Origin of the sequence: Bradyrhizobium sp. AZCC 1693, assembly GCF_036924745.1 — a bacterium.
GTDB lineage: Bacteria > Pseudomonadota > Alphaproteobacteria > Rhizobiales > Xanthobacteraceae > Bradyrhizobium.
Window position 1 is genome coordinate 6524439 of record NZ_JAZHSD010000001.1, and the last position, 113297, is coordinate 6637735.

Sequence of the window (113297 nt, forward strand, 5' to 3'; positions counted from 1 at the left end):
CGCAGGAGGCGGCGCTGCGCGGCGGCCTGATCGGATCGCCGGAGACCATCGCTAAGAAGCTGCGGCGCTTCCGCGCTTCCCATATCGACCAGGTGATCCTGCTCAACCAGGCCGGCAAGAACACCCATGAGCATATCTGCGAGTCGCTTGAACTGTTCGGCAAGGAAGTGATGCCGGAATTCCAGAACGACCCCGAGCATGTGGCGTGGAAGAAAGGCGTGATGAGCGGCGCGATCCAGCTCGAAGAGATCGATACCGACGCATTCAAGGATCGTTACGGCAAGCTGGCGGTGAGCGTCTCACCGGCGCCGAAGGTGGCGGCGGGATAGCGGCCCATGGGCTGGAGCGGCGCGACAGGGACTCGCGCCGTTCCGTGGTGCGCGCCATCAATTCGAATTCGCGGCCGCCGTAAAGCTGCGATCGACCGCCTTGTTGACGTCGAGCGTCTTCGTCAGGATCCCGTAGCGGGTGGCGCGGTCCGATGCTTCCTGAACTTCCCTGACGATGCTTTCGTCGATCGCGATCGGGCTGGTGCGCTGTGCCTTGTAGGCGCTCAGCAGTACATCTTCGGGAAGCCTGGTGAGTTCCGCGGTATTCTCCGCGTATTCAGGCAGATGATCCAGCGACCAGAGCCGTGCCCTGTTGAGCCGCTGCACGAGATCCTGCACGGCCGCGCGCTTGGTGGTGATGGCGCTATCGGATGCCACGATGAAGGTGACGGTCGGCGTCAGGCCCTCGCCATTGGCGATGACCCGCGCGTTGTCCTTGAGCGTGGCATAGGACACGTACGGCTCCCACACCGCCCATGCATCGATCGAGCCCGCGACCAGCGCGATCTTCGCATCCACCGGCCCGAGCGGCGCAAAGGTCGCGTCGTCGATCTTGTGGCCGGCCTTCTCCAGCGTCGCGTCGATCAGGAACTGGCCCCAGCCGCCGCGCGTTCCCGCGAGGCGCTTGCCCTTGAGGTCGGCGACCGACTTGATCGGCGAATCCTGGCGAACCAGGATGGCCTGTGTCCTGGCATCGGAGCGGGTGCCGCCGATGGCCTTGATCGGAGCGCCGGCCGCATACACCGTCAGGAACGAGAGATCGCCGGTGTAGCCGACATCCAGCGCGCCCGCGTTCAGTGCTTCGAGAATGGGCGCGGCAGCAGGAAATTCCGACCATTCGATCCTGTAAGGCAAATCCTTCGCGTAGCCTGAGATTTCAAGCAAGGAACGGTTGCCGCCCTTCTGGTCGCCGACACGGAGCGTCACGGTGTCTGCGGCCAGCGCCGATGCTGTAATCACCACGCCGATCGCCGCGCCGAACAACGTGGCGCCGATGCGACGGAGACGCGCGTGGGCGCGCGATTCAAGTTTGGTTGCATTCATGTTTTTGATCTTTCTCGTTTCATTCGCTGCATTGCGTGGGCGCAATCAGCGATGAGAAAAGCCTACGGGCGACCGAGACGCAGTCAATGAAATGGCTGACTGAATTGCGTTAAGAGGTCGCAATGAATCATTCGCTCGAATTCATTGTCGTGAAACGAAATCGTATACAGCGTAGCTATCGCTCAAATACTGTGCAGCAAGTCGCTCGCGACATGTCGTCGAACTTCCGCTGCGCAAGCGATCGGTAGACAAAGTCACAGCGCCGTGAAGCGTTTGACGTGGTTCCGATCGTGTGTGCTGCGGGAAAAAATATCGTCGCAATCGGCCATCCAACAATAAATGCGTTGTGTCATTGTCGAATGACAGAACGCGCATCGTTATTTTTTGCGGGCGCTCGACAGTCTGAACCGAGGATCCCATCATCCTGACGTCGCATGATCGCGCGACGTCGCGCGCATGATCGTCAGGAGAGTTGTAATGAGGCGTCGGGAGTTTCTCGGATTGTCGGTTGGGGGCGCCATTGCTGCGCTATCGTCGCGCGCAGAGGCGCAAACCGCTGTCAAGGAAATCAGGATTGGTTACCAGAAGACCGGGGTGCTGGTGATCGCGCGGCAGCAGGCGGTGCTCGAGAAGCGGTTCGCCGGCAGGCAGATCGGCATCAAGTGGATCGAGTTTACGTCGGGGCCACCCTTGCTGGAAGCGATGAGCACGGGCAGCGTCGATCTCGGCGCGGTCGGCGATACGCCGCCGATCTTCGCGCAGGCCGCCAATGCCAATATCGTCTATGTCGCGGGATCGCCGATCACCAACGGGCAGGGCATTCTCGTTCCCGCCAGCTCTGGTATTCGCACCATCGCCGACCTGAAGGGCAAGCGCGTCGGATTCACCAAGGGCACCAGCGCACACAACGTGGTGATCGCCACGCTGGAAAAGGCCGGGCTGACCTATGAGGATATCACGCCGGTCTATCTGACGCCGCCCGATGCAGGGCCGGCATTCGCCAATGGCAGCATCGAGGCGTGGGCGGTCTGGGATCCATATTTCGCGATTGGCGAGAAGCGCCAGAACGGTCGGATTCTCGTCAACGCCTATGAGGTCGCCAGGACCAATTCGTTCTATCTCGCCAACCGTGATTTCGCGAACATCCATGTGCGGGAAGCCCGCGAGGTGATTGATGGATTGGCGGAGGCCGCGCGCTGGGCCGAGGCCAATCGCGCCGAGGTCGCGAGCGCGCTCGCCGCGGTGACCGGCGTGCCGCTCGAGGTCCAGACCGTCGCCGCCAACCGCGCCTCATTCCTGATCGGCCCCGTGACCGACGAGATTGTCACGACGCAGCAGGCGGTCGCCGACCGCTTCCACAGGCTCGGCCTGATCCCGAAGCCGATCGCCGTGCGCGACATCGTCTGGCGCCATACCCAAAGCTGAATTCCACAAGAGGGACGTAACTCATGACGCGTTTGTTTCAACGCTTGCTCGCCAGCGCCGTGCTGTCGGTCAGCATGGTCGCGGCGACCGTCGGCGCTTCCTACGGCCAGGACAAGGTGGTCCGCATCGGCTTCCAGAAGTACGGCAAGCTGGTGCTGCTCAAGAGCAAGGGCACGCTGGAAGAGAAGCTGAAGGCCGCCGGCTACAAGGTGGTGTGGACGGAGTTTCCATCCGGCCCGCCGCTGCTCGAAGCACTCAATGTCGGGGCGATCGATTTCGGCAACACCGGCGAAGCGCCGCCGATCTTCGCGCAGGCTGCGGGCGCGCCGATCCAGTACGTCGCCTATGAGCCGCCGGCCCCAAAGGGCGAGGCGATCCTGGTGCGGAAGGACAGCAAGCTGGCTTCTGTCGCCGACCTCAGGGGCAAGAAGGTCGCGCTGAACAAGGGCTCCAACGTTCACTATCTGCTGGTGAAGGCGCTGGAGAAGGCCGGCGTCAAATATTCCGAGATCGAGCCCGTGTTTCTGGCGCCAGCGGACGCCCGCGCAGCATTCGAGCGCGGAGTGGTCGATGCCTGGCTGATCTGGGATCCGTTCCAGGCCGCCGCTGAAGCCGCCACCGGCGCGCGCACGCTCGCTGACGGCACCGCAATTGTCTCGAACTACCAGTTCTATTTCTCCTCGAAGAAGTTTGTGGAGAGCGATCCGAAGATCGTCGATCTCGTGCTGGCTCAGCTCAGCGAGGTCGACGATTGGGCCAAGGGCGACATCCATGCCGTCGCCGAGCAGTTGGCGCCGGCGATCGGGCTTTCCGTGCCCGTCGTCGAGGTCGCGCTCAAGCGGCAGTCCTACGGCATCAAGCCGATCACCGAGAGCGTGATCGCCGACCAGCAACAGGTCGCGGACACGTTCTTCGCGCTCGGGCTTATCCCGAAGCAAATCAAGATTTCTGACGTGGCCCGGAGGTCCGGATCGTGAGCACGCAACCCAACGCCAACATTCTCTGGTTCTTGCCGACGCATGGCGACGGCCGTTATCTCGGCACCACGACGGGCGGCCGCGAGGTGAACTTCAATTACCTGCGCCAGATCGCGCAGGCCGCCGACCAACTCGGCTATTTCGGCGTGTTGCTGCCGACCGGGCGAAGTTGCGAGGATTCCTGGGTGGTGGCCTCGGCCGTGGCACCATGGACTGAGCGGCTGCGTTATCTGGTGGCAGTGCGACCGGGGCTGCAGTCGCCCGGCGTCGCGGCGCGCATGACCGCGACGCTGGACCGGGTATCAAACGGACGTCTGCTGATCAACGTCGTCACCGGCGGCGACCCCGTCGAGAACAAGGGCGACGGCGTGTTCCTCCCGCATGACGAGCGCTACCAGGTGACGCGCGAGTTCCTCAACGTCTACAGCGATCTGCTTGCGGGCAAGACCGTCAATGTTGAGGGCAAGCACATCCGCATCGAGGACGGCAAATTGCTGTTCCAGCCGGTGCAGTCGCCGCGGCCGCCGCTCTATTTCGGCGGATCGTCGGATGCCGGTATCGACGTCGCCGTCGACACCGTCGACAAGTATTTAACCTGGGGTGAGCCGCCCGCGCAGGTCGCCGAGAAGGTCAACCGTGTAAAGGCTGCCGCGGCGGCGCGCGGGCGAAAAATCTCGTTCGGCATTCGGCTGCATGTGATCGTGCGCGAGACCAATGCGGAAGCCTGGAAGGCGGCGGATGAATTGATCCAGCACGTCACCGACGAAACCGTCGCTTCGGCGCAAAAAATCTTTTCGCGGATGGATTCCGTCGGCCAGCAGCGCATGGCGCAACTGCATGGCGGACGCCGCGACAAGCTCGAGATCAGCCCCAATCTCTGGGCCGGCGTCGGTCTGGTGCGCGGCGGTGCGGGCACCGCACTGGTTGGTGATCCCGAAACCGTCGCGGCGAGGATCAGGGAATATCAGGATATCGGCATCGATACCTTCATCATGTCGGGCTACCCGCATCTGGAGGAAGCCTATCGCTTTGCCGAACTGGTGTTCCCTCTGCTGTCGTTGAACCAGCCGAACAACGTCACGCCAATCCGCCTCAACACCGGGCCGTTCGGCGAAACCATCGGCAATGAATACCGTCCGCAGAAACAGGCATCGCAATTATGAGTCTCATCGACAGTTTTTCCCGCGTCAGTGCACCGAAACTGCCGCGGATCGACGGCCTGGTCCCGTGGATCGTGCCGCTTGCGATCATTCTGATATGGCAGCTTGCCTGCGTCACCGGCTTCGTGTCCGCGCGCGTGCTGCCGGCGCCGAGCGACGTCGCGCTGGCGGGATGGAAGCTCCTGCTGTCAGGCGAACTCGCCCGCAACATCTGGGTCAGTTTTTGGCGCGCCAGCATCGGATTTTTGATCGGCGGCAGTATCGGATTCAGTTTCGGGCTCGCCAACGGCTTATCGCAAGTGTCCAGCAAGCTCACCGATACGACGTTGCAGATGGTACGCAACATCCCGCATCTGGCCTTGATCCCACTGGTCATCCTGTGGTTCGGGATCGATGAATCGGCAAAACTGTTCCTGGTCGCGCTTGGCGTTTTCTTCCCGATCTACCTGAACACGCTGCACGGCATCCGCACCGTCGATCCGCAATTGATCGAGATGGGCCGCATCTATGGCATGACCGACGGCGAACTGTTCCGCCGGGTGATTTTCGCGGGCGCGTTGCCGTCGATCTTCGTCGGTGTGCGCTTCGCGCTCGGCATCATGTGGCTGACCCTGATCGTGGCCGAAACCATCGCCGCCTCGTCGGGCCTCGGCTACATGGCGATGCAGGCCCGCGAGTTCATGCTGATCGACGTCGTGGTGCTGTCGATCCTGATCTATGCCTTGCTTGGCAAGGTCGCCGACAGCGCCTCGCGCACGCTGGAACGGCTGACGTTGTCCTGGCATCCGGCCTTCCAGAAACATTGAGGACAAGAAATGCAAGAAGCCCTTCGTTTCCGTCTGTCGGACGCCGAACCTCTCGGCCGCGCCGAGATCATCGAGCAAGCGCGCTTTGCGCGCCGCGGTCCCAGAACCGCGTCTCGCGGCCTTTCACTGACCATCCGTGATTTGCACAAATCGTTCGGCGACAACGAGGTGCTGCGTGGCCTCGACCTGCACATTCCGGCCGGCCAGTTCGTCGCGATCGTCGGCCGCAGCGGCTGTGGCAAGAGCACGCTGCTGCGGTTGATCGCTGGCCTCGATACGGCGACCGCAGGCAGTATCGACTTCGGCGAGGAGGCGCGCGCCGAGGACATTCGCGTGATGTTTCAGGAGCCGCGGTTGCTGCCTTGGGCTCGGGTGCTTTCGAACGTCGAAGTCGGACTGGGTCGGGAACGGGCATCGCAGGGTGCGCAGGCCCGCGCCGAGAGCGCACTGGCTGAGGTCGGTCTCGCTGACAAGCGCTCCCAGTGGCCGGCGGTCCTGTCAGGCGGACAGAAGCAGCGCGTGGCGCTGGCGCGCGCGTTGGTCAGCCAACCGCGCGTGCTGGCCTTCGACGAGCCGCTCGGCGCGCTCGACGCGTTGACCCGCATTTCGATGCAGCGGCTGCTCGAGCGGGTCTGGCACGATCAGGGCTTTACCGCGATCCTGGTGACCCACGACGTCGCTGAGGCTGCCGCCTTGGCCGATCGCGTGCTTGTCATCGAGGATGGCCGCATCGCCCAGGATTTCAGCGTCGATGTTCCGCGTCCGCGCCAGCGCGGTTCGGCCGAGCTGGCGGCGCTGGAGGGCGCGATCCTGAAAAATCTTCTGGAAGGCACGGAAGATACTTCCGACCTGTGAGGTGCCCATGAACCTTATCATCCGTTCCGCGTCGATCGATTCCGAGGTTTCCTCCGGCGATTTTCGCAGTGCGATGCGCCAATTGACGGGGGGTGTCAGCGTTATCACCGCAGGGCGGGGCCGGGATATTTCGGGCATGACCGTTACCTCGGTGTCATCCCTGTCGGTCGATCCGCCGGCCTTGATCGTCAGCATCAATCGGGAATCTTCCTCCTGGCCGCTCGTGAAGCGCTACGGCTTTTTCGGCGTCAATATCCTCACGTCGGACCAAATTGATATCGCCGAGCGGTTCACCGGCAAGGGTGGGCTGAAGGGCGTCGATCGCTTCGCCGGCGCCCGGTGGATGACGTGCGCCTCAGGCGTGCCGCTGCTCGTCGGCGCCTTGGCGGCCATCGACTGTGAGGTCGAGGACGTCGTCGAGCGGCATTCACATGCGATCATCATTGGCCGCATTCTGAATGTAGAGGTTTCCGCGCGGACCGCAGCGCTGGCCTACTGGCAGGGGCGCTATGTCGCCATCGATCAGGATGAGGATGCGGCGAAGCTTGCCGAGGTCAGCGTGCCGGTGCGGAAGACCGCACGGAAGGTCTGACGGAAGCGCTCTGCAGTTGTCCGGCCCTGCCGGGCTGGCTTTTTTGCTGCGTCCGATCTAAACCCGGCGAATGAAGCGTCTCGCAACCTGGACATTTTATGCAGTCGGCGCGATCGCGATCGCCTATCTTGCGCTGTACGCCTATGCCGTCTTCACCGGGCGCGACCTGCAGCCCGGCGATCCCATTCACATTTTCCGCAAGCCGGATGCGCCGAGTTATTCTTAGCGTCGTCATTCCGGGGCGATGCGAAGCATCGAACCCCAATGTGCAATTGCACATTGTGGAATCTCGAGATTCCCCGATGCGCAATTGCGCATCTGAGGTCTGGTGCTCGCGCACCATCCCGGAATGACGGGCGTGGGCGATTTTGGCTCCCTGCCTATCCCGCCGCGACAAACCGCTGATGCTCACCCGCGCCCGCCGGGGTGATCGGGATGCCGCCGTCGGCATACTCGTTCAGCTTGTTGCGCAGCGTGCGGATCGAGATGCCAAGGATGTTGGCGGCATGGGTGCGATTGCCAAGGCAATGCTTGAGCGTTTCCAGGATCAGGTCGCGCTCGACGTCGGCGACGGTGCGGCCGACCAAAGCACGCGTCACCTGCTCGGCGGCAAAGGTGGCGTGCGCCACGGCGGGTGCGGTCTTGGCGAGGTCGAGGCGGTCGCCGTCGGGCGTCAGGATCGCCTCGGGACCGATCTCGTCGCCCTGCGCCATCAGCACCGAACGATGAATGGTGTTTTCCAGTTCGCGGACGTTGCCTTGCCAGCGGTTTGAGGTCAGCACCCGCCTTGCATCGGCGGAGATCGGCCGCAGCGGCACGCCATTGGCGTCGGCATATTTCTTGGCAAAGTGCTGCGCCAGTTCGAGGATGTCGGCCGGACGGTCGCGCAGCGGCGGGATCTTCAGATTGACGACGTTGAGACGGAACAGCAGGTCCTCGCGGAAAGTCCCTTCGCGCACGGCCTCCGTGAGGTTGCGGTTCGATGTCGCGATGATGCGGATATCGACCGGCACCGGCTTGGTGCCGCCGACGCGGTCGATCACGCGCTCCTGGATCGCGCGCAGCAGCTTGGATTGCAGGCGAACGTCCATCTCCGAGATTTCGTCGAGCAGCAGCGTGCCGCCGGTCGCTTCCTCGAACTTGCCGATGCGGCGGGCGACCGCGCCGGTGAAAGCGCCTTTCTCGTGACCGAACAATTCTGATTCCAGCAGATGCTCTGGGATCGCCGCGCAATTGATCGAGATGAACGGCCGCTTGGCGCGGGTCGAGCGCGAGTGGACGTAGCGCGCCAGCACTTCCTTGCCGGTGCCGGATTCGCCGGTGATCATGACGGAGGCGTCGGAGCCCGCGATCTGCTGGGCCAGCTTGACGACCTTGCCCATGGCTTCGTCGCGATAGATCAGGTCGCGCGAGTCATTGGCGACGGCGGCGAGCACCGCGGCGATCAGTTCGGGATCGGGCGGCAGCGGGATGTATTCCTTGGCGCCGGCGTGGATCGCGGCCACCGCCGCACGGGCGTCGTTGGAGATGCCGCAGGCCACGATCGGCACGTGGATGTGCTCGGCTTCCAGCCGCATCACCAGGTCGCGGATGTCGAGGGCGACGTCGACCAGCAGGAGGTCGGCGCCCTTGCCGCCGCGCAGCACCGCCATCGCCTGGTCGGTCGCCTCGGCGTGGGTCACCGAAGCCCCGTTTTCCATCGCGATCTTGGTGGCGGTCGTGAGCTGGCCCTTCAATGTGCCAACGATGAGAAGCCGCATTTTTTATCTCCTGTTCGTCTGTTCGCGCCGTTCACGGCGCGGTCGCCAAAATTGTTAGCTGCGTTCTGCCTTGATGATTTCCGTCATGGTCACGCCGAGCTTGTCTTCCACCAGCACGACCTCGCCACGCGCCACCAGGCGGTTGTTGACGTAGATGTCGATGGCTTCGCCGACGCGGCGGTCGAGTTCGAGCACGGTGCCGGGGCCGAGCTTCAAGAGCTCGCCGACATCCATCTTGGAGCGGCCGAGCACGGCCGAGACCTGCACCGGCACGTCGAACACGGCCTCGAGGTCGGCCGCGATGCGCGAGGCCTGTTCGTCCTCATTGTAGGCGAGGTCGTCGATCGGCGGGGCGTCCGCGGCGTTGAGATCGGGAAGCGGTACCTGTGCGTCGGTGTCACTCATGGTTCAGTCCTCATGGCCTTTATGTTCCGGCCTGATCGCGGGACGCCAGATAGCGCCCGACGAGTTCGCTGATCTTCGCTTCGATGGCTGCGCGTTCCAGCACCACGCCGCCATCGGCCCATTCGATCCGGCAGTCGCCGGTGGCGATGCCGGGCTCGGCCAGGATCACAAGCCGGCCCTCGAAGCCGCTCTGGGCTGCCTGCCGTTCGATCTTCTCGCGGGCGGCCTCGTAGAGCCGGTCGTTGATGCGGACGACGAGATGCGGGGTGGCGACCAGATGCGAGAAGCAATCGCTGACCAGCGCTGTGATCTCGCCAAGCGGTTCGCGGGCGACCAGTTCGCTGCACAGCTTGCGCGCCACCGCGACCGCGACATCGACCGCCTCGGTCTCCATCCGGGCCTCGATGCCGGAGAAGCGCGTGGCGATGCCCCGGATGGTGATGCCGATCTCTTCCAGCGCCAGCGCCGAGCGGCGGTCACTCTCCACCTTCGCCTCGTGCTGGGCCGCCTCGTAGCCGGCGCGGTAGGCGCGCGCCTCGGCCTCCGCGACCTTTTGCGCGATCTCCGCGGCCGTAGCGGCACGTTCGCGCGTCCTGTCGGGTGCTGCGAAGTCGGTGTCGAACAGGAATTTTGCGGGCGCGGCCATCAGTACACCAGCTCGTCGTCGGCGCGGTTCTTGGTCAGGGTGATTTCGCCCCTGGCGGCCATGTCCTTGGCGAGGTTGACGAGCAGCGCCTGCGCTTCGTCGACGTCGCGCAGCCGCACCGGTCCCATCGCGGCCATGTCGTCCATCAGCATCTTGCCGGCGCGCGAGGACATGTTGCCGAGGAAGAAGGCACGCACCTCCTCATTGGCGCTCTTCAGCGCGATGCCGAGCTTGTCCTTGTCGACGTTGCGCATCAGCGTCTGCGCCGAGGCAGAATCGAGCTTGATCAAATCGTCGAAGGTGAACATCAGCGCCTTGATGCGCTCGGCGGATTCGCGGTTTTCCTCTTCCAGCGAGGTGATGAAGCGGGTCTCGGTCTGGCGGTCGAAATTGTTGAAGATTTCGGCCATCACCTCGTGGGCGTCGCGGCGGCGGGTCTGCGACAGGTTGGACATGAATTCGGTGCGCAGCGTCTGCTCGACCCGCTCGATGACTTCCTTCTGCACCGCCTCCATCTTCAGCATGCGGCCGACCACGTCGAGCGCAAGATCCTCGGGCAGGATCGCCAGCACGCGCGCCGCGTGCTCCGGCTTCAGCTTCGACAGCACCACCGCGATGGTCTGCGGATATTCGTTCTTGAGGTAGTTGGCGAGCACCTCTTCCTGCACGTTGGAGAGCTTCTCCCACATGTTGCGGCCGGCGGGGCCGCGAATTTCGTCCATGATGCCGGTGACGCGCTCGGACGGCAGGTATTGCTGCAACAGCCGTTCGGTGGCGTCGAAGGTGCCCATCAGTGCGCCGGAGGCCGACATGCGCGAGACGAATTCGAGCAGCAGATCCTCCACGACATCGGCCTCGACCGTGCCGAGCGTCGACATGTGGATCGACAGTTCGCGCACCTCGTCGTCGTCGAGCAGCCCCCACACCTTGCCGCCATATTGCTCGCCCAGCGCCAGCATCAGGATGGCGGCGCGCTTCGGACCGCTCAGCGGCTTGCTCTTCGGCCGCCCGCTCTGACGGCTCGCCAGCGCCGAGATGACGGTGGTGATGTCGTTGGCGTTTGAGGTTTGCGGTACGGCGGCCATGTCAGCTCTCGGCGGGTTCGCTCAGCCATTGACGAACAATGGAGGCGGTCTCGTTTGGATTACGTTCGGCCAGTTCGCCCACCCGGTGCACGGCCTGCGCGTGGACCTGGCCCTGGACCTGGGCGACGTCGATCAATTGGGCGGTGCCGCTGGTGCCGGCAATCAGCGCCTGCCCGGGCCCGAGTTCGGCTGTGCCGTCGGTCAAAGCGGGCACCGGTTCGGCCAGCGCGGGAACAACTTCGGCAGCCAGGATGCGCTTGACCAGCGGGCGGATCACCATGAACAGCACCACGAGGCCGAGCAGCATCATGACGCCGAGTTCGATGACGTACATGACGTCATCCTTGGTGAACTGCAGCATGCCGAGCAGGCCGGTCGGCTCAACGACCGCGGGCACGGTCGGCGCTTCGGCAAAGCGAAGATTGACGACCTCGACCTGGTCGCCGCGCTTCTGGTCGAAGCCGATCGCCGAGCGGACCAGGGTGGCGATGCGGTCGAGCTGTTCCTTGTTGCGGTCCTGATAGACCATTTCGCCTTTTTCGTTCTTGGTATAGGCGCCGTCGACCAGCACCGCGACCGAGATCCGGTTGACCCGGCCGGCCTCGGTGATCTCGGTCTTAGTGGTGCGCGAAATCTCGTAATTGTTGGTCTCTTCGCTCTTCTTGCTCTGGTCGCGGGCCGCAGGCCCGGTGGTGTTGGTCTGGTTGTTGGGCAGTTCGTTGTTGACCGTCACCTGGCCGTTGTTTTCGGCGGTCAGCGAGGATTCCTCGCGGGTCTGGCTGGAGCGCAGCACGCGGCCCTCGGGATCGAACTTGTCCGAGGTCTGGGTAACCTTGTTGTAGTCGAAGTCGGCGGTGAGCTGGACGCGGGCGCGGCCCTGGCCGACCACCGAGGAGACGATCGCCTCGACCTCGTTGCGCATGCGCTTCTCGAAGGCCGCGCGGCGCTCTTCACCGACGGCGATATCGGCTTCCTTGCCGGCGCCGTCAGCCAGCAGCCGGCCAGCTTCGTCGACGATCGATACCCGCTGCGGCTTCAATCCGTTGACGGCGGAGGCGACGACATGGCGAATGGCGCGGATCTGCTGCGGTTCGAGGCTGCCGCGCACCCGCACCACGATGGAGGCCGACGGCTCCGGCGCCTCGCGCGCGAACAAGGGCCGTTCCGGCAGCACCAGATGGACGCGGGCGGCCTGGATGCGGTCGATGGCGCGGATGGTGCGGGCGAGTTCGCCCTCCAGCGCGCGCAGATGGTTGATGTTCTGGACGAAGCTGGTGGTGCCGAGCGCGTCGGACTTGTCGAAAATCTCGTAGCCGACGCCGCCGCCCTTGGGCAGGTTGCTTTCGGCGAGCTTCATCCGCAGCCGCGTGACCTTGTCCTTCGGCACCATGATGACCGCGCCTTCGTTGCGCAGCTCGAAGGGAATCGCCTGGCGCTCCAGATCCTTGATGATGCTGGAGGAATCTTCGGCGGTGAGATCCGTGAACAGGGTGGTCATCTGCGGCGTCGTGACGCGCATGATCACAAAGGCGAAGAAGCCGATCAGTGCGGTAGTCACCGCAACCATGGCCATCAGCCTTGCCGCACCCAGGCCTCTCAGGAAAGCAACGAGACTTTGCACCAACCGCCCCCAAGGGATTCGGCCCCAGGGACCGACTGGGCAATTATTGCCTAGGGGATGGTTTCCATATGGTTAACAACCGTTAAAGCCGCCACGAATAGTTCCGGCATGAAAAAAACCGGCTTCGCAAAACGAAGCCGGTTTTCATCAAATCTTTCCGTTCGGGACAGTTTACTGCCGATATTGCTGGATCCGGGTGGTCCGGAGGCCTGCCAGACCATGCTGATCGATGGAAAACTGCCAGGACAGGAATTCGTCGACCGTCAGGGTATAACGGCTGCACGCTTCCTCGAGGGAGAGCAGGCCGCCGCGGACCGCTGCGACGACCTCGGCCTTGCGGCGGATCACCCACCGTTTGGTGCCGGGCGCCGGCAGGTCAGCAATTGTCAACGGGCTGCCGTCAGGCCCGATGACGTATTTTACCCTCGGGCGATGGGGTTCTGTCATGGCGTACTCACAAACTCTCAACCACTGAACTCACCATGACAACCTACGCCCCGCGGCTTAAAAATTGCCTAAGCCCACGGCTTCAATACGAATCTCCTTGAAAATGACGGAAATAGCTTCGGCCCGGGGTTCCCTGTGACGCTTTTGCGTACAATCAGGGATTGCCGGGCCGGAAGGCGGCGGATCAGGCCGCGCGAGGGGGGGGGTCAGGTGGGCTAGCTGGTGGTGCTCGGGCGGACCACCCGCTTGACCTTATCGGTGGTGTAGCTCTGGCCGCCGATCGACAGCAGCGGTGGGGAGGAGGTCAGATCGACCGAATCCACGACGCCCTGGACTTCGGTGGAGATTGCGACATTGTTGCCCGAACTGTCCTTGCCGGTGGCGGTCAAGGTGTAAGTGCCGGCCGGCCACTGCACGCCATCATTGCCCTTGCCGTCCCAGACGAAACTGGAGCCGCCCTTCTTCAGTGTGTAGTTGCCGGTATAGGCGGTCTGTCCCGCCGAATTGGTGATCGTGATCGTCGCGCTGGTGTCTTTTTCTGAGTTGAAATTCCAGGTCGCCGATTTGTCGAACTGTGCCTTGCTGCCGTCGACGGCCACGGTGTTACCGACATAGACCAGCGCCTGCGTCGCCTGCGCGCTCTTCTCGATCTCCACCAGCGACTTCAGTTGTTCGTTCGACTTCAGCTGCTGCTCGATGCCGGCGAACTGCACGAGCTGCTGGGTGAACTGGTTGGTGTCGAGCGGATCCAGCGGATTCTGGTGCTGGAGCTGCGTCGTCAGCAGCGTCAGGAAGGTCTGGAAATTATCCGCGATTCCCGTCGTTTTGTCCGACGCGGTCTTGTCGCTGCTGGCGGTTCCGGTCCCGGCCGCCGAGACGATCGTGGTCGGCATGGTTGCATCGACTGCCATGGCGGTCTCCGTTAAATCCTGATGTCGACGCCGCCGCTCGACCCGAGCATGCGGCCGTAGCTGCGGCCGGCGACGACGGCCGGCACGCTGTCTTCCTCGCTGACGACGAGGCGATGGGCATTGGGATTGGACTGGTTGCCGTCGTTCTGGCCCTGCGAAGACTGGTCGCGCAGGCTGAACTGCAGGCCGCCATTGCCGGTCGAGAGGCCAGCGTTGTCGAGTGCGCGCTGCAACTGGTTGGCGTCCTGGCGCAGCATCGACAGCGTTTCCGGCCGTTCGACGGTCAGATGCGACGTCACCTGGCCGTGGCGATCAACATCGATGCGGACGTCGATGCGGCCGAGTTCGGCGGGATCGAGCCGGATTTCGAAGCGGGTCTTGCCGCTCTTGGCAGAGGCTGCGATTTCCATCGCAAGCCCACTCACCGGTATCGGCGCGCTGGCGGCGGCCGTGGCGGTGAGCTGGGCAGCAGGTGCCGGCGTCGTGGCGGCAACGGCCGGTTGCTGCGCCTGGATCGCGCCGGCGGCCTGCAGGCCGTTGCCGGAGGAATTGACCGGCGTCTGGCCGATATCGGCGGCGGCAAGATGCGCGTGGGCTTGGGCGTTCGCGGCCGGCGGCACGATGGAATTGCCTGAGGCGTCGGCCTTCACGGCGTCGGCGATGCCATTCTCGGACTTCGGCTTGCCCGCGGCTTCGGTCGTCGGCGTGACGGCGGGCACGATCGTGTCCGCGGCAGGTGTTGCGGGCGCGGCGGTATCGGTGGTGCCGGCCTGCTCGACCGCCGTCGTGGCGCCTTTCCTGGCGAGATCGGGGTTCTTGAGCTGCGCGGCGGCTTTGGTGGCGGCGGGCGTCGCCGCGACCACGGAAGCGGCCTGAGCGATGCCGGTTGCGATGGATGGGTCGGCGGATGTGGCCTGGGCGCTGACGGCCTGGCCGACCGCGCCTTGCACGCCGGGCTTGGCGCTGCCGTCGGCCTGCGCGGCGTTCGCGGTTGCGGGCTGGGTTGCGGTGGCGGTTTCGGTGGCCTCAGCGGCGGGAGCGGCTGGCGCCGTCTCGGCGGCGAGCGAAGCGGAGGCTGCGATCGCTGCCGCTGCGATGGCAAGCGGTGCGGTCGCCTTGTCGGTCGCGGATGTCGCGGAAGCTGTCGCTGCCGGCGTTGTGGCAGCCGGGATGGCAACGGCAATGGCGTCGGCCGTCACCACGGCCGTTCCATCCTGCGCCGTCTCGGTCTGATCGGTTGCCGGGGAAGCGTCGCCGGAAGAGCCTTGCGTCGTCTCGCCGGACTTCGCGTCATCGGACTTCGCCGCGTCGGACTTCGATTTGGCGCGGCGGGTCGTCGCGGCCTTGGTGTCGATATCGGTCTTGGTATCGGTATCGGCCTTGGCGTCGACTTTGTTGTCGTCGCGCGTCTTGTCGCTGCGGGCGTTGGCCGCGGCGTTGCGATCATTCGAATCGTTGCGCGCGGCCTTGTTCGCCTTGTCAGATGCGGCAGCATTGGCGCGCGAGCGGTTGTCGGGCGCGGCTTGTGCATCGTCGGGGCGGCGCGGGGCGGGAGCGTTGTCCTGGGTGCGATTGTCGTTGTTGCCGGCGGCCTTGTTGCTGTCGACCAGCGCCGCGAAGCTGTCGTTTCCGGCTGACGGTTCGGAATCCGGCCGGGCCGACCTTGCCGCCGCGGTCTGAAAAGATGCGTTTGCCGATACTTCTGACGTGACACTAACCACGGGCGACCCTCGCGCTGAGCTCTCGGCTACCATTCAGCAAGGACCGGGCCACTCGCTTCTCAAGAAAAGATCGTGTTATTTCAAGTACTTGCGAACGTGGCGGTCGGGTCGCGCGGCATCGTCGCGGCCCCCTTTTCTGCCCGGCGGCAAGATTTGCCGTCCTGACCCCCCTCCAAGTCCTGACCCCCCCCCCTCCAAAATGGGGATCGGCTGATTGCCTCGCGCCAATACGGCCTATATTAAAGAGCGGCGTCCGATCCGGCCCGGTATGGCCGAATGAGATCATAAGGCCTTATAATAAAAAGGCTTTTTAACCCTGGCCGCGAGCTGCACAGCGCGCTTGCGATTGAAGTCGATGACCCCTGGCATGCGAAACAGTTTGGATCTCGAAGGCCGTCCGCAGGACACGCGGATCGTGGTCGCCATGTCCGGCGGCGTCGATTCCTCCGTGACGGCTGCCTTGCTGAAGTCCGAGGGCTACGACGTGGTCGGGATCACGCTGCAGCTTTACGACCATGGCGCGGCCACCCATCGCAAGGGCGCCTGCTGCGCCGGCCGCGACATCCACGATGCCCGCAACGTCGCCGAGCGGATCGGCATTCCGCATTACGTGCTCGACTATGAAAGCCGCTTCCGCGAATCCGTGATCGACAATTTTGCCGACAGCTACGCGCTCGGCGAAACGCCGGTGCCCTGCATCGAGTGCAACCGCTCGGTCAAGTTTCGCGATCTGCTTTCGACCGCGCGCGAGCTCGGCGCGCATGCGCTCGCGACCGGACACTATGTCGCCTCGCGCCGGCTTGCCGACGGATCGCGCGCGATGGTGTGTGCGGCCGACGCCGATCGTGACCAGAGCTATTTCCTGTTCGCGACCACGCGCGAGCAGCTCGACTATCTGCGCTTTCCCCTCGGCGACATGACCAAGCCGCAGACCCGCGAACTGGCGCGGCGCTTCGGCCTCGAAGTCGCCGACAAGCAGGACAGCCAGGACATCTGCTTCGTGCCGACCGGGCGCTACACCGACATCATCGGCCGCCTGAAGCCCGGCGCGATCGAGCCCGGCGACATCGTCGATCTCGACGGCCGCGTTATCGGCCGGCATCAGGGCATCGTTCATTTCACCGTCGGCCAGCGCAAGGGGCTCGGCATCGCCGCCGGCGCGCCGCTCTATGTCGTCAAGCTCGATGCGGCCGGCCGCCGCGTCGTGGTCGGGCCGCGCGAGGCGCTGCGGATGGATCGCATCCGCCTTCGTGACGTCAACTGGATCGGCGACGGTCCGCTCGACCGCGTCATCGGCGACGGCATCGAGATGTTCGTGCGCGTACGCTCGACACGCGCGCCGCAGCCGGCCTGGTTGCGCGCGGTCGATGGCGGCTATGAGGTCGAACTCGTCGCCGGCGAGGAGGGCGTATCGCCCGGCCAGGCCTGCGTGTTCTACGATGCGCCTGCAGGACAGGCGCGCGTGCTTGGCGGCGGATTCATCAAGAGCGCGACCGCAACGAATGCGGCGGCAAGGGCAGGGGCGCAGCAAACGATGACGCCGCTGCCCGAGGTGATGCGCACTTAAGAAAAATCGGGGCAGAGGGAATGGCTGGGGACATCGACCGCGAGGGGGTCGAAAAGGCTTATGGGCGCTGGGCGCCGGTCTACGATCTCGTTTTCGGCAAGGTGTTCGACGAGGGCCGCCGGTCGACCATCGCGGAAGCCGACAAGATCGGCGGGCGCGTTCTCGACGTCGGCGTCGGCACCGGGCTGTCGCTGTCTGAATATTCGCGCAACACGAAATTATGCGGCGTCGATATTTCCGAACCAATGCTGCGGCGGGCGCGGAAGCGCGTGCGCGAGTTCGGCCTGACCAATGTCGAAACGCTTGCGGTGATGGACGCCAAGAACCTGGCGTTTCCGGATTCGTTTTTCGATGCGGTGGTGGCGCAATATGTCATCACGGCGGTGCCGGATCCGGAACGCACGCTGGATGACTTCATCCGCGTGCTGAAACCCGGTGGCGAGCTCATCCTGGTCAATCACATCGGCGCCGAAAGCGGCCCGCGCCGGGTGTTCGAACTGGCGTTCGCGCCATTGGCGCGGCGGCTCGGCTGGCGGCCGGAATTCCCATGGGAACGCCTGACCAACTGGGCTGACAAGCACGGCGGCGTCACCCTGACCGAACGGCGGCCGATGCCGCCGATGGGGCATTTTTCGCTGATCCGTTTTCGGAAATCCTGAAGCGCATCGCGTTTTCGCCTCAAGAAAAACGCGTCAATCAAAAGCGACAAACTGACTGCGGAACCTCCGGGAGTGCAGGCCGTTTTCCCTGCATGGCAATGAAACACGTCTTTCTGATCTCATGCGTGTTGATGGTGGCTGCTGATGTGGCGGGCGCACAGGCGCCGCCTGGCCCCACGACGCCGCCGGCCCGGACCGCGCCGCCATCGCCGGACCGCGCCGCCGCCGCCAATTGCGCACCGATGCAACCGGCGCCGAATTCCGGCGCGACGGTTCCGGAGGGAAAACCCCAGGAAGGAACGACGACCGGCCAACGGGCCGAGCCGCTCGGCGACAAGCTGGCGCGCTCGGACGGCGTATTGTGTCCGCCGCCCGGCGTCGATCCCGAAATGCATGCGCCTGCGCCGGACGCGGGGAAGACGCCCGTGATTCCGCCGCCCGGCAGCCCCGGCGGCGACCCGTCAATCCGGCCGAAATAGCGCTATTTTGCAGATGCTTGGCCGGGCCGCCGGCTTTGCTTGACAGGCCCTTAACCCACTCCTTATATGCCGCGCGTTCGCGAATGCGGTATAGTGTGCCGCGGCGGTGAACCGTGGCGAGGTAGCTCAGCTGGTTAGAGCACGGGAATCATAATCCTGGGGTCGGGGGTTCGAGTCCCTCTCTCGCTACCACCAAGCGTACGATTTTCTACGCTACGATTCCCCACGCTCTGCTTCGATTTCCGCGCGCCTTCGCAGACGAGAGCCGTTTCTGTTCCGATGGAATCGGAACGGGGCTCTGGATTTTTGATTTGACGCGTTTTGTCCCCACTTCGCTGGAAAACGCTCTAGGATGGCCGATTGCTCTCCCTGCCGAATATGGCGACCTAATCAGGATTGAAAGAGGTAGCGTGGCAGTTCGCGCTCGAACTCGGGAAAGTAACGGGAGATCACGGTGATGTCGAAACGCCGCAGGATCGATCCTTGAGGTTCGCGATCAAGCAGGAATTGGAACGCCGCCTCGATGCAACCCTCGGGCGTGTGTGTGCCCATCGTCAGCCGTTCGCAAGTATCTCTTGCCATCGTGACGTGATGGCGAGTCTCGCCGTTTCCCACACGGACGATGACCTCGAATTCGAGGGGATCGCCTTCGCTCACTCGCTCGACCTTGATCACAGCCTGCCTTCACCGAAATCGGTTCAATTCGGTTGTCGTGGCAGATCCATCCTGACGCAAGGGCCGACGGTTCAAAGAAAGTTGTGAGGGCCGCCGCAAGTTCAGCGAGCGCCCCGGCGAACGGATGGAAGTGAGGCGAACGTGTGCTTCCTGGTGGAACTGCGAAGATCACGTTGGGAGCTATGCAGGATTTTCGGTGACGAGGCGATCAGTCGGCATGGCTTTCTGGCATTTGGATGCCCCTCCTTATCCACCTTGGGCTGGAAAGGAACTGGTGGCGCAGCAGATTGTTGAGCCCACTGTTGCCGCGAGCGTCTGAGCGCTCTCACAGAACTGACGGCGAGCTAAACGTGCCAGCGTCTAGACCGCGGTGAGGCGATGACAAAAGGCTATGGAAGCGCACATGGCTCGTGGAAATTTGGCTCGTGGAAATTTGGGTTTCAGTTGGCGCCGGGCGTCGATGATGGGCGGAACGACCGTCCTCGCGATTCCGGTGATCGCGAATATCGCGCAGGCAACGGTAAATTCTCCGGGCCAGGCTTCCTTCGTGGGCAGGCCGGCGACATTGATCGATCGGGTTGCCGGTACTGAAGATGGCAGTGGGCCCGGCGATTTCGCCGATCTCGCCGAAAAAGTTCAACCGACCGTGATTGGGGTGCGTTCCAAAGCGACTGCGACGCGCAGATTTGGTGCGCCTGAACAGCGCGCTCCGAAAGGGGAGATTCCAGGGGCGGATCCGGATGCGCCCGATCGAGGGAGGGCACCGATACTCGAACTGATCAATGCTGGATCAGGCTTCTTCATCTCTCCGGACGGTTATGCCGTGACCAGCAGTCACGTCGTGGAAGACAACGACACGGCCGAGATCCGGACCAGCGACGACAAGGCCTATTCGGCAAGAGTCATAGGAAGGGACTCGTGGAGTGATATCGCCTTGATCAAAGTCGACGGACGCACGGACTTCAGCTACGTGAAGCTCTCCGACCAGCCGCCGCGCGTGGGTGATTGGGTGCTTACCGCCGGGAATCCGCTTGCGGTCGGAGGTACCGTGACAGCCGGTATTATTTCAGCGCGCGAGCGCGACATCGAGGTTGGTTCAGGGAAGGATTTCATCCAAATCGATGCGGCAATCAACAGCGGCGATGCTGGCGGTCCGAGCTTCAATACCCGAGGCGACGTCATCGGTGTCAACAGCATGATCTTTTCACCCTCCCAAGGCTCAGTGGGCGTTGCTTTTGCGGTCCCCGCCGAAACGGTCAAGGCAGTGATACCGCAGTTGAAAGAAAAGGGCGCGGTCACGCGCGGATGGATCGGGACTAAAGTTCAATCGGTCACTCCTGAACTTGCCGACGGCCTCGGATTGAGCAATCTCCGCGGTGCGATCGTGGCAATGGTTCAAGACAATGGTCCCGCTGCGAAAGCCGGACTGAGAAGCGGAGACGTGATCACCTCGGTGGGTGGTGAGTCGGTCAAGAACGCCAACGAGTTGACCAGGAAAGTCGGTGCGATGGCGCCGGGCTCTTCGACCCAGTTCACGGTGCTTCGGCAAGGAAAAGAGAGCGCATTGAGCGTGACCTTGGGTCAGCAGCCGAATGAACCCAATGCGTCCGCGGCGAAACCAAGATAGCTGGCGTTCGGAGCAACTCGCGAAATCTCGCCGCGAGAAGTTCGAAGGAGCCGGACATGCTTGGTGACGCATACAGGTCCGAACAATGAAGATGGAGCGTCTTGATGTGTGACTACAGCCTGCATGCCGTCCAATCGCGTCCCGCAAGAGCGGGGGACGTGCTGCTAACGGGGGAATTCCCCAATACGGTGACGCGCGGGTTCTCCGCGGTCGGAGAGCCAGACATCGCTGTATGCCTCTTGCCAGGCACCGAACTTGCTTTCAGCGAGGACGCAGTATGCGATCACCCGTTCGCGAAGCTCTTCCCGCAAATGCGGTTTGGGAGCATCGGGGCGCGGCTCGCGCGTTTCCGTCAAGTCGATCGGGGACCCAATTCGCACCATGACGCGCTGGAATTTGCGAACGGCAAGATCGTGCTTCTGACAAAGCTGCGTCCCGGTCAAAGGGCAACGGTGCTGCAGCTTCCTGCACAGCGCGAGATCGACGGGAAGCCGTTGACGGCAGAGCAGAACCAGCGCTCGTCAGTATCCCGGAAGGACGGAGAGTTCGCCGGTCGGTCAACACCCGTGGCGAGCAGGCCGAATTCACGCACGACTCGGACGAAAGAGGCCGCCAACTGAGGTGGCCTCTTGGTCTTAGTCGTCAATCATATCGGGTGCTGGCCGAAATAGGCCACTCGCAAAACCAAAACAGGCCACTGGCAGAAGGGGCGGTATACCGCACCAACAAAAAAGCCCGCCGGCCGGTGCTTGTGTGAGGCACACAAGGGGGCGAAATACTCCGCAGTACCGTCCCCTAAAATCACTTAGTGGATTTTCGCCGTTTAGTCGAACAGTTCAGTGTGCGTGCCGGTTCGGGCAAGCTCCAACTCGTCTCCATCGTTACGATAGATCAGGCACCAATCCCCTTGGACGTGGCAGCCGCGATAGTTCTGCCAAGGTCCCTTGAGCGGATGGTCATCATCAATTGGGGAAAGACGTTCACCTTTCCGCAATTTATTGATGATCGCCTCCAGCTTGTTCATCCGGAATCCGCGCTTGGTGCAAGCGCGGAAATCCTTTTTGAACTGGCCTGTGTATCGGAGCGGCTTCATGCGCTCCGATGTTTGAACGAATTATTTCAATTCGTCAAAAAGTTGCCGAGTTGACCCGTGTACAACCTCCCCGCCGCCTCGCTCCAATTCCTCTAAAGCGGCCAAGGTCGTAGCGTTAGGTACGCATACGTCGAAGGGTAGTCCCTTACGAAACGCCACTTGGCGATAAAACATGCCAATGGCGTCGGACGCACTTATCCCTAACGCTGCGAAGATAGTTTCAGCTTTCGCTTTGATGGTCGGTTCGATGCGAGCGTTGATTGATGCTGTCTTTGCCATATGTCACCTATCCAGGTGTGCGTACGCGCTGTGGTCGTTGCGTTGTGGTACGCTGGTTATCTGTACGTTCAATGTAAACACGAATGCGGTACACCGCAACACGTTCCTCGGAGGCTGCGCAAATTTAATTAACGGGAAATTTAACTATTAAATTCAGCATCTTAGATGCTATAAGTCTGCCGGAACCTGTCAAAGAACCTGCCAGAGAAAAGTTCCGGATCGTCTCTTCGGGGGCGTATTTTGTAATGCAGTTGTGTGCCGTGCGACACACGGCTATCGGCCCTACTTAGGCCTTCCCGCCCTCGATTACCGTGAAATTGCGCTTTACCCGCACAGGCCGATTCGGCCCAAGCGAGAGGGTCGCGTCCAGCAATCGCCGATAGTCCAGACGCGGTCTGCCACGCCAAGAGCCACGCCTGGGGTGGTTCGCAGAGCTTCATGGACGCGGCAAAGATTGTAGTGAGCAACGTACAGGCTCACGGCTGCGGCGTGATGGTCCAGCTTCTTGAAAAGCGTTGGTGAGGCGCGCGAACCGCTTCTGGCTCATGCGGAGCTACGTTCTGGCGCGCAACGTGGCTGGTAGAGATGTTCGTCCGTATTCTCGCTGTCGCGCTTGCCTGCGGTAGGAGATGACCGCGAATGGGAACACGCCGAGAAACAAGAACGATTTCGATCTCGATTGCCGCCAGGCACCTATTCGCGGCGGCCGCTTTACGAAAACCAATTAGTTCATCGCTTGCAACAATTTCCGCGCTTCGCTCAACAAGGCCTGAATCCGCCTTCGCTCGACGATCGCGTCCTTGGTGAACAGGCCGTGCTTGCGCGCGTTCAGGTTTCCCATTGGGGCGCCGGACCCAGGTGCACTGCCATGCATGCGGCAGCGCTTTTTGCCGCGCACCGCCGGCGAGCTGCACGCGCCGCCGGAACGGATTTTGGCGCCGCAACGCGGGCTCGCGAGCATCGCTCCGGTGTTGCGGGCGTGATCGTTCATGCCTGTGCTTTCCGCTTGGCGGCCATCCGCGCAGCCGGCGCCGCGGACACCGGGCCTTTGTCCGAAACGATCACGCTCGCATGCTGCGTGACGTTGCCGACAATGGCCTTGCCGCCATCCCCGACCGACACGTTCTGCACGGTGATGGCAGGCTCGCCATGGCTCCGATAGCGGTTGAGCGCGTCGATCTGGGCGGGAAAGGTGCGGGCGAGCCTGCCCAATGCGCGCCCGGCGCTGTCTTGCTGACCGATGTCTTCCGCATTTGCGAGGTGATAGGCGCATCGCATCGCCATCAGATGAACGGAAACCATCTGCGCCACCAGCATGGCCTCGATGGAATCCCTGGGCCTGATGCTTTTCACCATTGAAATCATGAAGGCGAGGTTGACTTCGTCGGGCTTTGGTCCGTTCACGCTGGCCTTCACCAATTGCCGGAGGATGCCGTGCATCGCATCGCGATCGGCGACGCCCAATGCGTTCGCCAGGAGTTGCTCGCCAAGCTCAGGATCTGGATGATCGATGGAGAAGCCATGTGACGAGAGCTTTATCCGCGGCGTTGCGGCGGCCTTGGTTGGATCGGTTGCGGCTGTCGCCGTCGGCAAATTGAGGTCCGGAGCGGTGTTCATGTCGATATTTCCCAGGGATTTCTTCGGGCACGCGCCGGAAGCGCGCGTGGTTCGGCAACGCGCAGGCGATGGCTCGTTGCGGCGACTTTCAATTGTCAAAAGGATTTTGCGTGGAATCGCGACAAGGGGCGGCGTTACAGCAGGCCCATAGGTAGTCTGCGCGATGATGGAGTAGTGCCGCTGATTTGCCCGACGTGTCAAGTCTTCGCGGGATCGCTCAAGACATCATGCCAGCGATTATTGCTACTTTGCATGGGGTTGTTTTCTATATTTCGTCCACCGTCGCGATGCGGTCGAGCGTGCCGGTTTCGACCATGCGTGCGGCAGGATCGAGGCGTAATCGCAAGCCATCGCAGGGCCGTACACGGCTGAATCGCCTTTGCAATCCGGCCGGGCTTCGATCATAAAGGCGCCTGATCTTCAGCCGGCCGATTTCGCCATCCGGCGACAATAAAAGAGGGAGCAAGTCTCGTGGCATATTCCAATACGCAATTGTTCATCAACGGCAAATGGCGGCCGAGCCAATCGGGCAGGACCATCGCCGTGCTCAATCCGGCGACGGAGGAAACCATCGGCACCGTGGCCCATGCCGACCGCGCCGATCTCGACGAGGCGCTGGAAGCCGCCGCCAAGGGTTTCAAGGTCTGGCGGGCGGTGGCGCCGTTCGAGCGCTGCAGGATCATGCGCAAGGCGGCCCAAATCATGCGCGAGCGCAATGACGAGATCGCGCCGCTCATGACGATGGAGCAGGGCAAGACGCTGGCCGAGGCCAAGATGGAAGCCATGGCCGCCGCCGACGTCATCGAGTGGTTCGCCGAGGAAGCCAAGCGCGCCTATGGCCGCGTGATCCCGGCCCGCGGCCCCGGCATCTACCAGATCGCGGTCAAGGAGCCGGTCGGCCCGGTCGCGGCCTTCACGCCGTGGAATTTCCCGATCAACCAGGTCGTCCGCAAGCTCTCTGCGGCCCTTGCGGCCGGCTGCTCGATCATCGTCAAGGCGCCCGAGGAAACGCCGGCGTCGCCTGCGCAACTGATCAAGGCGTTCGTCGATGCGGGCGTGCCTGATGGCGTGGTCAATCTCGTTTACGGCGTGCCGTCGGAGATTTCGGAATATCTCATTCCGCATCCGGTGATCCGCAAGATCTCCTTCACCGGATCGACTGTCGTGGGCAAGCAGCTCTCGGCACTGGCGGGCCTGCACATGAAGCGCGCCACCATGGAGCTGGGCGGCCATGCGCCGGCCATCGTGTTCAAGGACGCGGACGTGACGTCGGCGGCGAAGATTCTGGCGGCGGCGAAGTACCGCAACGCCGGCCAAGTCTGCATTTCGCCGACGCGCATGCTGGTGCAGGACGACGTGTTCCGCGAATTCGTCGACAAGTTCGTCGAGGGCGCCAAGTCGATGAAAGTCGGCAACGGCATGGATCCCGATTCGAAGATGGGTTCGCTCGCCAATCCGCGCCGCGTCACCGCCATCGAAGGCATGGTGCAGGACGCCGTGGGCAAAGGAGCAAAACTCGAGACCGGCGGTCACCGTGTCGGCAACAAGGGTTACTTCTACGAGCCGACCGTGGTCAGCGACGTGCCGAAGGATGCGCGCGCGATGAACGAGGAGCCGTTCGGCCCGCTGGCGCTGATCTCCCGCTTCTCGACGTTCGACGAGGTGGCCGAGGAAGCCAACCGCTTGCCGTTTGGTCTCGCGTCCTACGCCTTCACCAGTTCGACCAAGACGGCGACCGCGATCGGCGCCGCCATCGAAGCCGGCATGGTCTCGATCAACAGCTTCGGTCTGGCTTTGCCTGAAGTGCCGTTCGGCGGCGTCAAGGATTCCGGCTATGGCTCGGAGGGCGGCACCGAGGCGATGGAAGGTTACTTCAACACCAAGTTCATCACCCAGACCGGGGTGTGAGCCAGATCGCGAAGCCAACGCGGTTTGCTTCGCTGACGTGACATGGCCCGACGCTCCACCGGAGCGCCGGGCTAATTTCGTACCGACCATGCCAGAAGCAGGATGACGAGCACGATCAGGCCTGCGGACAGGCTCTTCCAGAAAACGAGCGGATCGCGGTCGTAGAGCGAGCGTCGTGACGCGACGGCCGGCTTCGCCCACATCGCGCCGTTCTCGAGTTCGTGCGAGAACTCGATGACATCGCCGTAGCGTTGCGCCGGATCGACGTTGAGCGCCTTGCCGACCACCGCGTCGAGCCAGGCCGGCAGGTCGGGGCGATAGCGGGAGAGAGAAGCGGGCTTGCCGAAGCGGGGCCGCGAGAACGGCTCGATCTCGCCATAAGGGTAGGCGGCCGTGAACATCCGGTACACGGTGACGCCGAGCGCATAGAGATCGGAAAACTCGTCGCCGGTCCGCCCGCCGAACAGCTCCGGCGCCATATAGCTCGGCGTACCCGGAATATCCTCGGCCGGGAAATCCTCCAGCAGCGGTACGCGCGCAACGCCGAGGTCGACCAGCCGCAATCCGCCGGCCTTCAACAGGATCACGTTGTCGGGCTTGATGTCGCGATGGATGATGCCGGCCCGGTGCAAGGTCGCAACCGCGCGCGCCAGCTTGGTCGCGATCCCGATGCCTTCAGACAGCGAAAGCTGCGGCGAACGGTTGAGCCGCTGTTCCAGCGTCTCGCCTTCGTAAAGCGGCATCACCGAATAGAGGCGGGTCTGCCGTTCGGCAGGCAGCTCGACGATCTCTCCGATCCACAGGCTTCGCACGCGCGCCGCGACCCAGGCTTCGCGGACGAAGGCGAGGCGATAGGAGCCTTCGCTGGCCACGCGCGGATGCGGAAACTTCAGCACGAGTTCGCGGCCCTGCCGCTTGTCGATCGCCTTGAACAGCCGACTGTAGCGTCCGTCAGACAATATTTCGCCGAGCGTGAAATCGTCGATCACGTCGTCGGTTTCGGGCAGGTCCAAAATCGGAAGCGTCGCGATCGAGTGGGTGAGCTCGTCGCGGTCGGCGGGCGGCAGGTCGACGACGTCGAGCACCAGAGCGGTCATGTTGTCGCTGGAGCCGGCGTCCATCGCCGCGTCGACCAGTGCGCGGGCGGATTCCTCCGGCGAGGTGCGCTCGCTCAACAATAGCTGCAGACGGTGATCGGCCAGCACGCCATGCACACCGTCGCTGCAGATCAGGAGCCTGTCGTGCTGCCGCAGTCCGACGGTGGCGTAATCAAAGCGGGCAAAATCCTCGAAGCCGATCGCGCGGTTGAGCAGATGGGCGAGATCGCCGCGGCCGGCGATGTGGTCCGTGGTCAGCCGCTCCAGGCGTCCCTCGCTCAGGCGATAGGCGCGGGTGTCGCCGATGTGAATGATGTGGCACTGCCGCCGCGACAGGATGATCGAGGAGAAGGCGCAGCTCATGCCGCTGAGCAGCGGATCGGTGCGGCCTTGCGTGTAGATCCAGCTATTGGCGGCTTCCAGCGAACGTGAGGCCCGGCGGCGCACGCCGAGCGTTTCGGGAAGCGAATAATAGGCGTCGATGAAGCAACGAACCGCGAGTTCGGCGGCTTCGCGCCCGCCCTTGTGTCCGCCGACACCGTCGGCGACCGCGGCGACAATGTCGCGGTTGCTCACGCCGGACCGGCCGAGGCAGGTCGCGACGTAGTCCTCATTGGCGGACCGCTTGCCGGTCTCGCTGACGAAGCCGACGCGAACCCCGAGATTTCGTTGCGAACCGATCGTCACCCGCGAGACCTGCCGAGCCTTTTGTTAGCACGCGTTTTCTTTACGCGAACCGGTAGCCACTTCGCTCGAAAACGCTATGGGTGCGTCGGTCTTTAGACCCGTGCTCCCGATGCGGCGCCCCATGTGGTGCGCCAGCGCACCTTGACCATGGCAAGTCCCAGGAAGCCAAGCAACGCCAGCAGGCCGAAAAATAGGAAACCGGCGCCGAATCCGCCGGTCATTCCCTTGGCGACGCCGAGCGCCTTGGCCAGGAAGAAGCCGCCGATGCCGCCGGCGCAGCCGACCATGCCGGTCATCATGCCGATCTCGTGACGGAAGCGAAGCGGAATGAGCTGGAACACCGCGCCATTGCCCATGCCGAGCGCGAGCACGCCGATCGAGAACAGCAGCACCGACACCCACGCAATGCGCGGCATCTGGGTGAGAGACCAACCGCCAGGCGTCGATGCGGCCGGCCCTTCCGGCATGAAGGCGATGACGAGGTACGCCGCCACGACGACGCCAAACAATATCGACAACGAACGGATGCCGCCGATGCGATCGGCGATCAGGCCACCGACCGGCCGGAAGCCCGAGCCGAAAGCGACGATCAGGCCCACCAGCAGGCCCGCCGCGACGCCGGACACATGATACTGCACGGTGAAATACAGCGGCAACGCGTTGGCCAGCCCGACAAAACCGCCGAAGGTAATGAAGTAGAAGAACATGAACCAGCGGCTGTCGGGATCGCGCAGCAAGGTGCCATAGGCCTTCAGCGAAATCGGCTTCCGCTCTCCGGGCGCATCCTTGGCGGCGAAAACGTAGTAGGCGAGGATCAACAGCATCGGAACGAGCAGCACGCCGAACACGGCCTGCCAGCCCCAATGTTCGGCGATCGACGGTGCGAACAGCGTGTCGAGCACGACACCCATATTGCCGGCGCCGGCGATCCCCATCACCACGCCCTGATATTGCGGCGGATACCAACGGCTTGCCTGCGGCAGCGCCACTGCGAACGACGCGCCACCGATGCCCAGCGCGAGACCGAAGACCTCGATCGCAAGTTTGCTGTTGAGGCCGAAGTACCAAACCCAGGCCGTTGCAATGATGACGACGATCTGCGCGATGATTCCGGTCCGCTTGGCGCCGATGATGTCGGCGAGGATGCCCATCGGAACCCGCAGCAGCGCGCCGGCCAGCACCGGGATGGCAACGAGGGTGAACTTCTCGTCGACGGCAAGGTTCATGTCTCGCGCGATGTAGACGATCAACGGACCAAGCGCGACCCAAGCCATGAAGCTTATGTCGAAGTAGAGGAAGGCGGCGAGCAGCGTCGGCCAGTGGCCAGCCTTCTTGAATTCAGCAAACTTCATCGAGCAGCCTCGAACATCGGCGCGTGACACCGCGCAAGCGCGGTGATCTCGGCACAAAGGGTTTGAATTTTGGAAAGCGAGAGGTCGTCTCTTCGTTGAGACACACTCTGGTGTCGCAACGTCAGCAATTCGTGTGCCAGAAAAACGAACGCGCCACTTTGCGTGTATTTGCAGTGCCTTGCTGCGGGAGGACGACCGGCCGCGAAGGCGGTCGCTGCTCTGTTTGTTGGCAAAAACAGCCGCTCGAACGCGCATTTTGGTGTTTTATTATGCGGCGCCGGTTATCAGCGGCAAAGCGCTCCCGAAAGGCCGCCTGTCCGTACCTTGACATTTTCGCGGGCAAATGAGCGCCCGCGCATGGCTAAGCATTGGTGCTGTGCACAATGGATAGCCCGAGTGGATGATTTTTTGGGCATTCCGCCGCGCCCAGGTGGGGCCAATTCAACGATTTACCGGCTGAAGCCGTGCGTTGGGGCGGAAAATTACGGGTCTGGTGTTGGCACGTCTCTTGAATATGAGAAATCCTCGATCGTCATAGTCGACGATTATCTGCCCGCCGATGGGCAATCCCAATCAATCAATACTTTTTGCCAATCGACGATGCAGATCTGCGTCGCCGCGTCTGACCATCGGAACCCGGATTAGAAGGCAGAGCATGCTCGAGAAAGTAATCAAGCAAAAGTTGGTGGTGATCGGCAACGGCATGGCCGGCATCCGCACGGTCGAGGTGCTGCTGGACCGCGCGCCCGATCTCTATGACATCACCGTCTTCGGTTCCGAGCCATACGGCAACTACAACCGAATTCTGCTGTCGCCCGTGCTCGCCGGCGAGAAGACCGTCAACGACATCATGCTCAACACGGAGCAGTGGTACGAGGATAACGGCATTACGCTGCGCAAGGGTGAAATGATCGAGATGATCGATCGGCGTACCTGCGAAGTCGTCACCGCGGAAGGTGCGCGGGTGCCTTACGATCGCCTGCTGATCGCCACCGGTTCGAACCCGATCATGTTGCCGCTTCCGGGCAAGGACCTCCCGGGCGTCATCGGCTTTCGCGACATTCAGGACGTCGAGCGCATGGTTCATGCCTCGACCAGCTACAAGAACGCCGTCGTGATCGGCGGCGGTCTGCTCGGCCTCGAAGCCGCCAACGGATTGATGAAGCGTGGCATGAACGTCACCGTCGTGCATCTGCTCGACACGCTGATGGAGCGTCAGCTCGATCAGGTCGCGGGCGGATTGCTGCGCAAGTCGCTCGAAGAGCGCGGCATGGTGTTCAAGATGCCCGCGCAGACCGAAGCAATTCTGGGCGAAGACCGCGTTACCGGCGTGCGCTTTGCCGACGGCGAGGAGATCCCCGCGAATCTCGTCGTGATGGCGGTCGGCATCCGCCCGAATGTCGAGCTGGCGCGCAAGGCAGGCCTTTACTGTGAGCGCGGCATCGTCGTCTCCGACACCATGCAGACCTACGACGGACGAATCTATGCGGTCGGCGAATGCGTGCAGCATCGTCGCCAGACCTACGGCCTCGTGGCTCCCTTGTTCGACCAGGCCAAGGTTTGCGCCAACCATCTCGCGATGAAGGGTTTTGCCACCTACGACGGCTCGGTCGTTTCGACCAAACTGAAGGTGACCGGGATCGACCTGTTCTCCGCCGGCGACTTCGCGCCGGGCGCGGACAAGGAAGAGATCGTCATGCAGGACGCTTCCCGCGGCGTCTACAAGCGGATCATTCTGCGCGACAAGAAAATCATCGGCGCCGTACTCTATGGCGATACCATCGACGGCCCGTGGTACTTCCAGCATCTGCGCGACGGCACCGACGTTTCGCAAATGCGCGAGCGGCTGGTGTTCGGCGCCGCCAATCTCGGCGATGGCGGCCATAGCGGCAAGAACTCGGTCGCCGCCATGAGCGATGACGCGGAAATCTGCGGGTGCAACGGCGTCTGCAAGGGGGCGATCGTCAAGGCGATCAGCGAAAAGAAGCTGTTCACGATCGACGACGTGCGGGCCCACACCAAGGCCTCGTCGTCCTGCGGTTCATGTACCGGACTGGTCGAGCAGGTGCTCGCCTTCACGCTCGGCGGTGACTATTCGGCGGCGCCGAAGGTGAAGCCGATGTGCGCGTGCACCGATCACAGCCATGATGACGCGCGCCGGGTCATCATCGAGAACGGATTGAAGACCATCCCCGACGTCATGAGGTTCATGGACTGGAAGACGCCGAACGGGTGCCACTCCTGCCGGCCCGCCCTGAACTATTACCTGCTCGCGACCTGGCCCGGCGAGTATCGCGACGATCAGCAGTCGCGCTACATCAATGAACGCGTCCACGCCAATATCCAGAAGGACGGAACCTATTCGGTCGTGCCTCGGATGTGGGGCGGCGTCACGACGCCGGATGAATTGCGCGCCATCGCCGACGTCGCGGACAAGTTCAAGATTCCGACCGTCAAGGTGACCGGCGGACAGCGCATCGATCTTCTCGGCGTGAAAAAGGAGGATCTGCCCGCGGTCTGGGCCGACCTCAATGATGCGGGGATGGTGTCGGGCCACGCCTATGCCAAGGGATTGCGCACGGTGAAGACCTGTGTCGGTTCGGAATGGTGCCGTTTCGGCACGCAGGATTCTACCGGTCTCGGCATCAAGCTCGAGAAATTCCTGTGGGGTTCGTGGACGCCGGCCAAGGTGAAGCTCGCCGTATCCGGTTGTCCGCGCAACTGCGCGGAGGCGACCTGCAAGGATGTCGGCGTCGTCTGCGTCGATTCCGGGTTCGAGATCCATTTCGCCGGCGCCGCCGGTCTTCATATCAAGGGAACCGAGTTCCTGGGCAAGGTAGCGACCGAGGAAGAGACGCTCGAAATAATCGCCGCGTTGACACAGCTCTATCGCGAGCAGGGCTGGTACCTCGAACGCATGTACAAGTGGTGCGATCGGGTCGGCCTCGACGCCATCCGCAAGCAGGTGGTCGACGATGTCGCCAATCGCAAAGCCCTGTTCAGCCGCTTCGCCTATTCGCAGCAATTCTCGCAAAGCGATCCCTGGGCGGCGCGCGCCAAGCGCGGCGTCGATCGCAACGAATTCACCCCGCTCGCGGAGCTGGAACTCGCATGAGCAACTGGATTGAAATCGGGGCGCTGAACGATATTCCCGTTCTCGGCTCGCGCGTCGTGCGGACGGCGTCCGGAGACATTGCGGTGTTCCGGACCGCCGATGACGAGGTGTTCGCGCTCGACGATCGCTGTCCGCATAAGGGCGGACCGCTGTCGCAAGGCATCGTCCACAACAAGCGCGTCACCTGTCCGCTGCACAATTTCGTCATTGAGCTCAAGAGCGGTACGGCGGTCGCTCCCGACCAGGGATGTACGCGCGCGCATCCGACCAAGGTGGAGAACAACACTGTCTGGCTTTGCGTCCAGACGGCGGCGGCTGTGCCCGCCGAGTGAGGGTGATCGCCCGTGCCAGTGAAGACAAGCTGTCCGTATTGCGGCGTCGGCTGCGGCGTCATCGCTGACAGGGATGCCGCGGGCGCCGTTACCGTCCGCGGCGATCCGCTGCATCCCGCCAATTTCGGGCGGCTGTGCGCGAAAGGCTCGGCGCTGGCCGAGACCATCGGCCTTGAGGGGCGGCTGCTGGCTCCCGTCGTCAACGGGCAGGAAACGAGCTGGGATGCGGCACTCGATCATGTCGCGGACGGATTTGCCAGGATAGTCCGCGAGCACGGTCCGGATTCGGTCGCTTTCTATGTCTCCGGCCAGATTCTCACCGAGGACTATTACGTCATCAACAAGCTCGCCAAAGGCTTCATCGGCACCGCCAACATCGACACCAATTCCCGGCTGTGCATGGCGTCGAGCGTGGCGGGTCACAAGCGTGCGTTCGGCAGCGACACCGTTCCGGGCTGCTATGAGGATCTCGAAACGGCCGATCTTCTGGTCCTCGTCGGCTCCAATGCCGCCTGGTGTCATCCCATCCTTTACCAGCGCATGGTGGCCGCCAAGGCCAACAATCCGGCGTGCCGCATCGTCGTCATCGATCCGCGGCGGACTGCGACATGTGAAGGCGCCGATCTGCACCTGCCGCTTCGTTCGGGCAGCGATTCGGTGCTGTTCAACGGGTTGCTCGCACATCTCGCGTCGCGCGCTGTCATCGACAGCGCGTTCGTGGATGGATCCACCACCGGCGCCGAAGCCGCGCTGCAACAGGTCGCCGGCCAGACGGTTGCGCAGACCGCCGACATCTGCGGCCTGGCCGAGGGCGCGGTGGCGTTGTTCTTCGACTGGTTCGCCAGAACCGAGCGGGTCGTCACTCTTTATTCGCAGGGCGTCAATCAGTCGAGCAGCGGCGTCGACAAGGTCAATGCGATCATCAACTGTCATTTGTTGACCGGCCGCATAGGCCAGCCCGGCATGGGGCCGTTCTCGCTGACCGGACAACCCAACGCGATGGGCGGCCGGGAAGTCGGCGGGCTGGCCAATCAACTTGCCGCCCACATGGAGATCGAAAACCCGAAACACCGCGACATCGTCCAGCGCTTCTGGCAGTCGCCAATCATCGCGGACAAGCAGGGCCTCAAGGCCGTCGACATGTTCGACGCGATCGCCGATCAGCGCATCAAGGCGGTCTGGGTCATGTCCACCAATCCGCTGGTCAGCCTGCCGGATGCCGATCGCGTGCGCCGCGCGCTCGATGCATGCGAACTCGTCGTCGTCTCCGATTGCATGCGCCATACCGACACCACGCGTCATGCTCATGTATTGCTGCCTGCGCTTACCTGGGGCGAAAAGGACGGCACGGTTACCAACTCCGAACGGCGCATCTCCCGGCAGCGGCGGTTCCTGCCGGCGCCCGGCGCTGCAAGGGCCGATTGGCAGACGGTCTGCGACGTCGCTCGGCGCATGGGCTTTTCGGGGTTCGACTACCCCAACGCTGCCGCGATCTTCCGCGAGCATGCGAGGCTCTCCAGTTTCGAGAATGAAGGGACCCGCGATTTCGATCTGTCCGCCCTGAATACGCTCGACGATCGCGCCTACGACGCACTTACCCCGATCCAGTGGCCGGTGACGCGCGAATATCCGACCGGCACGCCGCGGATGTTCGAAACCGCAAAATTCTTCACCGCAGACCGCAAGGCGCGTTTCGTGCCGGTGACGCCGCGTGCCGCCGTGAACGCGACCAGCCGGGACTATCCGCTGGTGCTCAATACCGGGCGGATCCGCGATCAATGGCACACCATGACGCGGACGGGAAAATCGGCGCGGCTGCTGGCTCACATGTTCGAGCCTGGCGCCGAATTCCATCCCGACGATGCACGCATGGCCGGCGTCGAGAATGGCGGGCTCGCGCGGCTGACCAGCCCTTGGGGCGAGATGGTGGCGCGCGTTGTCGTCACTGCCGAACAGCGGCGCGGCTGCGTGTTCGTGCCGATGCACTGGAACGGCGAGTATGCCGGCGACGGCCGGGTCAATGCGCTGGTCAATCCAGCGACCGATCCGATCTCCGGGCAGCCGGAGTCCAAGCACACGCCGGTCAAGGCGGCAGCTTACTTGCCGAAATGGCATGCCTTCATTCTTAGCCGCCAGGAGATCGAGCGTCCCAAGGCGGGCTACTGGGTCGGCGGGCTTTCAGGGACTTGCTGGCGGATGGAACTCGCTGGTGATGAGCGGCCGCCGAGCTGGCGCGATTGGGCGCGGGCGCAGCTCCGCGTCGGATATGACGATATCGAGTGGATCGCCTATCGCGATCCGAAGGCCGGCCGTTTCCGCTACGCGGCCGTTCGCGACGGCCGGCTGGAAGGTTGCGTGTTTATCGCGCCCGATCACAAGCTGGTCTCGCGGTCATGGCTATCAGGACTGTTCGCAGAGCAGGCATTGTCGGCGAATGCTCGGATGTCGCTGCTGACAGGGCAGCCGCTCGATGCGGCCCAGGATGTCGGACCGATCGTCTGCTCATGCTTCGGCGTCGGACAGCACCAGATCTCGGCCGAAATCCAGAAGGGCGCGGCCAGCGTCGAGGACGTCGGCCGGTGCCTGAAGGCCGGCACCAATTGCGGCGCCTGCAAGCCGGAGATCGGCAAGTTGCTGCGCGGCGCGGCCGTGCGGGATTCGCAGCCCGCGTGAGCGGTTAATTCCTGATCGCGTAAAGCGGCGTTCGCAGCGTTAGCTGATACGACGGCTTCGGCGTCCATGCGATCTGCGCCGTGATGCCGAACAGCCGATTGTCGTTGTCATCCATGCGGTCGAGGTCGAGCCGCACGATCGGCTGCGTGAAGGCGGGAAACGGCGTCAGGTTCAGAAGCTGCGCGCCGCCGAAGTGCTGCACACCGAAGCGGCCGGTGAGCTTCCAGTTGTTGTCCCACTGATAATAGCCGCCGGCATAGCCCAGGACATCGGGGCTGACGCGAGCAAGCGGGGTATCGACCAGGACTCTCGTGTATTGCATCCCCGCGAGCAGCCCGCGCGTTTCATCCGCGTTCAGCGCGTAATCCGCCTCGAGGATGGTGTTGTAGGATGTCGTTGCCAACGGCGCGTCCGAAATCGATCGCGTCGCGTTGGATTGAACGGTGATGGTCGGAAACATGCCGCCGTTCTGCTGATAGAGGTCGGCCTGGAATCCGACGGTAAAGGCGTAGATCGAGAAATTCGTCCAGGGATCAGTGCCCGCCTGCGACGTGGCCCCGCTGACGCCGCCGTAGACCGAGAGCCGATCGTTGACATCGACAGTCAAGGGCAGGTCGACCGAGAGGCTTTGGCTGGACGGCGAGGTGAGGGTTCGGAGCGAGGAAAGGTTCGAAAGCCTCGACAACAAAGGCGGCGTGCTGAATCCGATCGAGAGCGAACCGGCCGGCAGCGTCGAGTAGATCGTTCTCATATCGAGATAGAAGTTCGGCAGAGCCGGTTTTGCCTTGGCCGCGTCCTCCTCACCGTCGCCATCGTCTTTTCCAAGCGCTGCGCCGGAAAGGCAGAACGACAGCAGCACGCCGAGCGCGATGCTTCGCGCTCGTCCGATCTGCGGACGGTGAGGCGCGGTGGTCCTGGTTAAACTCGTGCTCAATCGACGACGCCTCTTGGCTGGCCGAGATGAGCAGCTGTCAACGACGAATACAAGAACCAGCCGCTGCATGGGGTTCGATCCCATCGCGGGTGTTGCGCGTTTGCGCCGCCCTATCGTGAAGCCGGAACTCCGTTCGATCGGTTGAGGGCCGAAAAAAGCAGCGCGGCGACGGTGCCGGACAGCAGCGAAGCCGCGAGGACGCCGAGCCGGACCTGCTTCAGCACCGCCTCGTCGTCGAACGCCAGCGTGCCGATGAAGAGGCTCATGGTGAAGCCGATGCCGGTCAGGATGGCCATGGCATAGAGTTTTCCTGCCGTTGTGCCTTCCGGCATTGCAGCCAGGCCCAGCCTGATCGCAACCAGCGATGCGCCGAACACCCCGATCTGCTTGCCGACGAAAAGCCCTGCGATAATGCCAAGCGTTATCGGCTCCGCCAGCTTTGACAGGGTCAATCCGTGAAGCGATACGCCGGCATTCGCGAAGGCGAAAATCGGCACGATGGCGAAAATCACCCACGGTCTGAGCGCGTGTTCGGCCTCTTCGAGCAGGCTGTGCCCGTCGCGTCTGGTGAGCGGCATCGCGAGACCGACGGCGACGCCGGCCAGCGTCGCATGCACGCCGGATTTGAGCACGCAGACCCAGGTGAATAGCCCGGCGATGAGATAGAACGACGGTCTGCGCACATCGAGCAGATTGAGAACCGCGAGCGCCGCGACGCCGAGCCCGCCGAGCGCCAGCGCCAGAACCGAAAGGTCGGCGGTGTAGAATATCGCGATGACGATGATAGCCATGAGGTCGTCGATGATCGCGAGCGCCAATAGAAAGGTTTTCAGCGAGGCCGGCACCTTGCGTCCCAGCATGGCGCAGACGCCGAGCGCAAAGGCGATGTCGGTCGCTGCCGGTATGGCCCAGCCGCGCAACGCATGGGTGTCGCCCCAGTTCACCGCGGCAAAGATTGCCGCTGGCGTGACAAAGCCGCCGAATGCGGCGATCACGGGCAATGCCGCCTTCTTTGGGCCCGCCAGCGCGCCCTCGATCGTCTCGCGCTTGATCTCGAGCCCGACCAGCAGGAAGAACACCGCCATCAAACCGTCATTGATCCAGTGATCGACGGTCTTGCTCAGTCCGATCGATCCGATCCGGACTTCGCCGGTCGTCCGCAACAGCGCTTCGTAGGTCGGCCCGAACGGGGAGTTTGCGACGACGAGAGCCGCGATGGCGGCGAGGCCGAGAACGATGCCGCCATAGAGGCCCGTGTTGTCGGGATCCTCGGATGCTGGAACCTTGTCCGTCATCGGCCGCCTTTGCCGGCCGCCTCGATCGCCACCGACAGCGCGAGTTTCGTTTCCTTCACGATGTCCTCGACCAGTTCTTCCCGGCTGACATGGGCAACCTGGCCGGTGAGCAATCCCTGTTCGGCGAGCATGACGACGCCGTGCAGCGAGGCCCAAACCTTCAGGGCGCTACGCTCGCGCAACAGCCCCACGGCGGGGGCCTCCAGCGCCTCCACCAGGAGTTCGAAGGTCTCCATCGCCGCACTGTGCAGCTCGCTGCCTTTCGGTGCGCATGCCATGGTTCGCGACGCGAACATCAGGCGATAGATGCCGTTGCGGCGCAATCCGAAATCAAGCGTGAGCTGCGCGAAGCGCGACAGCTTCGATTGCTTCGACGGCTTTCCGATCGCCGTGCGCATCATCGCGCTGAATTGGCGGAACGCTTCGGCCGTCACCGCCGTTAGCAGCGTTTCGCGATCGGCAAAATGCTTGTACGGCGCCGGCTGCGAGACGCCGAGTTTCTTGGCAAGCGCGCTGATGCTGATCGCCTCGGGGCCGCCGAGCTCGACTTCGTGCAACGCGGCCTGAACCAGGGCATCGCGGAGATCCCCATGGTGATAGGCGTTGAGCGCTTTGCGTGCGGGTCGAGGTGGCATTTGAATGTCATGCTCTATAACTTTTGACTTGACAGCACAACGGCGAAGCGAATGTAATACGATATAACTTCGCGGTGAGCCGGCGGGTCTGCGCCGTTGCGCCGAAGGAAGACCGCGCGAGACAATGCGCGCCACAAAAGGGGAAACGCTGCTATGGCTGGAAAGCTGAAAATCCGCGTCGACCAGGACAAATGTCAGGGCCACGCGCGCTGCAAGTCACTGGCACCCGAACTGTTCGACCTCGACGAATTCGGCAACGCGCACGAAGTCGGCGACGGGTCCGTCCCCGAGGGCCTGGAAGACAAGGCCTGGCTTGCCCAGAGCAACTGTCCCGAGATCGCGATCGAAGTGACCGAGGAATAATCCAGTCCCGAGATCGACGTAGCCCACCTGGATCTGAACGAACCAAGCAGAGGAATTGCTCCGATGTCCGATTCCGCCAGCATCATGCCCGAACATCCCCCGGTCACCGACTGGGTCAACGATTTCGACCACACCGATCCGAACTGGACGGAAAATCCATTTCCGATCTGGGAAAAATTGCGCGCGGCTTCGCCCGTCGTTCACACCGAGCGCTTCCTCGGCTGCTACATGCCGACCACCTATCAGGCGGTAAAGGAAATCTCCTACGATACCGACAACTTTTCTTCCCGGCGCGTCATCGTGCGCGACGTTCGCCCGGAAATCACGGCGCGGGCGCCGCCGATCACCTCCGATCCGCCCGAACACAAGCCTGCCAAGCAATTGCTGTTGCCGCCGTTCACGCCGGACGCGATGAAGAAGCTGGAGCCGCGGGTTCGCGCCATCTGCAACGAGCTGATAGACGAGTTCATTGCCGACGGCAAATGCGACGCCGCCGCGCGCTATACCAAGCATGTTCCGGTCCGCGCCATTGCGCACATGCTCGGGATTCCCGAGAAGGACGGCGATCTCTTCATCAAATGGATTCACGGCATCCTCGAACTCGGCATCAAGGATGACAACGCGCTGATGGAAGCGGTGAGAGAGATGACCGGCTATTTCGCCGGCCATATCGAGCATCGCAAGAAGCATCCGACCGACGACCTGATCTCGACGCTGATGAACGCGAAGGACAAGGACGGAAACCCGCTGGCGGATGAGCACGTGCTGGGTTCGCTGCGGCTGCTTCTGATCGCCGGCATCGACACCACCTGGAGCGCGATCGGCTCTTCGCTCTGGCATCTGGCGAAGACGCCGTCGGACCGCGAGCGGCTTGTGGCGGAGCCCGAGCTGATGCCGCTGGCGGTCGAGGAACTGCTGCGCGCCTATTCGCCGGTGACGATGGCGCGCGAGGTGATGAAGGAGACGACCATCAGCGGTTGCCCGGTCAAGCCCGGCAACATGGTGCTGCTGTCGTTCCCGGCCGCCAACCGCGATCCCTCCATGTTCCCCGAAGCCGACAAGGTGGTGATCGACCGCAAGGAAAATCGCCACGCCGCGTTCGGCCTCGGCATTCACCGCTGCGTCGGCTCCAACCTCGCCCGGATGGAAATGACGGTTGCGATCGAGGAATGGCTGAAGCGGATTCCGGATTTCAGGCTCGATCCGGCCGGCAAGGTCACATGGTCGGAAGGCACCGTGCGCGGCCCGCGTCAGTTGCCCATGCTGTTCGGCAAGGCGAACTGACGCGCTGGCGGGTGCAGCGGAGGAGGGCCGACTGTCTCGGCCCTCCTTTTGCGTTCTGCGGTTACTTGACCTCGATCGTCGCGTTGCTTGCGACTCTGTCTTCGGTACGGAGCTGGTGATCGACGGCGGCAGATCGATCCGCGAACGGTGGGATCAAGAAGAACAAGAGGCGGGGAGAATTTACCGCCGATAAACAGACGGGAGGTCGTCATGAGCCGTATCTTTGGTGCAGTCTGCCAGAACGGATATATCGTGCGGGATATCCGCGCCGCCATGGATCACTGGGTCAATGTGATGGGTGTCGGGCCCTGGTACTATATCGACAAGGTCAAGACCGATTACTTCCGCCACCGTGGCCAGGACTCCGCCATGGAGATGAGCGTGGCGCTCGCCAATTCCGGCGATCTTCAGATCGAGCTGATCCAGCAGCGCAACGACGCGCCCTCGATGTACAAGGAGTTTCTCGATTCCGGCCGCGAAGGCTTGCAGCACATGTCGTACTGGACCCGTGATTATCAGGCCCTCTATGACCGCGCGCTGTCGCTTGGCTACAGGATCGGACATGAAGGCCAAATCGGCGGCGAGAAGGGCCGCTTCGCTTATTTCGATACGCAAGCCCATCCCGGCACCGTGGTCGAGATCTCAGACATCAGCGGCAGCAAGGGGAGTTTCTTCGAGCACATCCGCAAGGTCGCCGCCGGCTGGGACGGCTCCGATCCCATCCGCCAAGTCGGCGGACGCTGAGCGATGCGCGCCCCGGCTACTGTGAAGTAAGTTACGGCCTGAGCGCGGAAGCGTCCGCGATGACGGCAAGAAGAAACAGCGACGTAAGGAATACGAATGGCAAGAATTCCCCTGATCGACCCGGCGGCAACCAGCGGCGACATGCGCGCGTCCTTTGACAGGATGCCGGTCGTGCTGAACATCTTCAAAATGATGGCGCATGCCGAGGCCAATTTCATTCCGGCGATGCGGTTCGCCAATTCAATCCTGCACCGCCAGAAGCTAAGCCACGTCAATCGCGAACTGCTGATCCTCCAGGTCGCGCAGTGGGAGCATGGTGTCTATGAGTGGCGGCAGCATGTTCCGATCGCGCTTGGCGTCGGTGTCACGCAAAAACAGATCGACTGCATCGAGCAAGGCAAATACGAGGACGCCGCCTTCAATGCCGCCGAAAAGGCGCTGCTGGCGTTCGGCCGGGAAGTCATCGAGAACGTGCGCGTTGCCGCACCGGTCTTCGCCGCAATGCGCCAGCATTTCAGCGAGCAGGAGATCGTCGAATCGATCCTCGCGATCGGGTTCTACATGACGATGGCGCGCTTGACGGAGGCAACCGAGGTTGACCTCGACCCTGCCGCCGGTATGACCGTCTTCGAGGGCAGCAAGAAGCGGTCGGGCTGATGCCGCACATTGACCCCGCCGCCGGTTGCAGCGATCATCGGGTTCAAGGGCAACGATGGCGCGGAGGGTGCAATGACGGGTGAGCCGGGGACGGGCGGTCCGCGACCGTTACGCGAGATCGCGAGCTACCACGCCCATATCTACTACGATCCGGCGACGACGCGGGCCGAGGCCGAGCAGTTGCGCGCCTGGATCGGCGAGCGCTTCTCGGTCACGCTCGGGCGCTGGCACGACGTCAAGGTCGGCCCGCACGACCAGGCCATGTACCAGGTGGCCTTCGCCCGGGAGGTATTCCCGGAGCTGGTGCCCTGGCTGATGCTCAATCATGGCAAATTGAGCGTTTTGGTCCACCCGAACACCACCAACCCGCGCCGGGACCATCTCGCCGATCCGATCTGGATCGGGCCGGTACTCGCCGTGCACGCCGACAAGCTGCCGGAGCACGCCGAGATGGAAGAGGCGCCCGCGCCGAATACCAATCCGGTTCTGCGGCCCTGAGCGGGGCCTCGCCTTTGGAATCCCGGCCGGGTTTACCATTACATGGCTTGAATCCGTGGATTTGGCCGGTCATGATGGCGGCGAGCGCTTGTCTCGATTATGCCTTACTTTGATTTGCATTATGGTGGGACTTATTCGGTGAATCCATTAGGAATCAGACGTGATTCCGAAGCGCCGAGCCGGGGACGGATGGATAGAAAGACGACCAGCGCAGCCGGGCTTGCTTCGAGCCGCCGTACCCGATTGTGCCGTGAGGCGGCATTCGGCGCAGCGGCGTTCGCCACGGCGCTGGGACTGGCCGCCTGGGTAATCGATTTCGACCTGGCCGCCTGGATCAATCCCGCATCCGCGAATGTCGGCAGCACGCCCTCGTTCGACGAGCGCTTCGGTCCGGGCTCGGTGCGCCGTTCGCTGGCCATCAATTACCCCTGGCGTCCCGCCGCCCGTTCGAATTTCGATGCGGAGTTCGGGCACATCGAAAGCCAGTTGGGCGGACAATCGCGTGAGGAGCAGAACGTTCAGCCCGAGCCGCCCGCCCCGACGGTCGAGGCGGCAATCCCGCTGCCACGAGCCCGGCCGGTCCTGGCCAATCTTCAGTCGATGAGGGGCGATCCGCCGCCGGTTTCGTCTGATAACCGCACCATGTTCGAGAAGCTCGCCGATCTGGTGCCGATGCGCTTCTCGCTGGCGTCGCTGACGCCGGGGGACGGGTTGCTCGGCGAGCGAAAGGATCTGACGGCGCTGGGCTACGACGGTCAGACGGCGGTCTACGACATTTCGGCCCGCGCCGTTTACCTGCCGAACGGCACCAAGCTGGAGGCGCATTCCGGTCTCGGCAGCCTGATGGACGATCCCGCGCGTGTCGACCAGCGTATGGTCGGCGCGACGCCGCCGAACGTCTACGACCTCAAGCCGCGTGAAAAACTGTTTCATGGTGTCGCGGCGCTGCGCATGACTCCCGTGGGCGAAAACGAAATGCACGGGCGAACGGGCCTGCTGGTGCACAGCTATCTGCTCGGCCCCAACGGCGATTCGAACGGCTGCGTCTCGATCAAGGACTATGACAGGTTCCTGGCGGCGTATCAGAACGGCGACGTCAAGCGCCTTGTCGTGGTGCCGAGCCTGCGCGAAGGCCTCACTGCGTCGCGGCGCTCACCGTCCCCGTCATGAGCGCAGTCGCAGGCGATGCCGCCGATTCCGACACACCGCTGCGTGCGGTATTCAAGATCAACCTGAACGGCAAGACGGTGTCGATCGGGACCGTTGGTCAGGCCTATCGTTTCATAACCAACCTCAGCTCGGTCGAATGGATCGAATTCCGCGCGCTGCATGCCGATGCCGTGCACGCGCTGCAGGGCGCCGCTGATAACGCGATGCTGACCGTGCAGGCGACCAACGCCCTGCGTGCGCTGTTCGTCCGCGCGAAGCTGTTGTGAGGCCCCATGCCCCGAAGCGGCAGCGAAATTGAAGACGACCGCCTGATCCGCGAATTGCTGCAGAACTGGGCGATCTGGCGCGATGCCGGCGACTGGGAGCGTTTCCGCACCGTCTGGCATCCCGACGGCCGCATGATGGCGACCTGGACACAGGGCACCGGCGACGAGTTCATCGAAATCAGCAAGCAGGCCTGGGCCAAGGGCGTCAGCATCCTGCATTTCCTCGGTGGCATCTCGGTCGACCTCGCCGGAGACCGCGCCATCTCGCAGACCAAGATGACGATCTCGCAGCGCGCCGAGGTCGAGGGCGTGTTGTGCGACGTGCTCTGCACGGGACGATTCTACGACTTCCTTGAAAAGCGCGAGGGGCGCTGGGGCATCGTGCTGCGGCAGCCGATCTATGAGAAGGATCGCATGGACCCCGTCACGCCAGGTACCGCGCCCGTTCTCGACAGGGCGCTGCTCGTGCAGTTTCCGCCCGGCTACCGGCACCTCGCTTATCTGCAGACCCGCATCGGTTACACGGTGAAGCGCGATATGCCCGGCCTGAAGGGGCCTGAAGTCGAGGCCTTGTACGCGCGCGGAGCGGCTTGGCTGCAGGGCAAGCCGCTTAGCTCTCTTTAGCTGATCTCCCTGCGAACGGCGGCGGCTGCGTCGCACATCGCCTTCAGTTTTCCGAACGCGACTTGGCGCGGCATGTATTTCATGCCGCAATCGGGGGCGACGACAAGGCGGTGCGCGGCGACGTGCTTGAGCCCGTTGCGGATCCGGTCGGCCACGACATCGGCGGATTCGATCTCGGGATTGCCGAGGTCGAGCACGCCGAGCATGATCTTCTTCGACGATAAATCCTTGAGCACGCCGAGATCGAGCTTCGGCTGCGCCGCCTCGATCGAAATCTGCTCGGCGCTGGTGTCGGCGAGTTCGGCGAGGAAGGAATAGCCGGCCGGCTTGGTCGAGCCGGGCACGACAGCGGCATAGCCGAAGCACAGATGCACCACGGTCGGCACCGTGATGCCCTCGAGCGCGCGATTGATCGCCTTCACCGCATAGCGGCGCGCCAAATCTGGATTGTTGCGTACCCAGGGCTCGTCGAGCTGGATCACGTCGGCGCCGGCCTTTTGCAGGTCGAGCGCTTCGGCGTTGACGGCGGCGGCGAACGCCATCGCCAGTTCCTCGTCATCCTCATAGAATTCGTTCTTGGCCTGCTGGCTCATCGTGAACGGGCCGGGCAGCGTGATCTTGGCCGCGCGATCGGTATTCTGGCGCAGGAACTCCATGTCGTGCAGCTCGACCGGCCCGCGGCGCTTCACCGGGCCGACCACGCGCGGCACCGGCGTCTGGTGCCCGCTGCGCGACGTAATCATCGCCGGATTTTCGTCGTCGATGCCTTCGAGCGCCGTCGCGAAACGGTTGGAGTAGCTCTCGCGGCGGATTTCACCGTCGGTCACGATGTCGATGCCGGCCCGCTCCATGTCCCTGATCGCGACGATGGTGGCGTCGTCCTGCGCTTCCTGCAGGTGCTCGGCCGGAAGCCGCCACATCGCATGCATGCGCGTGCGCGGCACCACCTTCGACAGCATCGCGCGATCGACCAGCCATTCCGGCTGCGGGTAGCTGCCGACAACAGTGGTCGGCAGCAGGTGCTTCGGCAGGTTCATGAGTATCTCCTTGCTCTTGTTATTTTCCCGCTCAATTCAGGCGGCGCGCGTTGCCGCGGCCGCAACCTCATCCCTGACCGGATTGCGCAGCACGCCGATGCCGGAGACCTCGACCTCGACCACGTCACCATCCTTCATCCAGAGCGGCGGCGTGCGGTAGGCGCCGACGCCACCGGTGGTGCCGGTCACGATGACGTCGCCGGGGACGAGTTCGGTGAAGGTCGAGCAATAGGCGATCAGGGCAGGGACATCGAACACGAGGTCCGAGATCGGTGCGGCCTGCACCTCGACGCCGTTGAGGCGGGTGGCGATGGTCTGCTTGCTGATGTCGGGGATTTCATCCGTCGTGACCATCCACGGTCCGAATCCGCCGGTACCCACAAAATTCTTGCCCGGTGCGAATTGCGAGGTATGGCGCTGCCAGTCGCGGATGCTGCCGTCATTGTAACAGGCATAGCCCGCGACATGCGCGAGCGCCGCCTCACGCGAAATACGGCGGCCGGCCTTGCCGATGATGACGGCCATCTCGCCCTCATAGTCGAATCGCTCCGACTCCAGCGGCCGGATCATCGGCTGGCCGCCGCCGACCTGGCTGTTGGCAAAGCGGGTGAAGATCATCGGGTGCGGCGGGGTGGGATGGCCGCTTTCGGCGAGATGCGTGGCGTAGTTGACGCCGATGCAGAAGATCTTGTCCGGATCGGGAACGGTCGGCAGCAACTCGATTTCGGCGAAGGCGTAGTCGGGACGTTCGGCCTGCAATGCCTTCAGTTCGTCGAGCGATCCCTTTGCGAGCAGCGACTTCAACGTTGGATGCGCCTTCAGCCGCTTGCCGGCGTCGATGATGCCGGCATTTGTTACCAGGCCGTATGTTGCCGTCGGACCTGCCTTGAAACTCGCGATCTTCATTCTTCGGTACCTTCTTCGATAGAGGACACATAGGGTTCGATGGATCGTACGATCTCGCCCGAACGGATCGGAACGCAATCGGGCGGAAAGTCCTGATGGAAACGCGCGCCGGCTTTCCCTGCGCGGTCGATAAAGCGTTCGAGGTGATCCATGGCGCCGCTGGGCAGATCGTGCAGCACCATCAGGCTCCACGGCTGCGACCGGCACTGCTCCAGGGCTCGGTCGGTCCAGCCGTCCGGATCGTCCCAGTCGCGCGGGATCGCGTTCCAGAGCACGCAGCTATGCTTGTTGCGCGTGAGGTATTCGACGACGGAAGGCTTCAACAACCGCTCGTCGAGATTGCCGCCGCCGCCGAACGGCCGGAACCAGCGCTGTGGGTGCGCGAGGTCGCCGATCGCGGCCTGCGTCCGGCCGATCTCATGCTGTGCCGCATCGGGATCGTGTTGCTGCCCAAGTGGCACCGTGTGTGTAAAAGTGTGATTGCCGATCCAGTGGCCTTCGTCATGGGCCCGCGCCGCAAGCCGGCGGCGTTCGGGGTCGCCAAGCTTCTCGCCGATCACGAAGAAGGTCGCCTTGATGCCGCGTTCGCGTAAGGTATCGAGCACGCGCGGCGTCACGCCGGGCTCGGGACCATTGTCGAATGTCAGCGTCAGGTCGAACACGCAGCCCTCCGTCAGGTCGCAGGCTGAATGGCGTCGGCGGTGATCTCATCGGCGGCGCGCTGGCCGGCGCGTGACCCCGTCTGCCAGATCGCCGCCTTGCGCTCGATCCACTTGATCGCGGCGTTGAAGGCGATCGCCATCGCCAGCACCAGGAGAACGCCGGCGAAGACGTGCGGGCTGTCGAGAATGGTGCGGTAGCGCGAGATCAGATAGCCGATGCCGGCGGATGAGATCAGCATTTCCGATACCACGACGCCGACGATCACAAGCGCGCCGCCGACGCGCAGCCCCGACAGCACGGTCGGGATTGCCGCCGGAATGATGACGCGAACCAGCCGCTGGCTCAGCGTCGCGCCCATGCTGCGGGCGGCGAGCAATAGCTGCGGATCGATGGTCTGGATCCCGGCGGCGGTCGCGAGCATCGTCGGCAGGAAGCCGTAGATCGAGGCGAAGGCGATCTTGGATTCCGAGCCGATGCCGAGCCACACCGTGAAGACGGGATAGAGGATGACCAGCGGCACCGCGTAGAGGCTCGATACCATCGGCATGATCAGGATACGCGGCCGCGGCAGGCTACCGACGATGGCGCCGAGCAGGATGCCGCCGCCGCAAGCGAACGCCATCGAGATCGCGACCTCGTAGAGCGTGACGGCAAGCGCGTGTCCGTATTCGCCGGCCTCGTTCCATCCGGCTGCAAGCGTCGAGGACAGCGACGGCAGGAACAGCTCGGGAATGAGGCCCGTGCGCGGCAGGATTTCCCACAGCGCGATCAGGCCGATCACGATTAGTCTCCGAAGCGTTGTCGCGGTCATGTCAGCCTCATGCCGATTTGCGGATGTGCCGCCAGATGCGGTCGCGCAGGCTGCCGAACGTGTCGCCGCTCAGCATCTCATAGGTGCGCGGGCGCGGCAGCGAGACCTGCAGATGATCGACGATGCGGCCGGGCCGCGGCGACATCACGATCACCTCGTCGGCGAGATAGACCGCTTCCGTCAGGCTGTGGGTGACGAACACTACCGTCTTGCCGGTGGCGGCCCAGATCCGCAGCAGTTCGTCGCCCATGGTCATGCGGGTCTGTTCGTCGAGGGCTGCAAACGGTTCGTCCATCAGCAGCACCGGCGGGTCCTGCACCAGCCCGCGCGCGATCGAGACGCGCTGCTTCATGCCGCCGGATAGTTCGTGCGGATGGCGCTTGCCGAAGCCGTCGAGGCCGACGAGTTTTAGCGCATCCTGCGCCCTGGCACGGCGATCGCTCCTGGTGACGCCGCGCAGCGCCAGCGGAAACTCGACATTCTCTTCCGCTGTCAGCCAGGGAAACAGGCTGGCTTCCTGGAACACCACGCCAACGCGGTTCGGGTCGGGCTCGGGGATCGGCGCGCCGCTGATGGTAATCGTGCCTGATGTCTGCTGGCGCAGCCCGGCCATCATCATCAGAAGCGTCGACTTGCCGCAGCCGCTCGGGCCGACCAGCACGACGAAACGGCCGGGTTTGACGTCGAGCGAAACGTCTTCCAGCGCGACGACGTCCTGCGTCGTGGTCTTGAAGACCTGCCCGACATTGCGGACCTCGATCGCGCCGGCCGGCTTCAGCGGGGTTATGTTCGCCAATGGCTGCATCGTGTTTCCACCCATCTGACCAGTTCGTTGAAGGCAATCGCGATGGCCGCGATCATCACCACGCCGGCCAGCAATTGCTTCATCTGGAAGTTTTCGCCCCAGGTCGCGATCTGATGGCCGATGCCGTCGCGCGAGGCGTACATTTCGGCGAGGATGACGCCGGTGAGATTGAAGATCATCGAGATCCGCAGCGCCTCCAGCAGGACGGGAAGCATGCTCGGCAGATAGACGCGAAACGCGGTCTGCATGGGCGTGGCGCCATACGAGCGGGCAACCGTCAGATGCTCGACCTTGACCGACTCCACCGCTGTCGTGGTCGACATGATCACGATGAAGATGGTCGAGAAGAACCCGAAGCCGACCTTTTGCGAAAAGCCGACCCCGAACACCAGGATGAACATCGGCAGGAAGATCGACTTCGGGATGCTGAAGGCGAAGAACAGCAGCGGCTTTGCCACGTCGGCAAAGTAGCGGTTCTCCGCGATCAGGAAGCCGATCAGCGCGCCGACGGGAACAGCGAGCGCGAACGCGGTCACTACCTCGGTCGCGGTGACGGCGAGGTCCTTGCGCACGCTCGCCCGCTGCAGCAGATCGCCCAACGTTGCCAGCGTGTCGGACGCGGAGGGAAGCAGGCGCGGATTGACGATGCCGGCCCGCGACAGCATTTCCCATATCGCAAACAGCGCCACCACGATGGCGACCCGTGCCGCCTTTACGCCTAATCCGCGCATCGCGCCGCCTCAGGGTCTGGTCGGAACCGGCTTGAACTGCGTCGAGATGATCTCGGCGGCAGGCCCAAGGTCCTTCATGCCGCCGGCCTTGGCCATGTCGAGCGCGAGCTGGAGCTGCTCCGGAATCTTCGCACCCTCCATGCTGCCGTCGGTTTCCAGCTTCATGATGGTGTGCTCATACTCCAGCGCCGCGATCTCGGCGGGAATTTCATAGAGCTCGGTGATCAACTTGACGGAGGCGTCCTTGTTGGCGCGCATGAACATCAGCGCCCCATAGAGCGCGTTCAACGTCTTCTGCACCATCTGCGGCTTGTCCTGCACGTATTTGTCGAGCGCGATCCAGCCGGCGGCGAGGTTCGGCGGCACCTCCTTGGAGAAGTCGAGGATGGTGCGCGCTTCGCCCGATTTTAAGATCTGGAAGCTCAGCGGCGAATAGACCACGGCGGCATCGACATTGCCGGCGAGCAGGTTCGGCACCAGTCCGCCGCCGCCGACGGGCACGCGGGTGAATTCGATCTTCTTGTCCTGCTGGGTCCACAGCGCCAGCAGGTCGGAGCCGGAGCCCGCGGAGGTGATGGCGACCTTCCTGCCGACCAAATCCTTGACGCCGAGCGTCGATTTCGAAAGCGTCATCAATTGCCAGCCGTAATAGCCCGTGGCGGCACTGGCGAGCACCTTGGAGTTCACGCCTTTCTTGCGTCCGGCCGATACCAGCGAGGTGGCGTCGAGAATGACGTCGGCGGCGCCGGCCGCCATCGCCTCGAACGTCTCTGCGCCGCCGCGATAGATCGTAAGCTCCGCCGCGATGCCTTCCTTCTCGAACAGTTTTTGGCGTACCGCGGTTTCTGCGATCGTGGTCGGCCAATAGGTTTTTGTCGGAAGCCCGATGCGGACGGTGTCGGCAGCCTGCACAGCGGCTGATGCGCCGAGCACGGCGGCTGCCGTGATGGTTGCCAGGATGTGGCGTCGCGTGATCTTCATTGTGACGTTTCCCTTTTGTTTTTTCTTGATTGGTTTGGCCTTCGATCGATCAGGCGGCGTCGCCACCTCCCAAAGTTTTTGGCGTGGCGAGCTCAACGAGCTGCATGGTCGTCATGAAATGCTTCGAGAGCGCCGCGACCGCGGCATCGGCGTCGCGCTTGAGTGTGGCCTGCACGATTGCCGCGTGTTCGGCCTCGACGTTGCGGGATTTTTCGCTGTTGCGCCGGATCGCGAGCCTTCGATACCGCTCGCTCTGCTCATGCAGCACATCGCGAAACCCGAGCAGCCATTGCGAGCCGCAGGCGTTCACCAGCGTGCGGTGGAAGACGCGATGCCGCACCACCCATTCCTCATAGTGATGGGTCGGATCGTCGGGATAGGTGTGGGGAACGGCGCAGAGCGCCACGAACGACTTCTCCACCGCCGCAAGCCATGCCGCGTCGCCGTGCTCGATCGAGCGCCGCAGCGCCAGCCCTTCGATATCGACGCGGGTTTGCGTCACATCGCGAAGGTCCGCAGGCGATACCGGGCTGACGCGAAAGCCGCGCTGGTCGGATGCCTGCACCAGCCCGTCGGCGACCAGCCGCGACAGCGCCTCGCGTACCGCCGCGAGGCTGACCGAAAACTGCTTGGCGAGGCCGGCGATATGCAGCTTCTGGCCGGGCAGCAGCCGGGTCGAAAGAATGTCCGCGCGCAGCCGCTCCTGAACGGCAGACGTCAGGCTTCGGGGCCGTTCGTCGGCAAGGCTCTCACCAAAACTCAACCCGATGCTGCTCATGGCGGCGCAGCTTGGCGAGGGAAGACGATATCGTCAATCGAAAATCGATTTTTTCTCTAACCTGCTGCTCAGGCTATGATTCCTGGCCCGTTGGCCAACCCGGGTCGATGGCTGTCTCGATTATCAAGCGGCGCCTGGTCCCAAAATTCACCGTGACAACTTACCGGCGCCGACGTAGATAGTTCGCATGCGAAATAAATTCTCGAGCCCGTTTTTCAGGTGACCGCCTGTCGCGAGCACCGGCTGGTCTTCCTGCTCAGCGTCGCGCAGCGCCGGCTGCAGCGCTGGATCGCGGCGCAGACCCAGCAGAGCGGGGTCACGGCCGCGCAGTCCGGGTTGCTGTTCGTCCTGGGCCAGCGCGACGGCGTGCTGATGGGCGAGGCGGGCGCGGCGCTCGACCTCGGTCCTCCCGGCATCAGCGGACTCGTCGACCGGATGACGGCGGTGAACCTGATCAGGCGGCGCGCCGATCCGGATGACGGACGGGCGTGGCGGCTCTGGCTGACGCCGGCCGGCCGCACCGCGCTGGCGCAGTCGAAGGCGGGCCTTGCCGAAATCAACGCGCGCCTCACGGACGGATTCAGCGACGCCGAGATCAATATTGTCGCGCGCTGGCTCACCACTATGCAAACCAGATTTCCCAGAGGAGAAGACGAATGACCGAGCACATCAAGATCGAGAAGAGCGACGGGATTTTGAGCCTGACGATGGCGCGGCCCGACAAGAAGAACGCGCTGACCAATGCGATGTACGGCGCTCTGGCCGACGCAATCGAAGGCGCGGAGAGCGATCCATCCGTCCGCGTCCTCCTGATCCGCGGCGAGGGCGACATGTTCACCGCCGGCAACGACGTCGGCGAGTTCGCCGCCATTGCAACAGGCGCGGTTCAGGGCGAGCGGCATGTCGGACGTTTCCTGCAGGCGCTCGCTAAATCGAGCCGTCCTCTGGTCGCAGCCGTTCACGGACGCGCCGTCGGCATCGGCACCACGATGCTGCTGCATTGCGATCTGGTCGTGCTGGCCGAGAATGCGCTGCTTTCAACGCCGTTCGTCAATCTGGCATTGGTGCCGGAAGCCTCTTCCAGCCTGTTGATGCCGCTCCGCATCGGCTACGCGCGCGCTTTCGAAATGTTCGCGCTCGGTGAAGCCGTCGATGCCAGGTCCGCGTTCGCCTGGGGGCTCGCCAACCGGGTGGTGCCGCTGGACAAACTCGACGCGGAAGCAACAGCGCTCGCGTCCCGGCTGGCGAAACAACCGGCGGGTGCTGTCAGCACAACGAAGCGGCTGATGCGCAATCCGGAGCTTCTGATGGCGCAGATCAAGGCGGAAAGCGAGCAGTTCGCGGCACGTCTGAAAACCGCCGAGGCGCGTGAGGCTTTCGTCGCGTTCGCCGAACGCCGGCCACCGGACTTCTTGAAACTCGCAAAACAGCTGGCGTAACCGCCTTCTCTCCCGCCCGCGCCCGGGAGGCAATTGACCGCCCGTGACGGTCCCGCTACCTGTTTCGGGTTGCGTGCGGGGAAACAAATGAACAAGAACAATGACGCTTCCGAATTCGACTACGTCATCGTCGGCGCCGGCTCGGCCGGATGTGTGCTCGCCAATCGCCTGAGTGCCGACGGCAAACATTCCGTGTTGCTGCTGGAGGCCGGACCGAAAGACAGCAATCTCTGGATCCATGTGCCGCTCGGCTACGGAAAACTGTTCAAGGAAAAATCCGTCAACTGGATGTACCAGACCGAGCCGGAGCCGGGCTTGAACGGCCGGCAGGTGTTTCAGCCGCGCGGAAAAGTGCTCGGCGGTTCGAGCTCGATCAACGGCTTGCTCTATGTGCGGGGCCAGCATGAGGATTACGATCGCTGGCGCCAGCGCGGCAATGCCGGCTGGGGCTATGACGATGTGCTGCCCTATTTCAGGAAGGCCGAGAACCAGCAGCGCGGTCCCGACAAATACCACGGCGCGGATGGGCCGCTGCCGGTGTCGGACTGGCGGCACCACGATCCGTTGTCGGAAGCCTTTGTGGTTGCCGCCGCGGAAACCGGCATTCCGACCAATCCCGATTTCAACGGCGCGACCCAGGAAGGCGCGGGATTTTTTCAGACCACGACAAGTCGCGGTCGACGCGCCAGCACGGCGTTCTCCTATCTGCGTCCGGCAAGGAGCCGCAGCAATCTGCACGTCGAGACTTCGGCGCTGGCGCAGCGCATTCTATTCGAAGGGCGTCGCGCCAAAGCGGTCGAATACAAGCAGGAAGGCCGCGTGCGCACGGCGCGGGCGTGCAAGGAAATCCTGGTCTCCAGCGGCGCGTATAACTCGCCGCAATTGCTGCAGCTCTCGGGCGTGGGACCGGCCGATCTCTTAAAGCAGCACGGCATCGAGATCGTGCTCGACGCGCCCGGCGTCGGCAACGATCTGCAGGACCACATGCAGGTCCGGCTGATCACGCGCTGCGCGCAGAAGGTGACGCTCAACGACGTCGTCAACAATCCGGTGCGCCGGGTGATGGCGGGCATTCAGTACGCCGCCTTGCGCAAGGGACCGCTGACGATTGCCGCCGGTACTTCGGGCGCCTTCTTCAAGACCAGCCCGCGGCTGGCCTCGCCCGATATCCAGATTCATTTCCTGCCGTTCTCGACCGACAAGATGGGCGAGAAGCTTCACGCGCTCTCCGGCTTCACCGCATCGGTCTGCCAGTTGCGTCCCGAGAGCCGCGGCTCGCTGCGCATCAAAAGCGCCGATGCTTCCGTGCCGCCGGAAATCCGCATCAATTATCTCGCAACCGAAACCGATCGCCGCGCCTTCATCGATGGCATCCGCATTCTGCGGCGGATTCTCGCAGCACCCGCGCTGAAGGCCTACGCGGTCGGAGAGGTCGATCCCGGTCCGAAAGTGCAGAGCGACGACGAATTGCTGGACTTCTGCCGCCGCACCGGCAGCACGGTCTATCACCCGACCTCAACCTGCCGCATGGGCAGCGATGCGCTCGCCGTCGTCGACCAGCGCTTGCGCGTGCGCGGCATCGAAGGCCTGCGCGTGGTCGATGCGTCTGTTATGCCGGACTTGATGTCGGGCAATACCAACGCGCCGACCATCATGATCGCGGAAAAGGCGTCGGATATGATTCTGGAGGACGCGCGGTAGGCAACGACGCCAGCGGCAAACGCCGATGTCATCATCCGCGAAGGCGGATGATCCGGTACGCCGTGGCGTCTCGATTCAAACTGAGGCCGGCGATTACTGGCTACCCGCCTTCGCGGGTATGACGGTCTTTGTTATCCCCTGTACGCCCGCACCCGCTTCAGCATCTGCTCGACATGGGCGATCGGGGTTTCCGGCGCGATGCCGTGGCCGAGGTTGAAGATCAGCCGCCCTTGCGCGTAGTTCGCCAGCACGTCGTCGACGGCGCGATCGAGCGCGGCGCCGCCCGCGATCAGCACCAGCGGATCGAGGTTGCCCTGCACCGCGACGCGGCTTTGCACGCGCTCGCGGATCATGGAAGGCTCGGCCGCCCAATCGATGCTGACCGCGTTGACGCCGGTAGCCTCCACATAGGCCGGCAGCAGCGCGCCGGCGCCGCGTGGAAAGCCGATGATCTTGGCGTCAGGCGCTTTCGCGCGCACGCCGGCGACGATGCGTTGCGCGGGCTCGATCGACCAGCGCTCGAATTCACGCGGCGGCAATACGCCGGCCCAGGTGTCGAAGATCTGCAACGCGTCCGCGCCGGCCTTGAGTTGGCCAAGCAGATACTGGATCGAATTCTCCACCAGCACGTCGATGATTTCAGCGAACGCCTCCGGATGACGATAGGCCATCATCCGCGCCGGCGCCTGGTCGGGCGTGCCTTGTCCGGCTACCATGTAGGTCGCGACTGTCCACGGCGCGCCGCAGAAGCCGATCAGCGCGATGTCGGGTGCGAGGTCGCGGCGCACGCGGCGCAACGCTTCATAGACAGGTTCCAGTTTTTCGAAATCGGCCGCGCGTGCCAGCATCGACACTTGCTCCGGCGTATCCAGCGGATCGAGCCGTGGGCCTTCACCGGCCTCGAAGCGTACGGAGCGGCCGAGCGCATAGGGGATCACGAGAATGTCGGAAAAGATGATAGCGGCGTCGAAGTTGAAACGGCGGATCGGCTGCAGCGTCACCTCGGCGGCATATTCCGGCGTGAAGCAGAGGTCGAGAAAACTCCCGGCCTTGGCGCGTAGCTCGCGATATTCGGGGAGATAGCGGCCAGCCTGACGCATCATCCACGCAGGCGGCACCTTCTGCCTGCGGCCGGTCAGCACTTCGATAAAAGGTTTCACGGCGGATTTCTGGGACAATCGAAAGGTTCCTGCGGGACGACGGAGAGATTTGCGCCTCTGATACACGCAGGTTCCCCCCGGGCCAAGGAGAGATACCGGAGCGAAATGTGGAACTGGCGTAAAACCGCGCCGTTATCTCATCCATGGAGGCCCCCGATGGCTGAGAAATTCAATCCAGCGGCGCATGACAAGCACGCCGAAGATCCCCGTGAAGCGCGGAAGGCCGACCGGGAAATCCACGAGAAGCTCGAGGCCGGGCTGGTCGACACGTTTCCGGCGTCCGACCCCGTGAGCGCCGCGCAACCGGCGCCGTCGAAAGCCGACGGCGATCGCGCAAACGAAACGCTGTGGGACAAGGTCCGCGCCGTCTTCCGCTGACGCAAATCTCAGTAATGCGGCGGCGGCTCATTCACCGGGCCCGGCGCGTTGCTTTCGGCTTCCCGAAGGCGCTCCTTCAGTTCAGCGACCTGGCGCGTCAGCCTGTCGATCTCGACCCACTGTGCGGTGATCGTCTGGTTTAGCGTCTCGATGGTCACATCCTGATAGGTCAGTCGCATTTCCAGCGCGTCGATGCGCTCGTTCAGTGCGTCGACATCACTCATCGGAGCCATCGTTCGTTTGTCGCTGCCACAGGCCATGATCCAGCGCCACGCGTTCGTCGAACACGAAACATTCGCCGCGCCAGCGGCTCTCTTCTTGCGGCACGCCTTCGAGATAGCGCAGGATGCCGCCCTTGAGGTGATAGACCTCGTTGAAGCCTTGCGCCAGCAGATAGGCGCTGGCCTTTTCGCACCGGATGCCGCCGGTGCAGAACATCGCGATCCTCTTGTGCTTCGCCGGGTCGAGTTGCTGCGCGGCGAATTCCTTGAACTGCCCAAAGCTCTTCAGACCGGGATCGACCGCCCCTTCGAATGTCCCCATCGCCACCTCGAAGGCGTTGCGGGTATCGATGACGAGCGTGTCGGGCGCTGATATCAGTTCGTTCCAGTCCGACGGCTCGACATAGGTGCCGACCTGTCGCGTCGGATCGACGGCAGTATCGCCGAGCGTTACGATTTCCTTTTTCAGGCGGACCTTCAGGCGCTGGAACGGCATCTCGGAAGCGCTTGAAAACTTGAGTTCGAGATGGTCGAGCCGGCCGCCGAAAAGCGCGCCATGCTGCAACTCGCGAACGAATGCGTCGATGCCCTCGTCGCCGCCCGCAACCGTGCCGTTGATGCCCTCATGCGCCAGCAGCACGCTGCCCTTCAGTCCGAGGCCCGCGGCAAGCGCGCGCACCGGCTCGCGCTGCTCCCGGAAGTCCGGCAGCGCGGCGAATTGATAGAGGGCGGCGACCTTGAGCGGCATGGCGACCGTTTATCAGGCCGGCCGGTCAGGGGATACCCCGTAAAGCCCTGCATATTCCGCGCATTGCCTCTGACGTCGCCTTGGCATGCCAGCCATTGCCTCGCCGGGGATGAATATGCCAAGAACCGTCCGTAAACCTGCCCGATGCCCTCCCCAGCGGGATGCCCAAGAAATATTGAAGAAACGCTGAAAAGAAAGCACTCGCGATGAGGAATTTCCATTTCGCCGGCCGCTCCACGGTCCATGCCCAGAACGCGATGGTGGCGACGTCGCACCCGGAGGCCGCGCTGACCGCGATCGACGTGATGCGTGCGGGTGGCACCGCGGCGGATGCCGCAGTCGCGGCCTGCGCGCTGCTCGGCGTCATCGAGCCGCAATCGACCGGCATCGGCGGCGATTGTTTTGCGCTGATCCAGCCGAAGGGCGAGGGCAAGATCGTGGCCTATAACGGCTCCGGCCGCGCGCCGATGGCGGCCAAGGCCGAATGGTATCTCGAACGCAAGATCCATTCGGTGCCGCTGACCTCGGCCCACGCGGTGAGCATTCCCGGCGCGATCGACGCCTGGGATACGATCCTGCGCGACCACGGCAAGATGGGGCTCGACACCCTGCTGCAGCCCGCGATCAAGGCCGCCGAGGAAGGTTATGTCGTTGCCCCCCGCATCGCCTTCGACTGGAAGAACCAGTTCGAGAAGCTGAAGAATGGCACCAACACCGAGCGCTATCTGCTGTCGCATGGCAAGCCAGCGGTGGCCGGCGACGTGATCCGCCAGCCGGAATTGGGCAAGACCCTGCGCGCGATTGCGAAGAACGGCCGCGATGCGTTCTACACCGGCGAAATCGCGGCCGACATGGTGGAGACGCTGCGCGGCATCGGCGGCCTGCACACGCTGGAAGATTTCGCCGCGCACTCCACCGAAACGACCTCGCCGATCGGCACGATGTACAAGGGCCACGATGTCTGGCAGTGCCCGCCGAACGGTCCTGGCATCACCATGCTGGTGATGCTGAACATCCTCTCCCGCTTCGACCTGACGAAGTTTCCAGCGCTCAGCGTCGAGCGCTTCCATCTCGAGGCGGAAGCTGCGCGCATCGCCTACATGATGCGCGAGCAGCACGTCGCCGATCCGCAGCATGTTCATGTCGATGTCGCCGGCATCCTCGCCAGGGAATTTGCCGACGAGCACATCAAGAACATTAGGATGGACCGCCTGCTCGATCTGCCGAACGTCGCGCCGCCGATGAATCCGTCCACCGTCTACATCACCGTGGTCGACAAGGACCGCAACGTTTGCTCGTTCATCAATTCGATCGCGCATTCGTTCGGCTCGGCGATCGTGTCCAACAAGACCGGCATCCTCCTGCAGAACCGCGCCGGCGGTTTCCGGATTCAGCCCGGCCATCCCAACTGCATTGCGCCGGGCAAGCGGCCGCTGCATACGATCATTCCGTCACTCGCCACCAAAAACGGCCGCGCGGTGATGCCGTTCGGCGTGATGGGCGGTCAGTATCAGCCGGTGGGGCAGAGCCATGTGCTGACCAACATTCTCGACTACGGCTGCGACGTGCAGGAAGCCATCGATATGCCGCGTGGCCTGCATTACGAGGGCGTCTACCAGCTCGAGGACAGCGTGCCTGCCGCCATCGTCGAGGGCCTGAAGAAGATCGGCCACAAGACCACCAGCGTGGTCGGTCCGCTCGGCGGTGGCCAGGCGATCTGGATCGACTGGGACAAGGGTACGCTGACCGGCGGCTCCGATCCCCGCAAGGACGGTTGCGCGCTGGGCTATTGAGCGTCTAGAAGCTCCATCTCTCCAAGAAGAGGTTCAACAGATGCGCTTCTCCCGACGCACGATCATCCGGACCGCATGCGCCGCCGTGGCGGCCGCGGTTGCCACGCCGATTGCCATGCAGATGGCTTCGGCCCAGACCGCAGGAAAACCCATGACCACAGCTTCAGGCTTGCAGATCATCGACAGCAAGGTCGGCACCGGCGCCTCGCCGAAGTCCGGCCAGACTTGCGTCATGCATTACACCGGATGGCTCTACGAGAACGGCCAGAAGGGCAAGAAGTTCGACTCCTCCGTGGACCGCAACGAGCCGTTCGAATTTCCGATCGGCCAGCGTCAGGTAATCGCCGGCTGGGACGAGGGTGTCGCCTCTATGAAAGTCGGCGGCAAGCGCACGCTGATCATTCCGCCCGCGCTCGGTTACGGCGCGCGCGGCGCCGGCGGCGTCATCCCGCCGAATGCGACGTTGATGTTCGACGTCGAATTGCTGGCGGTGAAGTGACCGCGCACTGACGGGGAAGGCGCATCGTGAAAGTCTCGATCCTCGACGATTATTTCGACACGCTGCGCACCCTCGACTGCTTTCGCAAGCTGGCCGGGCATGACGTCACGATCTGGAACGATCACGTCCAGGATGTCGACCAGCTTTCGGAGCGTCTGCGCGATACCGAAGCGCTGGTGCTGATCCGGGAGCGTACGCACATACGCACGCCGCTTCTGGAGCGGTTGCCGAAACTGAAACTGATCAGCCAGCGCAGCGTCTATCCGCACATCGACATCGACACCTGCACCCGGCTCGGCATCGTCGTGTCATCGGGCCAGCACGCCGACACGCCGTCTTACGCGACCGCCGAGTTCACCTGGGGCCTGATCCTGGCGGCGATGCGCGCCATTCCGCAGCAGATGGCGGCGCTGAAAGCCGGCAAATGGCAGATCGGCGTCGGCCATACCCTGCGCGGCAAGACGCTCGGCATCTACGGCTATGGGCGGATCGGCGCCGTCGTCGCCGGCTACGGCAAGGCGTTCGGCATGAACGTGCTGGTGTGGGCGCGCGAGCCTGCGCTCGCGAAGGCGCGATCCGATGGTTACGAGACCGCAAGCTCCAAGGCTGATTTCTTCGAACGATGCGACGTGCTTTCGCTGCACATGCGCCTGGTCGACGCCACGCGCGGCATCGTCAAGGCAGAAGACCTCGCGCGCATGAAACCCTCGGCGCTCCTGGTCAACACCAGCCGAGCGCCGTTGATCGAGCCGAACGCGCTGGTCGATGCGTTGCGCGCCGGCAGGCCCGGCATGGCGGCGATCGATGTCTATGAGAAGGAACCGCTCCGCGACGTCAACGATCCGCTGCTGACCATGGACAACGTGGTCTGCACGCCGCATCTCGGCTACGTCTCGCGCGATGAATACGAAATCCAGTTCACGGATATTTTTGACCAGATCCTGGCCTATGCCGCGGGAACGCCGACAAATGTCGTCAATCCGGATGTGATGTCCAGACGGCGCTGATGCGGCAAGCGCGAGGGGCGTGGGTGGGCGAGGGACGCCCCCGGCCATGACGAAAACCGGGGCGCCCATGCGCCGCAGGCCCCCTTAATCTTCTGGTTTGCGGGCCCGGTTTTCGATACCGTTCAGACAAACGATTTTCCGAGAAGGCGCACAATGACCGGCACGCACGACCACAGCCATTCCCACGATCACGATCATTCGCATGGCGATACCGAGCGCTGGAAGCATGACGGCGTCCGCGTCATTCCCGGCAATCAGCTCGATCCCAACGTGCCGTCGACCGCGGGCATGGACCGCAAGGCCGCGATCAATTTCGCCCGCGTCGGCGCGCAGAAACTATGGGCGGGCACGGTGACGATCCGGCCCGACGCCAAGACCGGCGCGCATCATCACGGCCATCTCGAAAGCATCATCTATGTCGTGAAGGGCAAGGCGCGGATGCGCTGGGGCGAGCACCTGCAATTCACCGCGGAAGCCGGCCCCGGCGATTTCATTTTCGTGCCGCCCTACGTGCCGCATCAGGAGATCAATGCCAGCCGCGACGAGGTGCTGGAATGCGTGCTGGTGCGCAGCGACGGCGAGGCGGTGGCGATCAACCTCGACATCGAGCCGGTGGAAAAGCCGGAGACCGTGCTGTGGGTCGATCCGGTGCACCGGGATCCCGCCGAGAAGAAGTAAAAGCAACACACGCCGCCGTCGTGCGGATGGCGCGGGGGGAATCCCATGAAGCTTGTTCGCTACGAGAGCGCGGGCCATGTCGCCACCATCACCATGGATCGCGCCTCGTCACACAACGCGCTCAATAACGCGTTGTGTGACGAACTGCGCGAAGCCTGGCTTCGCTTTCATGAAAGCGACGACCGCGTTGCGGTGCTCGCTTCGTCCGAAGAGAAGTATTTTTCGGTCGGCGCCGACGTCAGGGATCTCCCCGTCAACATGTGGCACGCGGTGCCTGGATTGGGCGTCGAACTCGACAAGCCGGTTATTGCCGCAACGTCCGGATGGGTCGTCGGCGGCGCCTTCGTGCTGGTGCAGATGGCGGACATGTGCGTGGCGTCGGAGACGACGCGCTTCATTTATCCCGAGGGCAAGATCGGCACCACAGCCGGCGGCATCTCTTCGGTGATGGCGCGCATGCCGCACAAGATCGCCATGGAGTTTCTTTTGGTCGGCGAAGAGATGTCGGCTGAGCGTGCCTACCAGATCGGCTTCGTCAACAAGGTCGCGCCGAAGGGGCAGCATGTCGCGCTCGCCCAGGAGATGGCGGCCAAAATCGCCGCCAACGCGCCGCTCGTGGTCCGGGCGCTGAAGAAACTGGCCCGCGACGCCATGCCCAAAGGGCCGCTGGAAGGGGTCGCCGAGGTGCGCCGGCTGCTCGATGCCGTCAGGGACAGCGAAGACCTGAAGGAAGGCGTCAAGGCGTTCGCCGAAAAACGCAAGCCCGACTTCAAGGGCAAGTAGCAGATCGAGGGGCGCATTCGCGCGACCCGGCCTGATCGCGCGATCGTGTTCGCGCGGCGCGACGCGCACCTGCTTTCAGAACGGATATCCGCTGCTAAACTTCGTCCAAGAAAAGATGTGACGCAGAATGTGACGCGGGGATGAAGCGATGACGAATTCCGAAAATCTGATGGCGCGGCGCACGGTTCTCAAAAGCCTCGGTCTTGGCGTGGCAGCGACCGCCGCGATGCAGGCTCAGGCCGCCACCGCCGTTCCCTCCGAAGGCGGCGAAATATGGAGCAACGAATACTGGACCAAGAAGGGCGACATTCCCTTGTGGATGTTTCGCAAGCGGATCGGCGCGCCCAAGCCCGGCGAGCCGGCGCGGCCTGTCGTGTTCTTCGTCCACGGTTCTTCAGTGACGTCGCGGGTATTCGATCTCAACGTGCCCGGCAAAGGCGAATATTCCGCGATGAACGAGTTCGCCCGCTACGGCTTCGACTGTTGGACCATGGATCACGAGAATTACGGCAAGTCCGGCCGCACCTCGGGCAATGCCGATATCGCCAGCGGCGCTGAGGATTTGAAGGTCGCAGTCGAACTGATTGTCCGCGAGACTGGACAACAGAAGTTGCACTTCGTCGGCGAATCTTCGGGCGCGCTGCGCGCCGGCGCCTATGCCATGGTCGTGCCCAAGCGCGTCGATCGCCTGGTGTTTGCCGCCTTCACCTACAAGGGCGAAGGATCACCGACCCTGACCAAGCGCGCCGAGCAGCTTGACTATTTCCGCACCCACAACATGCGCAAGCGCGACCGCGACATGATCCGCTCGATCGCGACCCGCGACAAGCCCGGCACCTCTGATCCAGCCGCCATGGAAGTGCTGGCAGACGCCGAGATGCAGTTCGGCGACCAGATCCCGACCGGCACCTATCTCGACATGACCGCCAATCTGCCGGTCGTGCATCCGGAGAAGGTGCTGGCCCCGGTGCTGCTGGTGCGCGGCGAGTATGACGGCATCGCTACCGTGGCCGATCTCGAGGAATTTTATAACAAGCTGCCGAACGGCGACCGCCAGTTCATCATGCTGCCCGGCATCGCCCATTCGGTGACGCTGGCGATCAACCGGCAATTGTTCTGGCATGTGACGCGGGCGTTTCTCACCATGCCGACACCGATCGCGACGTGACGGGGGGCCCGGCGCGAGGCCGGACGTGACCGCGCCGGAAATCCCGGAAAAAAAACTCAAACGGCATGTCGGCTCGCCGCCCGCTCGCTCGTCCTTGGGTGGAACCCCTCCAAAGGAGCCCAATATGGCCAAGATGATCTTCGTCAACCTGCCGGTCGGCGATCTCGCCCGTTCCACCGCCTTCTATCAGGCGATCGGTGGCGAAAAGAACTCGCAATTCTCCGATGACACGGCGTCCTGCATGGTGTTTTCCGACACCATCCACGTCATGCTGTTGACCCACGACAAGTATCGGCAGTTCACCTCGAAGAAGATCGCCGACGCCAAGGCCACCAGTCAGGTCCTGATCTGCCTGTCTGCCGACAGCCGCGACGCGGTGGATGATGTGGTTGCAAAGGCGCAAGGCGCGGGCGGCGGCGCCGATCCTGGCCCGAAGCAGGATTACGGCTTCATGTATGGCCGCAGCTTCGAAGATCCTGATGGTCACCACTGGGAGGTGATGTGGATGGATGTCGCCGCCGCGCAATCCGCCATGGCCCAGGCCTGATCCCAAGCCTGATCCCAAGCCAGATCAGCTTAACCCGTCACAATCCGGAGTTCTCCGATGTCCAAGATTTCCCCCTGCCTGTGGTTCAACGGCGAGGCCGAGGAGGCCGCCAACCTCTACGTTTCACTGCTGCCCGATTCCCGGATCGAGATAGTCCAGCGCAACCCGATGGATAGGGCCGGCGCAAAGGCCGGCGCCGTGCTGGTGGTGGAGTTCACGCTGGCCGGCCAGCGCTTCATGGCGCTGAACGGCGGCATGAAGATGGAATATACCCACGCCGTCTCCTTCAAGATCGACTGCGCCGATCAGGCCGAGGTCGATCGGTTGTGGGATGCGCTGTTGGCAAATGGCGGCGAGGAAGGAAAATGCGGCTGGCTGAAGGATCGCTACGGCGTATCCTGGCAGATCGTGCCGAGCGTCATGCTAAAATACCTCGGCGGTGCGGATAAGGCCGGCGCGCAGCGCGCGATGCAGGCGATGATGGGCATGGTCAAGCTCGACATCGAAAGCCTGAAGCGCGCGTATGAGGGCAAGAGCGCGGCGTGAGCTGCTTGCTTACCTCGCCCCGTTCTTGACAGCCGCTGTTGCGGGGAGAGGTCGGATTGCAAAGCAATCCGGGTGAGGGGAGTCTCCGCGAATCTGCTCTTTCGAGTTTGCGCGCGACGCAATCGTTGCAATTGACCTGCTCGTTGACCCCCAGGGAGTACGTTCGGTGGGGTCGCTGCCGTCATCGACGATGACGGGGGCCGCGTCCGCATATTGCATCTTGCTGCAAAACGTCCATGGCGGATTGTTGCTGTTCTTGATCGTCGACCTGCCGCCGCACCCGTCGGTTGGTGATTGCGGAATCGAAGTGCGTTCAACGCGATGGACATAAAAATCTGGAGACATCACATTCAAGTTGCCGCAATGTCATATCGTCCCCTGATTCCGTGCCAGATTGTCCGTGAAGCCAACAGACCCATCACATTCTGTTTCACCAAATTCGATGATGCGCACGGGCATCATCGCGGCAGTGCTTTTTGTTCTCGCGCATTTCGCGATGCTGATCGGCGTCACCACGCCGGAGAAGTTCTATTTCGACGAAGTGCATTATGTGCCGGCGGCGCGGCAGATGCTCGAGCCGGTGATGCCACAGCCGATGCTCAACCCGATGCATCCGCCGCTCGCCAAACAATTCATCGCGCTGTCGATCCACTCGTTCGGCGATGGGCCGCTGGGCTGGCGCTATCCGGGCGTATTGTTCGGATCGCTCGCCATCGTCGCGGTGTATCTGTGCGGCCTGGCGCTGTTCGCAGCGCAGGGGCCGGCCATCGCGGCGAGCCTGCTCGCCTTTTTCAACCAGATGCTGTTCGTGCAATCGCGGATCGCGATGCTGGATATTTTCGCGCTCACCTTCGGCCTGTTCGCCGTCGCCGCGTTCATGCATGGCTTTCGAAAGCAGCGGCCGCATCTGTGGTTCGCGCTTGCCGGGATCGGCTTCGGCCTGTCTGTCGCCTGCAAATGGAGCGGGCTGTTCGTGCTCGCGGTCTGCATCGTCATCGTCGCCGTGATCCGGCTGATGCGAGGCTGGCGCACCCAATTCGCCGACGCCCGGTCTGATGACTGGTACCGGCCCGATCTCTGGCCCGGCTTCAAGGCCTGGCACTTTGCGGCGTGCTTCATTCTGATTCCGGCCGCCGTCTATCTCGCGACGTTCATTCCGCTGTACGGATTTTCGATTCCGGATATTCTGGAAGCGCAACGGCGGATCTTCCGCGATAACACCACGACCGCGATCGCGGGCCACATCTATATGAGTTCATGGCCGTCCTGGCCGTTCCTGGTGCGCCCGGTCTGGTATCTCTTCGACAAGATCGGCGACGACCGCATTGCCGCCGTGGTCTTCCTCGGCAACCCGCTAATCCTGTGGCCGGCGCTGATTGCGGTCGCGATCTGCCTGCGCGACTGGATCGTGACGCGGCGCGTGGATGCATTTCTGGTGCTGGCGTTCTACTTCGGCCCCTATCTCGCCTGGGCGCTGCTGCCGCGAACGTTAGGGTTTATTTACTATTACCTGCCGGCCGCGACCACCGCGAGTCTTGCGCTGGTCTACGCCTTGAAACGCGGCAGCATGCCGGGATGGCTGCTATGGGCCTATGTTGCAGTTGGTTTTGCCGGCTTTGCCGCAATGTTGCCGATATCGGCCGCGTTCATAGGTACTTCGATGGCGACGTTCAGCCGCCTGATGATCTTCCAGAACTGGATTTGAGACTACCCGCGCGGCCGAGACGCTTAACGAGTAGTTACCCGAGCAGTCCACTTGTACGGGTCATGGGGTCGCCGTAGATTCGTCGTTGCGTTGAGTCTCGAATCCCCGTTTTAAGGAACGACCGACTTGTTGGGCTTCTTTGAACGTCTGCTCGATTCGTCGATGTTCTCACCGCACGGAATATGCCTGCTTTGGGAACCCCAGTTGATCTGGCTCCACGTCGCGTCGGATATCGTGATTGCCTCCGCCTATTTCTCGATTCCCGTGGCGCTGTCGATCTTCGTCTCGAAGCGCCGCGACGTGGATTTCGGATGGGTGTTTTGGGCGTTCGCGCTGTTCATCATGGCGTGCGGCGTCGGCCACGTGATGTCGATCATCACGCTTTGGTATCCGATCTATGGCGTCGAAGGCATCGTCAAGGCGATGACCGCCGCGGCGTCGATCGTGACGGCGGCGATGCTGTGGCCGCTGTTGCCGAAAGTGCTTGCGCTGCCCTCGCCATCGCAGCTTCGCGCCGCCGAAGTGGCGCTGGCGCAGGAAGGCGTGTACCGGCGCGAAGCCGAAGACATGCTTCGACAGTCTCAGAAGATGGAAGCGATCGGTCAATTGACCGGCGGCGTGGCGCACGATTTCAACAATCTGCTCACGATCATCAGCGGCAATCTCGAGATTGCCGATCGCTGTTTGCATTCGTGGAGCGACGCCGCGCGTGAACGATTGACGCGCGTGATCGCCAATGCCGCGAACGGCGCGCATCGCGCGGCGATGCTGACGCAGCGCCTGCTGGCGTTTGCGCGGAGGCAGCCGCTCGATCCTAAACTGACCAACGTCGGTCAATTGATCGCCGGGATGTCGGATTTCTTCAGGCGAACGCTGGGCGAGAACGTCGAGCTCGAAGTCGTGGAGGGAGCCAGCCTATGGCAGATCGAGGTCGACCCCAGCCAGCTGGAAGCGGTGATTCTCAATCTTGTCGTGAACGCCAAGGACGCCATGAACGCCAAAATCTCGGGCGCAATGGCCAACAGCGGCAGGCTGACGATCGAGACCAGCAACGTCTCCGTCGACGAGGGCTATCGGCAACAGAATGCAGGCGTGCCGGCCGGGGATTATGTATTGATCTCGGTGAGCGATACCGGTTCCGGAATGCCGCGGGAAGTCCAGGAGAAGGCGTTCGATCCGTTTTTCACGACCAAGCAACCGGGGCAGGGCACCGGCCTCGGATTGAGCCAGGTCTATGGCTTCGTCAAGCAATCCGGCGGCGAGATCAAGATATACAGCGAGGTCGGGCATGGAACGACAATCAGGATCTATCTGCCCCGCGCCGCCGCCTCGCCCGAGACCGACGGACAGAGCGATGCGCCCGTGGTCGGCAGTTCGGGGAGCGAGACCGTCCTGGTGGTCGAGGACGAATGCGATGTGAGGTCGTATCTGGTCGAGACGTTAAAGGACCTGAACTACCGCGTTCGCGAGGCGGCGAACGGCGGGGCCGCGCTGGCGCTGTTCGACGCCAATCCGTTCCGGATCGATCTCTTGCTGACCGACATCGTGATGCCAGGCCTGAACGGCCGCGAGCTGGCTGATCAGCTGCATCATCGCCAGTCGGGCCTGAGGGTCCTGTTCATGACCGGCTATTCGCGGGATGCGATCGTGCATCAGGGCCGGCTGGATCCCGGCGTGTCGCTGCTGCAGAAGCCCGTTACCCAGGCCTTGCTGGCGACAAAGATCAGGGAGATTCTCGACAAGGCGTAGGCCGCAACGGATCGGCGAGCCGTCGTGTCGTGTCGCGATAGCGACAAATGAAAATCCGCCTGCCGCAAGCGGCAGGCGGTTGGTTTTTCAAGACCTCACTTGGACGCGGTCTTGGTGTCCATATTGACGACCTGAACGCGGCGGTTGGCCGGGTCCATCGGCGCATTCGCATCCTTCGGCCTGGTCTTGCCGTAACCGACGGTCACGAGGTTGGAACCGGTGATGCCGTACTTCTCGGTCAGGTACTTCTTGATCGTGTCGGCGCGACGTTCGGAAAGATCCTGGTTATACGCCTCGCCGCCGATCGCGTCGGTATGACCGGCAACCACGAAGGTCGAACCCTTCAGGCTCGCATCGGAGAGCGCCTTGCCGAGTTCCTGCACGGCTGTCACTGAGCCCTTGCTGATGTCGGCCGAGTTGTAGTCGAACTGGATCTCGAGATCGATCTTCGGCTTGCTCGCGGCAAGTTCCGCAATTTCCTGGCGCTCGCCGAGCGACAGCGACCGCGTCTTGCGGTTGCGCAGCGTATTGACGAAGCTGGTTTCCTTGGCCTGTACGGCGGCGTCCACCGGCTGCTGCGGGCCGGTCGAAAGGCCGCGGGTCACGCCCGGCTTCGGCTTCAGAGCGTCCAGGATCTTGGCGGCCGAGACGGTGTCGCCGGCGGCAGCCAGGCCGGCCGTCATCGACAGCGCGGCGCCGATAGTCATGATGGAAAGAAAGCGGGTCATTGTCCTAATCCTCATTGTTAAACGCCTGCAAAGCGTGGCGTGCATGACGTTTTGATGCTGCGAGGATAAGACGGGTTCAAAGCGGGCAATGTGATTCAAGTCACATTGATAACGCCAGCTTTCCGTCTAGGGCTGGCTTTGAGTGAGCATCGCAGGGCTTCCGGAAGTTCGATGGAGGCTACTCGTGCTGTGCAGCGATTCGAAGCGCAGCGATCCGGCGATCTCAATGCCCCGCAGCACAACGCACTGCAGTGACTGGACGGGTGCGGGCTGGCATCCGGAGTCTTACGGGATAGGCGACCGCTGCATCACTTCCCGCCGCTGACTTCAGAAAAGAAAAACTGTGTGCCGTCGCGCCAGCGCCGATCTCTGGACAACAAATCGGCCAGATGCGCGCCTAGCAAATCTGCTCACAAAAAAATCTGAAGAAGAATTCGTTCGGGGCAACCAAACGGGCGGGGCGGGTGTTACAGTCAGTCAAGCGTCAGCGTGAGTACCAGGGCTATCGTGCCAGCGCATCGGAGCCTGCCGGTTCCGGAAGTTCAATGCCAACACTGATCGGCGCGGCGATGATCGCCGCTGCAATTTTGCTGTCGACGCTGATCAACGCGCTCGGCAGCCGCTATGTCGGGTTTGAAAGCCCGACAGAGGAGAGCGCGTGGCTGGTCGATCGTCTCACCGGCCATGTCTATAAATGCCATGCGCCCCAGCCCGGCCGCGCCTCCTGCGAGGCCGAGATCGCAACCGGCAGCGTAGGCGAACGGCCGAAGCGCGAGAGGTGAGTTCGCGCCGCGCGCCGGCGATCACGGAACCCGGGACTCCCCCAACGCGCGAATCTCGCTACATTGCCGTGCGATGCCCCGCGCGACTGAACCCCGCCCCCTGACCAAGACCGAGGCCCGGCGAATCTGGCTGCATGCCCAGCGGCTCGATACGAACGAGCCGTTCGGTGCCGGACCGCAGGCGGTTGCGGCGGCGGTGGACCATCTCGGCTATGTGCAGATCGACACCATCCACGTCATCGAGCGCTGCCATCATCACATTCTCTATAGCCGTATCCCGGCCTATGCCCGCGCCGACCTACGCCAGGCCCAGAGCGCCGACAAAAGCGTGTTCGAGTACTGGACGCACGCGCTGTCCTATGTGCCGGCGAAGGACTTTCGCTTCTTCGTCCCGGCGATGCGGGAGCACCGGCGCGAGGGCCACCGGTGGTTTGCTTCCGTCAAGCCGGAGGACACCCGCAAGGTGATGCGGCTGTTGCGGCGCGATGGCGCTCTCACCATCCGTGACATCGAGGACGACGTCCTGACCGAGAAGGAACATCTCTGGCAGAGCCGCAAACCCTCGAAGCGGGCGCTGCAGCTTGCCTTTTACACCGGCGAGGTCACGATCTCCGAACGCACCGGCATGCTCAAGACCTATGAGCTGATGACGCGGCATTTCGGCTGGGACAAACCGCCGAAGCCGGCCTCGGCGGCTGAACTCACCGCCTACCTGCTCGACCGCGCGTTACGCTCGCAGGGCATCGTCAGCCTCGATTCCATCTGCCATCTCGACGCGCCGAGCAAGGGCGCGGTGCGGCGCCTGATCGACGCGCGGGTGCGGCGCAAGGAATTGGTGCCGGTCGCGCTCGAAGGCGCCGGCAAGCAGGAGCATTGGGTCCGGCCGGAAGTGCTGGAGGCAGATCGGCCGGCAGATGCGGGCGATGGCCCGGTGCACATCCTCTCGCCGTTCGATCCGCTTGTTATCCAGCGCAAGCGCACCGAATTGTTCTTCGACTACGGCCACCGCTTCGAGGCCTATGTGCCGAAGGAAAAACGCCTGTTCGGCTATTTCGCGCTTCCGGTTCTGGCAGGCAGCGACATCGTCGCCGCCATCGACCTGAAGACCGACCGCCAGAACAAGAAATTGCTGATGCAGAAATGGAGCTGGGTCGGCAAGGGCGCGGCGCGGGCCGCGCGCAAGGACTACAAGCGCCGCATCGAGGAAGAACTGGATCGCTTTGAGCGGTTTCAGTTGGCGGAATAGGGTTTCGTTCAGGAACCCGGCGCCACCGGGTTGGTTAGTTCCATGTCAGGAAGCCCGCGGGAGGGTGACATGGCCAAGGATAAATCGATTCTGAAAAAGTTCACCAACACGGTGAAAGGCATAGCCAGCACCGCGACGGAAGCTGCAAGCCGGGCGCTGAAGGCGGATGAGCCGGGCTTGAGGGCCGACGAACGCGCGCTGGCCTATGTGCCGCTTGCTGCCGACGGTCTTGTTTCCGATCCGCTGATGGTACCGCCGGTCGCAGCCGCGCCCGTACGGCGAAAGCGCGCGGTGAAGAAGCGGCGCAGCGCCCCGGCAGCCAAGGCAACGAAAGCCAGGGCGGCCAAGGCAGAAACGACGAAGTCCATGAGCTCGAAGCGTACGGCCAAGAGGGCCGCCAGCAAGAAATCGAGCAACAAGAAGTCCGGTCCTGCGCGCAAGGTCGCAAGGAGCGCCAAGAAGAGCGTTCCTACGAAGACGCGCAAGAAAGCTCGCCGCGTCCGATAAATGACGGCGGGTTTCGGCCCGTAAGAAACGAAGTAGTCGCATAGCCCGGCTGCGGCTCCATCCAGGCTACTTTCGCCGGGGTGGGCAGTTAGGCGGGCATGACTTCGGCCATCCCGTCGCCATCGGTTTTCGGAAAAGCAATTACCCCTTAACCCATTCTCCATCACGAAATGATGACCACTGACGAATGTTGACATTCGTCAGTACGCATTCAATACTCTTCATCAGATCCTGCGATGGAGAGTCCGATGTTCGCCCGTTCCATTTTCTCTAGCTATTACAGGCTCTTGACAGGTGCGTCGCTGGCCTTTGCGGTATTTGCGCTGGCCGGTTGCAATGAAAAGGCGGCTGAAACGGCCGCTCCCGGACGCCCGGTTCTGATCGCCACGGTGCACTACGCGGCCGAGACGCCGGAGCGCAGCTTTGTCGGCACCATCCGGCCCCGGATCGAGACTGACATGGGCTTCCGGGTTCCCGGCAAGGTCGCGAGGCGCCTGGTCGAGGTTGGCCAGACCGTCGATGTCGGCCAGCCGCTGGCTACTCTCGACGAGGTCGATCTGAAGCTGCAGGCCGAGCAGGCGGAGGCCGAATTCCGCGCCGCCACCGGTGTGCTGGCGCAGGCTGGCGCCGCCGAGCAGCGCGCCAAGGATCTGCGCGCCAAGGGCTGGACCACCGACGCTCAGATGGATCAGAGCCGCGCCGCGGCCGATGAAGCGCGCGCACGCCTTAGTCGCGCCGAGCGGCAGGTCGAACTCACCAAGAATTCTCTGTCTTATGCGACGCTGCTGGCCGACAGCCGCGGCGTCGTTACCGCGACCCTGATCGATCCCGGCCAGGTCGTGGCCTCCGGCCAGACCGCGGTCCGCGTCGCGCGCTTTGCCGAGAAGGAAGCCGTGGTCGCCATCCCCGAGACGCTGGTCGGCCGCGCCAAGGCCGGCACGGCTACCGTGACGCTGTGGTCGGATTCGGAAAAGAAATACACCGCGAAGCTGCGCGAGATCGCGCCCTCGGCCGATCCGGCGACCCGGACCTATCTTGCAAAATTCTCGTTGCCGGAAGCCGACGACAAAGTCTCGCTCGGTATGACCGCGACGCTGACGCTTGCGGATGCCGCCACCGAGCGCGTCGCAAAGCTGCCGCTGTCGGCGTTGTTCAGCCAGGGCAGCAACCCCTCGCTTTATACCGTCGATGATGCCGGCGCGGTGAAGCTGCAGCCGGTGGTCGTGAAATCCTATGAGAGCGATGCCGTCGTGATCGCAGGCGGCGTCAATGAAGGCGCCAAGGTGGTCGCGCTCGGCGTGCAGAAGATCGATCCGGCCCAGAAGGTCCGGGTGGTCTCGGCGCTATCGTTCTGATCGTCATTGCGAGCGCGGCGAAGCAATCCATCGTGCTGCAAAGAAAGTGCGGGTTGCTTCGCTTCGCTCGCAATGACGCTGCAAAAGATTTTGGAAGTTGGAGAGTGACATGAAGCGCTTCAATCTCTCGGGCTGGGCGGTGAGCCATCCGACGCTGATCCTGTTCTTGATGATCATGCTGGGCGCTGCCGGTTTCTTCTCCTACCAGCGGCTTGGCCGCGCCGAGGATCCGTTCTTCACGGTGAAGGTGGTCAACGTTTCGGCGATCTGGCCGGGCGCCACCGCCCAGGAAATGCAGACCCAGGTCGCCGACCCCATCGAGAAGAAGCTGCAGGAGCTGCCGTTCTTCGAGAAGGTGCAGACCTATTCAAAGCCGTCGTTCACGGCGATGCAGGTCACGTTCAAGGACTCGACCCCGCCGAAGGACGTGCCCTATCTGTTTTATCTGTTGCGCAAGAAGCTCGCCGACGTGCAGGGCCAGTTGCCCGCAGGCCTGCTCGGGCCGACCGTCAACGACGAATTCTCCGACGTCGATTCCATTCTGTACATGATGACCGGCGACGGCGCTGATTACGCGCAGCTCAAGAAGACCGCCGAAGGCATGCGCCAGCGGCTGTTGAAGGTGCCTGGTGTCACCAAGGTCAATCTCTACGGTAACCAGGACGAGCGCATCTTCGTCGAGTTCTCGCACGCCAAGCTCGCCACGCTCGGCATCACCCCGCAGGCACTGTTCGATTCGCTGGCCAAGCAGAACAACGTCACGCCCGCCGGCACGGTGGAAACTTCCTCGCAGCGCGTGCCGCTGCGCGTCACCGGCGCGCTCGATGGCGCCAAGGCGGTGGCGGAGACGCCGGTCGAAAGCAATGGCCGCGTGTTCCGGCTCGGCGATATCGCGACCGTCACCCACGGCTTCGTCGATCCGCCGACCTTCGTTGCCCGCCAGGAAGGCAAGCCCGCCATCGGCATTGGCGTGGTCACCACCAAGGGCGCCAACATCCTCGAACTCGGCAAGGACGTCGAGAAGGCGACCAACGATTTCATGAAGGCGGTGCCGCAGGGCATCGAGGTCGAGCAGATCGCCGACCAGCCGAAGGTGGTCGAGCGCGCCGTCGGCGAGTTCGTGCATTCCTTCATCGAGGCGCTCGCGATCGTGCTGTTCGTCTCTTTCGTGGCGCTCGGCTGGCGCACCGGCATCGTGGTCGCGATGTCGGTGCCGCTGGTGCTCGCCATCGTCTTCGTCGTCATGAATGCGATGTCGATCGACCTGCACCGCATCACGCTCGGCGCCTTGATCATCGCGCTCGGCCTTCTGGTCGACGACGCCATCATTGCAGTCGAGATGATGGTGGTGAAAATGGAACAGGGCTGGGACCGCGTCCGCGCCGCGTCCTTTGCCTGGGAATCAACTGCGTTTCCGATGCTCACGGGGACGCTGGTTACGGCCGCTGGCTTCCTCCCCATCGGCTTTGCCAATTCGGCGGTCGGCGAATATGCCGGCGGCATCTTCTGGATCGTGGCGATCGCGCTGGTCGCTTCCTGGTTCGTCGCGGTGATCTTCACGCCTTATATCGGCGTCAAGCTGCTGCCCAACATCACTGTGCACCACAACCACGATCCGCACGCGATCTATGAGACGCGGATCTATCGCGGCTTGCGCGCCGTGGTGCAGTGGTGCGTCGATCATCGTGTGAAGGTGGTGCTGGCAACCGTCGGCGTGTTCGCGCTCTCGATCGTTGGCTTCGGCCATGTGCAGCAGCAGTTCTTCCCGCTGTCCGAGCGGCCCGAATTGTTCCTGCAGTTGCGCCTGCCGGAAGGTACCGCCTTCAATGTCACGGAAAATTCCGTGAAGAAGGCCGAGGCGCTGCTGAAGGACGACAAGGATATCGCGACCTATACCTCCTATGTCGGCCAGGGTTCGCCGCGCTTCTGGCTCGGCCTCAATCCGCAACTGCCGAACGAGGCCTTTGCCGAGATCGTGATCGTCTCAAAGGACGTCGAAGCCCGCGAGCGGATCAAGGCGCGGCTGGAGAAGGCGGTCGCCGAGGGTGATCTGAGCGAAGCGCGCGTGCGCATCGACCGCTTCAATTTCGGCCCGCCGGTCGGCTTCCCGGTGCAGTTCCGCGTGATCGGCCCCGACGCCAACACCGTGCGCGACATCGCCTACAAGGTGCGCGACGTCATGAGGCAGAATCACAACGTCGTGGAGCCGCAGCTCGACTGGAACGAGCAGTCGCCTTACCTGAAGCTCGTGGTCGATCAGGACCGGGCGAGGGCACTCGGCCTGACGCCGCAGGACGTCTCGCAGGCGCTGGCCATGCTGATCTCGGGTGCGCAGGTCACCACCATCCGCGACGGCATCGAAAAAGTTGGCGTGGTCGCGCGCGCGGTCCCGTCCGAACGGCTCGATCTCAAGAGCGTCGGTGACCTCACTGTGACGTCACGCAACGGCGTCGCCGTGCCGCTGCAGCAGATTGCCAAGATCGAATATTCCCACGAGGAGCCGATCATGTGGCGGCGCAACCGCGACATGGCGATCACGGTGCGAACCGACGTCGTCGACGGCGTCCAGGCGCCCGATGTCACCAACCAGATCTGGCCCAAGCTGAAGGAAATCCGCGATCATCTCGAGCCGGCCTACCGGATCGAGCCGGGCGGCGCGTTCGAGGAATCCGCCAAGGGCAATGCCTCGATCTTCGTGCTGTTTCCGCTGATGGTCATGGTGATGCTGACGCTGCTGATGATCCAGCTGCACAGCTTCTCGCGGCTGTTCCTGGTCTTCCTGACCGCGCCGCTTGGCATCGTCGGCGCCTCGCTCGGCCTCAATGTCGCCAACCAGCCGTTCGGCTTCGTGGCGCTGCTCGGGCTGATCGCGCTGGCCGGTATGATCATGCGCAACGCGGTGATTCTGGTCGATCAGATCGAGGCCGACGTTTCCCAGGGCCTGACGCGCAAGGAAGCCATCGTCGAGGCCACCGTCCGGCGTGCCCGCCCGGTGGTGCTGACGGCGCTGGCGGCGATTCTCGCCATGATTCCGCTGTCGCGCTCGGCCTTCTGGGGCCCGATGGCGATCACCATCATGGGCGGGTTGTTTGTTGCAACCTTCCTGACCTTGCTGTACCTGCCGGGTCTCTACGCCCTGTGGTTCAGGAAGAGCCTGGAAGAAAGCGGCCAGGTCGAACAGCCTGACGTTGCGCCGCAACATCAGATCAAGGGCCCGCACGCAATTCCGCTTGCCGACGCGGCAGAATAATTGAACATTGAGAGCTGACATGACGCTGATTTCGGAACACATCGAGACTGACACCCGGGAAAGGATTCTCGTGGTGGCGGAGCGTCTGTTCCGGCAGATCGGTTATCAGAAGACCACGGTCGCCGATATCGCCAAGGAACTGCGGATGAGCCCCGCCAACGTCTATCGCTTCTTCGATTCGAAGAAGTCGATCCACGAGGGCGTGGCGCGAACCCTGATGGGCGAGGTCGAGATCGAAGCGCGCCGGATTGCGGCCCAGCCTGGTCCGGCGAAACCTCGCCTGCGCGAGCTGCTCAAGACCATCAATCGGATGAACACGGAGCGCTATGTCGGCGATGCCAAGCTTCACGAGATGGTCGAGATTGCGATGGAGGAGGACTGGGACGTCTGCGTCGCCCATATCGAGTGCGTCACCGGCATCATCGGCCAGGTGATCGCGCAGGGCGTGGCGTCCGGCGAGTTCGAGGCCCCCGACCTGCCGTTGGCCGCGCTCTGTACCTGCACCGGCATGATCCGCTTCTTCCACCCGCAGATGATCGCGCAGGCCGTCAACAAGCCCAGCGCAACGATCGACCAGATGGTCGATTTCCTTTTCAAGGCCCTTGAGCCGCGTAAGGCGAATTGACCGTCGTTCCGGGACGGTGCTAACGCAGCGGAGCGCTTGTCCGCCTTCGCTCTCTGAGCTTCGGCGGACAAGTCGTCGCAAGTGCGCCCTAGCGCAAACGCTTCGCGTTTGTCGTAGGCAATGACGACAAGGACCGACCGGAATGGACGCCAAGAGCCAGAAAGACCTGCATTTCTACGAACCGAAGAACGGCCACGGCCTCAAGCACGATCCCTTCAACGCCATCATCGCCCCGCGCCCGATCGGGTGGATTTCCTCGCGCGACGGCAACGGCAACATCAATCTGGCGCCTTACAGCTTCTTCAACGCCTTCTGCTACGTGCCGCCGATCATCGGCTTCTCCTCGACGAACTGGAAGGACAGCGCGGGCAATATCCAGGACACCGGCGAATTCGTCTGGAATCTCGCCACCATGGATCTGGCGAAGCAGATGAACGCGACGGCGGCGCACGTTGCCCGTGATGTCGATGAGTTCAAGATCGCGGGGCTGACGGCCGCACCCTGCAAGCTCGTCAACGTGCCCCGTGTGGCGGAAAGCCCTGTTGCCTTCGAATGCAAGGTGACGCAGATCATCCAGTTGCAGGGTGCCAATGGCGACAAGGCGCAGGCCTGGCTGACGCTGGGCGAGGTCGTCGCCGTGCACATCGACAAGGCCTTCATCCAGGACGGCGTCTATCAGACCGGGCTGGCTCATCCGATCGTCCGCGCCGGCCGCCGCGGCGACTATTTCGAGATCAAGCCGGAAAACATGTTCGAGATGATCCGGCCGGATTGAGTCCATCTCGCCGTCACGGAACTCCGCACCGTCCAAATCTTTATCAGACAGTATTTTGGAGATTTGCCGATGATCCGCTTGTTTGCCGGAATGATGTTGCTCGTCTGCCTTGTCTGTCCGGCCTTCGCGGGCCTCGATGCAGCGGCGATCAACAACGCCGAATTCAAGGGCAAGCTGGCGGGCGACGACAAGATCAATCCCGTCATCGTCAAGGCGCAGGTGCTGCTTGACCGCGCCAGCTTCTCGCCCGGTGAGATCGACGGCAAGCTGGGCGAGAACGCCCAAAAAGCCCTGAGGGCATTTGCCGAAGCCAAAGGCCTGGCCGTGAGCAACAAGCAGCCGCTGACGTCCGAAATCTGGGGCGCCTTGCTGGCCACCGGATCGGATCCGATCGTCGTCGACTACAAGATCACGGAGAAGGACGTCAAAGGGCCGTTTCTGAAGAAGCTGCCTGCGAAGATGGAAGACCTCAAGGGCCTGAACTCGCTCGACTACACCAGCCCGCGGGAAGCCATCGCCGAGCGGTTTCACATGAGCGAGGCATTGCTCGCGGCCCTCAACCCCGGCAAGAAATTCGACGAGGCCGGTCAAACGATCGCGGTGATGAACGTCGCGGTCAAGGAGAGCAAGTCAGCCGTGACGCGTGTCGAAGTCGACAAGACGTCCCAAACCGTCAAGGCCTTCGCGAATTCCGAACTGATCGCCTTCTTTCCCGCAACCGTGGGGAGCGAGGAGAAGCCGAGCCCCAGCGGCGTCCTCAAGGTGATCTCGATCGATGCAAATCCGTATTATCGCTACAACCCGGATTACAAGTTCAAGGGAGTCAAATCCAAACGAGCCTTCAAGATCAAGCCCGGCCCCAACAATCCCGTCGGCTCCCAATGGATCGGACTTTCAGCGGAAGGTTTTGGCATTCACGGAACGGCGAATCCGTCAAAGGTGAGCAAGGCGGAGTCGCACGGCTGCGTGCGCCTCACCAACTGGGACGCTGACAAATTGGCAAGGCTCCTCAAGAAGGGCGTAGAGGTCGTCTTTATCGAGCGCGAAGCGGCCAACAAGAAGTGATCGCAGGCGCGATGTCATCGCCGCGACGCTGGTGATAGGCTTCGTCATCGAATGAAGCGCAAAGATCGTGTCGGATGTCATCGGAATTTTGGTCGCGATGTCCTGGATTTGGGCACTTGCCCAAGCAAGCCACGGAATTGAATTCGACAAGGTAAAGCCATCTTGCATTGCGAGCTTGAACTGCGAGCGGAATCGTAACCAGCTCTCGCAACCGGACACGGCCCGGATTAACCTCAAGTTGCCAGGCCGGATCAACGGCCGGCACACACATTGGGAGGATGCAATGCAACGCCCCGAACAGCGCGACCCGGAAACCACGATCTCACGACGAACGCTTGTCCACGGCCTGGCCGCCTGCGCCGGCGCCACCGTGGCGGGGGTCGGCGGCGCGCTGGCCCAAGCGGGTCCTCAAGGCGGCCCCGTAGCGCCGCCGTCGACGATCACCAGCCCGCCGCGCGATTTCGGTCCGCGCGGCGCCCCGACCACCTATTTCTGGGACCCCGACATTATCGCGGTCGACCCATCCTTCAACGATCTCGCCCAGCCCAACACCGCAATCAAGCGCCTCCACAGCGGTGTGTTGTGGGCCGAAGGCCCGGCCTGGAGTGCGCAGGGCCGCTATCTCTTGTGGAGCGACATCCCCAACAACAGGCAGATGCGATGGTCCGAGGATGATGGTCACGTCAGCGTCTTCCGCGCGCCCTCCAACAACTCCAACGGCAACTCGTTCGATTTCCAGGGCCGCCAGCTCTCCTGCGAACATCTCACCCGCCGCGTGGTGCGCTATGAGCACGACGGCACCGCGACCGTGCTGGCCGATTCCTACAACGGCAAGAAGCTCAACTCACCCAACGACGTCGTCGCCCATCCGGACGGCAGCTACTGGTTCACCGACCCGCCCTATGGCGGCCAGCTCTATGAGGGCGAGCCTGACGTCGCGGGCGGCCCGAGCAATTCCGCCGGCAAGCTCAATCCGCGGATCGGCCAGCCGGCCGGCTTCGTGCCGGGCAAGCGCGAACTGCCGACCAATTGCTATCGCATCGATCCGTCGGGCCGCATCGACCTCGTGGTGACTGAGGAGCAGGTGCCCGATCCTAACGGCCTCTGCTTCTCGCCCGACTACAAGAAGCTCTACGTCGCCTCTACCGGCAAGGGGCCGGGCGACACCGGTGCGGGCGGCAAGGGCGATGTGTTTGTGTTCGATGTCGGCACCGACAACAAGCTCAGCAACCACAAGCGGTTCAGCGATTTCATGGTCGACGGCGTGAAATGCGGACCGGACGGCGTGCGCTGCGACGTCAACGGCAACGTCTGGTGTTCGAGCAACGCCGGCCGCGCCGTCGGCTACAGCGGCGTGACGGTGTGGTCGCCGGAGGGCAAGCTGCTCGGCCGCATCCGCCTGCCGGAAGTGTGCGGCAATATCTGCTTCGGCGGCCCCAAGCGTAACCGCCTGTTCATGGCCGCGAGCCAGTCGCTCTACGCCGTGTATACGGCAACGCAAGGCGCAGGACCGGGTTGACGACTGGCTCTGCAGATCCCTCGATACGACGATCAAGCGCCGGCGTAACCCGCCGACGCTTGATCATTTTAGAGCTGCTAGTCCGCTGTCTGAAGTCGAGGAATCATCAGCTCCAGCCTGCCGGCATAGTGGTGTTTTGATACCGTAAACCTTTCCGCACGGTTTTAGGTGCCCGCTTTTCCGGTCGCAAAAAAAGCTCGGCGCTTGCTCCTTCGCTAAACTCAAGCAGACTGGTTCGGCCGGCCGATGGAGTCTTAGGGGCAGGAATTTTGGGGGGCAGGAATTTTGTTTGACGTTCGAAAGCTCGAGGATGTCGGCAAACGCCTCGGCGATGCCGTCCTGGACCCATTGGTCTGGACCGAACTGATGGAGGACATATGCCAGGCTGCTGATGCCAAGGGCGCGGCGATGCTGCAAAGCGACGTGCGAACCGAGGACATTCCAAGGACCGAAGCCGTCTCCGAATTTTTCGACAACTACTTCCGTCATAAATTCCATGTGGCCGACGTAAGGGCTGCGCGAGGCGTTCCTCTTCTTCAGGCCGGCGCCGACGTGGTTAGGGATGCCGATCTGTTCAGATCGGAAGCCGAGATGCTGCGCGATCCCCTCTACGCAAATCTCGCCGGATACGGATTGAAGTGGTTTGCGGCGATCGGCTTCAGGGCTGGCCCGGCGCTGTGGGGATTAACGATTCAGCGTACCCCCAAGCAAGGAATGTTCGAATCCGACGAGGTGAAGGCGCTGTCGCGGCTTTCGCACAGGCTTACCGAGGCTGCCACGCTTTCCACCGCGGTCGGGCGGGCTGCCATCCTGAGCGTGACGAACGCCCTTGACCTCATGCAACGACCTGCATTGGCGATTGATCGCCATGGAGGATTGCTTGGCTTGAACCGACGGATGGAGGCCTATATTGGCGGCGAAATCCTCGTTCGAAACAATCGGCTGGTACTTCGCGACAGCCGCGCCAATTCCGAATTATCCGAAGTGATCGACCGGCTTAAAGAGACGTCGGACCAGCAAGCTTGTCGCGTCGATCCGATCATCGTCAGGCGAGAAAGCAAGCGGCCTCTGGTGCTGAAGACGCTACCCGTTCCACCGGCGGCGCGAAGCCCGTTTCTTGGCGCGCGCGCCGTGCTCGCACTAAGCGATCTCGAAGGCACTGCGACCGTCAATCCCGATATCCTTGGGAAAGTCTTTGAGCTCACGCCGGCACAAGCCATGTTGGCGGGAAAGCTCGCGACAGGAAGTTCCATGGAGACTGCTGCGGCCGAATTGGGCGTCACCGTGGAAACAGCGCGAACTCATCTCAAGGCAATTTTCAACAGAACCGGCACGCATCGCCAGGGCGAACTCGTGGCGCTTCTTAACAGGCTGTCTCGTTAGTCAATTTTTCATTCTGATTTTTCGTCAGCTTCGGCAGGATTCGAAGAGAATTTCCGTGAGACGTCGATGTCCACGTCATCAGCGGCGATTCATTAAAATTCGTCACAATCTGGCAATCCGCAGCCAACCGTTTGGGCAAAAGCAGGGCGCGTCTAAACCCGGCTTTTACGGCGCGTGCTGCACCTTCCTTTTCCAGAAAGGGAGAGGCTTGTGTACCAATGCCCGTATTCAAATATTTTGCCGTCGTAGGATCGACGCTGTTCGTTTTCCTGTTTATTTCGAATGCCTATCTCACCGACGACGAGAGCAATTTGCGGTTTGACGGATCGCTGTACGCCAGCGCGCTTTACGCGCCTCGCGTGGAGGGAAACCCGGACCACCGCGGAGCTTCGCTTTACCCGCGACGTCACGCCTGCCGTTCGCGTCAAGGAAGTGTTTGCCGTATTCGTCCCCAATGAGCGACGACGCAACAAGCGTGATTCATAACACCGGCGTGCCCCCGGTTTGAGGCCGGCGGGCATTCCAGACGGCAACCACCCGGTAACCTCACCGGTCTCTAACCGCCGGTCAATACAGCCATTTTGGAACGGGCTCGGGCCTCGGCCGTTATCTCCCGGTTTATTAATTTCGCTTCATTCCCGATGCGAAGCGTCCCCGAAACCCGTGCGTTTCAGCTAGAATGGGCCGTCGTTTGGCACAGGTGGGGCGCGACCTCGCGCCGCAGACCAGGAGGGTTCGCCATGAGCTTCCGCCGCGATTTCATCAGCAAGCCGATCTTCGCTTTCGCGCGTGGCGCAATGCCCGCGATGTCCGACACCGAGCGCGAGGCGCTCGAGGCGGGTGACGTCTGGTGGGACGCCGACCTCTTCACCGGCAATCCTGACTGGTCGAAATTGCTGGCGAACGCGCCGGCGACGCTGACTGCGGAAGAACAGGCCTTCCTCAATGGCCCGGTCGACGAGCTCTGCGCCATGCTCGACGAGTGGAGGATCAATTGGGAATGGCGCGACCTGCCGCCGGAGGCGTGGGCGTTCATCAAGCGTCACAAATTCTTCGGCATGATCATCCCGAAGGAATTTGGCGGGCTCGGATTCTCGCCCTATGCGCATTCGGAAGTGGTGCGAAAACTTTCCTCGCGCTCGCTCACCGCTGCCGTCACCGTGATGGTGCCGAACTCGCTCGGGCCGGGCGAACTCTTGATGCGCTTCGGCACCAAGGAGCAGCAGCAGAAATGGTTGCCACGGCTTGCCGAGGGTACGGACATTCCCTGCTTCGGCCTCACAAGCCCCGAAGCCGGCTCGGATGCGGCATCGATGGTCGACACCGGCATCATCTGCAAGGGCAATTTCGAAGGCCGCGACGTGCTGGGGTTTAAGGCTGAACTGGCACAAGCGCTACATCACGCTGGGGCCGGTCGCGACGCTGCTCGGTCTCGCCTTCAAGGCCCATGACCCCGATCATCTCGTGGGAGATCAGGAAGAGCTCGGCATTACCGTGGCCCTGATCCCGACCGATCTGCCCGGCGTCGAGATCGGCCGCCGCCATCTGCCGGCGATGCAGGTGTTCCAGAACGGCCCGAACTGGGGCCGCGACGTGTTCATTCCGATGGACTACATCATCGGCGGACAAGAGCGGCTCGGGCAAGGCTGGAAGATGCTGATGACGGCGCTGGCCGCCGGCCGCGGCATCTCGCTGCCGTCGCTGTCGGCCGCGGGCGCGGCCTATGCCGCACGAACCACCGGCGCCTATGCCCGCATCCGCGAACAGTTCGGCATCTCCATCGGCAAGTTCGAAGGCATCGAGGAGCCGCTCGCCCGCATCGCCGGCACCGCCTATCTGCTCGACGCCGCGCGGCGGCTGACCTGTGCCGCGCTCAACCAGGGGCATCATCCCGCCGTCATTTCCGGCATCATGAAGCTGCACGCCACCGAGCGAATGCGGATCGCGATCGATGACGCCATGGACATCCATGGCGGCAAGGCCGTGATCGATGGGCCGCAAAATTATCTTGGCAATCTCTATCGCTCGGTGCCGGTCGGCATCACCGTCGAGGGCGCCAATATCCTGACCCGCAATCTGATCGTGTTCGGGCAGGGCGCAATCCGTGCGCACCCCTATTTGCTCGAGGAGATGAACGCGCTCGGCGAAGCCGATCGCGCCAAGGGGCTCGACGCTTTTGACAGGGCGTTCTGGAATCATGTCGGCCACAGTTTTAAAACCATGTTCCGCGCCTGGGGCCGAAGCTGGAGCGGCGGGCTGTTTGCCCCGGCGCCCGATGCCGGCGACGCAACACGGTTCTATCGTCAGCTCTCGCGCTATTCGTCGGCGTTTGCTTTGTGCGCGGACATGGCGCTGCTGACACTCGGCGGCGCGCTCAAGCGCAAGGAGATGCTCTCGGCGAGGTTTGGCGATATCCTTTCCGAACTCTATCTGTTGTCGGCGGCGCTAAAACGCTGGCAGGACGAGGGACGGCAGAAGGAAGATTTCGCCGCGCTCGAATGGTGCATGGCCAGTGGCTTCAAGACGATCGAGAACCGCTTTGCCGAAATCCTCGCCAACCTGCCGAACCGGTTCGTGGCCGTGATCCTGAAATTCCTGATCCAGCCGTTCGGCGCAAGGGTGACCGGCCCGTCCGACCGCGTCGTGCATCAATGCGCGCAGCTCGTGCTGGAGCCGTCGGCGGCGCGCGACCGGCTGACATCAGATCTTTCCGCGGTCGACGATGATGGCGGCATCGCGCGGCTGGAGAAGGCGTTCGTTCTGGTCACGGCGGCAGAAGATTTTTCCAGGCAGATGCGCGCCGCGCGCCTGCATGACTGGAAGGAGGCGGTCAAGAAGGGCGTCATCACGCAGGCCGACGGCGAGAAGCTGCAGGCCGCACACGAGGCCGTTGCCAAAGTCATCGAAGTCGACGATTTCGCAGCCGAGGCGTTGTCGCCAATTTACAGGAAGGGCGCCGACGTGCATCAATTCTTCCAGGAACTGGGTGAGCAGAGGGCAGCGAGCTGATGGCGCGACCGGTCTTTATCGTTGACGGCAGCCGGACGCCGTTTCTGAAAGCGCGCTCGGGTCCGGGCCCGTTTACCCCGGTCGATCTCGCCGTGCAATGCGGCCGGCCGCTATTGGCGCGGCAGCCTTTCGCGCCCAACGCTTTCGATCAAGTCATCCTCGGCTGCGTCAACGTCATCGCCGACGAAATGAACCCAGCCCGCGTCGCCGCGCTGCGGCTCGGCATGGGCGAGAAGATGGTCGCCTTCACGGTGCAGATCAATTGCGGCTCCGGCATGCAGTCGATCGACACGGCTTACCGCTACATCCGCGAGGGTGTCTCCGACCTGATCCTGGCCGGCGGCGCCGAGGCGCTGAGCCACGCGCCGCTGGTGTGGCCGCAACAGGGTGTGCGCTGGTTCGCGGGCCTTGCGGGTGCGAAAGGTATCGGCGCAAAAATCATGGCCGCGCTGAAGGTGAAGCCGAGCTATTTCAAGCCGATCATTGGACTGGAGCGCGGCCTCACCGATCCCATCACTGAACTCAATATGGGCCAGACCGCCGAAGTGGTCGGGCATCTCTTCGGCGTCACCCGCGCGCAGTCGGATGCCTATGCCGCCGAAAGCCACAGGCGGTTGGCAAAAGCACAGTCGGAAGGCTGGCTCAAGGGCGAGATCGAAACCGCGTTCGCGCGCGATGGAAAATTCTACGATCATGACGACGGTGTGCGCCCGGACTCGACGCCGGAAAGCTTGGCGAAACTGCGACCGGTGTTCGAGCGTCCGTGGGGCAAGGTCACCGCGGGCAATTCCTCGCAGATCACCGACGGCGCGTCCTGGGTGATCCTCGCGTCCGAAGAGGCCGTGGCCAAGCACGGGCTGACGCCAAAGGCGGCCATTCTCGACAGCCAGTGGTCGGCGCTCGATCCCGGCATCATGGGCCTGGGCCCGGTGCTGTCGGCAACCGAGCTTTTGAAACGCAACGAACTGACACTCTCCGATATCGAGACCTGGGAATTGAACGAGGCGTTTGCGACGCAGGTGCTGGGCTGTCTCGCCGCCTGGAACGACAAGAAGTTCTGTAAAGAAATTCTCGGCCTCGACGGCGCGGCCGGCGAACTCGATCAGACCAAATTGAACGTCGATGGCGGCGCGATCAGTCTCGGCCATCCCGTGGGCTGCAGTGGCAACCGTATCGTGCTGCACCTCGTCAATGCCATGAAGCGGTTGGGCACACGGCGCGGCATCGCCACCGAATGCATCGGCGGCGGGCAGGGCGGCGCGATGCTGATAGAGACGGTGTGAGCATGGATAGCCAGATCATGAACGTTCTCGGCGATCGCGTGCTCGAACTCGGGCCGAAGCCTGATGCCGACGGGCCGTACAAAAATTTCAAGCTGACGCGTGATTCTGATGGCGTCGCGTGGCTGCTGTTTGATCGCGAGGGCACCAGCGCCAACACGCTCTCGGCCGACCTGATCGAGGAGCTCGACAAGGTACTGGTGGAGTTGGAAAGCCAGCGCCCCACCGGCGTCGTCATCCGTTCCGCCAAAAAGTCCGGCTTCATCGCCGGCGCCGACGTCAATGCATTTCGCGGCGCGACCGATGTGGCGGCCGTCGAAACCGAGATCGGCCGCGCGCATGCGGTGATCGACCGGCTTGAGGCGCTGCGGGTTCCGAGCGTGGCCGTGATCCACGGCTTCTGCCTCGGCGGCGGTCTCGAAGTGGCGCTGGCCTGCCAGATGCGGATTGCGATCGAGGACGCGCGGTTCGGTTTCCCCGAAGTGATGCTCGGCCTGCATCCCGGCCTCGGCGGTACTGTGCGGTTCACGCAGCTCGTCAATCCGATGCAGGCGATGCCGCTGATGCTCACCGGCAAGACCATCGATGCGCGCCGGGCAAAATCGCTCGGGCTGGTCGACGCCGTGACGCAGGAGCGGCATGTTCGCAATGCCGTAAAGGACGCGGTGTCCGGCCGCCTCAAGCGCGCGCGGCCTGGGCTGCTCAACAACGCTCTCACCCTCGGTCCCGTCAGGGGATTCCTCGCCGGGCGCATGCGCAGCGAGGCCGCCAAGGCCGCGCCGGAAGCGCATTACCCAGCGCCTTACGCGCTGATCGATCTTTGGGAAAAGCATGGCGGCGACAAGCGGGCGATGCTGAGTGCGGAGAAGGCGTCTTTCGCCAGGCTGATGGTGACGCCGACCGCGCAGAACCTGATCCGCGTCTTCTTCCTGCGCGAGCAGATGAAGAAGCTCGCAGGCAGCGGCAACAAGATCGAGCACGTCCACGTCATCGGCGCCGGCGCGATGGGCGGCGACATCGCCGCCTGGTGCGCCGGCCAGGATTTGCGGGTGACGCTCGCCGACATGAAGCCGGAGCCGATCGCGGGCGCGATCAAGCGTGCCGCCGATCTCTACGGCAAGATTTTGCGCAAACGCACCTCAGTGCGCGATGCGCTCGACCGGCTGATGCCGGACATGCAGGCCGAGGGCGTCCGCAACGCCGATCTCATCATCGAGGCGGTGCCGGAAAAGCTGGAGCTGAAGCAGAAGGTCTATGCCGGGCTCGAGCCTGTCATGAAGCCGGGCGCGATTCTCGCCACCAACACGTCGAGCATTCCGCTGCAGGACCTGCGCACCACGCTGCAAAGGCCCGAACGGCTATTGGGACTGCACTTCTTCAATCCGGTGTCGCGGCTGCAACTCGTCGAGGTCGTCAGCCATGACGGCACCGACGCGCAACTCCTGAAGGAGGCGCTGGCCTTCGTCGGCGCCATCGATCGCCTGCCGCTGCCCGTGAAATCCTCGCCCGGCTTCCTCGTCAACCGCGCGCTGACGCCGTACATGCTGGAAGCGATGGTGATGCTGGACGAGAAGGTCGACAAGACGGTGATCGACGCCGCCGCGAAAAAGTTCGGCATGCCGATGGGGCCGATCGAATTGGCCGATCAGGTCGGCCTCGATATCTGCCTCGATGTCGGCGATATGCTGCGCTCGAAGTTTGGCGACATGCTGCCGCCCACGCCGGCGTGGCTGCGCGAAAAGGTCGCCAAGGGCGAACTCGGCCGCAAGACCGGCAAGGGTTTTTACACCTGGAAGGACGGCAAGGCCGACACCGGCGGCATGTCGGCGATCTCGGAGCCCTCGGCCGAAATGATCGACCGGCTGATCCTGCCGATGTCGAATGTCTGCGTCGCCTGCTTGCGCGAGGGCATCGTCGACAATGCCGACGTGGTCGACGGCGCCGTCATCTTCGGCACCGGCTACGCGCCGTTCCGCGGCGGGCCGCTCAATTATGCGCGAACCCGCGGTGTGGACAATGTCGTCTCGACGCTGGATGCCCTGACCGACAAGTTCGGCAAGAGGTTTACGCCGGATGCCGGCTGGGAGAATTTCAAGTGACGGAGACGCATGTGCACGCGCCGCCCACGACCGACGAGACCGAGCCACGCGGCGACCTCTGTATCCGCACGCTGGCGATGCCGGCCGACACCAACGCCAACGGCGACATTTTTGGCGGCTGGCTGCTCAGCCAGATGGACATCGGTGGCGGCGTATTTGCCTCCAAGATCGCGAAATCACGCACGGTGACCGTTGCGATTGAGGCGATGAACTTTCGCAAGGCCGTCTATGTCGGCGATCTCGTCTCCGTTTACGGCCATCTGGTGCGGGTCGGGCGCACTTCGATCACGGTCCATCTCGAAGCATGGGTCGTGCGCCGCAAGGAGTTGCAGTCGATCCTGGTGACCGACGGCAACTTCACCTATGTCTCGATCGACGATAACGGCCGTCCGCAGCCGGTCAGCCCGGACGGCGTGATCTCGACCTGAATCTTACGGGCAGGGACGCTCGTAGCCGTCACGGCCGATGAACGTGCCACGGCGCGGATCATAGGAGCGGTAGCGCGTGCAAGCCGGCGCCTCATACTCATATACCCGGGGCGGCGGAGGTGCATATTGCGCCTGGACACCGCAATAGCGCGGCGAAACTTCCTGCCAGCCGCCGGGCTGCTCCACGTAGCAGCCGCCTTGATAATAGCGGTAGCCGCCGGGCCGCGGCTCGCCCTGGGCGCCGATCGCGGCTCCCGTCGTAGCGCCCACGATGGCGCCGACCGCAGCACCCCGGCCGCCGCCGAGTGCCCCGCCGACAATCGCGCCCGCCGCGCCGCCGAACAGCGCGCCCCCGAGCGTGCTTTCCTGCGCCGCCGCCTCCTGGAGCGGCGCGCAAACCGCCAGGGCAACCAGCATCGAGAGCGCGAACTTCGGCATCATGTCAGTTCTCCAGCCATTTGAGCGATTCGCTAGCTATTCCGCGACCAGCTTTGACATAGGTTGGCCTTGTTACGCAACGTGGAAGCAGGAACAATTTGCCGTGCAACCCGTTGTAAGCCCGGAAGAAATCAGAGGCCGGGCCCATGTCGGATACCTATATTATCGAAGTCGGCTCTCAGCCGGCGGGGATCATCGTGCGCGCTCCCGGCGGCTATCGGTTCTTTGCCGCCTCGCACCGTTTCAACCGGCTGGAAGGGCAGATATTCCGCAACGCACGCGAGGCCGAGCGCGCCGCCCGGCAACTCGCCAGCGGGATGACGCTGGCGGCATGACCCGCCAGCGCCGGTCGCCTGGTGGTCAGAGCTTGGTGGCCGACCGCGACAGCAGCTTCCAGTCGTTGCCCTGCTTCTGCCAATTCATCAGGATATGCAGGTTCTGCGGCGTCTTCTTGCCGTCGGTGAACTCCTGCTCGCCGACGAAGGTGAACCGCACGATGGCGGTCGGTCCGACGACGCGGACCGTGGGATCCTTGTATTCGAGCGACGTCCATTTGTAATTGGCCTTGGCGATGCCGTCGAGAAGCGACGCCTTGGTGTCGACCTTGGCGTTCGAGTGGCTGTAGCTCAGGTCGTCCGCACAGAGTGGGGCGACCCCCTCGGCATTGCCAGCCGCCTGCGCCGCACGGAAGGCTTCGACGTTCTTCGCGACGGCATCTTCGTCCGCACCGGCAAAAGCCGGGACGACGCTCATGAGCCCAAGCGCCAGCCCAAGTGCGAGTACGGGCAAGGCGAGCCGACGGCGATCGATGTTCATGGTTTCCTCCATTTGTTTCTGGTTGTGATCACAGTGTTGCAGCCACAAATTGCTTTGTCGAGCACCGCAGGTGGTGCGGCTCGCATGGCTTCCGGCGTGGTCGCCTTAACCAGATTCGTTGTTTCGGCCGGCCAAGTAGTCCCAGGGCCGATCTCACTCGTTGACCGCAGCCCCAATCAGCCGCACCATAACGGCAACTTTGTGCCCCAGGCCCATATCTCAAGTCCAAATCTCAAGGGCGCCGCCATGGCCGGACTGTCCCATCGTCAGACTGAAATCCTCAACATCGCCCGCGCCTTTGGCCGGGTGATGGTGGAAGACCTCGCCAAGCGTTTCGAGGTTTCGGCGCAGACCATCCGCAAGGATCTCAACGATCTCTGCGACCAACGTTCGCTGACCCGCATTCATGGCGGCGCCATCATTGCCTCCGGCGTCGAGAACCTCGCCTATGAGGCGCGGCGTTTCGTGGCGGCGGAAGAGAAGCGGGCGATCGGCATTGCCGCGGCGTCGCGGATTCCGAACGGCTGCTCGCTGTTCATCAACATTGGCACCACGACGGAAGAAGTCGCGAGCGCGCTGACCTCGCATGAGGATTTGCTCGTCATCACCAACAATCTCAACGTCGCGATGCTGTTGTATCGGCACCCGCGCATCGAGGTGATCGTGGCGGGCGGCGCGGTGCGCCGTGCCGACGGCGCGGTGATCGGCTCGACCGCGATCGGCCTGATCGGCCAGTTCAAGGTCGACTACGCCATCATCGGCGCATCCGCGATCGACGAGGAGGGCGCGCTGCTCGACTTCGACTACCGCGAAGTGCAGGCGGCGCAGGCGATCATCGCCAATGCGCGCAGCGTCATGCTGGTCGCGGACTCGACAAAACTCCGGCGCAGCGCCCCGGTGCGCATCGCCCATCTCAGCCAGATCCAGACCTTTGTAACCGATGCGCCGCTGCCGGCAGGCCTTGCCAGCATCTGCAGCCACCGCGGCATCGAGGTGGTCGAGGCGATGGACAAGCCGGCGGCGGATATCGACGAGCCGGGTGAGTCGCTTCCTCCTCCCGCCGCCGTTCGATTGCGATAGCCCTTCGTCTCTATCGCGTCGCGCATCGCCATCGCCGCTGCTTTTCGCGGTTTCCGCAACCTTTCATGCTGCACCATTGCCGGCGCTGGCCCTTGCTGGTGTCGAGATAGTAGACGTCGCAGTCCGTGGCTCCGCATTTGCGAATTCTTTTGCGCGGCTCGTCAACGAGCAGACATTCGATCGCGAGCGAACAGGCGTGCAAGGGAATTTCAGGCGACAGCGCAGGAGACCAGCGGCGGTTGACCAATCCTGGCGAGGGCGATGCGACGACCAGCGTCCGGGCCACGTGAGCCGCCTGGATCGCAGCAGATAGCGCGTCGAGATCGGATTGCCGCGCCGGCCGTCGCGAATTTGCAGCAGCGACGACATCGTGAAGATGCTCACGAAGCTTGCGTGCGCGTGTCGCGACAAGCGGGCCGGAGCGGCCGTCGAGCCGCTGCAGACCCGCGGCCGTTCGACGATCGATCAGTCCGGCCAGCACCGCGAACCGCACCAGGTCAGGATACGTTGCCAGATTCTCGATCGGCGAGGGCGAGGGCCGCTCATCCAGGGTGTTTACCAGGTCCAGCGCCGGATGCCCGCCGCTCCATTCGAACGGATCGGCGCGTCGTCCTTGCTTCGCGTGATGCTCCATCATAACCTGTAAAACATATCAAAAGGGTTATGGCTACTCCAATCCCCCGGGGAAGCGATGATGACGGATCTTGCCGTCGCTGGACGCTCCACTACGGAATATATTCGCGGGGCCCTCTATGGCCTCGCAGCCGTCACCATCTGGTCCGGATGGATCGTGGTGGCTCGCCTGGGACTCCGGACCAGCCTCACGCCATGGGACATCGCTGCGCTTCGCTTTGGCGTGGCCGGTATGCTTCTGCTGCCCTTCGTGATGCGCAGGGGGCTCGCGCTCGAGCGGCTCGGCTGGATCGGGCTGGCGGCGATCGTGATCGGCGGCAGCGCTCCTGTCCTGCTGGCGAACGCAGGTCTGTTGTTCGCGCCTGCGGCGCATGCGGGCGCGCTGTTTCCCGGGGTGATGCCACTGGCGGTAGCGCTTCTTGCTGCGGCCATCCTGCACGAGCCGTTTACCGACGCGAAAAAGATTGGCTTCGTGCTGATCCTGCTTGGCGTTTTTGGCATCGCCTGGGGGACTGGCGGCGCAGTCGGGTCCGCGCAGACCGTCGGGCACGCGCTGTTTCTCGGTTCTGCCGTGGCCTGGGCCTGTTACACGGTCGCGATGCGTCGCGCGCGGCTCGATGGCCTGCATGCGGCGGGCATCACCGCGGTCGGCGCCTTGTTTCTCTACATGCCGGTGTATTTCGTCGTGGAGGGGGGCAGTCTCGCCAAAGCCCCGTGGGGCGATCTGGCGCTTCAAGTGTTCGTGCAGGGGCTTCTGACGGCTATTGTTTCACTGGTCTTCTACGGACGGGCAGTCCGCATTCTCGGCGCCTCCAGCGGTGCCGCGTTCGCCGCGTTGTCGCCGGCGATGACTGCCGTCATGGCGATTCCAATTCTGGGTGAGTGGCCGACGGCAGTGGACTGGATTGCCATCGCCGGTGTTTCTGTCGGCGTTTACGTCGTGAGCGGAGGTCCGCTGCCGAGATGGCTGAGCGCGTCGATCAATTTGTAGACTTCCCCCTCGAGTTCCCCGCTTTCGTCTTGCTTTCGTTTTTGTTTGTGATTAACTCTCATCCGAAAGTAAAATCGCCGAAGTGAAGAGGCGATCGCCGGGGAAGCGTTTCGTTGGACAGGGTATTCGATCTCGCCATTATCGGAGGCGGCATCAATGGCTGCGGCATCGCGCGCGATGCGGTGGGCCGGGGCAATTCCGTTTTCTTGTGTGAAATGAACGACTTGGCGAGCGGGACGTCGTCCTGGTCGACCAAGCTGGTGCATGGCGGCTTACGCTATCTCGAATATTATGAGTTCCGGCTGGTCCGTGAGGCGCTGATTGAGCGCGAAATCCTCTGGCAGATCGCGCCCCATATCATCAGGCCGCTGCGTTTCGTTTTGCCACACCACGCAGGGCTGCGCCCGGCCTGGCTGCTCAGGCTAGGGTTGTTCCTCTACGACCATATCGGGGGCCGGCACCTGCTGCCGCCGACCCGCTCGGTCGATCTCGCCCATGACGAAGTGGGAAAACCCTTGATCGCCAACCGCTACAAGCGTGGCTTCGAATATTCCGACTGCTTCGTCGACGACGCGCGCCTCGTCGTGCTGACGGCGCGGGATGCTGCCGATCGCGGCGCCGAAATCCACACCCGCACGCGCGCGGTCGAGATCAGGCAGGTCGACGGCGTCTGGCAGGTCACCGTCGAGAATACGATCAGTGGAGAGCGCACAACCATCCGGGCGCGCGGGCTGGTCAATGCCGGCGGCCCATGGGTCGAGCAGGTGCTGTCGTCAGGCTCCGGCGTCAACGCGCGGGCAAAAGTGCGGCTGGTGCAGGGCTCGCACATCGTGGTGCGCAAGCTCTATGAGCACGACCGCGCCTACATGTTCCAGAACGCCGACGGCCGCATCATCTTCGTCATTCCCTATCAGGACGATTTCACGCTGATCGGCACCACCGATCGCGATTACGACGGCGATCCGGCCAAGGTAAAAGCCAGCCCAGAGGAGGTTCAATATCTCTGCGCTTCCGCCAGCGAGTACCTGAAAAAGCCGGTGCTGCCTGCGGATGTGGTCTGGACCTATTCCGGCGTCCGCCCGCTCTATGACGACGGCGCCAGCGAAGCGAAAGCTGCGACCCGCGATTACGTGTTCGAACTCGATACGCCCGGTGGCGCACCGTTGCTGTCGATCTATGGCGGCAAGATCACGACCTATCGGCGCCTGGCGGAAGAAGCGCTGGAGCGGCTCGCGCCCTATCTGCGCAGCGCGAAAGAGAAGGAAGGTTGGACCGGCAAGGCGCCGCTGCCCGGCGGCGACATGGATGTTTCGGCGGTCGCCGCGCTGGCCGCGGAACTGACGCGGAAATATCCGTTCCTCAGCCCGGCGCATGCCAACCGGCTCGCGCATGCCTATGGCACGCGCGCCACAAAATTGCTCGGCAGCGCGAAGTCTCTTGCCGATCTCGGCCAATCTTTCGGCGCCACCTTGACGGAGAGTGAAGTCCGCTACCTGATCTCGAACGAATGGGCCTGCACCGCCGAAGACGTGGTGTGGCGAAGGTCCAAGCTCGGCCTGCGGCTGTCGGCCGACGAAATCACAGCCCTCGACGAATGGATCAAGGCCAACAGCGGCTCCGGCGAACGTCCCTTGCGCGAAGCGGGAGGGCGGACATGAGCGTCACGCTCGAACATGTCACGCGGACCGTGGACGGCATCCCGACCATTCGCGATGTCTCGCTCACGCTCGAGCGCGGCACGCTGAGCGTGCTGCTCGGACCGACGCTGTCGGGCAAGACGTCGATCATGCGGTTGTTGGCTGGTCTGGATAAGCCTGCGACCGGCCGCGTGCTGGTCGACGGCAAGGACGTCACCGGCGCCGACGTGCGGCAACGTTCGGTCGCGATGGTCTATCAGCAGTTCATCAACTATCCCTCGCTGACGGTTTACGAGAACATCGCTTCGCCCCTGCGGGTGCAGGGCAGGCCGCGCGAGGAAATCGACCGGCGCGTCCAGGAGGCCGCGAAACTGCTGCGGCTCGAGCCCTATCTGAAGCGCACGCCGCTGCAGCTTTCCGGCGGCCAGCAGCAGCGCACCGCGATCGCGCGGGCGCTGGTCAAGGGCGCCGATCTGGTTCTGCTGGACGAGCCGCTCGCCAATCTCGACTATAAGCTTCGCGAGGAGCTGCGCACCGAGCTGCCGCGCATTTTCGAAGCGTCAGGCGCAATCTTCGTCTATGCAACGACCGAGCCCTCGGAGGCGCTCCTGCTTGGCGGCAATACCGTCTGCATGTGGGAAGGCAAGGTTCTGCAGGCCGGCGACACGTCGAAGGTCTATCGCCAGCCCGATACGCTGCGGGTGGCGCAGGTGTTCTCCGATCCGCCGCTCAACATCGTCGGTATCGAGAAGAAGAACGGTTCTGTGCAATATGCCGGCGGCATCCAGGCGCCGGCCACCGGGCTCTATGCGGAGCTTTCCGACGGTCCCTACCGCGTCGGCTTTCGCGCCCATCAACTCGAAGTGGCCAGCGGCATCGCCGGACGCCACGCCTTTCATGCCACCGTCACCGTGACCGAGATCACCGGTTCGGAAAGTTTTGTGCATCTTAACCGCGGGTGCCTCGAACTGGGTTGCAGTGCTGCCGGGCGTGCATGAATACGAGCCCGGCCATTTGCTCGATGCCGTGCTCGATCCCGACAATGTTTTCGTGTTCGACGCCGGCGACCGTCTGGTCGCTGCGCCTGGCAAAGCTTGAGGGAGATGCAGCATGGCTCGCATTGACCTCGTCGATCTCGCGCACTCCTACGGCGGCAATGACGCGCCGGAGGAATCGTTTGCGCTCAAGCCGGTGACCATGACGTGGCGGCAGGGCGGCGCCTATGCGCTGCTCGGCCCGTCCGGCTGCGGCAAGACCACGCTGCTCAACCTGATCTCCGGCATCGTCACGCCGTCGCGCGGACAGATCCTGTTCGACGGCGCCGACATTACACCGCTGTCAACCCAGAAGCGCAACATTGCGCAGGTGTTCCAGTTTCCCGTGATCTACGACACTATGACGGTCGGACAGAACCTCGCATTCCCCTTGCAGAACCGCGGCGTGCCGAAGGCCGAGGTCGAGGCGCGGGTGAGGCAGATCGCCGATCTGCTCGACCTCACGTTCTATCTCGACCGTAAGGCGACGCGCCTGACTGCCGACGCCAAGCAGAAGATTTCGCTCGGCCGCGGCCTCGTCCGTTCCGACGTCGCCGCGGTGCTGTTCGACGAACCGCTGACGGTGATCGATCCCGAGCTGAAATGGCAGTTGCGCTCAAAACTAAAGGCGCTGCACCGCGAGCTCGATCTCACGATGATCTATGTCACCCATGACCAGACCGAGGCGCTGACCTTCGCCGACACCGTCGTCGTCATGCATGACGGCCGCGTGGTGCAGAGCGGCACGCCGGCCGAATTGTTCGACAAGCCCGCGCATACTTTCGTCGGTTATTTCATCGGCTCGCCCGGCATGAACATAGTTCCGGCTGACGTGAGCGGGCACGAGGCGCGCATCGACGGTCATGTCATCGGCCTGCATCGCAATTACGGCGTGCTGCCGTCTGGCGCCAAGATCGAGATCGGCGTACGGCCGGAATTCGTCAACGTCGCGGCTCCCGCGTCCGGCCTGTTGTCGGCCACGATCGAGCGCATCGACGATCTAGGCCGCGTCCGCTTCGCTCGCGTTCGCATCGGCGATGCAAAATTCGCCGCCCGCGTGCCATCAGGATTTTCCGTGCCCGACAACTCGGTCGGGCTCGTATTCGATCCGGCGCACGTGCACGTCTATGCCGACAGCCGTCTGGTCGAGGGGGTAGCCTGATGGACAAGACCATCAACCAGAAGGCCTGGTTCCTGGTGCTGCCGGTATTCGCGGTGGTGGCGTTCTCCGCGGTGCTGCCGCTGATGACGGTCGTGAATTATTCGATGCAGGACACGTTCGGCAACAATCAGTTTTTCTGGAACGGCGTCGGCTGGTTCAAGGAATTGCTCGATCCCTCGACCGATCTCGGCGGGCGCTTCCTGGCCTCGCTCGGCCGCAACCTGCTGTTCTCCGCCATCATTCTGGCGATCGAGGTGCCGCTCGGCATCGTGGTGGCGCTGTCGATGCCGCGCGAGGGCTGGACCGTTGCCGTATGCCTTGTGATCCTGGCGCTGCCGCTGCTGATCCCGTGGAACGTGGTCGGAACGATCTGGCAGATTTTCGGCCGGCCCGACATCGGCCTGCTTGGCTATACGCTCAACGGTCTCGGCTTCGACTACAATTACGTCTCCAACGAGTTCGATGCCTGGGCCACCGTCATCGTGATGGACGTGTGGCACTGGACCAGCCTCGTTGCGCTGCTGTGCTACGCAGGGCTGAAGTCGATTCCCGACGCCTATTACCAGGCGGCGCAGATCGACGGCGCCTCGCGCTGGGCGGTGTTCAAGGCGATACAATTGCCGAAGATGAACCGTGTGCTGCTGATCGCGGTGCTGCTGCGCTTCATGGACAGTTTCATGATCTACACCGAGCCGTTCGTGGTGACCGGCGGCGGACCGGGCAACTCGACCACCTTCGTTTCGATCGAACTGGTCAAGATCGCGCTCGGGCAGTTCGACCTCGGCAAGGCCGCGGCACTTTCGCTAGTCTACAATCTGATCATCCTGATCGTGTGCTGGATCTTCTACACCGTGATGACCAACGCCGGGGCCGAGCGTCCCGCCAAGAAGGGAGGCGCCTGATGCATTCGATTCCCGGCCGCCGCCTCATCATCTCGCTGTTCCTGATCTTCCTGCTGTTGCCGATCTACTGGCTCGTCAATATGAGCTTCAAGACCAACAGCGAGATCGTCACCACCATGACGCTGTGGCCGCACCAGCCGACGCTGGAAAACTACAAGCGCATCTTCACCGACGAGAGCTGGTATTCCGGCTACATCAACTCGCTGAGCTATGTGCTGATCAACACCGTGATTTCGATCGCGGTGGCGTTGCCGGCGGCCTACGGCTTCTCGCGCTACCGCTTCCTCGGCGACAAGCATCTGTTCTTCTGGCTGCTCTCGAACCGCATGGCGCCGGCGGCGGTCTATGCGCTGCCGTTCTTCAATCTCTATTCGGCGATCAATCTGTTCGATACGCCCTGGGCGGTCGCGCTCGCGCATTGCATCTTCAATGTGCCGCTGGCGGTCTGGATTCTCGAAGGCTTCGTCTCCGGCGTGCCGCGCGAGATCGACGAGACCGCGTTCCTCGACGGCTATTCGTTCCCGCGCTTCTTCATCAAGATCCTGGTGCCGCTGATCGCGAGCGGCATCGGCGTCGCCGCGTTCTTCTGCTTCATGTTCTCCTGGGTCGAGTTGCTGCTGGCGCGCACCTTGACGTCAGTCAACGCCAAGCCGATCTCGGCGATCATGACCCGCACGGTCTCGGCCGCCGGCATGGATTGGGGCCTGCTGGCTGCGGCCGGCGTGCTCACCATCATCCCGGGCGCCCTGGTGATCTGGTTCGTCCGCAACTACATCGCGCGCGGCTTTGCGCTCGGTCGGGTGTAGGGGGCGCATATGGAACATATCGCATGGATGGCCTGGACGCTGCCGACCGCGATTTTCTTCGTGATGCTGGCGCTGACATTGGGGGCGATGACCTGGCTTGCGGTCGCCTATCCCGAAGCCGAGCGGGTCGGCGTGTTGCGCATCCCGACCACGCGCGGCGACCGGCTGTTCATTTCGCTGGTGCTCGCCGCCGTCATCCATCTGTTGTGGATTGCCTTTGTCGGTACCGACCCGCTTCTGACGCTGCCGATCGGGGAGGGCGTTGAGATTTCGAGCCTGTGGCTCGCAACCGTAATTTCGCTTCTATCGGCCGTTGCGATTTTCCGCACCGTCTAGGAAGTGAAAAAGAGCAGATCCGGGATCAACCCGGGCCTGAGTTTTGTTTTGTCGCTGCAACCGGAGGATCCAACATGCGACGCTTGAGAGGAAGGAATGGTCCCTTGACCAAGGAGAGCTTTCTGACGATGACCAGCGCGGCTGCGCTGATCGCGGCTTCCGTGACCATTGCCGCACCTGCGCGTGCGGACGACGCCGTCAATCAACGGTGGATCGACAGCGAGTTCCAGCCCTCGACGCTGTCGAAGGCCGACCAGTTGAAGGAGCTGCAGTGGTTCGAAAAGGCCGCCGCACCCCTCAAGGGCATGGAAATCAACGTCGTGTCGGAAACCATCACGACGCACGAATATGAATCGCGGACGCTGGCGAAAGCCTTCACCGAGATCACCGGCATCAAGGTCAAGCACGACCTGATCCAGGAAGGTGACGTCGTCGAAAAGCTGCAGACCCAGATGCAGTCCGGCAAGAACGTCTATGACGGCTGGATCAACGATAGCGACCTGATCGGCACCCACTTCCGCTACGGCCAGACCGTGATCCTGTCGGATTACATGACCGGCGAAGGCAAGGACGTCACCAACCCGCAGCTCGACGTCAACGACTTCATCGGCAAATCCTTCACCACAGGCCCGGACGGCAAGCTCTATCAGCTTCCCGACCAGCAGTTCGCGAACCTCTATTGGTTCCGCTACGACTGGTTCTCCAATCCCGACTACAAGGCCAAGTTCAAGGCCAAGTACGGCTACGATCTCGGCGTTCCCGTGAACTGGTCGGCCTATGAAGACATCGCCGAGTTCTTCACCAACGACGTCAAGGAGATCAATGGCGTCAAGATCTATGGCCACATGGACTACGGCAAGAAGGATCCCTCGCTCGGCTGGCGTTTCACCGACGCCTGGCTGTCGATGGCCGGTAACGGCGACAAGGGCATCCCGAACGGCAAGCCGGTCGACGAATGGGGCATCCGCATGGAAGGCTGCCGTCCCGTCGGTTCATCCGTCGAGCGCGGCGGCGACACCAACGGCCCGGCGGCGGTCTATTCGATCGTCAAATATCTCGACTGGATGAAGAAGTATGCCCCGCCGCAGGCGCAAGGCATGACCTTCTCCGAGGCAGGTCCGGTGCCGGCGCAGGGCAACATCGCCCAGCAGATCTTCTGGTACACCGCCTTCACCGCCGACATGGTGAAACCGGGCATTGCAGTCGTGAACGCGGACGGTACGCCGAAGTGGCGCATGGCGCCGTCGCCGCACGGCTCGTACTGGAAAGAGGGCATGAAGCTCGGCTACCAGGACGCCGGCTCCTCGACGCTCCTGAAGTCGACCCCGCCCGATCGCCGCAAGGCGGCCTGGCTCTATCTGCAGTTCATCAACTCCAAGACGGTGTCCTTGAAGAAGAGCCATGTCGGTCTCACTTTCGTGCGTGAATCCGACATCTGGGACAAGTCCTTTACCGAGCGTGCGCCGAAGCTCGGTGGCCTGATCGAGTTCTACCGCTCGCCCGCGCGGGTGCAGTGGACCCCGACCGGCAACAACGTGCCTGACTATCCGAAGCTCGCGCAATTGTGGTGGCAGAACATCGGCGATGCGTCGTCCGGTGCGAAGACGCCGCAGGCGGCGATGGATGCGTTGGCTGCAGCCCAGGACTCGGTGCTCGAACGTCTGGAGAAATCCGGCGTGCAGAAGGAGTGCGGGCCGAAGCTGAACAAGAAGGAGACGGCCGAGTTCTGGTTCGCCAAGTCCGCGAAGGACGGCAACATCGCTCCCCAGCGCAAGCTGGCGAACGAAAAGCCGAAGGGCGAAACCGTCGACTACGACACGCTGGTGAAGTCGTGGCCGGCAACGCCGCCGAAGCGGGCAGAGGCGAAGTAAGCCTACCATCGTGTCCCGGACGCGATGCGGCGCCCTTGCGCCGCTTCGCAGGGCCGGGACCCGGATTGCGGATGGACCCCGGAACAGCAGCGCACCGCTACGCGCTGCGCAGCATCCGGGGAACATAAGCGAAAGGCCGGGAGCGATCCCAGCCTTTTTTCTTTCCGTCATTGCGAGCGAAGCGAAGCAATCCATCGTGCGGCATAACGGACGGATGGATTGCTTCGCTTCGCTCGCAATGACGGCGAGAGCCCTCACTCCGCCGCCTGCGCAGCCCCAAGCGTCGGATAGTCCGTATAGCCCTTCGCGCCGCCGCCGTAGAACGTCGCCTTGTCCCACTCGTTCAGCGGTGCGCCCTTCTTCAACCTCTCGACCAGGTCGGGGTTCGAGATGAACGGTTTTCCAAATGCGATCAGGTCGGCGGCGTCAGCCTCGAGCACCTTGGTCGCGAGATCGAAATCGTAGCCGTTGTTGGCGACGTAGGCGCCGCTGAACCGCTTGCGCAACGAAGCGTAATCGAACGGCGCGACGTCGCGCGGGCCGCCGGTGGCGCCTTCGATGACGTGGATGTAGGTCAGCTTCAGCGCATTGAGCCCATCCACGATGTGATCGAAGAGAGGCTGCGGATTGCTATCGCTCACGTCATTGGCCGGCGTCACCGGCGAGATGCGGATGCCAGTGCGTTCAGGGCCCGCCACCGCGGCTACCACCTTGGAAACTTCCAGCATCAGCTTGGCGCGGTTCTCGATCGATCCACCATAGGCATCGGTGCGTTTGTTGGTGCCGTCCTTGGCGAACTGATCCAGCAGATAGCCGTTGGCGCCGTGGATCTCGATACCGTCGAAACCGGCGGCCAGCGCATTCTCGGTGCCGCGCTTGAAATCCTCGATGATATCAGGAATCTCCGACAGCTCGAGCGCGCGCGGCTCGGAGATCTCGGTGAAGGTGCCGTTGACGAACGTCTTGCCCTTGGCGCGGATCGCGGATGGCGCCACCGGCTTGCCGCCGCCGGGCTGCAGCGTCGAGTGCGAGATGCGGCCGACATGCCAGATCTGGATGAAGATGCGCCCGCCTTTTTCGTGCACGCGATCGGTCACCTTGCGCCAGCCGGCGACCTGCTCCTTCGAATAGATGCCAGGCGTATCCTGATAGCCCTGGCCCTGCTGAGAAACCTGGCTGGCTTCCGTGATGAGGAGGCCTGCCGAGGCGCGCTGCCCGTAATAGTCCACCGCCAGCGGGCTCGGCACCATGCCGGGCGGCACCGCGCGGTTGCGGGTCAGCGGCGCCATCGCGAAGCGGTTCGGAAGCGTGATCGGGCCAAGCTTGAAGGGCTCGAACAGTTTGGTCTGGCTCATGTCTGATATGTCCGGGTGAATGATGATAGGGGAGAGTTGGGCATTGCGGGCAATTCTCGCAATCCCGGAAGCCATTCGGCTTGCGCAGACGAGCTGCGCCCGATCCCGGCGAGATGGCCGGCGCCGGGAAACGGCGTATGCGCATGCGTAGCAGGATTCATTCGAAATCAGGAATCGCGCAGCATAGGCTGCCTCCAGGCCCGCGCCCTGGTGGCCGAACGGCGCTGTCGGCGCGGAATCGGCCCGCCTTGGGCTGGCGCCGCGGTCGGTCGGGGAATCGATGAAGCCGGGCGCGATCACATTGCCGCGAATGCCTTTTTATTCAGCGCCACGCCCGTTGGCGCGGCACGAGCTATTCCGCCGCAAATCCCATTCGCCTGCTGTCCAATTCCACGATGGGCCCTGCGGAATCGACCTGCAGCAGTTCGAATGTCAGGCATTCGCAACCGATGGCGCGCAGCACCTGGCTGGCGGCCTTCTGCGCGCTGTTGCTGAAGGTCTGGTGATCCAGTTGAATTTCGAGGCGCGGTTTTCGGCTGCATACCGCCTTCACGACCGATTGCAGCCGGATGGAGACCTCGTCGCGATAGTTCTGGGTGCTTTCGAACGAGGCCCGGGGATCGACGATTTGCGTTCGGACGACATAGACGAGGTTGACTGCAATGCGGTCGGCGGAAACGGCGCCTTGCGCAAATCGAAACACCTCGGGGCGTCTGTCGATCCGCGCCAGTTGGCGGCTGCCGGCGCGGATCCGGTGCCGGCCGGGCGGCAGGGCCTTTTCAAAACGGCCGTTCCGGTAGAGCAGGACGGTTTCAAACTGCTGCACACAGACCCGGTCGAAGCCGAGCAGCGTCATGATCCCCTTCCTGAACAGCGTCGAAATCCAGGCCCAGGCACCGGCGATCACGGCAATGACGATCAAAGAAAATGCTATCGAGCCCAGAAGTTCACCCACGTTCTTCCTTCCCCCGCACGGTTTTTATCTTTGTTGCCGTCACCGCGATTCCAGCTATTCCTTGGATGATCGTACGTCGAAATTAAGTCATCCGCATTTCAACCAGAGCGGGTAAACAAAAAAATAATCCGGACGGCCGCGCGGTCATTTGCATTTTAAATAGACGCATTGTGAGGACCGATTGTTCTCCTTCCCAGGGGGCTTTCGGAGGAGGGGCGGGCGGTTTGCCGACACCGCCGCCTGATCGATCAGATCGTAGCCCGCATGAGCGGAGCGACATGCGGGTAGTCCGTTCGCCGAAACGGGCGCCTACGTCTGCTGCGCCTTTCGCGTCCATCGCATCTCACCGCACGTTCGTGGCGATCGCGAAGCGTCCCTCATCTGCCGTGAGACGGGCGGAGTTATGGAGCTGATTTGGCCTGCGTGTCGCGGCCGCTGCACAGGATTTGCGCTTGCGGCGGAAGCAAATCAGTCCGCAGTCCGTAAGGGTGGACAAAGGCGCAAAGCGCCGTGCCCACCAAATAGCACTGCGCTCTCGATGGCATGCTTCCGCCTTCGCTCTTCGAGCTACGGCGAGACAAGCCCGCCTTGCCAACCTACGCTCTGCTCGCGCTAGCTGTGCGCGGGAATGTCGACGCCGTCAGTCGCATACTGCCGGATCTTGTTCCGCATCGTGCGCACCGAAAGTCCGAGCACGCGGGCGGCGTGGGTGCGATTGCCGTGGCAGCGCGCCAGCGTCTGCAGCACGAGCTCGCGCTCGATCGCCTCGACCGTGGAGCCGATCAGCATCGGCACGACCTGGTGGGGTGAAAGGCCCTGAGATTCCGATGGCGAAATCTCGGGCGTGCAGACACAGTCCACGCCAAGGTACAGGTCACGGTACGCATCAAGATGCTCCTGGGGCATCAACACCTCCCGATCGACGCTTGCTCCGAAACGCGGAGCATAAACATCAGGAATCAACGGCCCCCCGCCGTAGACGGAGGGTGGGCGCGTTTGGTTAATGAAAGGTTAAGTTGCACGGAAAAGTTTTGACGAAGCATTTTACACCCTGCAGTATATGTTCAACAGCATGCAGATAGACGTGTCAGAGATTGTAGCCCGCATGAGCGGAGCGATATGGGGGCTACGCTTGCTAACGCGTCGGCTCCTTGATCAGCTCTTCGGTTGCGATCGATTGTGCAGGCTTGGTCGAGCGAACCATCAGAAATGTTCCAGACAGCCCTGGCAGCCTCCAGCGCCCATCGATCTCCGTCGCGTCAGCATTGACCAGGCCTTCATAAGTGACCTTGTCATAGCCGTAGCCAGGTGGCTCGTAACGTTTGACGAATGAAACCGTACTGCCGGATCGATGACCCGCAATCGAAGCTTTGTGAATGCTCAACGGGCAACCGGGCGTCATGCATGGTTCGGTCACGTTTCCTCGGAGTGCGCCACCGGACTCGATGAGCGTCGCCAGAAACGTGACCATTCCAACTTGCGGCTGAACAAAGGTGCCGTCCCAGACACCGGTCAGATTGTCGGTCATTGCGGTCCAGGTCAGTGCGCAGCCCTCACAACACCCGATTACTCTCCTTCACCTTCTCCGCATCCAGATACACGCTGCTCCCCATCTCCTTGAACTTCTGGCTCATCTTCGCCATCCCGTCCTCGATGGTCCCACTCACCGACATCCCCACACTCGCCGGATCGTTCAGCGTCGCCGCATAATCACGAACATCCTGCGTGATCTTCATCGAACAGAACTTTGGGCCGCACATCGAGCAGAAATGCGCGACCTTGTGGGCTTCCTTCGGCAGCGTTTCGTCGTGGAAGCTCTTTGCGGTGTCCGGATCGAGGCCGAGGTTGAACTGGTCGGTCCAGCGGAAGTCGAACCTCGCGCGTGAGAGCGCGTCGTCGCGGAGTTGCGCGGCGGGGTGGCCCTTGGCGAGATCACTGGCGTGGGCGGCGATCTTGTAGGTGATGACGCCGACCTTGACGTCGTTGCGATCAGGCAGGCCCAGATGCTCCTTCGGCGTGACGTAGCAGAGCATGGCGCAGCCGAACCAGCCGATCATGGCCGCACCAATGCCTGAGGTAATGTGGTCGTAGCCCGGCGCGATGTCTGTCGTCAGCGGGCCCAAGGTGTAGAACGGGGCTTCGCCGCATTCCTTGAGCTGCTTGTCCATGTTGATCTTGATCTTGTGCATCGGCACGTGGCCGGGGCCTTCGATCATCACCTGGCAGCCCTTGTCCCACGCGATTTTTGTCAGCTCGCCGAGCGTCTCCAGCTCCGCAAACTGCGCACGGTCATTGGCGTCGGCGATCGAGCCGGGGCGCAGGCCGTCGCCGAGCGAGAACGAGACGTCATACTTGCGCATGAGGTCGCAGATCTCGTCGAAGTGGGTGTAGAGGAAGCTTTCCTTGTGATGCGCCAGGCACCACTTCGCCATGATCGAGCCGCCGCGCGACACGATGCCGGTGACGCGGTTGGCGGTGAGGTGGATGTAGGGCAAGCGGACGCCGGCGTGGATCGTAAAATAGTCGACGCCCTGTTCGCACTGCTCGATCAGCGTGTCCTTGTAGAGCTCCCAGGTCAGTTTTACCGGATCGCCTTCGCACTTTTCCAGGGCCTGATAGATGGGAACGGTACCGATCGGGATCGGCGCATTTCGAAGAATCCATTCGCGGGTGGTGTGGATGTTGCGGCCCGTCGAGAGGTCCATCACGGTGTCGGCGCCCCAGCGGATCGCCCACACCATCTTGTCGACTTCTTCCTCCACCGACGAGGTCACGGCGGAGTTGCCGATATTGGCGTTGATCTTGGTCAGAAAATTGCGGCCGATGATCATCGGCTCGAGTTCGGCGTGGTTGATGTTGCAGGGGATGATAGCGCGGCCGCGCGCGATCTCGGAGCGGACGAACTCCGGCGTGATGAAGGCGGGGACCTCGGCGCCAAAGCTTTCGCCGTCGGCCAACGCGGCTTCGGCGCGTTCGAGCTGTTGCTTGCGGCCGAGGTTTTCGCGCTCGGCGACGTAGATCATCTCCTTGGTGATGATGCCGGCGCGGGCGAATTCGAGCTGGGTGATCTTGTGACCGTCGAGGCCGCGCAGCGGCTTGTGGTGCGCGGTGAAGGCCTTTGCGGCGTGCGAGGCGCCGACATTGCCGTTGTCCTCCGGCTTGATCTCGCGGCCCTGATATTCCTCGACGCCGCCGCGCTCCTTCACCCAGGCGAGGCGGTTGCGCGACAGGCCGGCGTTGACGTCGATGGTGACAGTCGGGTCGGTGTAGGGGCCCGAGGTGTCGTAGACGGGAAGGTTGGGCTCGCCGGCGCCTTCACTCAAAATGATCTCGCGCAGGGGCACGCGCAGGTCGGGCGCGGCGTCCGGGGTGGCGAAGATCTTTCGCGACGAGGGAAGGGGCCCGGTGGTGACGGCGGGAAGGGTGGTGTCGGGGTTGGAGCGAATGTTCATTATGTTATCCTCCTTGTTCTAATTCGTTGGCATCGCTGAGCGAGAAACGGCCACCGCTGTCATCCCCGCGAAAGCGGGGATCCAGTATCCCAGAGACTGCGCGGTAGGACGGAGAGGCCGCGGCGTACTGGATCGCCCGGTCAAGCCGGGCGATGACGGCGGAATGAATGGCGCGGGGCTTCGAACAATGCACATCACGCGGCCTCCGCGCTCTGGCCCAGCCACTGTCGCACCCTTGCGTCGGGGTCGGCGTTCTGGGTGACGTCGCTGACCACGGCGATCGAGTCGGCGCCGGCCGCAAAAATCTCGGCGGACTGTTCGAACTTGATGCCGCCGATCGCGACCAGCGGGATATTGCCGATGCGCTTCTTCCACTCGGTGATTTTTGCAATGCCCTGCGGGGCAAAGCGCATCGATTTAAGCGTGGTCGGAAAGATCGGACCGAGCGCGATATAGTCCGGTTTCGCTGCAAGCGCGATCGCCAGTTCCTCGTCGTCATGGGTGGAGATGCCGAGCGTCAATCCGGCTTTACGGATTTCGCCGAGGTCGGCGTCGACGAGGTCTTCCTGACCGAGATGCAGATGTTTTGCGCCGGCAACGATCGCCGCGCGCCAGTAGTCGTTGACCACGAGCTTTGCCGGCGTGCCCTTGATGGCCTCGAGCGCGTCGGTCACGATCTGCAGCGCTTCTGACTCATTGAGGTCCTTGGCGCGCAACTGGATGGTGCCGGCGCCGAGCAGCGCCAGCCGCGTCACCCAGGCGACGTTGTGAACGACGGGATAAAATCTATCAGGATACGGCATGCCAGAACGGGGTCCCGATCACAGGGGTTGAAGGCGAGGCGAAGTCGCGGGCTTCCATCAGCCCGGCCTCGTAGGCGGTGCGGCCGGCTTCCACGCCAAGGCGGAATGCGGTGGCCATCGCGACGGGGTCGGCGGCCTTCGCCACCGCGGTGTTGAGCAGCACGGCGTCATAGCCGAGTTCCAGCGCGTGAGCCGCATGCGAGGGCGCGCCGAGGCCGGCGTCGACCACCAGCGTCGCGTCGGGCAAGCGCTCGCGCATCAGCTTCAGCGCGTCGCGGTTGGTGATTCCTTTGGCGCTGCCGATCGGCGCGGCCCAGGGCATCACGACCTTGCAGCCGGCGTCGACCAGCCGCATCGCGACCGAAAGATCTTCGGTGCAGTAGGGGAATACTTCAAAACCGTCCTTGATCAGGATGCCGGCGGCTTCGACCAGGCCGACCACGTCGGGCTGCAGCGTGTCGTTGTCGGCGATCACCTCCAGCTTGATCCAGGGCGTGGCGAATAACTCGCGCGCCAGCTTTGCGGTGGTCACCGCCTCGCGCACGCTGCGGCAGCCGGCGGTGTTCGGCAGCACCGTCACATCAAGCTCGCGGATCAGCGACCAGAACGCATCGCCCGTCTTGCCGCCGGCAGCCTCGCGGCGCAGCGACACGGTGACGATGTTGGCGCCGGACGCACGGATCGCGTCCTGCATGATCGCGGGCGAGGGGTAGAGCGCACTGCCGATCAAGAGGCGGGAGGAGAATGTTTTGCCGTAGAAATTGAGCATGTTCACGGTGTCTCCTCAAATGCCATTGTCATCCCCGCACCACCATTCGTCATCCCCGCGAAGGCGGGGATCCAGTACGCCGGGAAGCCTGTGGTCGGACCGATAGGCCGCGGCGTACTGGGTCGCCCGGTCAAGCCGGGCGATGACAGCGGAATATGAGGCACGCTCATCATCATCACCCTCCCTGCCGCGGCGTGATGATCTCGATTTCGTCGCCGCTTTTCAGCACGGTCTCGGCCCAGCGGCTTTTCGGCAGCACGTCGTAATTCAGCGCAATCGCGAAATGCGTGCCTTCATATTCGAGTTCGCTGAGCAGGGCGTCGACGCGGGAAGAGGCGATCTCCCGCTGCTCCCCGTTGACGGTCACACGCATCGCATCACCTCATTGTCGATCGCGCCGCGCTGCACATAGCCAAGCGTCAGCTCGGCCAGCGCCGGCGCCAGCAGAAAGCCGTGGCGGTAAAGGCCATTCACCGCGATCTTGTTCTTAGCGATTGTGATCCGCGGCAGGTTGTCGGGGTAGGCGGGACGAAGGCCCGAGCCGAACTCGACGATGCGCGCTTCGGCAAAGGCCGGATGCACGGCATAGGCGGCGCCCAATAGCTCCAGCGCCGAGCGCACGCTGACGCCGGTGTCTTCGGCCTCGATCGAGGTCGCGCCCAGCATGAACCTGTTGTCGCCGCGCGGGATCACATAGAGCGGCCAGCGCGGATGGATCAGCCGAACTGGGCGCGCCAGCTCGACCTCGCTGGTCTCGATGATAATCATCTCGCCCTTGACGCCGCGCAACTCTGGTTGCTCGTCGCGCGCGGACAAGCCGCGGCAGTCGATCACGATGCCGTCGAGATCCTCGGCAGCAGCATCGCAGTCGAACTTGATGATGCCGCCGGCGGCTTCGATGCGGGCATGCAGTTCGGGGAGCACGCGGCGCGGCTCGACATGGCCCTCATCGGCATAGAACAGCCCGTCACGGAAACGGCCGTCCAGCGATGGTTCGAGGTCGCTCAACGCCTGCGCGTCGAGCCTGACATGGCCGGTGGTCAGTTTCGCAAAACGTTCGAAATCGGCGCGGTCGCGCGCATGCGCCACGACCAGCGATCCGTTGAACGGGGTTTTGGGAAAATGCTCGCGCCACAGATCGAGCGAGCGGACGCCGAGCCGGCCGATCACCGGCTCCGAGGTCTCGGCCTCGCACCAGGGCGCCAGCATGCCGCCGGCCCAGTGGCTGGTCGAGAGTGTCATATCGGCGTCACTGCGCTCGTACAGAGTGACGGCATGGCCGGCCTGCGCGAACAGCAACGCCTGCCATGCGCCGGCAATGCCCGCGCCGATGATGGAAACGGGGGAATCCCCGCGCAGATCTGACTTCTGGTACATCCCTGTCCCTTCGCCGGCATGACCCGGATCAGGTTCAAAGGGTCACCGCGGTCCAGCGCCTTTCGGCCCAAGCTTGCGGTATCTCAGCTCCTCATCGGAGCACCCCTCGGAACAGGGCTAATGTAGGCAGTTGGGCTGACGTGTCAACGCGGCTTTGCGGGAACTGCACCGCGGTAGTGCCCTGACGCAGCGAAGCGCGGGCCCGGGGAGCGCGATATCAGGGCTATTGGGGGGTCTGCAGCGCGTTTGCGTCCGCAGGTGTTCTCGCCGATTCGGCGGGCCTGGCGACGATTTTCGGCGGTGCACCACTGGCAAGCACCGGCGTGATCTGCAGGGGCTGCTCGAGCCGCTGGCGCTTTGCAGCATAATAATAGCCGCTCGCATAATAACGCATGGCGCGCCCGTGGTCGCTGTTGGCGGCGCGATAGGCGCCGGCCAGATATTTGATGCCCCAGGCGAGATTGGTGTCGGGATCGCGCAGGCCCGCGGCGTCGCCGGTGTAACCGAGGCCGCGCGCGGTCGCGAGCTTGATCTGCATCAGCCCGATGGTGCCGCCGCGCCCGACAAGGCCTGGATGGTATTTGCTCTCGCGCACGATCACCCGGTGCACCAGCGCTACCGGCACGTTGTTCGCGGCGGCGTGGGTGGCGACCATGCTCTCATACTGCGCGCGGCTCTGCGCCATCGCATCGGGCGAAACCAGCAACGCCGCGATGGCGGCGAGCGCAAACTTCGACAAACTTTTCATAAAAATAATCTCGACGGGGCGCGCGTTAACGATGGCGCTTTCGGTAGTTCCATTACCGGGCGCTGATGTGGCGAAAACCCGACGACATAGCGGCGAGATATTCGCGGCGTTAACGGACTCGTCAATCGTGACGTACAAATTGTTAGTGCGATGCATCGCATCTGCGACGTGAAACTGCGTCATGCGGACGCGCAGGATTGTCGTGCAAAAGACGCAGTCAAGGTGTAAAGAAAGTTTTCCCGGCGACAAAGCGTTCGTTCCGACAGCAAAACTGTCTCATTCCATTAAATAACAAAAAATAAAAAATCAAAAGGGAGATGCGCCCATGGCTCGACTCGATTCCGGCAATTTACCCCGTGGAAATCCCTGTGCCCAATGCGGCAAGCCGATTGCGAGGCCCGATTGGGTCGAGAGCAGTCCCGGCCGCACGTCGTTCCTCTGGTTCTGCCGTGCCTGCGATTATCGCTTTGAAGCGATCGCGATCTATGAAGAGGCACATCCGGACGCGCTCGCCGCCTGAAGCCTCTGAAATCATCATCCTCTAGGCCGCAGCGCGGCCGCTGTTCTGGTGGATTGGCAATCGCATCCGAACCACCAGACCATGTGGCTGCCGGTCGTGCAGCGACAGCGCGCCGCCATGCGCTAGCACGATGGCATTCGTGATCGAAAGCCCAAGGCCGAAGCCTGCCGCTTCATCCATGTTGCGGGCGTCGTCGCCGCGCACGAACGGCTCCAGCATATTCTGCTTCAGCGCATCCGAAATGCCGGGGCCGTCGTCCTCGACGTCGATGGTCAGCTGATCCTGTGAGACGCGAAGGCGGATCACCGCTTCGGCGCCGAACCTCACGGCATTCTCCACCAAATTGGTGACGGCGCGGTGCAAATCGTCCGGCCGCACCGTGGCCATCGCATGCGCGGGGCCGTGATAGGCGACCTTGCGTCCCATGTCGCCGAACTGGTCGGTTATGAGCTGCAGCGTGCTGGCGACGTCGGCCAGCGTCATGGCCTCTAACCTGCGGCCGTTGCGCAGGAACGACAGCACGGACTCAAGCATCGCGCGCATCTGGTCGAGATCGTCGAGCATGCGGCTGCGATGGGTTTCGTCCTCGATGAATTCGGAGCGCAGACGCATTCTTGTAATCGGCGTGCGCAGATCGTGGCTGATCGCGGCGAGCATTTTGGTGCGGTCGTCGATCAGGCCGGTGATGCGCTCGCGCATCCGGTTCAGCGCGCGCGCGACTGAGCGGATTTCCTCCGGCCCGCGCTCGGGCAGCGGCGCGGCGCCGCCGTTGAGGCTGAAACTTTCGGCGGCTTTTGCGAAGGACGACAATGGCGCGGTCAACGCCCGCGCCGCCCACAGGCCCAGCAAAGTGACGCTGATGACGGCAAACAGCAGCGTCATCATCCAGGGACCGCCGAGAAACGGCGGCCGCGGCCGGTCCGGCAGGACCTTGGCCGAAATCGTCATACCGTCAGGCAAGCCGATGCCGACCTTGCGGCTCCCATCGCTCGCAAGCTGGAAGACGCGATAATCGCGGCCGAGGCGCTGCTGCAGGCCGTGCGGATCGAATCCGTCTGGCTCGATTGCCGAAGGCACCGGCCCGGCGGGCAGGATTTCGATGCCGAGCTGCGGAAAGGCGCGCGCGATGTCGGCGGACAGCCGCGGCCGTTCCGGCGCGGGCGCGGCGCCGAGCAACTGTACGGCGGCGGCAAGCTGGCCATGGCCGCGGTCAGACGACGGCTCCGGCTGGTCGGGCCGGTGCAGCAGAAAGCTCGCGGTGATGATCAGATGAAGCGCTGCGATCGAGACGACGACGAGGGCTGCGATCTGGCCGCTGATGCCGCGCAGGTTCAGGAGGCCCTTCATGATCAGTGGCCGGCGGCGGTCACCGCCTCGATACTGATGGCTTCAACGCGCGGGGTGAACATGTAGCCGCCGGAGCGCACCGTCTTGATCATGGTGGTAGTTTGCGGATCGGGTTCGATCTTGCGGCGGATGCGGCTGACCAGCACGTCGATCGAGCGCTCGAACGAGCCGGCATTGCGGCCCTGCGTGAGGTCGAGCAGGCTGTCGCGCGACAGCACGCGGCCGGGCCGCTCGCAGAATGTCCGGAGCAGGTCGAACTCGGCGCTGGTCATCGCCACGTGCGCGCCCTCGGGATTGCGCAGCTCCCGCAGCCGGCAATCGATCCGCCAGCCCGCAAATACGAGCACGGCTGCTCCCTCGGTGGCACTGGCGGTGTAGGCGGCGGCCTGCCGGCGCAGCACCGCGTTGATCCGGGCCAGCAGTTCGCGCGGGTTGAACGGTTTGGCGAGATAGTCGTCGGCGCCCATTTCGAGGCCGAGGATGCGATCGATGTCCTCGCCGCGCGCGGTCAGCATGATGATCGGGGTCTGCGATTGCGCGCGCACCTTGCGGCAGAGGGTGAGGCCGTCCTCGCCGGGCAGCATGACGTCGAGGATCAGGAGATATCTACCCTGCGGTCGGTCATGGCGCGGGCCATCTCGCGGCCGTCGGCTGCTGTGGCCACGTTGCAGGCGTTGTTGCGCAGGTATTTTGCGATCAGCGACCGCGTCTCGCGATCGTCCTCGACGACGAGGATGTTGGGTATTGCCTGGGCCATGCCGATCTTTTGTCGGTGATTCGGGCCTGCGCGCGAAGGATTTTTGTTTCCAGATGTTTCTGGATGACTCGGGGCAACACCGGGCAACAGGCCCGGGGGCGGTGAAAAGACCTCGTTAAGACCCGGAGCCCTACCGTCGAGGCGTCTTCTACGAATCTCTCGACGAATCCCTTCGACGAATCACCTGACGATCCCTTTGACGATCCTTGGAGCTATCATGACCTCGATCTCGGCGGCCTCCGTCAACACCTATCAATCGCCACTGCAGAAGTTGCAGGATGAGTTGCTCTCCGAAGTCAATTCCGGCGCCATCAGTTCGTCGGACAAGGACGCCTTGTCGGCGGCCCTGACCGATATCGATTCCGCGATGCAGGCGAGCCGCGCCAGCGACCAGGCCAGCGGAACGCGGCCGTCGCCCGACCAGCTCAAATCGAAGATCGACGACCTGATCGCCGGCGAAGTTTCCAGCGGCAAGCTGACCAGCGATCAGGCCACCGAACTGCAGGGCATCTTCAAGGCCGCGTTCGCCAACGGCCCCGGCGGGGCTGGCGGTCCCGGCGGCCCGGGTGGCGCCGGCGGTCCCCCTCCCGGTGGTCCGCCGCCCGCGGATGGCGCGTCCTCGAGCGACGATTCTTCGTCGAGCACGAATTCGATCGACGACATTCTCAAGCAGTTCCTGCAATCGCTGCAGGAATCGCTGTCGGCGTCCTCATCGACGACCTACGGCGTAAACGGCAGTTCGAGCACGAGCAACAGCGGTTCCTTCTCGGCACTGCTGATCGACTATCACAGCTGAGCGCGCGATCGCGAAGCGGACAAAAAGCTGCCCTGCAACCATCCTTTCCGAAAGGGAAGGATGGTTGTCTCATTTTCGGGAACGGAACCTGGCGACGGTTGTCACGTTGATTCCGGACTGATGTGTGGAGGGTCCAATGGCAAGCAGCGTCATGGCCAAGCCACATCAGCTGATCGCGAGCGACCGTGTCGAGGGGACCGCGGTGCGCAGGCCGAACGGAGACATGATCGGCCATATCGAGCGGCTGATGATCGACAAGGTCACCGGTAAAGTAGCCTACGCAATCCTTAGTTTCGGCGGGTTTCTCGGCATCGGCGCCAATCTGATTCCGTTGCCGTGGGGACGGCTTCGCTACAACATGAAGTTCGAAGCCTACGAACTCGACATCGACGATGAAGAGCTGAAGCGCGCGCCGTCATTCCGTGCGGACAAGGATTTCGACTGGGGCGATCGCGCAAAGGAAGCCGAACTGCATCGCTATTACGGCAGGCCGCCTTACTGGGGCGGCTTTTGACCGCAGTGCGGCGCGAGTGTTTCGTGCGAAATGGGTGGAACACTTGTTGAAGTGACGGGTTTTCCCAGAGCGTTTCTGAACTGAGGAGAACGGATATGCTAACCAAATATGCCGTTGCCGGCCTCGCGGCTTCCGCGCTGCTGGCGAGTGTCGCGTTCGCGCAAAGTCCTTCGGCAACGACTGACCGCGCAACAACCGCCGCGCCCGCGGCCGCGTCCGATACCTCGTCGTTCAAGGGTAACTGGCGGGCCTCGAAGCTGGTCGGCCTAAACGTGTACAACGACAGCAACGAAAGCCTCGGATCGATCAATGATCTGCTGGCTGACAAGAGCGGCAACATCAAAGGCGTGGTAATCGGCGTCGGCGGGTTCCTTGGCGTCGGCGAGCATCTGGTTGCGGTAACCTTCGACAAGGTGAAATTCGTCGATGAGCCGATCGCCTATACCGGCGCCTCGAGCACCGCGCCCGCGACCGGCGGCGCAAGGCCTTCAACGAACACGACGACGACGGGTGCTGCGACGACTGCGCCTGCCGCCGCGCCCAAGAAGAATCCGTGGTATCCGGATCACGCCATGCTTAGCGCGACAAAGGATCAGCTGAAGGCGATGCCGGAGTTCAAGTACTCGATCGAGTGAGGCCGCGGCCTTAATTGCCAAAGCTTCTTCAAAATGGCTGGACGGCGTGACGCCGCCCGGCCATTTGATCTTGTGGACGCGTGTTCGCGCAATGGTGCAGCGCATCCTATTCACCATGGGCATCCCGATGTTAGGTTGTATCGCGGCAGGAGCCCCTGCGTCCTGCCTGGCACCAACGGGAGGACGACATGGCTGAGAGTGTCTACAAGGTCATCGAGCTGATCGGCACCAGCAAGGATTCCTGGGAAAAGGCCGCGGCGGCCGCGGTCAGCCGCGCCGGAAAATCCTTGCGCGACCTCCGTGTCGCCGAGGTCGTCAAGCTCGATCTGCAACTGGATGCCAAAGGCGAGGTCGAGGCGTACCGCGCCAAGGTGAATGTCTCGTTCAAGTTCGAGGATTAGCTGCAGTCGTGAGCCGTCATTGCGAGCGAAGCAATCCATCTCTTGCGGTGACACATGGACTGCTTCGCTTGCGCGCGCAATGATGGTGTACGCGGAGTGCCGCGCGCAGCACAGCGCCGGCAGATGCCGTAGGGTGGGCAAAAAGGCGCGCACGCGCCGTGCCCATCATTTCCTTGAACGGGAAGATGGTGTGCACGCTTGCGCTTTGCCCGCCCTACGGACCTCGAATTGCGTCACAGCGCTGGCAGCGCGCTCAGATAGACGTTGATCGCGCCTTCGGCTTCCGCGATCACGCGCAGCGTTTTGGAATCGAAAGCGATGCCGGCGAGGCGCAGCTTGCTGATCTCGGCCGAAACCCGCAGGCCGTCCTCGTTCTTCTGGAAATCGGCGATCACGGCCGCAATCTTTCTCTGGGCGTTGGCGGCGAACGGCTTGAGGTCGACGGTCGCCTTTTCCGCCAGCGTCTTCTGCAGATGCGGGATCGCCGCACGGGCCGCGGCGCCCAGCAGCCCGAAGGCGGCCTCCGACTCGACGGCGAGCTCGATGTCGGTCAGCCGCAGCGTTTGCTCGGCCTGATCGAGCGCCGGCCTTCCCCAGATATGCACATTGGCCTCGCCGCCGAGGCCGAGGAAACTCTTCTTTTCCCTCGCGCTTACCAGCAGCGAAATCAGGAGGCGGTTGCCCGACGCAGCGACGCTGGCGCGCTTGACGGTGACGTCGACCGAGCCGGAACCATCTTCGGGAAAAGTCTTTCCGGCGAACTGCGCTTCGACGATTCTGTTGAGCTCGGTGAAAGGCATGTCGATGGGAACGCCGATCGCGACCCGTCCCGGCGTCGGCGGCACGATGACGATCTCGGCGGG

The 113297-nt window shown here is 63.1% G+C and carries 112 protein-coding genes, 1 tRNA gene, 5 pseudogenes and 1 riboswitch (2 of these 119 cut by a window edge); of the genes and pseudogenes, 70 read left to right on the plus strand and 48 right to left on the minus strand.

Annotated features, from left to right (window positions below; translation table 11 throughout):
- Window positions 1–329: the end of an LLM class flavin-dependent oxidoreductase gene (locus V1293_RS31055; protein ID WP_334514934.1), read on the plus strand. It extends 880 nt beyond the left edge of the window; the window shows 329 of its 1209 coding nt (coding positions 881–1209); its start codon lies beyond the left edge, outside the window; the stop codon is at window positions 327–329.
- 57 nt (window positions 330–386) lie between these two features.
- On the opposite strand, the gene V1293_RS31060 is transcribed toward V1293_RS31055, so the two are convergent.
- Complete coding sequence (locus tag V1293_RS31060) at window positions 387–1373, minus strand: ABC transporter substrate-binding protein (RefSeq protein WP_334514936.1); 987 nt, start codon at window positions 1371–1373, stop codon at window positions 387–389.
- 477 nt (window positions 1374–1850) lie between these two features.
- On the opposite strand from V1293_RS31060, the gene V1293_RS31065 reads away from it, so the two are divergent.
- The 7 genes from V1293_RS31065 to V1293_RS31095 all read left to right on the plus strand — a co-directional run bounded on the left by V1293_RS31065 (window position 1851) and on the right by V1293_RS31095 (window position 7414).
- Window positions 1851–2798 (plus strand): sulfonate ABC transporter substrate-binding protein, encoded by a 948-nt coding sequence (locus tag V1293_RS31065; protein ID WP_334514938.1) that lies wholly within the window; start codon window positions 1851–1853, stop codon window positions 2796–2798.
- Between the two features lie 23 nt (window positions 2799–2821).
- Window positions 2822–3775 carry a sulfonate ABC transporter substrate-binding protein gene (locus V1293_RS31070; protein ID WP_334514940.1) on the plus strand — a complete coding sequence of 318 codons (954 nt, stop codon included), beginning with the start codon at window positions 2822–2824 and terminating at the stop codon, window positions 3773–3775.
- Window positions 3772–4938 carry an FMNH2-dependent alkanesulfonate monooxygenase gene (gene ssuD, locus V1293_RS31075; RefSeq protein WP_334514942.1) on the plus strand — a complete coding sequence of 389 codons (1167 nt, stop codon included), beginning with the start codon at window positions 3772–3774 and terminating at the stop codon, window positions 4936–4938. Before V1293_RS31070 ends, ssuD begins: the two co-directional genes overlap by 4 nt.
- Window positions 4935–5741, plus strand: a complete 807-nt coding sequence (locus V1293_RS31080; protein WP_334514944.1) for an ABC transporter permease subunit — start codon at window positions 4935–4937, stop codon at window positions 5739–5741. Before ssuD ends, V1293_RS31080 begins: the two co-directional genes overlap by 4 nt.
- Window positions 5742–5750: 9 nt before the next feature.
- The gene (locus V1293_RS31085; RefSeq protein ID WP_334514945.1) at window positions 5751–6596 is read left to right on the plus strand and encodes an ATP-binding cassette domain-containing protein; all 846 of its coding nucleotides are present in this window, start codon (window positions 5751–5753) and stop codon (window positions 6594–6596) included.
- A gap of 7 nt (window positions 6597–6603) precedes the next feature.
- On the plus strand, window positions 6604–7188 hold the full coding sequence (locus V1293_RS31090; protein ID WP_334514947.1) for a flavin reductase family protein: 585 nt from the start codon (window positions 6604–6606) through the stop codon (window positions 7186–7188).
- Between the two features lie 70 nt (window positions 7189–7258).
- Window positions 7259–7414, plus strand: coding sequence for a hypothetical protein (locus tag V1293_RS31095; RefSeq protein ID WP_334514949.1), 156 nt, complete (start codon window positions 7259–7261; stop codon window positions 7412–7414).
- A gap of 154 nt (window positions 7415–7568) precedes the next feature.
- On the opposite strand, the gene flbD is transcribed toward V1293_RS31095, so the two are convergent.
- From flbD to V1293_RS31135, 8 genes are all read right to left on the minus strand, one after another.
- Complete coding sequence (gene flbD, locus V1293_RS31100; protein ID WP_334514951.1) at window positions 7569–8948, minus strand: sigma-54-dependent transcriptional regulator FlbD; 1380 nt, start codon at window positions 8946–8948, stop codon at window positions 7569–7571.
- Between the two features lie 54 nt (window positions 8949–9002).
- Window positions 9003–9353: a flagellar motor switch protein FliN gene (gene fliN / locus V1293_RS31105; protein ID WP_108521346.1), complete on the minus strand. Its 351-nt coding sequence runs from the start codon at window positions 9351–9353 to the stop codon at window positions 9003–9005.
- Between the two features lie 19 nt (window positions 9354–9372).
- Window positions 9373–9999, minus strand: a complete 627-nt coding sequence (locus tag V1293_RS31110; RefSeq protein WP_334514952.1) for a FliH/SctL family protein — start codon at window positions 9997–9999, stop codon at window positions 9373–9375.
- Window positions 9999–11084, minus strand: a complete 1086-nt coding sequence (gene fliG / locus V1293_RS31115) for a flagellar motor switch protein FliG (protein WP_334514953.1) — start codon at window positions 11082–11084, stop codon at window positions 9999–10001. Before fliG ends, V1293_RS31110 begins: the two co-directional genes overlap by 1 nt.
- 1 nt (window position 11085) lies before the next feature.
- The gene (gene fliF, locus V1293_RS31120; protein ID WP_334514955.1) at window positions 11086–12705 is read right to left on the minus strand and encodes a flagellar basal-body MS-ring/collar protein FliF; all 1620 of its coding nucleotides are present in this window, start codon (window positions 12703–12705) and stop codon (window positions 11086–11088) included.
- Window positions 12706–12876: 171 nt separating this feature from the next.
- Window positions 12877–13152 carry a CtrA inhibitor SciP gene (sciP, locus tag V1293_RS31125; protein WP_002714638.1) on the minus strand — a complete coding sequence of 92 codons (276 nt, stop codon included), beginning with the start codon at window positions 13150–13152 and terminating at the stop codon, window positions 12877–12879.
- A 215-nt stretch (window positions 13153–13367) separates the two neighbouring features.
- Window positions 13368–14063 carry a flagellar hook assembly protein FlgD gene (locus tag V1293_RS31130; protein WP_334514957.1) on the minus strand — a complete coding sequence of 232 codons (696 nt, stop codon included), beginning with the start codon at window positions 14061–14063 and terminating at the stop codon, window positions 13368–13370.
- 11 nt (window positions 14064–14074) lie between these two features.
- Complete coding sequence (locus V1293_RS31135; protein ID WP_334514959.1) at window positions 14075–15784, minus strand: flagellar hook-length control protein FliK; 1710 nt, start codon at window positions 15782–15784, stop codon at window positions 14075–14077.
- A 367-nt stretch (window positions 15785–16151) separates the two neighbouring features.
- On the opposite strand from V1293_RS31135, the gene mnmA reads away from it, so the two are divergent.
- The 4 genes from mnmA (at window position 16152) to V1293_RS31155 (ending at window position 18681) form a co-directional block, all read left to right on the plus strand.
- The gene (gene mnmA / locus V1293_RS31140; RefSeq protein ID WP_334514960.1) at window positions 16152–17351 is read left to right on the plus strand and encodes a tRNA 2-thiouridine(34) synthase MnmA; all 1200 of its coding nucleotides are present in this window, start codon (window positions 16152–16154) and stop codon (window positions 17349–17351) included.
- A gap of 20 nt (window positions 17352–17371) precedes the next feature.
- Entirely contained in the window at window positions 17372–18010 is a 639-nt protein-coding gene (locus V1293_RS31145; RefSeq protein ID WP_334514962.1) for a class I SAM-dependent methyltransferase, read from the plus strand.
- Window positions 18011–18102: 92 nt separating this feature from the next.
- Window positions 18103–18489, plus strand: a complete 387-nt coding sequence (locus V1293_RS31150; protein ID WP_334514964.1) for a hypothetical protein — start codon at window positions 18103–18105, stop codon at window positions 18487–18489.
- Window positions 18490–18604: 115 nt separating this feature from the next.
- Window positions 18605–18681, plus strand: a tRNA-Met gene (locus V1293_RS31155).
- A 198-nt stretch (window positions 18682–18879) separates the two neighbouring features.
- Here V1293_RS31155 and V1293_RS31160 read toward each other — a convergent pair.
- Complete coding sequence (locus tag V1293_RS31160) at window positions 18880–19164, minus strand: hypothetical protein (RefSeq protein WP_334514966.1); 285 nt, start codon at window positions 19162–19164, stop codon at window positions 18880–18882.
- A 403-nt stretch (window positions 19165–19567) separates the two neighbouring features.
- Between V1293_RS31160 and V1293_RS31165 the strand changes: the two genes are divergently transcribed.
- Together V1293_RS31165 and V1293_RS31170 are read left to right on the plus strand one after the other, a co-directional pair.
- Window positions 19568–20791 carry a S1C family serine protease gene (locus tag V1293_RS31165; protein WP_334514968.1) on the plus strand — a complete coding sequence of 408 codons (1224 nt, stop codon included), beginning with the start codon at window positions 19568–19570 and terminating at the stop codon, window positions 20789–20791.
- A gap of 104 nt (window positions 20792–20895) precedes the next feature.
- Window positions 20896–21411: a hypothetical protein gene (locus V1293_RS31170; protein ID WP_334514970.1), complete on the plus strand. Its 516-nt coding sequence runs from the start codon at window positions 20896–20898 to the stop codon at window positions 21409–21411.
- 203 nt (window positions 21412–21614) lie between these two features.
- Here V1293_RS31170 and V1293_RS31175 read toward each other — a convergent pair whose 3' ends face one another.
- The 4 genes from V1293_RS31175 to V1293_RS31185 form a co-directional block, all read right to left on the minus strand.
- Window positions 21615–21884, minus strand: a complete 270-nt coding sequence (locus V1293_RS31175; protein WP_334514971.1) for a type II toxin-antitoxin system YafQ family toxin — start codon at window positions 21882–21884, stop codon at window positions 21615–21617.
- 21 nt (window positions 21885–21905) lie between these two features.
- Complete coding sequence (locus V1293_RS36255) at window positions 21906–22163, minus strand: type II toxin-antitoxin system RelB/DinJ family antitoxin (protein WP_442894310.1); 258 nt, start codon at window positions 22161–22163, stop codon at window positions 21906–21908.
- Between the two features lie 724 nt (window positions 22164–22887).
- On the minus strand, window positions 22888–23154 hold the full coding sequence (locus V1293_RS31180; protein WP_334514973.1) for an HGGxSTG domain-containing protein: 267 nt from the start codon (window positions 23152–23154) through the stop codon (window positions 22888–22890).
- Window positions 23151–23780: a hypothetical protein gene (locus tag V1293_RS31185; protein WP_334514975.1), complete on the minus strand. Its 630-nt coding sequence runs from the start codon at window positions 23778–23780 to the stop codon at window positions 23151–23153. The genes V1293_RS31180 and V1293_RS31185 overlap by 4 nt, the downstream gene beginning before the upstream one ends.
- A 471-nt stretch (window positions 23781–24251) precedes the next feature.
- On the opposite strand from V1293_RS31185, the gene V1293_RS31190 reads away from it, so the two are divergent.
- Window positions 24252–25688: an NAD-dependent succinate-semialdehyde dehydrogenase gene (locus tag V1293_RS31190; RefSeq protein ID WP_334514977.1), complete on the plus strand. Its 1437-nt coding sequence runs from the start codon at window positions 24252–24254 to the stop codon at window positions 25686–25688.
- A gap of 71 nt (window positions 25689–25759) precedes the next feature.
- Here the strand turns inward: V1293_RS31190 and V1293_RS31195 are convergent, their stop codons facing one another.
- Window positions 25760–27472, minus strand: a complete 1713-nt coding sequence (locus tag V1293_RS31195) for a protein kinase domain-containing protein (protein WP_334514979.1) — start codon at window positions 27470–27472, stop codon at window positions 25760–25762.
- A 92-nt stretch (window positions 27473–27564) separates the two neighbouring features.
- Entirely contained in the window at window positions 27565–28824 is a 1260-nt protein-coding gene (locus tag V1293_RS31200) for an MFS transporter (RefSeq protein WP_334514981.1), read from the minus strand.
- 396 nt (window positions 28825–29220) lie between these two features.
- On the opposite strand from V1293_RS31200, the gene V1293_RS31205 reads away from it, so the two are divergent.
- The 4 genes from V1293_RS31205 to V1293_RS31220 are packed head-to-tail and all read left to right on the plus strand — an operon-like array spanning window position 29221 to window position 34944.
- Window positions 29221–29469, plus strand: coding sequence for a hypothetical protein (locus V1293_RS31205; RefSeq protein WP_334514984.1), 249 nt, complete (start codon window positions 29221–29223; stop codon window positions 29467–29469).
- Between the two features lie 10 nt (window positions 29470–29479).
- The gene (nirB, locus tag V1293_RS31210) at window positions 29480–31939 is read left to right on the plus strand and encodes a nitrite reductase large subunit NirB (protein ID WP_334514986.1); all 2460 of its coding nucleotides are present in this window, start codon (window positions 29480–29482) and stop codon (window positions 31937–31939) included.
- The gene (nirD, locus tag V1293_RS31215) at window positions 31936–32271 is read left to right on the plus strand and encodes a nitrite reductase small subunit NirD (RefSeq protein WP_334514988.1); all 336 of its coding nucleotides are present in this window, start codon (window positions 31936–31938) and stop codon (window positions 32269–32271) included. Before nirB ends, nirD begins: the two co-directional genes overlap by 4 nt.
- Window positions 32272–32283: 12 nt before the next feature.
- Complete coding sequence (locus V1293_RS31220; protein WP_334514990.1) at window positions 32284–34944, plus strand: nitrate reductase; 2661 nt, start codon at window positions 32284–32286, stop codon at window positions 34942–34944.
- Window positions 34945–34948: 4 nt separating this feature from the next.
- Here V1293_RS31220 and V1293_RS31225 read toward each other — a convergent pair whose 3' ends face one another.
- From V1293_RS31225 to V1293_RS31235, 3 genes are all read right to left on the minus strand, one after another.
- A complete protein-coding gene (locus V1293_RS31225; protein WP_334514992.1) occupies window positions 34949–35878 on the minus strand; it encodes a hypothetical protein in 930 nt (309 codons plus the stop codon).
- 110 nt (window positions 35879–35988) lie between these two features.
- A complete protein-coding gene (nhaA, locus tag V1293_RS31230) occupies window positions 35989–37173 on the minus strand; it encodes a Na+/H+ antiporter NhaA (protein WP_334514994.1) in 1185 nt (394 codons plus the stop codon).
- Complete coding sequence (locus V1293_RS31235) at window positions 37170–37808, minus strand: TetR/AcrR family transcriptional regulator (protein ID WP_334514995.1); 639 nt, start codon at window positions 37806–37808, stop codon at window positions 37170–37172. Before V1293_RS31235 ends, nhaA begins: the two co-directional genes overlap by 4 nt.
- Window positions 37809–37961: 153 nt before the next feature.
- Here V1293_RS31235 and V1293_RS31240 point away from each other — a divergent pair, with 153 nt between their 5' ends.
- The 8 genes from V1293_RS31240 (at window position 37962) to V1293_RS31275 (ending at window position 43414) form a co-directional block, all read left to right on the plus strand.
- Window positions 37962–38171 carry a ferredoxin gene (locus V1293_RS31240; protein WP_065753306.1) on the plus strand — a complete coding sequence of 70 codons (210 nt, stop codon included), beginning with the start codon at window positions 37962–37964 and terminating at the stop codon, window positions 38169–38171.
- A gap of 63 nt (window positions 38172–38234) precedes the next feature.
- On the plus strand, window positions 38235–39455 hold the full coding sequence (locus tag V1293_RS31245; protein WP_334514999.1) for a cytochrome P450: 1221 nt from the start codon (window positions 38235–38237) through the stop codon (window positions 39453–39455).
- Window positions 39456–39665: 210 nt separating this feature from the next.
- Window positions 39666–40199, plus strand: a complete 534-nt coding sequence (locus V1293_RS31250) for a VOC family protein (RefSeq protein WP_334515002.1) — start codon at window positions 39666–39668, stop codon at window positions 40197–40199.
- Between the two features lie 96 nt (window positions 40200–40295).
- On the plus strand, window positions 40296–40856 hold the full coding sequence (locus V1293_RS31255; RefSeq protein WP_334515003.1) for a carboxymuconolactone decarboxylase family protein: 561 nt from the start codon (window positions 40296–40298) through the stop codon (window positions 40854–40856).
- A 72-nt stretch (window positions 40857–40928) separates the two neighbouring features.
- Complete coding sequence (locus V1293_RS31260; RefSeq protein ID WP_334516997.1) at window positions 40929–41354, plus strand: DOPA 4,5-dioxygenase family protein; 426 nt, start codon at window positions 40929–40931, stop codon at window positions 41352–41354.
- Between the two features lie 189 nt (window positions 41355–41543).
- The gene (locus tag V1293_RS31265; protein ID WP_334515005.1) at window positions 41544–42524 is read left to right on the plus strand and encodes a DUF2778 domain-containing protein; all 981 of its coding nucleotides are present in this window, start codon (window positions 41544–41546) and stop codon (window positions 42522–42524) included.
- Window positions 42521–42790: a hypothetical protein gene (locus tag V1293_RS31270; protein WP_334515007.1), complete on the plus strand. Its 270-nt coding sequence runs from the start codon at window positions 42521–42523 to the stop codon at window positions 42788–42790. The genes V1293_RS31265 and V1293_RS31270 overlap by 4 nt, the downstream gene beginning before the upstream one ends.
- Window positions 42791–42796: 6 nt before the next feature.
- Complete coding sequence (locus V1293_RS31275) at window positions 42797–43414, plus strand: nuclear transport factor 2 family protein (RefSeq protein ID WP_334515008.1); 618 nt, start codon at window positions 42797–42799, stop codon at window positions 43412–43414.
- Here the strand turns inward: V1293_RS31275 and V1293_RS31280 are convergent.
- The 8 genes from V1293_RS31280 to V1293_RS31315 are packed head-to-tail and all read right to left on the minus strand — an operon-like array spanning window position 43411 to window position 50126.
- Window positions 43411–44451 (minus strand): uroporphyrinogen decarboxylase family protein, encoded by a 1041-nt coding sequence (locus V1293_RS31280; protein WP_334515009.1) that lies wholly within the window; start codon window positions 44449–44451, stop codon window positions 43411–43413. The two genes, V1293_RS31275 and V1293_RS31280, sit on opposite strands and share 4 nt — an antisense overlap.
- Before the next feature lie 36 nt (window positions 44452–44487).
- On the minus strand, window positions 44488–45357 hold the full coding sequence (locus V1293_RS31285) for a fumarylacetoacetate hydrolase family protein (RefSeq protein ID WP_334515010.1): 870 nt from the start codon (window positions 45355–45357) through the stop codon (window positions 44488–44490).
- Window positions 45354–46019, minus strand: a complete 666-nt coding sequence (locus tag V1293_RS31290; RefSeq protein WP_334515011.1) for a polysaccharide deacetylase family protein — start codon at window positions 46017–46019, stop codon at window positions 45354–45356. The genes V1293_RS31285 and V1293_RS31290 overlap by 4 nt, the downstream gene beginning before the upstream one ends.
- 11 nt (window positions 46020–46030) lie before the next feature.
- Window positions 46031–46831 (minus strand): ABC transporter permease, encoded by an 801-nt coding sequence (locus V1293_RS31295; protein ID WP_334515012.1) that lies wholly within the window; start codon window positions 46829–46831, stop codon window positions 46031–46033.
- A gap of 7 nt (window positions 46832–46838) precedes the next feature.
- A complete protein-coding gene (locus V1293_RS31300; protein WP_334515014.1) occupies window positions 46839–47636 on the minus strand; it encodes an ABC transporter ATP-binding protein in 798 nt (265 codons plus the stop codon).
- Window positions 47615–48367, minus strand: a complete 753-nt coding sequence (locus V1293_RS31305) for an ABC transporter permease (protein WP_334515016.1) — start codon at window positions 48365–48367, stop codon at window positions 47615–47617. Before V1293_RS31305 ends, V1293_RS31300 begins: the two co-directional genes overlap by 22 nt.
- Window positions 48368–48376: 9 nt before the next feature.
- Complete coding sequence (locus V1293_RS31310) at window positions 48377–49348, minus strand: ABC transporter substrate-binding protein (protein ID WP_334515019.1); 972 nt, start codon at window positions 49346–49348, stop codon at window positions 48377–48379.
- A 49-nt stretch (window positions 49349–49397) separates the two neighbouring features.
- Window positions 49398–50126: a GntR family transcriptional regulator gene (locus V1293_RS31315; RefSeq protein WP_334515022.1), complete on the minus strand. Its 729-nt coding sequence runs from the start codon at window positions 50124–50126 to the stop codon at window positions 49398–49400.
- A gap of 219 nt (window positions 50127–50345) precedes the next feature.
- Here V1293_RS31315 and V1293_RS31320 point away from each other — a divergent pair, with 219 nt between their 5' ends.
- The 3 genes from V1293_RS31320 to V1293_RS31330 all read left to right on the plus strand — a co-directional run bounded on the left by V1293_RS31320 (window position 50346) and on the right by V1293_RS31330 (window position 53266).
- Window positions 50346–50786 (plus strand): MarR family winged helix-turn-helix transcriptional regulator, encoded by a 441-nt coding sequence (locus V1293_RS31320; RefSeq protein WP_334515024.1) that lies wholly within the window; start codon window positions 50346–50348, stop codon window positions 50784–50786.
- The gene (locus tag V1293_RS31325; RefSeq protein ID WP_334515026.1) at window positions 50783–51565 is read left to right on the plus strand and encodes an enoyl-CoA hydratase; all 783 of its coding nucleotides are present in this window, start codon (window positions 50783–50785) and stop codon (window positions 51563–51565) included. The genes V1293_RS31320 and V1293_RS31325 overlap by 4 nt, the downstream gene beginning before the upstream one ends.
- Before the next feature lie 87 nt (window positions 51566–51652).
- Entirely contained in the window at window positions 51653–53266 is a 1614-nt protein-coding gene (locus tag V1293_RS31330; RefSeq protein WP_334515028.1) for a GMC family oxidoreductase, read from the plus strand.
- Between the two features lie 131 nt (window positions 53267–53397).
- Here V1293_RS31330 and hemE read toward each other — a convergent pair whose 3' ends face one another.
- Complete coding sequence (gene hemE / locus V1293_RS31335; RefSeq protein WP_334515029.1) at window positions 53398–54444, minus strand: uroporphyrinogen decarboxylase; 1047 nt, start codon at window positions 54442–54444, stop codon at window positions 53398–53400.
- A 138-nt stretch (window positions 54445–54582) separates the two neighbouring features.
- On the opposite strand from hemE, the gene V1293_RS31340 reads away from it, so the two are divergent.
- Complete coding sequence (locus tag V1293_RS31340) at window positions 54583–54804, plus strand: hypothetical protein (protein WP_334515030.1); 222 nt, start codon at window positions 54583–54585, stop codon at window positions 54802–54804.
- 8 nt (window positions 54805–54812) lie between these two features.
- On the opposite strand, the gene V1293_RS31345 is transcribed toward V1293_RS31340, so the two are convergent.
- Window positions 54813–55028 (minus strand): SlyX family protein, encoded by a 216-nt coding sequence (locus V1293_RS31345; RefSeq protein ID WP_334515031.1) that lies wholly within the window; start codon window positions 55026–55028, stop codon window positions 54813–54815.
- Window positions 55021–55773, minus strand: coding sequence for an oxygen-dependent tRNA uridine(34) hydroxylase TrhO (gene trhO, locus V1293_RS31350; protein ID WP_334515033.1), 753 nt, complete (start codon window positions 55771–55773; stop codon window positions 55021–55023). Before trhO ends, V1293_RS31345 begins: the two co-directional genes overlap by 8 nt.
- 206 nt (window positions 55774–55979) lie before the next feature.
- Between trhO and ggt the strand changes: the two genes are divergently transcribed.
- The 10 genes from ggt (at window position 55980) to V1293_RS31400 (ending at window position 66248) form a co-directional block, all read left to right on the plus strand.
- Window positions 55980–57566 (plus strand): gamma-glutamyltransferase, encoded by a 1587-nt coding sequence (ggt, locus tag V1293_RS31355; protein ID WP_334515034.1) that lies wholly within the window; start codon window positions 55980–55982, stop codon window positions 57564–57566.
- A gap of 109 nt (window positions 57567–57675) precedes the next feature.
- Window positions 57676–58065 (plus strand): FKBP-type peptidyl-prolyl cis-trans isomerase, encoded by a 390-nt coding sequence (locus V1293_RS31360; RefSeq protein ID WP_334516999.1) that lies wholly within the window; start codon window positions 57676–57678, stop codon window positions 58063–58065.
- Window positions 58066–58091: 26 nt separating this feature from the next.
- On the plus strand, window positions 58092–59072 hold the full coding sequence (locus tag V1293_RS31365) for a D-2-hydroxyacid dehydrogenase family protein (protein WP_334515035.1): 981 nt from the start codon (window positions 58092–58094) through the stop codon (window positions 59070–59072).
- Between the two features lie 153 nt (window positions 59073–59225).
- Window positions 59226–59750 (plus strand): cupin domain-containing protein, encoded by a 525-nt coding sequence (locus tag V1293_RS31370; protein WP_108522144.1) that lies wholly within the window; start codon window positions 59226–59228, stop codon window positions 59748–59750.
- Between the two features lie 45 nt (window positions 59751–59795).
- Window positions 59796–60533, plus strand: coding sequence for an enoyl-CoA hydratase/isomerase family protein (locus V1293_RS31375; RefSeq protein WP_334515038.1), 738 nt, complete (start codon window positions 59796–59798; stop codon window positions 60531–60533).
- Window positions 60534–60681: 148 nt separating this feature from the next.
- Window positions 60682–61701: an alpha/beta hydrolase gene (locus V1293_RS31380; RefSeq protein ID WP_334515040.1), complete on the plus strand. Its 1020-nt coding sequence runs from the start codon at window positions 60682–60684 to the stop codon at window positions 61699–61701.
- A 124-nt stretch (window positions 61702–61825) separates the two neighbouring features.
- Window positions 61826–62248, plus strand: a complete 423-nt coding sequence (locus V1293_RS31385) for a VOC family protein (protein WP_334515041.1) — start codon at window positions 61826–61828, stop codon at window positions 62246–62248.
- Window positions 62249–62305: 57 nt separating this feature from the next.
- Complete coding sequence (locus tag V1293_RS31390; protein WP_334515042.1) at window positions 62306–62794, plus strand: VOC family protein; 489 nt, start codon at window positions 62306–62308, stop codon at window positions 62792–62794.
- Between the two features lie 442 nt (window positions 62795–63236).
- A complete protein-coding gene (locus V1293_RS31395) occupies window positions 63237–64499 on the plus strand; it encodes a phospholipid carrier-dependent glycosyltransferase (RefSeq protein WP_334515043.1) in 1263 nt (420 codons plus the stop codon).
- A gap of 204 nt (window positions 64500–64703) precedes the next feature.
- A complete protein-coding gene (locus tag V1293_RS31400; RefSeq protein ID WP_334515044.1) occupies window positions 64704–66248 on the plus strand; it encodes an ATP-binding protein in 1545 nt (514 codons plus the stop codon).
- A gap of 95 nt (window positions 66249–66343) precedes the next feature.
- On the opposite strand, the gene V1293_RS31405 is transcribed toward V1293_RS31400, so the two are convergent.
- Window positions 66344–66976, minus strand: a complete 633-nt coding sequence (locus V1293_RS31405; RefSeq protein WP_334515046.1) for an OmpA family protein — start codon at window positions 66974–66976, stop codon at window positions 66344–66346.
- 545 nt (window positions 66977–67521) lie between these two features.
- Between V1293_RS31405 and V1293_RS31410 the strand changes: the two genes are divergently transcribed.
- The 14 genes and pseudogenes from V1293_RS31410 to V1293_RS31480 all read left to right on the plus strand — a co-directional run bounded on the left by V1293_RS31410 (window position 67522) and on the right by V1293_RS31480 (window position 86299).
- The gene (locus tag V1293_RS31410) at window positions 67522–67758 is read left to right on the plus strand and encodes a hypothetical protein (protein WP_334515048.1); all 237 of its coding nucleotides are present in this window, start codon (window positions 67522–67524) and stop codon (window positions 67756–67758) included.
- 73 nt (window positions 67759–67831) lie between these two features.
- On the plus strand, window positions 67832–69004 hold the full coding sequence (locus tag V1293_RS31415) for a winged helix-turn-helix domain-containing protein (RefSeq protein WP_334515050.1): 1173 nt from the start codon (window positions 67832–67834) through the stop codon (window positions 69002–69004).
- 69 nt (window positions 69005–69073) lie between these two features.
- Window positions 69074–69511, plus strand: coding sequence for a hypothetical protein (locus V1293_RS31420; RefSeq protein WP_334515052.1), 438 nt, complete (start codon window positions 69074–69076; stop codon window positions 69509–69511).
- A gap of 248 nt (window positions 69512–69759) precedes the next feature.
- Window positions 69760–70866 carry an efflux RND transporter periplasmic adaptor subunit gene (locus V1293_RS31425; RefSeq protein WP_334515054.1) on the plus strand — a complete coding sequence of 369 codons (1107 nt, stop codon included), beginning with the start codon at window positions 69760–69762 and terminating at the stop codon, window positions 70864–70866.
- Between the two features lie 109 nt (window positions 70867–70975).
- Window positions 70976–74116 (plus strand): efflux RND transporter permease subunit, encoded by a 3141-nt coding sequence (locus tag V1293_RS31430; RefSeq protein ID WP_334515056.1) that lies wholly within the window; start codon window positions 70976–70978, stop codon window positions 74114–74116.
- 19 nt (window positions 74117–74135) lie between these two features.
- A complete protein-coding gene (locus tag V1293_RS31435; RefSeq protein ID WP_334515058.1) occupies window positions 74136–74741 on the plus strand; it encodes a TetR/AcrR family transcriptional regulator in 606 nt (201 codons plus the stop codon).
- Window positions 74742–74883: 142 nt separating this feature from the next.
- The gene (locus tag V1293_RS31440) at window positions 74884–75516 is read left to right on the plus strand and encodes a flavin reductase family protein (RefSeq protein ID WP_334515060.1); all 633 of its coding nucleotides are present in this window, start codon (window positions 74884–74886) and stop codon (window positions 75514–75516) included.
- A 69-nt stretch (window positions 75517–75585) separates the two neighbouring features.
- On the plus strand, window positions 75586–76581 hold the full coding sequence (locus V1293_RS31445) for a L,D-transpeptidase family protein (RefSeq protein ID WP_334515062.1): 996 nt from the start codon (window positions 75586–75588) through the stop codon (window positions 76579–76581).
- Between the two features lie 283 nt (window positions 76582–76864).
- Complete coding sequence (locus tag V1293_RS31455) at window positions 76865–78100, plus strand: SMP-30/gluconolactonase/LRE family protein (RefSeq protein ID WP_334515064.1); 1236 nt, start codon at window positions 76865–76867, stop codon at window positions 78098–78100.
- A gap of 285 nt (window positions 78101–78385) precedes the next feature.
- Window positions 78386–79483, plus strand: a complete 1098-nt coding sequence (locus tag V1293_RS31460; RefSeq protein ID WP_334515066.1) for a helix-turn-helix transcriptional regulator — start codon at window positions 78386–78388, stop codon at window positions 79481–79483.
- A 740-nt stretch (window positions 79484–80223) separates the two neighbouring features.
- Window positions 80224–82492 (plus strand): annotated as a pseudogene (locus V1293_RS31465) (acyl-CoA dehydrogenase).
- Entirely contained in the window at window positions 82492–83775 is a 1284-nt protein-coding gene (locus V1293_RS31470) for an acetyl-CoA C-acetyltransferase (RefSeq protein WP_334515067.1), read from the plus strand. The pseudogene V1293_RS31465 and the gene V1293_RS31470 overlap by 1 nt, the downstream one beginning before the upstream one ends.
- A 2-nt stretch (window positions 83776–83777) precedes the next feature.
- Window positions 83778–85871 (plus strand): 3-hydroxyacyl-CoA dehydrogenase NAD-binding domain-containing protein, encoded by a 2094-nt coding sequence (locus V1293_RS31475; RefSeq protein WP_334515069.1) that lies wholly within the window; start codon window positions 83778–83780, stop codon window positions 85869–85871.
- On the plus strand, window positions 85868–86299 hold the full coding sequence (locus tag V1293_RS31480) for an acyl-CoA thioesterase (RefSeq protein WP_334515070.1): 432 nt from the start codon (window positions 85868–85870) through the stop codon (window positions 86297–86299). Before V1293_RS31475 ends, V1293_RS31480 begins: the two co-directional genes overlap by 4 nt.
- 3 nt (window positions 86300–86302) lie before the next feature.
- Here the strand turns inward: V1293_RS31480 and V1293_RS36260 are convergent.
- Together V1293_RS36260 and V1293_RS31485 are read right to left on the minus strand one after the other, a co-directional pair.
- Window positions 86303–86368, minus strand: a pseudogene (locus V1293_RS36260) (BA14K family protein); the annotation flags it as partial.
- Between the two features lie 72 nt (window positions 86369–86440).
- Window positions 86441–86740 (minus strand): annotated as a pseudogene (locus V1293_RS31485) (glycine zipper domain-containing protein); the annotation flags it as partial.
- A gap of 143 nt (window positions 86741–86883) precedes the next feature.
- Between V1293_RS31485 and V1293_RS31490 the strand changes: the two are divergent.
- A complete protein-coding gene (locus tag V1293_RS31490; protein WP_334384803.1) occupies window positions 86884–87072 on the plus strand; it encodes a hypothetical protein in 189 nt (62 codons plus the stop codon).
- Window positions 87073–87097: 25 nt separating this feature from the next.
- Here the strand turns inward: V1293_RS31490 and V1293_RS31495 are convergent, their stop codons facing one another.
- Window positions 87098–87553 (minus strand): nuclear transport factor 2 family protein, encoded by a 456-nt coding sequence (locus tag V1293_RS31495; protein WP_334515071.1) that lies wholly within the window; start codon window positions 87551–87553, stop codon window positions 87098–87100.
- Window positions 87554–87799: 246 nt separating this feature from the next.
- Between V1293_RS31495 and V1293_RS31500 the strand changes: the two genes are divergently transcribed.
- On the plus strand, window positions 87800–88633 hold the full coding sequence (locus V1293_RS31500; protein ID WP_334515073.1) for a DeoR/GlpR family DNA-binding transcription regulator: 834 nt from the start codon (window positions 87800–87802) through the stop codon (window positions 88631–88633).
- 10 nt (window positions 88634–88643) lie between these two features.
- Here V1293_RS31500 and V1293_RS31505 read toward each other — a convergent pair whose 3' ends face one another.
- On the minus strand, window positions 88644–89270 hold the full coding sequence (locus V1293_RS31505; RefSeq protein WP_334515075.1) for a CGNR zinc finger domain-containing protein: 627 nt from the start codon (window positions 89268–89270) through the stop codon (window positions 88644–88646).
- Window positions 89271–89327: 57 nt separating this feature from the next.
- Here V1293_RS31505 and V1293_RS31510 point away from each other — a divergent pair, with 57 nt between their 5' ends.
- The 8 genes and pseudogenes from V1293_RS31510 to V1293_RS31545 all read left to right on the plus strand — a co-directional run bounded on the left by V1293_RS31510 (window position 89328) and on the right by V1293_RS31545 (window position 98005).
- Window positions 89328–90257: a DMT family transporter gene (locus V1293_RS31510; RefSeq protein ID WP_334515077.1), complete on the plus strand. Its 930-nt coding sequence runs from the start codon at window positions 89328–89330 to the stop codon at window positions 90255–90257.
- 113 nt (window positions 90258–90370) lie between these two features.
- Complete coding sequence (gene glpD / locus V1293_RS31515) at window positions 90371–91915, plus strand: glycerol-3-phosphate dehydrogenase (protein ID WP_334515079.1); 1545 nt, start codon at window positions 90371–90373, stop codon at window positions 91913–91915.
- A pseudogene (locus V1293_RS31520) lies at window positions 91912–92992 on the plus strand (ABC transporter ATP-binding protein). Before glpD ends, V1293_RS31520 begins: the two are co-directional and overlap by 4 nt.
- A gap of 12 nt (window positions 92993–93004) precedes the next feature.
- The gene (locus V1293_RS31525) at window positions 93005–94090 is read left to right on the plus strand and encodes an ABC transporter ATP-binding protein (RefSeq protein WP_334515081.1); all 1086 of its coding nucleotides are present in this window, start codon (window positions 93005–93007) and stop codon (window positions 94088–94090) included.
- Window positions 94090–94992, plus strand: a complete 903-nt coding sequence (locus tag V1293_RS31530; protein WP_334515083.1) for a carbohydrate ABC transporter permease — start codon at window positions 94090–94092, stop codon at window positions 94990–94992. Before V1293_RS31525 ends, V1293_RS31530 begins: the two co-directional genes overlap by 1 nt.
- Complete coding sequence (locus V1293_RS31535) at window positions 94992–95798, plus strand: carbohydrate ABC transporter permease (RefSeq protein WP_334515086.1); 807 nt, start codon at window positions 94992–94994, stop codon at window positions 95796–95798. The genes V1293_RS31530 and V1293_RS31535 overlap by 1 nt, the downstream gene beginning before the upstream one ends.
- A 9-nt stretch (window positions 95799–95807) precedes the next feature.
- Window positions 95808–96134: a DUF2160 domain-containing protein gene (locus tag V1293_RS31540; RefSeq protein WP_334515087.1), complete on the plus strand. Its 327-nt coding sequence runs from the start codon at window positions 95808–95810 to the stop codon at window positions 96132–96134.
- A gap of 74 nt (window positions 96135–96208) precedes the next feature.
- Window positions 96209–98005 carry an ABC transporter substrate-binding protein gene (locus V1293_RS31545; RefSeq protein WP_334515089.1) on the plus strand — a complete coding sequence of 599 codons (1797 nt, stop codon included), beginning with the start codon at window positions 96209–96211 and terminating at the stop codon, window positions 98003–98005.
- 254 nt (window positions 98006–98259) lie between these two features.
- Here the strand turns inward: V1293_RS31545 and V1293_RS31550 are convergent, their stop codons facing one another.
- The 10 genes from V1293_RS31550 to V1293_RS31595 form a co-directional block, all read right to left on the minus strand.
- Window positions 98260–99360, minus strand: a complete 1101-nt coding sequence (locus V1293_RS31550) for an alkene reductase (protein WP_334515090.1) — start codon at window positions 99358–99360, stop codon at window positions 98260–98262.
- 352 nt (window positions 99361–99712) lie between these two features.
- Window positions 99713–100315, minus strand: a complete 603-nt coding sequence (locus V1293_RS31555; RefSeq protein WP_334515092.1) for an SPFH domain-containing protein — start codon at window positions 100313–100315, stop codon at window positions 99713–99715.
- Window positions 100316–100927: 612 nt separating this feature from the next.
- Window positions 100928–101221: a helix-turn-helix domain-containing protein gene (locus V1293_RS31560; protein WP_334515093.1), complete on the minus strand. Its 294-nt coding sequence runs from the start codon at window positions 101219–101221 to the stop codon at window positions 100928–100930.
- A 229-nt stretch (window positions 101222–101450) separates the two neighbouring features.
- The gene (locus V1293_RS31565; RefSeq protein WP_334515094.1) at window positions 101451–101843 is read right to left on the minus strand and encodes a hypothetical protein; all 393 of its coding nucleotides are present in this window, start codon (window positions 101841–101843) and stop codon (window positions 101451–101453) included.
- Between the two features lie 25 nt (window positions 101844–101868).
- A complete protein-coding gene (thiC, locus tag V1293_RS31570) occupies window positions 101869–103767 on the minus strand; it encodes a phosphomethylpyrimidine synthase ThiC (protein ID WP_334515096.1) in 1899 nt (632 codons plus the stop codon).
- A 194-nt stretch (window positions 103768–103961) separates the two neighbouring features.
- Window positions 103962–104570, minus strand: coding sequence for a thiamine phosphate synthase (locus tag V1293_RS31575; RefSeq protein ID WP_334515098.1), 609 nt, complete (start codon window positions 104568–104570; stop codon window positions 103962–103964).
- Entirely contained in the window at window positions 104557–105339 is a 783-nt protein-coding gene (locus V1293_RS31580; protein ID WP_334517001.1) for a thiazole synthase, read from the minus strand. Before V1293_RS31580 ends, V1293_RS31575 begins: the two co-directional genes overlap by 14 nt.
- A 175-nt stretch (window positions 105340–105514) precedes the next feature.
- A complete protein-coding gene (thiS, locus tag V1293_RS31585) occupies window positions 105515–105712 on the minus strand; it encodes a sulfur carrier protein ThiS (protein WP_334515099.1) in 198 nt (65 codons plus the stop codon).
- Window positions 105703–106716 carry an FAD-dependent oxidoreductase gene (locus V1293_RS31590; RefSeq protein ID WP_334515100.1) on the minus strand — a complete coding sequence of 338 codons (1014 nt, stop codon included), beginning with the start codon at window positions 106714–106716 and terminating at the stop codon, window positions 105703–105705. Before V1293_RS31590 ends, thiS begins: the two co-directional genes overlap by 10 nt.
- Window positions 106704–106833, minus strand: a riboswitch (TPP riboswitch). (Overlaps the previous gene by 13 nt.)
- 106 nt (window positions 106834–106939) lie before the next feature.
- Window positions 106940–107464: a transglycosylase SLT domain-containing protein gene (locus V1293_RS31595; RefSeq protein ID WP_334515102.1), complete on the minus strand. Its 525-nt coding sequence runs from the start codon at window positions 107462–107464 to the stop codon at window positions 106940–106942.
- A 325-nt stretch (window positions 107465–107789) separates the two neighbouring features.
- Here V1293_RS31595 and V1293_RS31600 point away from each other — a divergent pair, with 325 nt between their 5' ends.
- On the plus strand, window positions 107790–107984 hold the full coding sequence (locus V1293_RS31600; protein ID WP_249790635.1) for a hypothetical protein: 195 nt from the start codon (window positions 107790–107792) through the stop codon (window positions 107982–107984).
- Window positions 107985–108005: 21 nt separating this feature from the next.
- Here V1293_RS31600 and V1293_RS31605 read toward each other — a convergent pair whose 3' ends face one another.
- Together V1293_RS31605 and V1293_RS31610 are read right to left on the minus strand one after the other, a co-directional pair.
- Window positions 108006–109331: an ATP-binding protein gene (locus tag V1293_RS31605; protein WP_334515106.1), complete on the minus strand. Its 1326-nt coding sequence runs from the start codon at window positions 109329–109331 to the stop codon at window positions 108006–108008.
- 2 nt (window positions 109332–109333) lie between these two features.
- Window positions 109334–110088, minus strand: a pseudogene (locus V1293_RS31610) (response regulator).
- A 217-nt stretch (window positions 110089–110305) separates the two neighbouring features.
- On the opposite strand from V1293_RS31610, the gene V1293_RS31615 reads away from it, so the two are divergent.
- From V1293_RS31615 to V1293_RS31630, 4 genes are all read left to right on the plus strand, one after another.
- On the plus strand, window positions 110306–110884 hold the full coding sequence (locus tag V1293_RS31615) for a hypothetical protein (RefSeq protein ID WP_334515109.1): 579 nt from the start codon (window positions 110306–110308) through the stop codon (window positions 110882–110884).
- 136 nt (window positions 110885–111020) lie between these two features.
- Entirely contained in the window at window positions 111021–111398 is a 378-nt protein-coding gene (locus tag V1293_RS31620) for a PRC-barrel domain-containing protein (protein WP_334515111.1), read from the plus strand.
- A 95-nt stretch (window positions 111399–111493) separates the two neighbouring features.
- Window positions 111494–112033, plus strand: coding sequence for a PRC-barrel domain-containing protein (locus V1293_RS31625; RefSeq protein ID WP_334515112.1), 540 nt, complete (start codon window positions 111494–111496; stop codon window positions 112031–112033).
- A 188-nt stretch (window positions 112034–112221) separates the two neighbouring features.
- Window positions 112222–112434, plus strand: coding sequence for a dodecin family protein (locus V1293_RS31630; RefSeq protein ID WP_247519119.1), 213 nt, complete (start codon window positions 112222–112224; stop codon window positions 112432–112434).
- 233 nt (window positions 112435–112667) lie between these two features.
- Here V1293_RS31630 and V1293_RS31635 read toward each other — a convergent pair whose 3' ends face one another.
- A protein-coding gene (locus V1293_RS31635; protein ID WP_334515115.1) for a DUF4403 family protein crosses the window boundary here: on the minus strand, window positions 112668–113297 show its final stretch. 939 nt of this gene lie beyond the right edge of the window; 630 of the gene's 1569 nt are visible here — the last part of the coding sequence; the start codon falls outside the window, past its right edge — the gene reads right to left on this strand; the stop codon is at window positions 112668–112670.

Coding starts and splice junctions, on each gene's coding strand:
- flbD (WP_334514951.1), bottom strand. CDS start 8,948: ATGCGGCTTCTCATCGTTGGCACATTGAAGGGCCAGCTCACGACCGCC.
- V1293_RS31605 (WP_334515106.1), bottom strand. CDS start 109,331: ATGAAGGGCCTCCTGAACCTGCGCGGCATCAGCGGCCAGATCGCAGCC.
- V1293_RS31245 (WP_334514999.1), top strand. CDS start 38,235: ATGTCCGATTCCGCCAGCATCATGCCCGAACATCCCCCGGTCACCGAC.
- V1293_RS31260 (WP_334516997.1), top strand. CDS start 40,929: ATGACGGGTGAGCCGGGGACGGGCGGTCCGCGACCGTTACGCGAGATC.
- V1293_RS31535 (WP_334515086.1), top strand. CDS start 94,992: ATGCATTCGATTCCCGGCCGCCGCCTCATCATCTCGCTGTTCCTGATC.
- nirD (WP_334514988.1), top strand. CDS start 31,936: ATGAGCAACTGGATTGAAATCGGGGCGCTGAACGATATTCCCGTTCTC.
- V1293_RS31295 (WP_334515012.1), bottom strand. CDS start 46,831: ATGACCGCGACAACGCTTCGGAGACTAATCGTGATCGGCCTGATCGCG.
- V1293_RS31325 (WP_334515026.1), top strand. CDS start 50,783: ATGACCGAGCACATCAAGATCGAGAAGAGCGACGGGATTTTGAGCCTG.
- V1293_RS31410 (WP_334515048.1), top strand. CDS start 67,522: ATGCCAACACTGATCGGCGCGGCGATGATCGCCGCTGCAATTTTGCTG.
- V1293_RS31130 (WP_334514957.1), bottom strand. CDS start 14,063: ATGGCAGTCGATGCAACCATGCCGACCACGATCGTCTCGGCGGCCGGG.
- V1293_RS31625 (WP_334515112.1), top strand. CDS start 111,494: ATGCTAACCAAATATGCCGTTGCCGGCCTCGCGGCTTCCGCGCTGCTG.
- V1293_RS31175 (WP_334514971.1), bottom strand. CDS start 21,884: ATGAAGCCGCTCCGATACACAGGCCAGTTCAAAAAGGATTTCCGCGCT.
- V1293_RS31620 (WP_334515111.1), top strand. CDS start 111,021: ATGGCAAGCAGCGTCATGGCCAAGCCACATCAGCTGATCGCGAGCGAC.
- V1293_RS31240 (WP_065753306.1), top strand. CDS start 37,962: ATGGCTGGAAAGCTGAAAATCCGCGTCGACCAGGACAAATGTCAGGGC.
- V1293_RS31470 (WP_334515067.1), top strand. CDS start 82,492: ATGGCGCGACCGGTCTTTATCGTTGACGGCAGCCGGACGCCGTTTCTG.
- V1293_RS31375 (WP_334515038.1), top strand. CDS start 59,796: ATGAAGCTTGTTCGCTACGAGAGCGCGGGCCATGTCGCCACCATCACC.
- V1293_RS31255 (WP_334515003.1), top strand. CDS start 40,296: ATGGCAAGAATTCCCCTGATCGACCCGGCGGCAACCAGCGGCGACATG.
- V1293_RS31420 (WP_334515052.1), top strand. CDS start 69,074: ATGGCCAAGGATAAATCGATTCTGAAAAAGTTCACCAACACGGTGAAA.
- V1293_RS31390 (WP_334515042.1), top strand. CDS start 62,306: ATGTCCAAGATTTCCCCCTGCCTGTGGTTCAACGGCGAGGCCGAGGAG.
- V1293_RS31415 (WP_334515050.1), top strand. CDS start 67,832: ATGCCCCGCGCGACTGAACCCCGCCCCCTGACCAAGACCGAGGCCCGG.
- V1293_RS31580 (WP_334517001.1), bottom strand. CDS start 105,339: ATGCTCAATTTCTACGGCAAAACATTCTCCTCCCGCCTCTTGATCGGC.
- V1293_RS31550 (WP_334515090.1), bottom strand. CDS start 99,360: ATGAGCCAGACCAAACTGTTCGAGCCCTTCAAGCTTGGCCCGATCACG.
- V1293_RS31060 (WP_334514936.1), bottom strand. CDS start 1,373: ATGAATGCAACCAAACTTGAATCGCGCGCCCACGCGCGTCTCCGTCGC.
- sciP (WP_002714638.1), bottom strand. CDS start 13,152: ATGACAGAACCCCATCGCCCGAGGGTAAAATACGTCATCGGGCCTGAC.
- V1293_RS31595 (WP_334515102.1), bottom strand. CDS start 107,464: ATGAAAAGTTTGTCGAAGTTTGCGCTCGCCGCCATCGCGGCGTTGCTG.
- V1293_RS31165 (WP_334514968.1), top strand. CDS start 19,568: ATGGCTCGTGGAAATTTGGCTCGTGGAAATTTGGGTTTCAGTTGGCGC.
- V1293_RS31285 (WP_334515010.1), bottom strand. CDS start 45,357: ATGAAGATCGCGAGTTTCAAGGCAGGTCCGACGGCAACATACGGCCTG.
- nirB (WP_334514986.1), top strand. CDS start 29,480: ATGCTCGAGAAAGTAATCAAGCAAAAGTTGGTGGTGATCGGCAACGGC.
- fliG (WP_334514953.1), bottom strand. CDS start 11,084: ATGGCCGCCGTACCGCAAACCTCAAACGCCAACGACATCACCACCGTC.
- V1293_RS36255 (WP_442894310.1), bottom strand. CDS start 22,163: ATGGCAAAGACAGCATCAATCAACGCTCGCATCGAACCGACCATCAAA.
- ggt (WP_334515034.1), top strand. CDS start 55,980: ATGAGGAATTTCCATTTCGCCGGCCGCTCCACGGTCCATGCCCAGAAC.
- V1293_RS31540 (WP_334515087.1), top strand. CDS start 95,808: ATGGAACATATCGCATGGATGGCCTGGACGCTGCCGACCGCGATTTTC.
- V1293_RS31510 (WP_334515077.1), top strand. CDS start 89,328: ATGACGGATCTTGCCGTCGCTGGACGCTCCACTACGGAATATATTCGC.
- V1293_RS31380 (WP_334515040.1), top strand. CDS start 60,682: ATGACGAATTCCGAAAATCTGATGGCGCGGCGCACGGTTCTCAAAAGC.
- V1293_RS31330 (WP_334515028.1), top strand. CDS start 51,653: ATGAACAAGAACAATGACGCTTCCGAATTCGACTACGTCATCGTCGGC.
- V1293_RS31270 (WP_334515007.1), top strand. CDS start 42,521: ATGAGCGCAGTCGCAGGCGATGCCGCCGATTCCGACACACCGCTGCGT.
- V1293_RS31500 (WP_334515073.1), top strand. CDS start 87,800: ATGGCCGGACTGTCCCATCGTCAGACTGAAATCCTCAACATCGCCCGC.
- V1293_RS31575 (WP_334515098.1), bottom strand. CDS start 104,570: ATGCCGTATCCTGATAGATTTTATCCCGTCGTTCACAACGTCGCCTGG.
- V1293_RS31110 (WP_334514952.1), bottom strand. CDS start 9,999: ATGGCCGCGCCCGCAAAATTCCTGTTCGACACCGACTTCGCAGCACCC.
- V1293_RS31530 (WP_334515083.1), top strand. CDS start 94,090: ATGGACAAGACCATCAACCAGAAGGCCTGGTTCCTGGTGCTGCCGGTA.
- V1293_RS31370 (WP_108522144.1), top strand. CDS start 59,226: ATGACCGGCACGCACGACCACAGCCATTCCCACGATCACGATCATTCG.
- V1293_RS31275 (WP_334515008.1), top strand. CDS start 42,797: ATGCCCCGAAGCGGCAGCGAAATTGAAGACGACCGCCTGATCCGCGAA.
- V1293_RS31185 (WP_334514975.1), bottom strand. CDS start 23,780: ATGAACACCGCTCCGGACCTCAATTTGCCGACGGCGACAGCCGCAACC.
- V1293_RS31070 (WP_334514940.1), top strand. CDS start 2,822: ATGACGCGTTTGTTTCAACGCTTGCTCGCCAGCGCCGTGCTGTCGGTC.
- V1293_RS31490 (WP_334384803.1), top strand. CDS start 86,884: ATGTCGGATACCTATATTATCGAAGTCGGCTCTCAGCCGGCGGGGATC.
- V1293_RS31080 (WP_334514944.1), top strand. CDS start 4,935: ATGAGTCTCATCGACAGTTTTTCCCGCGTCAGTGCACCGAAACTGCCG.
- V1293_RS31085 (WP_334514945.1), top strand. CDS start 5,751: ATGCAAGAAGCCCTTCGTTTCCGTCTGTCGGACGCCGAACCTCTCGGC.
- thiS (WP_334515099.1), bottom strand. CDS start 105,712: ATGCGTGTGACCGTCAACGGGGAGCAGCGGGAGATCGCCTCTTCCCGC.
- V1293_RS31405 (WP_334515046.1), bottom strand. CDS start 66,976: ATGACCCGCTTTCTTTCCATCATGACTATCGGCGCCGCGCTGTCGATG.
- V1293_RS31475 (WP_334515069.1), top strand. CDS start 83,778: ATGGATAGCCAGATCATGAACGTTCTCGGCGATCGCGTGCTCGAACTC.
- V1293_RS31300 (WP_334515014.1), bottom strand. CDS start 47,636: ATGCAGCCATTGGCGAACATAACCCCGCTGAAGCCGGCCGGCGCGATC.
- V1293_RS31455 (WP_334515064.1), top strand. CDS start 76,865: ATGCAACGCCCCGAACAGCGCGACCCGGAAACCACGATCTCACGACGA.
- V1293_RS31445 (WP_334515062.1), top strand. CDS start 75,586: ATGATCCGCTTGTTTGCCGGAATGATGTTGCTCGTCTGCCTTGTCTGT.
- V1293_RS31385 (WP_334515041.1), top strand. CDS start 61,826: ATGGCCAAGATGATCTTCGTCAACCTGCCGGTCGGCGATCTCGCCCGT.
- V1293_RS31180 (WP_334514973.1), bottom strand. CDS start 23,154: ATGAACGATCACGCCCGCAACACCGGAGCGATGCTCGCGAGCCCGCGT.
- V1293_RS31600 (WP_249790635.1), top strand. CDS start 107,790: ATGGCTCGACTCGATTCCGGCAATTTACCCCGTGGAAATCCCTGTGCC.
- V1293_RS31250 (WP_334515002.1), top strand. CDS start 39,666: ATGAGCCGTATCTTTGGTGCAGTCTGCCAGAACGGATATATCGTGCGG.
- V1293_RS31150 (WP_334514964.1), top strand. CDS start 18,103: ATGGCAATGAAACACGTCTTTCTGATCTCATGCGTGTTGATGGTGGCT.
- mnmA (WP_334514960.1), top strand. CDS start 16,152: ATGCGAAACAGTTTGGATCTCGAAGGCCGTCCGCAGGACACGCGGATC.
- V1293_RS31425 (WP_334515054.1), top strand. CDS start 69,760: ATGTTCGCCCGTTCCATTTTCTCTAGCTATTACAGGCTCTTGACAGGT.
- V1293_RS31265 (WP_334515005.1), top strand. CDS start 41,544: ATGGATAGAAAGACGACCAGCGCAGCCGGGCTTGCTTCGAGCCGCCGT.
- V1293_RS31545 (WP_334515089.1), top strand. CDS start 96,209: ATGCGACGCTTGAGAGGAAGGAATGGTCCCTTGACCAAGGAGAGCTTT.
- V1293_RS31590 (WP_334515100.1), bottom strand. CDS start 106,716: ATGTACCAGAAGTCAGATCTGCGCGGGGATTCCCCCGTTTCCATCATC.
- V1293_RS31430 (WP_334515056.1), top strand. CDS start 70,976: ATGAAGCGCTTCAATCTCTCGGGCTGGGCGGTGAGCCATCCGACGCTG.
- V1293_RS31505 (WP_334515075.1), bottom strand. CDS start 89,270: ATGATGGAGCATCACGCGAAGCAAGGACGACGCGCCGATCCGTTCGAA.
- V1293_RS31495 (WP_334515071.1), bottom strand. CDS start 87,553: ATGAACATCGATCGCCGTCGGCTCGCCTTGCCCGTACTCGCACTTGGG.
- V1293_RS31560 (WP_334515093.1), bottom strand. CDS start 101,221: ATGCCCCAGGAGCATCTTGATGCGTACCGTGACCTGTACCTTGGCGTG.
- V1293_RS31345 (WP_334515031.1), bottom strand. CDS start 55,028: ATGAGTGATGTCGACGCACTGAACGAGCGCATCGACGCGCTGGAAATG.
- V1293_RS31315 (WP_334515022.1), bottom strand. CDS start 50,126: ATGAGCAGCATCGGGTTGAGTTTTGGTGAGAGCCTTGCCGACGAACGG.
- V1293_RS31435 (WP_334515058.1), top strand. CDS start 74,136: ATGACGCTGATTTCGGAACACATCGAGACTGACACCCGGGAAAGGATT.
- nhaA (WP_334514994.1), bottom strand. CDS start 37,173: ATGACGGACAAGGTTCCAGCATCCGAGGATCCCGACAACACGGGCCTC.
- V1293_RS31200 (WP_334514981.1), bottom strand. CDS start 28,824: ATGAAGTTTGCTGAATTCAAGAAGGCTGGCCACTGGCCGACGCTGCTC.
- V1293_RS31280 (WP_334515009.1), bottom strand. CDS start 44,451: ATGAACCTGCCGAAGCACCTGCTGCCGACCACTGTTGTCGGCAGCTAC.
- V1293_RS31615 (WP_334515109.1), top strand. CDS start 110,306: ATGACCTCGATCTCGGCGGCCTCCGTCAACACCTATCAATCGCCACTG.
- V1293_RS31235 (WP_334514995.1), bottom strand. CDS start 37,808: ATGCCACCTCGACCCGCACGCAAAGCGCTCAACGCCTATCACCATGGG.
- V1293_RS31310 (WP_334515019.1), bottom strand. CDS start 49,348: ATGAAGATCACGCGACGCCACATCCTGGCAACCATCACGGCAGCCGCC.
- fliN (WP_108521346.1), bottom strand. CDS start 9,353: ATGAGTGACACCGACGCACAGGTACCGCTTCCCGATCTCAACGCCGCG.
- V1293_RS31565 (WP_334515094.1), bottom strand. CDS start 101,843: ATGACCGACAATCTGACCGGTGTCTGGGACGGCACCTTTGTTCAGCCG.
- V1293_RS31095 (WP_334514949.1), top strand. CDS start 7,259: ATGAAGCGTCTCGCAACCTGGACATTTTATGCAGTCGGCGCGATCGCG.
- V1293_RS31395 (WP_334515043.1), top strand. CDS start 63,237: ATGATGCGCACGGGCATCATCGCGGCAGTGCTTTTTGTTCTCGCGCAT.
- V1293_RS31170 (WP_334514970.1), top strand. CDS start 20,896: ATGTGTGACTACAGCCTGCATGCCGTCCAATCGCGTCCCGCAAGAGCG.
- V1293_RS31065 (WP_334514938.1), top strand. CDS start 1,851: ATGAGGCGTCGGGAGTTTCTCGGATTGTCGGTTGGGGGCGCCATTGCT.
- trhO (WP_334515033.1), bottom strand. CDS start 55,773: ATGCCGCTCAAGGTCGCCGCCCTCTATCAATTCGCCGCGCTGCCGGAC.
- V1293_RS31630 (WP_247519119.1), top strand. CDS start 112,222: ATGGCTGAGAGTGTCTACAAGGTCATCGAGCTGATCGGCACCAGCAAG.
- V1293_RS31340 (WP_334515030.1), top strand. CDS start 54,583: ATGGCTGAGAAATTCAATCCAGCGGCGCATGACAAGCACGCCGAAGAT.
- thiC (WP_334515096.1), bottom strand. CDS start 103,767: ATGAACATTCGCTCCAACCCCGACACCACCCTTCCCGCCGTCACCACC.
- V1293_RS31305 (WP_334515016.1), bottom strand. CDS start 48,367: ATGCGCGGATTAGGCGTAAAGGCGGCACGGGTCGCCATCGTGGTGGCG.
- V1293_RS31090 (WP_334514947.1), top strand. CDS start 6,604: ATGAACCTTATCATCCGTTCCGCGTCGATCGATTCCGAGGTTTCCTCC.
- V1293_RS31145 (WP_334514962.1), top strand. CDS start 17,372: ATGGCTGGGGACATCGACCGCGAGGGGGTCGAAAAGGCTTATGGGCGC.
- V1293_RS31440 (WP_334515060.1), top strand. CDS start 74,884: ATGGACGCCAAGAGCCAGAAAGACCTGCATTTCTACGAACCGAAGAAC.
- V1293_RS31525 (WP_334515081.1), top strand. CDS start 93,005: ATGGCTCGCATTGACCTCGTCGATCTCGCGCACTCCTACGGCGGCAAT.